Annotated in this window: 89 protein-coding genes, 3 tRNA genes and 1 pseudogene (1 of these 93 running past the window's edge); 36 read left to right on the top strand and 57 right to left on the bottom strand. The window is 58.7% G+C overall.

The features are described from left to right. The coding region (locus tag BN1139_RS21935; RefSeq protein WP_042054814.1) for a hypothetical protein at positions 1-221 on the top strand (221 nt) is incomplete at its 5' end. A gap of 15 nt (positions 222-236) precedes the next feature. On the opposite strand, the gene BN1139_RS03765 is transcribed toward BN1139_RS21935, so the two are convergent. Continuing rightward, positions 237-311, bottom strand: a tRNA-Gly gene (locus BN1139_RS03765). Positions 312-349: 38 nt separating this feature from the next. Beyond that, positions 350-434: transfer RNA gene (locus BN1139_RS03760), tRNA-Tyr, on the bottom strand. A 263-nt stretch (positions 435-697) separates the two neighbouring features. Here BN1139_RS03760 and coaA point away from each other — a divergent pair. Continuing rightward, positions 698-1,636, top strand: coding sequence for a type I pantothenate kinase (gene coaA / locus BN1139_RS03755; RefSeq protein WP_005356367.1), 939 nt, complete (start codon positions 698-700; stop codon positions 1,634-1,636). An 80-nt stretch (positions 1,637-1,716) separates the two neighbouring features. Here coaA and birA read toward each other — a convergent pair whose 3' ends face one another. Then, a complete protein-coding gene (birA, locus tag BN1139_RS03750; protein ID WP_005356365.1) occupies positions 1,717-2,682 on the bottom strand; it encodes a bifunctional biotin--[acetyl-CoA-carboxylase] ligase/biotin operon repressor BirA in 966 nt (321 codons plus the stop codon). After that, positions 2,679-3,716: a UDP-N-acetylmuramate dehydrogenase gene (gene murB / locus BN1139_RS03745; protein WP_005356364.1), complete on the bottom strand. Its 1,038-nt coding sequence runs from the start codon at positions 3,714-3,716 to the stop codon at positions 2,679-2,681. The genes birA and murB overlap by 4 nt, the downstream gene beginning before the upstream one ends. 127 nt (positions 3,717-3,843) lie before the next feature. Between murB and BN1139_RS03740 the strand changes: the two genes are divergently transcribed. Together BN1139_RS03740 and BN1139_RS03735 are read left to right on the top strand one after the other, a co-directional pair. After that, positions 3,844-4,497 (top strand): potassium channel family protein, encoded by a 654-nt coding sequence (locus BN1139_RS03740; protein ID WP_005339863.1) that lies wholly within the window; start codon positions 3,844-3,846, stop codon positions 4,495-4,497. Beyond that, positions 4,494-5,849: a TrkH family potassium uptake protein gene (locus BN1139_RS03735; protein WP_005356363.1), complete on the top strand. Its 1,356-nt coding sequence runs from the start codon at positions 4,494-4,496 to the stop codon at positions 5,847-5,849. Before BN1139_RS03740 ends, BN1139_RS03735 begins: the two co-directional genes overlap by 4 nt. A 40-nt stretch (positions 5,850-5,889) precedes the next feature. Here BN1139_RS03735 and BN1139_RS03730 read toward each other — a convergent pair whose 3' ends face one another. Next, positions 5,890-6,720 carry an AraC family transcriptional regulator gene (locus BN1139_RS03730; protein WP_005356362.1) on the bottom strand — a complete coding sequence of 277 codons (831 nt, stop codon included), beginning with the start codon at positions 6,718-6,720 and terminating at the stop codon, positions 5,890-5,892. 101 nt (positions 6,721-6,821) lie between these two features. Here BN1139_RS03730 and BN1139_RS03725 point away from each other — a divergent pair, with 101 nt between their 5' ends. Both BN1139_RS03725 and BN1139_RS03720 read left to right on the top strand, forming a co-directional pair. Further along, entirely contained in the window at positions 6,822-7,355 is a 534-nt protein-coding gene (locus BN1139_RS03725) for a carboxymuconolactone decarboxylase family protein (RefSeq protein WP_013724179.1), read from the top strand. Positions 7,356-7,369: 14 nt separating this feature from the next. Continuing rightward, the gene (locus tag BN1139_RS03720; protein WP_013724180.1) at positions 7,370-7,810 is read left to right on the top strand and encodes a DUF417 family protein; all 441 of its coding nucleotides are present in this window, start codon (positions 7,370-7,372) and stop codon (positions 7,808-7,810) included. A 40-nt stretch (positions 7,811-7,850) separates the two neighbouring features. On the opposite strand, the gene BN1139_RS03715 is transcribed toward BN1139_RS03720, so the two are convergent. From BN1139_RS03715 to BN1139_RS03705, 3 genes are all read right to left on the bottom strand, one after another. Beyond that, entirely contained in the window at positions 7,851-9,824 is a 1,974-nt protein-coding gene (locus BN1139_RS03715) for a DNA topoisomerase III (protein ID WP_013724181.1), read from the bottom strand. Positions 9,825-9,891: 67 nt separating this feature from the next. Then, on the bottom strand, positions 9,892-10,389 hold the full coding sequence (locus BN1139_RS03710) for a response regulator (protein ID WP_013724182.1): 498 nt from the start codon (positions 10,387-10,389) through the stop codon (positions 9,892-9,894). A gap of 55 nt (positions 10,390-10,444) precedes the next feature. Further along, positions 10,445-12,412, bottom strand: coding sequence for an ATP-binding protein (locus BN1139_RS03705; protein ID WP_013724183.1), 1,968 nt, complete (start codon positions 12,410-12,412; stop codon positions 10,445-10,447). Positions 12,413-12,688: 276 nt separating this feature from the next. Here BN1139_RS03705 and BN1139_RS03700 point away from each other — a divergent pair, with 276 nt between their 5' ends. Together BN1139_RS03700 and torA are read left to right on the top strand one after the other, a co-directional pair. Next, entirely contained in the window at positions 12,689-13,819 is a 1,131-nt protein-coding gene (locus BN1139_RS03700; RefSeq protein ID WP_005339847.1) for a NapC/NirT family cytochrome c, read from the top strand. 23 nt (positions 13,820-13,842) lie between these two features. Further along, positions 13,843-16,323: a trimethylamine-N-oxide reductase TorA gene (gene torA, locus BN1139_RS03695; protein WP_005356355.1), complete on the top strand. Its 2,481-nt coding sequence runs from the start codon at positions 13,843-13,845 to the stop codon at positions 16,321-16,323. 85 nt (positions 16,324-16,408) lie between these two features. On the opposite strand, the gene BN1139_RS03690 is transcribed toward torA, so the two are convergent. Genes BN1139_RS03690 through BN1139_RS03675 form a run of 4 tightly spaced genes read right to left on the bottom strand, consistent with a single transcriptional unit; the run spans position 16,409 to position 19,274 of the window. After that, positions 16,409-16,870, bottom strand: a complete 462-nt coding sequence (locus tag BN1139_RS03690; RefSeq protein WP_005356353.1) for a hypothetical protein — start codon at positions 16,868-16,870, stop codon at positions 16,409-16,411. Between the two features lie 41 nt (positions 16,871-16,911). After that, the gene (locus BN1139_RS03685; protein ID WP_005339828.1) at positions 16,912-18,261 is read right to left on the bottom strand and encodes a sensor histidine kinase; all 1,350 of its coding nucleotides are present in this window, start codon (positions 18,259-18,261) and stop codon (positions 16,912-16,914) included. Beyond that, positions 18,258-18,914 (bottom strand): AHA_4052 family stress response regulator transcription factor, encoded by a 657-nt coding sequence (locus BN1139_RS03680; protein ID WP_005339826.1) that lies wholly within the window; start codon positions 18,912-18,914, stop codon positions 18,258-18,260. Before BN1139_RS03680 ends, BN1139_RS03685 begins: the two co-directional genes overlap by 4 nt. A gap of 21 nt (positions 18,915-18,935) precedes the next feature. Further along, positions 18,936-19,274 (bottom strand): PepSY domain-containing protein, encoded by a 339-nt coding sequence (locus BN1139_RS03675; protein WP_005356351.1) that lies wholly within the window; start codon positions 19,272-19,274, stop codon positions 18,936-18,938. A 63-nt stretch (positions 19,275-19,337) separates the two neighbouring features. Here BN1139_RS03675 and BN1139_RS03670 point away from each other — a divergent pair, with 63 nt between their 5' ends. After that, positions 19,338-19,586 (top strand): PepSY domain-containing protein, encoded by a 249-nt coding sequence (locus BN1139_RS03670; RefSeq protein ID WP_013724184.1) that lies wholly within the window; start codon positions 19,338-19,340, stop codon positions 19,584-19,586. Here BN1139_RS03670 and msrQ read toward each other — a convergent pair. Both msrQ and msrP read right to left on the bottom strand, forming a co-directional pair. Further along, positions 19,583-20,209 carry a protein-methionine-sulfoxide reductase heme-binding subunit MsrQ gene (gene msrQ, locus BN1139_RS03665; protein WP_005356349.1) on the bottom strand — a complete coding sequence of 209 codons (627 nt, stop codon included), beginning with the start codon at positions 20,207-20,209 and terminating at the stop codon, positions 19,583-19,585. The two genes, BN1139_RS03670 and msrQ, sit on opposite strands and share 4 nt — an antisense overlap. Next, a complete protein-coding gene (msrP, locus tag BN1139_RS03660; protein WP_005356348.1) occupies positions 20,200-21,201 on the bottom strand; it encodes a protein-methionine-sulfoxide reductase catalytic subunit MsrP in 1,002 nt (333 codons plus the stop codon). Before msrP ends, msrQ begins: the two co-directional genes overlap by 10 nt. 368 nt (positions 21,202-21,569) lie before the next feature. On the opposite strand from msrP, the gene BN1139_RS03655 reads away from it, so the two are divergent. Further along, complete coding sequence (locus BN1139_RS03655; RefSeq protein WP_005339809.1) at positions 21,570-22,052, top strand: DUF1097 domain-containing protein; 483 nt, start codon at positions 21,570-21,572, stop codon at positions 22,050-22,052. A gap of 1 nt (position 22,053) precedes the next feature. Here the strand turns inward: BN1139_RS03655 and BN1139_RS03650 are convergent, their stop codons facing one another. From BN1139_RS03650 to cydH, 4 genes are all read right to left on the bottom strand, one after another. Further along, on the bottom strand, positions 22,054-23,334 hold the full coding sequence (locus BN1139_RS03650) for a sigma 54-interacting transcriptional regulator (protein ID WP_005339807.1): 1,281 nt from the start codon (positions 23,332-23,334) through the stop codon (positions 22,054-22,056). Continuing rightward, positions 23,331-23,858 carry a hypothetical protein gene (locus BN1139_RS03645; RefSeq protein WP_005356347.1) on the bottom strand — a complete coding sequence of 176 codons (528 nt, stop codon included), beginning with the start codon at positions 23,856-23,858 and terminating at the stop codon, positions 23,331-23,333. The genes BN1139_RS03650 and BN1139_RS03645 overlap by 4 nt, the downstream gene beginning before the upstream one ends. Next, entirely contained in the window at positions 23,855-25,255 is a 1,401-nt protein-coding gene (locus tag BN1139_RS03640) for a sensor histidine kinase (RefSeq protein ID WP_005339801.1), read from the bottom strand. The genes BN1139_RS03645 and BN1139_RS03640 overlap by 4 nt, the downstream gene beginning before the upstream one ends. A 103-nt stretch (positions 25,256-25,358) precedes the next feature. Continuing rightward, complete coding sequence (cydH, locus tag BN1139_RS21320; RefSeq protein WP_005339800.1) at positions 25,359-25,451, bottom strand: cytochrome bd-I oxidase subunit CydH; 93 nt, start codon at positions 25,449-25,451, stop codon at positions 25,359-25,361. A 124-nt stretch (positions 25,452-25,575) separates the two neighbouring features. Between cydH and BN1139_RS03635 the strand changes: the two genes are divergently transcribed. Then, on the top strand, positions 25,576-26,151 hold the full coding sequence (locus tag BN1139_RS03635) for a 2-amino-4-hydroxy-6-hydroxymethyldihydropteridine diphosphokinase (RefSeq protein ID WP_005356346.1): 576 nt from the start codon (positions 25,576-25,578) through the stop codon (positions 26,149-26,151). On the opposite strand, the gene BN1139_RS03630 is transcribed toward BN1139_RS03635, so the two are convergent. Beyond that, complete coding sequence (locus BN1139_RS03630) at positions 26,077-26,781, bottom strand: SDR family oxidoreductase (RefSeq protein ID WP_005356344.1); 705 nt, start codon at positions 26,779-26,781, stop codon at positions 26,077-26,079. The genes BN1139_RS03635 and BN1139_RS03630 overlap by 75 nt on opposite strands. Before the next feature lie 162 nt (positions 26,782-26,943). Between BN1139_RS03630 and BN1139_RS03625 the strand changes: the two genes are divergently transcribed. Next, positions 26,944-27,348 (top strand): CBS domain-containing protein, encoded by a 405-nt coding sequence (locus BN1139_RS03625; RefSeq protein ID WP_005356342.1) that lies wholly within the window; start codon positions 26,944-26,946, stop codon positions 27,346-27,348. On the opposite strand, the gene BN1139_RS03620 is transcribed toward BN1139_RS03625, so the two are convergent. After that, entirely contained in the window at positions 27,345-27,881 is a 537-nt protein-coding gene (locus tag BN1139_RS03620) for a DUF2301 domain-containing membrane protein (protein ID WP_005356340.1), read from the bottom strand. The two genes, BN1139_RS03625 and BN1139_RS03620, sit on opposite strands and share 4 nt — an antisense overlap. A gap of 87 nt (positions 27,882-27,968) precedes the next feature. Here BN1139_RS03620 and BN1139_RS03615 point away from each other — a divergent pair, with 87 nt between their 5' ends. Beyond that, a complete protein-coding gene (locus BN1139_RS03615; protein ID WP_005356339.1) occupies positions 27,969-28,733 on the top strand; it encodes a substrate-binding periplasmic protein in 765 nt (254 codons plus the stop codon). 8 nt (positions 28,734-28,741) lie between these two features. Here BN1139_RS03615 and asnC read toward each other — a convergent pair whose 3' ends face one another. Then, complete coding sequence (asnC, locus tag BN1139_RS03610) at positions 28,742-29,203, bottom strand: transcriptional regulator AsnC (RefSeq protein WP_005339783.1); 462 nt, start codon at positions 29,201-29,203, stop codon at positions 28,742-28,744. Between the two features lie 154 nt (positions 29,204-29,357). Between asnC and asnA the strand changes: the two genes are divergently transcribed. Beyond that, a complete protein-coding gene (asnA, locus tag BN1139_RS03605; protein ID WP_005356337.1) occupies positions 29,358-30,350 on the top strand; it encodes an aspartate--ammonia ligase in 993 nt (330 codons plus the stop codon). A gap of 288 nt (positions 30,351-30,638) precedes the next feature. On the opposite strand, the gene clpB is transcribed toward asnA, so the two are convergent. From clpB to rluD, 3 genes are all read right to left on the bottom strand, one after another. Continuing rightward, entirely contained in the window at positions 30,639-33,212 is a 2,574-nt protein-coding gene (gene clpB, locus BN1139_RS03600) for an ATP-dependent chaperone ClpB (protein WP_005356335.1), read from the bottom strand. A gap of 174 nt (positions 33,213-33,386) precedes the next feature. Next, entirely contained in the window at positions 33,387-34,124 is a 738-nt protein-coding gene (gene pgeF, locus BN1139_RS03595) for a peptidoglycan editing factor PgeF (RefSeq protein WP_005356333.1), read from the bottom strand. A 112-nt stretch (positions 34,125-34,236) separates the two neighbouring features. Continuing rightward, positions 34,237-35,217 (bottom strand): 23S rRNA pseudouridine(1911/1915/1917) synthase RluD, encoded by a 981-nt coding sequence (gene rluD, locus BN1139_RS03590; RefSeq protein WP_005339771.1) that lies wholly within the window; start codon positions 35,215-35,217, stop codon positions 34,237-34,239. Positions 35,218-35,334: 117 nt separating this feature from the next. Between rluD and BN1139_RS03585 the strand changes: the two genes are divergently transcribed. Continuing rightward, a complete protein-coding gene (locus BN1139_RS03585) occupies positions 35,335-36,090 on the top strand; it encodes an outer membrane protein assembly factor BamD (RefSeq protein WP_005356331.1) in 756 nt (251 codons plus the stop codon). Between the two features lie 150 nt (positions 36,091-36,240). On the opposite strand, the gene BN1139_RS03580 is transcribed toward BN1139_RS03585, so the two are convergent. From BN1139_RS03580 to yqhD, 8 genes are all read right to left on the bottom strand, one after another. After that, complete coding sequence (locus BN1139_RS03580) at positions 36,241-37,569, bottom strand: CoA-disulfide reductase (RefSeq protein ID WP_005356330.1); 1,329 nt, start codon at positions 37,567-37,569, stop codon at positions 36,241-36,243. 98 nt (positions 37,570-37,667) lie between these two features. Continuing rightward, on the bottom strand, positions 37,668-39,068 hold the full coding sequence (locus BN1139_RS03575; RefSeq protein ID WP_005356325.1) for an L-cystine transporter: 1,401 nt from the start codon (positions 39,066-39,068) through the stop codon (positions 37,668-37,670). Between the two features lie 133 nt (positions 39,069-39,201). Then, a complete protein-coding gene (locus tag BN1139_RS03570) occupies positions 39,202-40,503 on the bottom strand; it encodes an L-cysteine desulfidase family protein (protein ID WP_041202835.1) in 1,302 nt (433 codons plus the stop codon). Between the two features lie 21 nt (positions 40,504-40,524). Then, a complete protein-coding gene (locus BN1139_RS03565) occupies positions 40,525-41,193 on the bottom strand; it encodes a helix-turn-helix transcriptional regulator (protein WP_005356316.1) in 669 nt (222 codons plus the stop codon). Positions 41,194-41,340: 147 nt separating this feature from the next. Further along, on the bottom strand, positions 41,341-42,120 hold the full coding sequence (locus BN1139_RS03560; RefSeq protein ID WP_005356314.1) for a substrate-binding periplasmic protein: 780 nt from the start codon (positions 42,118-42,120) through the stop codon (positions 41,341-41,343). A gap of 98 nt (positions 42,121-42,218) precedes the next feature. After that, positions 42,219-43,703, bottom strand: coding sequence for a Re/Si-specific NAD(P)(+) transhydrogenase subunit beta (gene pntB, locus BN1139_RS03555; protein ID WP_005339759.1), 1,485 nt, complete (start codon positions 43,701-43,703; stop codon positions 42,219-42,221). 11 nt (positions 43,704-43,714) lie between these two features. Next, entirely contained in the window at positions 43,715-45,241 is a 1,527-nt protein-coding gene (gene pntA / locus BN1139_RS03550; protein WP_005356304.1) for a Re/Si-specific NAD(P)(+) transhydrogenase subunit alpha, read from the bottom strand. A gap of 507 nt (positions 45,242-45,748) precedes the next feature. Further along, positions 45,749-46,912 (bottom strand): alcohol dehydrogenase, encoded by a 1,164-nt coding sequence (yqhD, locus tag BN1139_RS03545; protein WP_005356302.1) that lies wholly within the window; start codon positions 46,910-46,912, stop codon positions 45,749-45,751. A gap of 157 nt (positions 46,913-47,069) precedes the next feature. Here yqhD and BN1139_RS03540 point away from each other — a divergent pair, with 157 nt between their 5' ends. Both BN1139_RS03540 and BN1139_RS03535 read left to right on the top strand, forming a co-directional pair. Beyond that, a complete protein-coding gene (locus BN1139_RS03540; protein WP_005339751.1) occupies positions 47,070-47,972 on the top strand; it encodes an AraC family transcriptional regulator in 903 nt (300 codons plus the stop codon). 17 nt (positions 47,973-47,989) lie between these two features. Beyond that, positions 47,990-48,502 carry a lipocalin family protein gene (locus BN1139_RS03535; protein ID WP_005356301.1) on the top strand — a complete coding sequence of 171 codons (513 nt, stop codon included), beginning with the start codon at positions 47,990-47,992 and terminating at the stop codon, positions 48,500-48,502. A gap of 65 nt (positions 48,503-48,567) precedes the next feature. Here the strand turns inward: BN1139_RS03535 and BN1139_RS03530 are convergent, their stop codons facing one another. Together BN1139_RS03530 and BN1139_RS03525 are read right to left on the bottom strand one after the other, a co-directional pair. Beyond that, the gene (locus BN1139_RS03530; protein ID WP_005356299.1) at positions 48,568-50,460 is read right to left on the bottom strand and encodes a methyl-accepting chemotaxis protein; all 1,893 of its coding nucleotides are present in this window, start codon (positions 50,458-50,460) and stop codon (positions 48,568-48,570) included. 207 nt (positions 50,461-50,667) lie between these two features. Beyond that, the gene (locus tag BN1139_RS03525; RefSeq protein ID WP_005356296.1) at positions 50,668-51,165 is read right to left on the bottom strand and encodes a lactoylglutathione lyase family protein; all 498 of its coding nucleotides are present in this window, start codon (positions 51,163-51,165) and stop codon (positions 50,668-50,670) included. 100 nt (positions 51,166-51,265) lie between these two features. Between BN1139_RS03525 and BN1139_RS03520 the strand changes: the two genes are divergently transcribed. Beyond that, positions 51,266-52,138 carry a LysR family transcriptional regulator gene (locus tag BN1139_RS03520; protein WP_005356294.1) on the top strand — a complete coding sequence of 291 codons (873 nt, stop codon included), beginning with the start codon at positions 51,266-51,268 and terminating at the stop codon, positions 52,136-52,138. 144 nt (positions 52,139-52,282) lie between these two features. Here BN1139_RS03520 and BN1139_RS03515 read toward each other — a convergent pair. Then, positions 52,283-52,359 (bottom strand) — tRNA-Trp (locus BN1139_RS03515). Positions 52,360-52,560: 201 nt separating this feature from the next. Between BN1139_RS03515 and BN1139_RS03510 the strand changes: the two genes are divergently transcribed. The 4 genes from BN1139_RS03510 to pyrI all read left to right on the top strand — a co-directional run bounded on the left by BN1139_RS03510 (position 52,561) and on the right by pyrI (position 54,778). Next, positions 52,561-53,103, top strand: coding sequence for a hypothetical protein (locus BN1139_RS03510; RefSeq protein WP_005356285.1), 543 nt, complete (start codon positions 52,561-52,563; stop codon positions 53,101-53,103). A gap of 99 nt (positions 53,104-53,202) precedes the next feature. Next, positions 53,203-53,397 (top strand): hypothetical protein, encoded by a 195-nt coding sequence (locus tag BN1139_RS21530; protein WP_013724188.1) that lies wholly within the window; start codon positions 53,203-53,205, stop codon positions 53,395-53,397. Next, positions 53,378-54,298 (top strand): aspartate carbamoyltransferase, encoded by a 921-nt coding sequence (gene pyrB, locus BN1139_RS03505; RefSeq protein ID WP_005339735.1) that lies wholly within the window; start codon positions 53,378-53,380, stop codon positions 54,296-54,298. Before BN1139_RS21530 ends, pyrB begins: the two co-directional genes overlap by 20 nt. 15 nt (positions 54,299-54,313) lie before the next feature. Beyond that, the gene (gene pyrI / locus BN1139_RS03500; RefSeq protein WP_005339730.1) at positions 54,314-54,778 is read left to right on the top strand and encodes an aspartate carbamoyltransferase regulatory subunit; all 465 of its coding nucleotides are present in this window, start codon (positions 54,314-54,316) and stop codon (positions 54,776-54,778) included. Positions 54,779-54,832: 54 nt separating this feature from the next. On the opposite strand, the gene potE is transcribed toward pyrI, so the two are convergent. From potE to arcA, 6 genes and pseudogenes are all read right to left on the bottom strand, one after another. Then, entirely contained in the window at positions 54,833-56,167 is a 1,335-nt protein-coding gene (gene potE / locus BN1139_RS03495) for a putrescine-ornithine antiporter (protein WP_005356281.1), read from the bottom strand. 58 nt (positions 56,168-56,225) lie between these two features. Further along, positions 56,226-58,463 (bottom strand): ornithine decarboxylase SpeF, encoded by a 2,238-nt coding sequence (speF, locus tag BN1139_RS03490; protein ID WP_013724189.1) that lies wholly within the window; start codon positions 58,461-58,463, stop codon positions 56,226-56,228. A gap of 267 nt (positions 58,464-58,730) precedes the next feature. Next, complete coding sequence (gene speFL / locus BN1139_RS21930) at positions 58,731-58,814, bottom strand: leader peptide SpeFL (RefSeq protein ID WP_139405678.1); 84 nt, start codon at positions 58,812-58,814, stop codon at positions 58,731-58,733. A gap of 520 nt (positions 58,815-59,334) precedes the next feature. Then, positions 59,335-60,351: an ornithine carbamoyltransferase gene (gene argF / locus BN1139_RS03485; RefSeq protein ID WP_005356278.1), complete on the bottom strand. Its 1,017-nt coding sequence runs from the start codon at positions 60,349-60,351 to the stop codon at positions 59,335-59,337. A gap of 101 nt (positions 60,352-60,452) precedes the next feature. Continuing rightward, complete coding sequence (arcC, locus tag BN1139_RS03480) at positions 60,453-61,379, bottom strand: carbamate kinase (RefSeq protein WP_005356275.1); 927 nt, start codon at positions 61,377-61,379, stop codon at positions 60,453-60,455. 62 nt (positions 61,380-61,441) lie between these two features. Continuing rightward, positions 61,442-62,651: pseudogene (gene arcA / locus BN1139_RS03475) on the bottom strand (arginine deiminase). 747 nt (positions 62,652-63,398) lie between these two features. Here arcA and BN1139_RS21625 point away from each other — a divergent pair. The 3 genes from BN1139_RS21625 (at position 63,399) to BN1139_RS03465 (ending at position 64,690) form a co-directional block, all read left to right on the top strand. Beyond that, a complete protein-coding gene (locus BN1139_RS21625; RefSeq protein WP_005339717.1) occupies positions 63,399-63,575 on the top strand; it encodes a hypothetical protein in 177 nt (58 codons plus the stop codon). A 97-nt stretch (positions 63,576-63,672) separates the two neighbouring features. Continuing rightward, positions 63,673-64,320, top strand: coding sequence for an AAA family ATPase (locus BN1139_RS03470; protein ID WP_005339716.1), 648 nt, complete (start codon positions 63,673-63,675; stop codon positions 64,318-64,320). Between the two features lies 1 nt (position 64,321). Then, on the top strand, positions 64,322-64,690 hold the full coding sequence (locus tag BN1139_RS03465) for a hypothetical protein (protein ID WP_005339715.1): 369 nt from the start codon (positions 64,322-64,324) through the stop codon (positions 64,688-64,690). Between the two features lie 738 nt (positions 64,691-65,428). On the opposite strand, the gene hemN is transcribed toward BN1139_RS03465, so the two are convergent. The 4 genes from hemN to BN1139_RS03440 form a co-directional block, all read right to left on the bottom strand. Continuing rightward, the gene (gene hemN, locus BN1139_RS03460; protein ID WP_005356267.1) at positions 65,429-66,802 is read right to left on the bottom strand and encodes an oxygen-independent coproporphyrinogen III oxidase; all 1,374 of its coding nucleotides are present in this window, start codon (positions 66,800-66,802) and stop codon (positions 65,429-65,431) included. Positions 66,803-66,833: 31 nt separating this feature from the next. Beyond that, positions 66,834-67,274: a DUF2489 domain-containing protein gene (locus tag BN1139_RS03455; protein WP_005339712.1), complete on the bottom strand. Its 441-nt coding sequence runs from the start codon at positions 67,272-67,274 to the stop codon at positions 66,834-66,836. An 11-nt stretch (positions 67,275-67,285) separates the two neighbouring features. Then, positions 67,286-67,864 (bottom strand): Der GTPase-activating protein YihI, encoded by a 579-nt coding sequence (gene yihI / locus BN1139_RS03450; RefSeq protein ID WP_005356264.1) that lies wholly within the window; start codon positions 67,862-67,864, stop codon positions 67,286-67,288. A gap of 838 nt (positions 67,865-68,702) precedes the next feature. After that, entirely contained in the window at positions 68,703-69,320 is a 618-nt protein-coding gene (locus BN1139_RS03440) for a c-type cytochrome (protein ID WP_005339710.1), read from the bottom strand. Between the two features lie 142 nt (positions 69,321-69,462). Between BN1139_RS03440 and yihA the strand changes: the two genes are divergently transcribed. Next, entirely contained in the window at positions 69,463-70,119 is a 657-nt protein-coding gene (yihA, locus tag BN1139_RS03435) for a ribosome biogenesis GTP-binding protein YihA/YsxC (protein WP_005356260.1), read from the top strand. A 485-nt stretch (positions 70,120-70,604) separates the two neighbouring features. On the opposite strand, the gene spfP is transcribed toward yihA, so the two are convergent. From spfP to BN1139_RS03390, 10 genes are all read right to left on the bottom strand, one after another. After that, a complete protein-coding gene (spfP, locus tag BN1139_RS21945; RefSeq protein WP_462101308.1) occupies positions 70,605-70,652 on the bottom strand; it encodes a small protein SpfP in 48 nt (15 codons plus the stop codon). A 243-nt stretch (positions 70,653-70,895) separates the two neighbouring features. Beyond that, entirely contained in the window at positions 70,896-71,156 is a 261-nt protein-coding gene (locus tag BN1139_RS03430) for a DUF1488 family protein (protein WP_005339708.1), read from the bottom strand. Further along, positions 71,153-71,974, bottom strand: coding sequence for a shikimate dehydrogenase (aroE, locus tag BN1139_RS03425; RefSeq protein ID WP_005356257.1), 822 nt, complete (start codon positions 71,972-71,974; stop codon positions 71,153-71,155). The genes BN1139_RS03430 and aroE overlap by 4 nt, the downstream gene beginning before the upstream one ends. Before the next feature lie 103 nt (positions 71,975-72,077). Beyond that, positions 72,078-72,986 carry an oxygen-dependent coproporphyrinogen oxidase gene (gene hemF, locus BN1139_RS03420; RefSeq protein ID WP_005356247.1) on the bottom strand — a complete coding sequence of 303 codons (909 nt, stop codon included), beginning with the start codon at positions 72,984-72,986 and terminating at the stop codon, positions 72,078-72,080. Positions 72,987-73,098: 112 nt separating this feature from the next. Beyond that, positions 73,099-73,659 carry an L-threonylcarbamoyladenylate synthase type 1 TsaC gene (gene tsaC / locus BN1139_RS03415; protein ID WP_005356244.1) on the bottom strand — a complete coding sequence of 187 codons (561 nt, stop codon included), beginning with the start codon at positions 73,657-73,659 and terminating at the stop codon, positions 73,099-73,101. A 134-nt stretch (positions 73,660-73,793) separates the two neighbouring features. Then, complete coding sequence (purE, locus tag BN1139_RS03410) at positions 73,794-74,297, bottom strand: 5-(carboxyamino)imidazole ribonucleotide mutase (protein WP_005339704.1); 504 nt, start codon at positions 74,295-74,297, stop codon at positions 73,794-73,796. 74 nt (positions 74,298-74,371) lie between these two features. Then, positions 74,372-74,929, bottom strand: coding sequence for a DNA topoisomerase family protein (locus BN1139_RS03405; protein WP_005339702.1), 558 nt, complete (start codon positions 74,927-74,929; stop codon positions 74,372-74,374). A gap of 55 nt (positions 74,930-74,984) precedes the next feature. Further along, entirely contained in the window at positions 74,985-75,458 is a 474-nt protein-coding gene (locus BN1139_RS03400; RefSeq protein WP_005339699.1) for a DUF494 family protein, read from the bottom strand. After that, positions 75,451-76,566: a DNA-processing protein DprA gene (gene dprA / locus BN1139_RS03395; protein ID WP_005356233.1), complete on the bottom strand. Its 1,116-nt coding sequence runs from the start codon at positions 76,564-76,566 to the stop codon at positions 75,451-75,453. Before dprA ends, BN1139_RS03400 begins: the two co-directional genes overlap by 8 nt. A gap of 1 nt (position 76,567) precedes the next feature. Then, positions 76,568-77,659, bottom strand: a complete 1,092-nt coding sequence (locus BN1139_RS03390) for a LysM peptidoglycan-binding domain-containing protein (protein ID WP_005339696.1) — start codon at positions 77,657-77,659, stop codon at positions 76,568-76,570. A 108-nt stretch (positions 77,660-77,767) separates the two neighbouring features. On the opposite strand from BN1139_RS03390, the gene def reads away from it, so the two are divergent. From def to BN1139_RS03365, 5 genes are all read left to right on the top strand, one after another. Continuing rightward, a complete protein-coding gene (def, locus tag BN1139_RS03385; protein WP_005356231.1) occupies positions 77,768-78,280 on the top strand; it encodes a peptide deformylase in 513 nt (170 codons plus the stop codon). A 12-nt stretch (positions 78,281-78,292) separates the two neighbouring features. Continuing rightward, entirely contained in the window at positions 78,293-79,237 is a 945-nt protein-coding gene (fmt, locus tag BN1139_RS03380; RefSeq protein ID WP_005356229.1) for a methionyl-tRNA formyltransferase, read from the top strand. 60 nt (positions 79,238-79,297) lie between these two features. Beyond that, entirely contained in the window at positions 79,298-80,590 is a 1,293-nt protein-coding gene (gene rsmB / locus BN1139_RS03375) for a 16S rRNA (cytosine(967)-C(5))-methyltransferase RsmB (protein ID WP_005356215.1), read from the top strand. Between the two features lie 87 nt (positions 80,591-80,677). Next, complete coding sequence (gene trkA / locus BN1139_RS03370) at positions 80,678-82,054, top strand: Trk system potassium transporter TrkA (protein ID WP_005339689.1); 1,377 nt, start codon at positions 80,678-80,680, stop codon at positions 82,052-82,054. Between the two features lie 96 nt (positions 82,055-82,150). Continuing rightward, a complete protein-coding gene (locus tag BN1139_RS03365; protein ID WP_005356208.1) occupies positions 82,151-83,593 on the top strand; it encodes a TrkH family potassium uptake protein in 1,443 nt (480 codons plus the stop codon). Between the two features lie 241 nt (positions 83,594-83,834). Here the strand turns inward: BN1139_RS03365 and typA are convergent, their stop codons facing one another. Then, a complete protein-coding gene (typA, locus tag BN1139_RS03360; RefSeq protein WP_005339679.1) occupies positions 83,835-85,646 on the bottom strand; it encodes a translational GTPase TypA in 1,812 nt (603 codons plus the stop codon). Between the two features lie 351 nt (positions 85,647-85,997). Between typA and glnA the strand changes: the two genes are divergently transcribed. From glnA to add, 5 genes are all read left to right on the top strand, one after another. Next, on the top strand, positions 85,998-87,407 hold the full coding sequence (gene glnA / locus BN1139_RS03355; RefSeq protein WP_005339672.1) for a glutamate--ammonia ligase: 1,410 nt from the start codon (positions 85,998-86,000) through the stop codon (positions 87,405-87,407). Positions 87,408-87,522: 115 nt separating this feature from the next. Continuing rightward, positions 87,523-88,101: a DUF4124 domain-containing protein gene (locus BN1139_RS03350; protein ID WP_005356205.1), complete on the top strand. Its 579-nt coding sequence runs from the start codon at positions 87,523-87,525 to the stop codon at positions 88,099-88,101. 86 nt (positions 88,102-88,187) lie between these two features. Further along, positions 88,188-89,243: a nitrogen regulation protein NR(II) gene (gene glnL / locus BN1139_RS03345; RefSeq protein WP_005356202.1), complete on the top strand. Its 1,056-nt coding sequence runs from the start codon at positions 88,188-88,190 to the stop codon at positions 89,241-89,243. A 9-nt stretch (positions 89,244-89,252) separates the two neighbouring features. Continuing rightward, positions 89,253-90,671: a nitrogen regulation protein NR(I) gene (gene glnG / locus BN1139_RS03340; protein WP_005356200.1), complete on the top strand. Its 1,419-nt coding sequence runs from the start codon at positions 89,253-89,255 to the stop codon at positions 90,669-90,671. Between the two features lie 141 nt (positions 90,672-90,812). Next, positions 90,813-91,814, top strand: a complete 1,002-nt coding sequence (gene add, locus BN1139_RS03335) for an adenosine deaminase (RefSeq protein WP_005356198.1) — start codon at positions 90,813-90,815, stop codon at positions 91,812-91,814. A gap of 151 nt (positions 91,815-91,965) precedes the next feature. On the opposite strand, the gene rmuC is transcribed toward add, so the two are convergent. Next, positions 91,966-92,038 carry the 3' portion of a DNA recombination protein RmuC gene (gene rmuC / locus BN1139_RS03330; RefSeq protein WP_005356196.1) on the bottom strand. Its footprint extends 1,268 nt past the window's final position, so the window shows 73 of its 1,341 coding nt (coding positions 1,269-1,341); the start codon falls outside the window, past its right edge — the gene reads right to left on this strand; it ends in the stop codon at positions 91,966-91,968.

The raw sequence follows: 92,038 nt of genomic DNA, 5'->3' as shown, positions 1-92,038 counted from the left end.
TGGTCAACGTGGCCGATGGTACCCACGTTAACGTGCGGTTTATTACGCTCAAATTTTTCTTTAGACATGATCGTCCCTCTAAACTAACGCTGAGTACGCGGTGGCAAGCTAACCACAGAACAGTTTATATGATGGATTTGAATCTGGTGGGAAAGAGAGAGGTACTGATGGCTGGTTCGCTTGCCGAACTCACCCTAGGGTGCGGCTCTGCTAACGCCTGAGCCATATCAGCATCTTGGAGCGGGCAGCGGGAATCGAACCCGCATCATCAGCTTGGAAGGCTGAGGTAATAGCCATTATACGATGCCCGCATTTCTCTAACCCAAAGAACTCAAACCGCAGAGAAATATGGTGGAGGGAGAAGGATTCGAACCTTCGAAGGCAGAGCCGTCAGATTTACAGTCTGATCCCTTTGGCCGCTCGGGAACCCCTCCAGACGCCAGATTGTCACAACGGTAATTCTGCTTGCACCCGTTGTGTTTATCGCTTTTGCACGGCAAATAGACGACAGACAGTCAAGCGTCGCGCATTTTATTGTAAGGTTTTGGGGGATGCAACCATTGAACCCGGCAAAATATGCTTTATTGCTGGGAAGTTTGCAAAAAAGCGGGGGCAAACAAGCCAATCCTGCTGCGTCCCTTGTCGCTCCCCCACCCTTGGTGTATGGTCGCCGTGCCCAAGAAACAGTGATGACACCATGACGACAGAGCATAACCCCTATCTGCAATTCACCCGCGAACAATGGGCGTTATTGCGCGATTCGGTCCCCCTGACCCTGACCGAACACGACCTGCAGACCCTGCGCGGGATCAACGAGAAGGTGTCATTGCGAGAAGTGGAAGAGATCTATCTGCCTCTCTCCCGCCTGCTCAATCTCTATGTCAAAGCCAAACAGCGTCGCAGCCGAGTGCTGGAGCAGTTCCTCGGCCAGTCTCGCGGCAAGGGCACCTACATCATCAGTATTGCCGGCAGCGTGGCGGGGGGCAAAAGTACCACGGCCCGTATTCTGCAGGCCCTGCTGGAGCGCTGGCCGGAACACCCGCGGGTGGAACTGGTCACCACCGACGGCTTCCTCTATCCCAACAAGGTACTGGAAGAGCGCGGCCTGATGCGCCGCAAGGGGTTCCCGGAATCCTACGACATCCGCCATCTGGTGGAGTTTGTCGCCAACATCCGCGCCGGTCACGAGAAGGTCGAAGCGCCGGTTTACTCCCACCTTATCTACGACATCATTCCCGATGAGAAGAAGGTGGTGGAGCAGCCGGACATTCTGATCCTGGAAGGGCTCAATGTGCTGCAAAGCGGCATGGACTACCCTCAGGAGCCCCATCGGGTCTTCGTGTCGGACTTCGTCGACTTCTCCATCTATGTGGATGCCGATGCCGAACTGCTGCGTACCTGGTATATCGAACGCTTCCTGAAATTCCGCAGCGGCGCCTTCTCGGATCCCGACTCCTATTTCCATAACTACGCCAAGCTGACGGAGAGTGAGGCAACCCAGATCGCCAGCAACATCTGGCAAGATATCAACTATCTGAATTTGCAAGAGAATATCCTGCCAACTCGTGAGCGAGCCAACCTGATCATGACCAAGGGCCATGAGCACGCTATAGAGCAGATCAAGCTGCGTAAATGATGACAGCGGTTGCCGGATAACGAAGAGGGGGCCCGCGGGCCCCCTCTTCTGTTTGGCATCATGAGCGGCCTTGCTGACCCTCAATCCCCCCGGCGCAGGGAGAGTTCGCCACCCAGATAGAACTTGGTGCCCTCCTCCGTCTCCAGCCGCAGGGCGCCGCGATCGTCGATGCCACGGGCGATGCCGCGGATCTCCTGATCCCCCATCAACAAGCGCACCGGGCGACCGGCAAAGTGATCGAGCCGGTTCCAGTCATCGACAAAGCTTGCCAGCCCCTGCTGCTCAAAGGTGTGCAGCGCCCGCTGCAGATGGACGATCATCCGGGCCGCCAACTGATTGCGATCGACCAGCTCGGGATTGATGTGGCGCAGCTCGGCCCAGGCCTGATCGATCTTCTCACCTTCGCGGGCAGGCATCGCCAGATTGAGACCGATGCCGATCACCAGATGACAGCTGGCCCCGGCGCTACCGCTCATCTCTACCAGAATGCCCGCCAGCTTGCGGCCCTGATAGTAGAGGTCATTCGGCCACTTGAGCTCGACCCCCTGATAACCAAGGGACTCCAGCGCTTCAACCACTGCCACGCCGACCGCCAGACTCAGCCCCATGGCCGCAGCCATGCCTTGTTCGAGTCGCCAGTACATGCTGAGGATCAGCTGGCAACCGAACGGCGAAATCCAGGGTTTGCCACGACGACCGCGCCCGGCTGTCTGACACTCGGCCAGACAGCTCTCGCCGGAGCGCAGCTCATTGACCCGATCCAGCAGGTGTTGATTGGTCGAGCCAATGACCGGAAAACAGTGCACCGGTGCCATCGGGGCCAGTGCCTGCAAGGTAGCCTGATCATAGAGCGCCATCGGCACCGCCAGCCGGTAGCCCTTGCCGGTCAGGCTAAAGAGATCCAGCCCCAGCTCCTTGAGCGCCGCCATGTGTTTGCTCACCGCCGCCCGGCTGATGCCGAGCTGCTCACCCAGCTGTTCGCCGGAGTGAAACTGACCGTCGCTAAGCAGAGTGATCAGGGTCTGTCTGATGGGAGTAAGGGTCATGAGAGCACCTCGTCGAGCCAGGTTTCACCATGCGTACCCATAAAACGCACCTCGTGCTCCAGCACCACGCCAAACGTCTGCTCCACGCTGTCACGGACATGAGCCGCCAGCGCGATCAGCTCCATGGCACTGGCGCCCCCCAGATTGACCAACACCAGCGCCTGCTCCTGATGAACGGCGGCACGGCCAATGGCGAAACCTTTCAGACCGCACTGATCGATGAGCCAGCCCGCCGCCAGCTTGGCCTGCCCTTCTCCGGCCGGATAGCAGGGCATCTGCGGGTAGCGCGACTTGAGCGACTCCGCCAGCGCGGCAGGCACCACCGGATTCTTGAAGAAGCTGCCCGCATTGCCGAGCACCGCAGGATCCGGCAGCTTGGCCATGCGGGTGGCACAGACGGTATCGAAGATGGCCTGCGCCGGAGGCTCATCACCGAGCGCCGCCAGCGGGCCATAGCCGAGCACCGGCCGCCACGCCTTGGGCAGTTTGAGCCCGACGGCGGTGATCAGGTGAGAATCCTGATACTCGTGTTTGAAAATGCTGTCGCGATAACCGAAGCGGCACTCTGCCGCCGCGATCCGTTCAATCTCGCCACTCTGCCAGTTGAACGCCTCGACATAGGCGCAGAAGTCGGCCAGCTCAACGCCATACGCACCGATGTTCTGCACCGGCGCTGCACCGACCGTACCGGGAATGAGCGCCAGATTCTCCAGCCCGAACCAGCCCTGTTGCAAGGTATGGCGCACCAGCTGATGCCAATCTTCACCGGCCGCCACATGGAGCAACCAGTGATCGCCACCATCTTCAGCGGTAATCCCCTTGAGCCGGTTGAGCACCACCAGACCGAGAAAATCGGTGGTGAAGAGCATGTTGCTGCCGCCGCCCAGATTGAGGCGCGGCAGCTGGTTGAGCTGTGGATCAGCACGCAGGGTCGCCAGATCGGCAACCTGCTCCACCTCGGCCAGCCAGAGGCAGTACGCATCGAGGGCAAGGGTGTTGAGCTTCAACAAGGAGGCGTTGGCATTCAGTTTCATCGGTCTATCCCGGCTTGGTGCAAGGGCGCAGTCTACCTCAAGTTGCCCCATGACGAAAAACCCGAGCCCTTTTCGGGGGAATAGCAGTGGTTTAGAGTAGGCGACTTCAACTGCTGAGGAATAACTCATGAACAACCAGTTTGCCGTCATCGGCCTGGGCCTGTTTGGCAGCGCGCTGTGCGAAGAGCTGCAACGGCAAGATGCCGAAGTACTGGCCATCGATATCGACGAGAGCAAGACCCGGCAAATCGCCGCCCTCTGCAATCACGTTATCGTGGCCGACGCCACCGACGAGGCCACCGTGGCCGAGCTGGGACTGGCCAATTTCGATATCGTCTTCGTTGCCATCGGTGACAACCTGGAGACCAGCATCCTCACCACCCTCGTCTTGAAAGAGGCAGGCGTGAAGAAGGTGTGGGTCAAGGCGCGCGACAAGTTCCACGCCAAGATCCTGCAGAAAGTGGGCGCCGACAAGGTGATCAACCCGGAGTGGGACATGGGCCGCCGGGTCGCCCAGAGCATGCTGGACAACCGGCTGTTCGACTATCTGGAGCTGGGCCACGACATGGTGCTGACCGAGTTCGTGATCGGCCTGCAACAGAACGGCCGGGAACTGGGCGACTTCCATCTGCTGCAACAGAGCGATTTCCAGCTGCTCGCCATCAAGCGTGGTGACGTGCTGCACAACGTACTGACCGGCAAGATGGAGCTGCAACTGGGCGACATCCTGATCCTGGCGGGCAACAAGCACGCCATCGACCACTGGCTCGAAACCCTATGATCAACTGGCGCAGCAGCTACGCCTTCGCCCTCCATCGGGAGCAGGACTCTCGCTGGAGCGAAGCCCGGCTGATCCTCGGCAGCTTTCTGATCATTCTGCTGATTGGCACCATCTTTCTGGTGCAACCCTCCAGCCACAATGGCGAGGTCACCTTCGTCAACGCCCTGTTTACCGCCACCTCGGCCATCAGCGTGACAGGTCTTGGCGTGGTGGATACCGGCACCGCCTTCACCCTGCAGGGGCAGATTTTCCTGCTGATGCTGATGGAGATCGGCGGTCTGGGCCAGATGACCATGACCCTGCTGCTGATAGCCATCTTCAGCAAGCGGGTCGGTCTGCGCCAACAGGTACTGGCCAAGGAGGCGCTGGGACAGGAGGGCTCGGTCAACATCATTCAGCTGGTCAAACGGATCGTGTTGTTCGCCTTTATCGCCCAGCTGATTGGTACCGGCATCATGGCGATCCGCTGGGTGCCCGAGATGGGGTGGGTGCACGGCCTCTATGTCAGCTTCTTCCACGCGGTCTCGGCCTTCAACAACGCCGGTTTTTCGCTGTTTGCCAACAACCTCATGGACTATAGGGACGACCCCATCATCAGCCTGACCATCGCCGGCCTGCTGATCCTGGGGGGGATCGGCTTTACCGTCATCGTCGATCTGGTGCGCAACCGCCGCTGGCGCAAGCTGAAGCTGCACAGCAAGCTGATGCTGCTGATGACCCCGGCGCTGCTGCTGGCCGGTACCCTGATGTTCTGGCTGCTGGAACACAACAACCCGGGCACCCTCGGCAAGGCAGGTATCGGTGGCCAGCTGCTGGCTGCCTTCTTCCAGTCTGCCAGTGCCCGTACCGCCGGTTTCAATACCATAGATATCGGGCTGATGACCCCGGCGGCGCTGCTGTTCCTGATGATGCTGATGTTTATCGGTGCCGGTGCCACCTCGACCGGTGGCGGTATCAAAGTCACCACCTTCGCCGTAGTGCTGCTGGCAACCAAGGCGTTTCTGACCAAACGACCCCATGTCACCGCTTTTGGCCGCACCCTGTCGCCCCAGATCGTGACCCGCTCGCTGGCCATCATTATCGTCAGCACCATGGTGCTGATGCTGGCGATGTTCCTGCTGATGGTGACCGAGGATCTGCCGTTCGACAAAATCATGTTCGAGACCATCTCGGCATTTGCCACCGTCGGCCTCTCCACCGGCATCACCGCCTCCCTGAGCGAGCCGGGCAAGCTGATCCTGGTACTGGTGATGATCTGCGGACGTCTCGGCCCCCTCACCCTGGCCTTTATGCTGGCCCGCCCGGTCGAGACCCGCATCCGTTATCCGGAAGAGAACGTCTATACCGGCTGACCGGTTATGAACACGGGGCAGCCACTGGCTGCCCCATTTTTTATTCGGCTTGTTGTTGCGCCTTGAGCCAGCGCCCCGGGCTCACCCCCAGCTCCCGCTCGAATGCCCGACCAAAGGCAACACTGCTGCTATACCCCGCCCCCAGCGCCACCTGCACCATGGGCTCCCCCGCCAGTAGTTGCTGGCAGGCTCGCGCCATGCGCCAGTGGGTCAGATAACCAAGCGGCGCTTGACCGACCCGCTCCTGAAACCTCGCGGCAAAGCGGGCCCGCGACATGCCGGCCTCCCGCGCCAGCGTGGCCACCGTCCAGGGTTCATCCCCACGCTGATGCATCACCGAGATCGCCTTGGCCAACTGGGGATCGGAAATACCTGCCAGCATCCCCTGCTGACACACCCCTTGCTCGACCAGATGACGCAGCAGCAGGATCAACAGTACCTCCAGCAAGCGGGAGATCAGCGGATCCTGCCCGTAGCGGGGGTGAAACGCCTCGTCAAACAACTGGTTCAGCACCGGCGTCAGGGCAGGCAACTCCCTTAGCGGCAGCACCAGCGAGCCCGGTAATGCCAGTTGCAACGGCGATGATCCCCCCTTGCCGAATGCGACATTGGCGCACACCAAATCACAACCCCCCAGCGTTCTGGGTTCAAGCTTGTGAGGACGTCCCCGAGGGAACAGGATCAGGGTCGGCTCCTCGAGCAGCAAGCTGGCTCCCCCCTCTTCACGCAGCATGACGGAACCGCTGCGCAGCAGATGAAGATGTCCGCCACTAGGATAATCATCACTGGAGGAGTTCTGGCACAGGTTGCCGGCGAAGAAGATCTTGGCTTCGGGGGAGGCATGAACCAACAGGGCAGAGAGCGGATCCATATTTGAGACGAATAGTATTTATTTGCAGACGATGAGAGATAAACCGTATCACGAATGACGGCACACTGTCTCCCGTACCTTCACTACCACAGGAGAGGATCATGAGCCGTATCCAACCCGTATCCCAACCGCAACCCGCAGCCGCCCAGACCCTGACCACCCTGCACCGCAATCTGGGCATGGTGCCCAACCTCTACGCTACCCTGGCCCACTCGCCAGCCCTGCTCAATGGCTTCCTGGGCTTTGCCGAGGCGCTTGGCAAGGGGCGCCTCACTGCCCCACAACGGGAGTTGCTGGCACTGGCCATAGGTCAAGCCAACGCCTGCCAATACTGTTTGTCTGCCCACACACTACTGGCGGGCAAGGCCAGATTCTCGGCCCAGGAGATCCGGGCTGCCCGACTCGGCCAAGCCTCGGCTCCCCTTGATCACGCCCTGCTGCAACTGGCAACCGCGCTGGTCAGTCAGCGCGGGGTGATAAGTGACGAGCAGCTTGCTAGCGCCCGTGCCGCAGGCGTAGATGACGAGCTGCTGCTGGAGGTGCTAGGCCAGGTGGTCGTCAATACCCTGACCAACTATGGCAACCACCTGGCGGCGACCGAGATCGACTTCCCGCCCGTCACTCTGACCCCTTAAACAAGGAGCCCCCCATGCAGCAACATGACAAAGGCTTTCTGGTCGCCCTGTCGGGCGTGGTATTGACCCTGCTCTGGATCGGCGTCTTCAAGTTTACCCCGACAGAGGCAGCCGCCATCAAACCACTGGTAGCCAGCCACCCCTTGATGAGCTGGCTCTATGGCCCCCTGTCGGAACAGAGCGTATCGAACCTGATCGGGATGGTCGAGATAGTGATCGCCATCGGACTGGTCGTGGGTCTGTGGCAACCTCGCATCGGTTACTGGTGCAGCATGGGGGCTATCGTCACCTTCCTGGCGACGCTGAGCTTCCTGCTGACTCTGACAGGTGTCTGGAAAGTGGTTGATGGCGTACCAGTCACCGAGTTCTTCCTGTTCAAGGATCTGGTGTTTCTCGGTGTGGTGCTGCACTACCAGCACAGGATCCGTGCCAGCTTGTCCACTCAGGCAGCCTGACAACAATGCCTTTGGCGCCCGGGATGGGCGCCTTTTTTCGTTATGCCGCCCTGGTCTGGCGCTTGCTGGCCGTCTTGCGCGGTCGGGGCCCGCCAGTCGTGCTGGCCGCCGGACTCTTGCGTTTGGTAAAACGCCGCTTACCGGCACCCGGCGCCTCCTTGGGCAGGGCGCTGAAGCTGGCGCCGGAGTCCTGCCGCGCCCCCTCGATCAGGCCGTTGAGCTGCTCGGTGAGCGGCCCCATAAACTGCTGGTAGCTACCGTGACGCTCGGCGATCTGGCCGAGGCTCTGCTCCCACAGCGCCGTCATATCCGGCGTGGTAGCTGTCGCGGGCAACGCCTGAACCAGCGCCCGTCCGGTCGGGGTCGCCTTGATGCTCTTGCCCTGACGCACCAGAAAGCGGCGCTTGAACAGCAGGTCGATAATGCCTGCTCGGGTCGCTTCGGTGCCGAGGCCATCGGTGTCGCGCAGGGTCTTGCGGATCTCGGGATCCTGCACATAGCGGGCGATGCCGGTCATGGCCGCCAGCAGGGTGGCATCGGTGAACGACTTGGGCGGCTGGGTCATTTTCTCCTGCAGTTCGCCCCGCTCGCACAGCAGTTGCTCTCCCTCTTTCAGGGCAGGCAGCGTGCCCGCTTTCTCTTCGTCGTCATCCTCTTCTACCCCGAGCAGTGCCTTCCAGCCCGCTTTGAGAATGCGCCGCGCCTTGGCCTGAAACAGACCACCGGCGATGCGCAGCAGCACCTTGCTGTCGTTGTATTCGAACGGGGGATAGAACTGCAGCAGATACTGGCGGGCAATCAGGCCATAGAGCTTCGCCTCGTCGGCCCCCAGCGTGGCGGGGTTGCCCTGCTTCTCGGTGGGGATGATGGCGTGGTGGGCATCCACCTTGCTGTCGTTCCACGCCTTGCTGCGGATCTTGCCGTCTGCCTCGCTCACCGCCTTGGCCAGCGCAGGCGCTGTGGCGGCGATGGCACCGCGCACCTGCTCGGCCCGCTTGAAATGGTCGGTCGGCAGATAGCGGCTGTCGGAGCGCGGATAGGTGATGAGCTTGTGACGCTCGTAGAGGCTTTGGCAGATGTCGAGCACCCGCTTGGCATCCATGCCGAACCGCTTGGCGGCATCGATCTGCAGGCTGGAGAGGTTGTAAGGCAGCGGCGCCGCCTGCTTGCGGGCCTGCTCCTCCACCGATTCGACTTGCGCAGGCTGGCCGTTGATCCGGCTCACCACCTTGTCGGCCAGCGCCCGGTTGAGCACCCGCCCCTCCTCATCTTGCCACGGTAGACAGGCTTCGGACGGCAGCCACTTGGCGGTGAAGCGCTCGTTGCCCTCGGTCAGCAGATGGGCCAGCACCTCGTAGAAGGGTTTGGGCACGAAGGCCTCGATCTCGAGATCCCGCCGCACCACCAGCCCGAGCAGCGGGGTCTGCACCCGACCAACCGAGAGCAGCTCGCTGCAACCGGCCTTGCGCCCGAGCAGGGTGTAGGCGCGGGTCATGTTGATGCCGTAGAGCCAGTCGGCCCGACTGCGGGCCAGCGCCGAGACCGCCAGCGGCACGAACTCCTTGTTATCCCTCAGTTTGTCGAGGGCGCGGCGCACCGCGGGTGGGTTGAGATCGCTGATGAGGCAGCGCTGCACCGGCTTGGTTTTCGGGTAGCCGAGAAAGTCGATCACCTCGTCCACCAGCAGTTGCCCTTCCCTATCCGGGTCACCGGCGTTGACCACGCAGTCCGCCTGTTTGATCAGCCGCTTGATGACGGTGAGCTGGGTTTTGGTCTTGGGCTTGGCCACCAGCTGCCACTGGGCGGGGATGATGGGGAGATGCTCCATCCGCCACTGCTTGAAGGCGGCGTCATAGGCATCGGGCTCGGCCTGCTCCAGCAGATGGCCGATGCACCAGGTGACCACATCCCCCTGGGCTGTTTCGATAAAACCGTCGCCCTTCTTGTGGGGCTTGGGCAGGGCATCGGCAATGGCGCGGCCCAGCGTGGGCTTCTCGGCGATAAAGAGTCGCATCGGTGGCTACCAGTAATACTGTATATGCAGACAGTATACAACTGCCACCGCGAAAGCCCAACTGCCCCTACTCGTCGAACGGGTGATCGTGGATGGCGGCAAACAGCCGCGCCTGATTGAGCAGCGGCGCATAGTGGAAGGCATTTTCGCCATCTTCCGCCAGCAGGTAGTCGGTCAGCTGTTCGCGCACCGCCTCTTGCAGGGTCTCCAGCTTCCACGGCTTGGCGAGGTAGTAGTGCAACCCGCCACGATTGACCGCTTCGACGGTGGCCTCCAGCCCCGCTTGTCCGGTCAGCAGCAATTTGCGGCTGGCGCGGGTGGTGGCTCGCCGGTTCAGCTCCACCAGAAAATCGACCCCCAGGGTTCCCGGCATGATGTGGTCACAGAGGATCAGCGCCAGCTTGTTGCCGTCGCTCTCCCACTCCTCCACCACCGCTCGCGCCTCATCGACGCTCTCGGCAGCCTCCAGCTCGAAGTGGGAACGGAACGGGGCGAGATCGTGGATCACCGCATCCAGCACCTCCCGCTCATCGTCCACACACAGGATCAGATAGTGTTTGTTCATTGCTCCTCCTTGGCGACATGGTTTGGCACGCCGCGCGATTGATGCTGGCGACGGCTCAGGCCGCATGCTCCTTGTTGTGATGAGGTTCGCCCCCGTAACCGGCCTGCCCCATGCCATCCAGCGGCAGACAGACCCGCATCCGGGTGTAACGGCCCGGCTCGGAGGCCACCTCGATCCGGCCGTGGTGCTGCTGAACTATCTGCAGTGAGACGCTCAGACCAATCCCGAGGCCGAAATGTCCCTCCCGCTTGGTGGTGAAGTTGAGATCGAAGATCCGCTGCCACAGCTCGGGCTCGATGCCGCAACCGCTATCCTCGATCTCTACCATGACCCACTCGGGATCCAGCAATCCGGTGCGAATGGTGAGCCGCCCCGGGCCGCTCATGGCATCCAGACTGTTGGCGATCAGGTTGGTCCACACCTGTTGCAGGGCGATGGGGTGACAGCGCACCAGCGGCAACGGCTGGTACTCCTTGCAGAGCTCATGATGCTTGAGGCGGTTTTCGAAAATCATCAGGGTATCTTCCAACCCCTCGTGCAGGTCCACCAGCGAGGGCTCGTCCCTGTCCTGCCGGGCATACTGCTTGAGGCTCTTGACCAGATCGCCGATGCGGCGGGCACACACCTCGATATTGCGCAGGAAGCTGCCGGTCTGCTGGAACAGCTCCAGCCGGGAGAGCAGCGCCTCCCGCTCGGCAGTGGTGCGACCGGCAAACCAGCGCTGCCAGTTCAGCTCGTCATCCAGATTCATCTGCACCGCCAGCCGCGCCTGCTGGCGATCGCCAAAGCGCCCCTCCGCCTGCCGGGTCTTGTCACGGATCTCGCTGGTTGAGACCGGCTGGGCGGTCAGCGCCTGACAGAGGGTCTGATTACCCAGCCCCTTGATGGCGGGTGGCAGCTCGAGATTGACCAGATCGGGGATGGCAGCGCGCAGGGTCTCGCTGCCACGGATAATGGCTGCCACCGGATTGTTGAGCTCGTGGGCGACACCGGCCACCAGCTGACCCAGCATCGCCATCTTCTCGCTCTCCACCAGTTGGGCATGGGCAGCATCGAGGGAGTTGAGGGTCTGCTGCAACCGCATCTCGGTGCGAATGCTGTTTTGCAGGCGGCGGTTGAAGTGGCGCAGCAGCAGGTTGGTAAAGGAGGGGAGCAGCTCGCTACGCGCCTCCATGACCCGGGAGAACTGCTGCTTGTCGAGCTTGATCACCTCGGCGCCGGTCAGGGTCACCCCGGTGGTAAAGGCGGGCTCGCCGGTCACGAAGGACATGCCCCCCACCAGCGCACCGGTGCGATAGTGCACCACCTCCTGATCGATCCCCTGCTCGTCCCGCTTGCGCAGCACCACCTCCCCCTTGGCGATAAACCAGAGGAAGCTGTTGGGCTCCCCCTCGCGGGTCAGCACATGGCCCGGGCTGTAGTGGCGGCAGACCCGCTCCTCGTCATTGCCCTCGAAAAACTGGTAGAGGCCGTCGATCACCACCCGCGACAGCTCTTCATCGCTGCAGTGGGTGTAATCCATAAAGCCCTGCCGATAGGCTGCCAACTGGCGATCGACGTGGGCTCGCAGCAGCTTCTGGTTGTCGAGCACGGCGGCATAGCTCAGCAGATCCGCCTCGGGACGCTGCAATACAAAGTGGCTCGCCTGCTCGATCACCGCCCGGCGCAGGCTACCATCGCGCCAGGGGCGTTGCAGGTAGTAGTCGAGGCGACCGAGATTGACCGCCTCGATGATCGATTTCATCTCCGGCTGGCTGCCCAGCAGGATCTTGCGGCACGCCTCGTGACGGCTGCCGAGGCGGATCAGAAAATCGGCCCCTCGCCCATCCCCCAGCTCGCTGTCACACACCACCACGGCGGGTGACTGCCCCTTGCGATCCAGCTCGTCCAAGGCCAGCTCCGCCGACCCCTGACCGACCACCACCACCAGCGTGAAATGGCCGAGCAGCGGCGCCAGCTCCTGTTCGAATTCGGCCAGCAGTTGCACGTTGGCGGCGACACACAGCAGTGAGAAAGGGCTCATCAGCGACACTCCGTTGAGGCTCACTGCTCACTATATCAGCGAATCTTGTGGGGTTTTGCGAGGGGGCTAACAGCTGTCGCGGAAAGTGCACAAATAGATAAAACAGAAAACAACTGAATTTAATTCGACAATTAAATCAATAACAAAACAAAAGACAAAATGTGACAACAATCAAAAATATAAACCATGATGGAGGTCAACGCCTTATCCCTATCATTACTACTACTATTGGACTAGTACTATGTAGGTAATTATTGACCGTAGGAAAACGCCGCCATGATTGGAAAACTGATAAGAAAAACCTGGTTCTGGCTCCTGCTGCTCGGGGCCCTGCTGGGTGTCGCGGCACTGGGTGTCACCGTGACCGTGCTGCACAAGACCAGCTCCACCGAATTCTGCGTCTCCTGCCACTCCATGCAGACTCCGCTCGCCGAGTATCAGGGCAGTGTCCACTTCCAGAACACCAAGGGGATCCGCGCCGAGTGCGCCGACTGCCACATCCCGGGCGACCCCACCTCCTACCTGTGGACCAAGATCCGCGCCGTGAAGGATATCTATCACGAGGCGATCGGCACGCTCGATACCCCGGAAAAGTATGAAGCCCACAAGCTGCGGATGGCCCAGTCCGTCTGGGACGAGCTGAAAGCCAACGACTCCGCCACCTGCCGCAGCTGCCACAGCTACGAGGCGATGGACATTCTGGCACAGCGCCCCAATGCCCGTGCCGAGCACCCGGTCGCCATCAAGGAAGGCCAGACCTGTATCGACTGCCACCGCGGTGTCGCCCACATCATGCCTGACATGAGCGGCCTGGCAGCCGCCGGTGCCAGCGAGCTGGCGCAGGCTGCGGCCCAGACCCCGGCCAATGTCACCACCCGTTACGCCATCGCCACCACCCCGCTGTTCCTCGATGCTGCCGCCAAGACTGACGAAGGTACCCTGATGCCTTCGACCAAGGTGGAAGTGCTGGCCAACGAAAACGGCCGCGCCAAGGTGCAGATCGAAGGCTGGCAACAGGATGGTGTGAGCGAAGTATTCTACGCCGCACCGGGCAAACGGATCCTCAGCGTACTGGTCGGCGATGCCGCCAAGAAAGCGCTGGTCACCGGCCAGAGCGAAACCGACAGCGCCACCAACCTCACCTGGCATCAGGTCAAGCTGACCGCCTGGGTCGACCAGAGCCAGCTCATCGGCGATCAGGGCAAGCTGTGGCAATACGCCTCCACCCTGATGTCCAACAACTGTACCGGCTGCCACGGCCTCACCGCACTGGATCACTTCAATGCCAACCAGTGGATCGGCGTCATCAAGGGGATGGAATCTCGTACCTCCCTGACCCCGGAACAGGCTCGCATGTTGACCCAGTATGTCCAGAAACACGCCAGTGACATGAGCGCGGCCCACTAAGGCTGGCACAGAGGATAACCGTTATGACTTTTTTCAATGACAAGAAGACCAATCTGTCCCGCCGCAACCTGCTCAAGGGGCTCGGCGCCTGCGCAGCCCTGCCCCTGCTCGGCGGCATTTTTCCCAAGAGTGCGCTGGCACAAGCCATCAGCACCGCATTGAGTCAGTTCCCGACCCTGGTGCCCGCCCAGAAGGGCATTCTGACCGGCGCCCACTGGGGTGCTTTCGAGGCGATCGTCGAAGATGGCCGCATGGTGCGCGTCCAGCCGGTGGCCGATGATCCGGCGCCAAACGATCTCATCGATATGGCGCCGTTCCAGGTGCATGCCAAGAACCGCATCAAGTACCCCATGGTGCGCAAGAGCTGGCTGGAGCACGGCCCGGGCGCCAAGCCTGAGCTGCGCGGTGCCGACGAGTGGGTACGAGTGAGCTGGGACAAGGCGATCGAACTGGTGGCCGGTGAAATCCAGCGAGTGCAGAGTGACTTTGGCCCGCAGGCGATCCACGCCGGCTCCTACGGCTGGAAAAGCGTTGGCATGTTCCACAACAGCCGCACCCTGCTGCACCGCCTGATGAACCTCTCCGGCGGCTTCACCGGTTATGCCGGTGACTACTCCACCGGTGCGGCTCAGGTGATCATGTCCCATGTGATGGGCTCCATCGAGGTGTACGAGCAGCAGACCGCCTGGCCCAACGTGGTGGAGAACGCCGAACTGGTGGTGCTGTGGGGGGTCAACGCCCAGGTCACCCTGAAGAACAGCTGGAACATACCGGACCACGAAGGTCAGGCCGGTTTCATGGCGCTGAAAGAGAAGGGCACCAGCGTCATCAGCATCGACCCCATCTACAACGAGACCGCCAAGCTGGTCGGCGCCGAGTGGATTGCCCCGAACGCCTACACCGATGTGGCCATGATGCTGGGTGTGGCTCACACCCTCTACAGCGAGAAGAAGCACGATCAGGCCTTCCTCGATCGCTACACCGTCGGCTTCGACAAGTTCCTGAACTACCTGCTCGGCAAGGATGACGGCCAACCGAAGAGCGCCGAATGGGCGAGCACCGTCTGCGGCGTCGATGCCAAGGTGATCCGCCAGCTGGCTCTCGACATGGCCGCCAAGCGCACCATGATCATGGCCGGTTGGGGCATGCAGCGTCAGCAGCACGGCGAACAGCCGAACTGGATGCTGGTCACTCTGGCCTCCATGCTGGGCCAGATCGGCCTGCCGGGCGGCGGCTACGGCTTCAGCTACCACTACTCCTCCGGTGGCAGCCCCACCGCCAAGGGTGGCATTCTGGCTGGTATCTCCGCCGGCAACGCACCGAAGAACAGCCCGGCTCCGATCCCGGTGGCCCGCATCGCCGACTGCCTCGCCAACCCGGGCAAGACAATCGACTTCAACGGCCGCAAGGTGACCTATCCGGACATCAAGCTGGTCTACGTGGCGGGTGGCAACCCCTTCCACCACCATCAGGACACCAACAACCTGCTGCAGGCGTGGCGCAAGCCGCAGACCGTGATCGTGCACGAGCCCTACTGGACGGCGACTGCCAAGCACGCCGATATCGTGCTGCCGGTCACCACCAGCTACGAGCGCAACGATCTGGAGATGGGTGGCGACTACTCCCAGCGCTATGTGTTCCCGATGCACCAGTGCGTGCCGCCCCAGCACGAGTCCCGCAACGACTTCGATATCTTCAGCGCCATCGCCGCCAAGCTGGGCGTGCAGGAGCAGTACACCGAAGGGAAGGACGAGATGCGGTGGCTCAAGCAGATGTACGACGGCATGGCGGCGCAGGCCCGTGGTGCCCGCGTGGCGCTGCCGCCGTTCAACATGTTCTGGGAGTCCAACAACTACATCCGCTTCCCGATCCCCGAGGCCAACCGCCAGTGGATCCGTCACGCCGATTTTCGCGAGAACCCGCTGCTCAACCCGCTCGGTACCCCGTCCGGCAAGATCGAGATCTTCTCCAACACGGTGGCGGGGATGGGTTACGCCGACTGCGCCGGCCATCCCAAGTGGTATGAGCCCAAGGAGTGGGTGAAGAGCGAGGTGGCGGCGCGCTATCCGCTGTCGCTCAACACCTCCCACCCGACCCAGCGGCTGCACTCCCAGCTCGACAACACCCCGCTACGGGACAAGTTCGCCATCGCCGACCGCGAGGCGATCATGATCCATCCGCTGGATGCCAAGGCTCGTGGCATCGCCCAGGGGGATCTGGTGCGCGCCTTCAACGAGCGCGGCCAGATCCTGGTGGGCGCCCTGCTCTCCGAGGATGTGCGTCAGGGGGTGGTACGGATCTGCGAAGGGGCCTGGTACGACCCGGCCAAGCCGGGCGAAGTGGGTAGCATCTGCAAGAACGGCAACGTCAACTGCCTCACCTTCGACGAAGGCTCGTCCAGTCTGGCACAGGGCAACTGCGGCCACATGGCCCAGCTGCAGATCGAAAAGTACACAGGCTCGGTGCTGGCCAACACCGCCCACGCGGTACCGGCCAACGGCTAAGGCTATTGCCACCCAATAAAAACGGCGCCATCAAGGCGCCGTTTCTTTATCTGCCTGCCAAAGCTCAGGCATGGTCGGGACGGGTTTAGAACTCCCCTTCCTCCATATACTCCTGCGCGCACTCAACCAGCTGCGGCCACAGCTCTTCCGGCACCCATGCGTCCGGGTCATCTTCGTCCCCGTCGTACTGGCTCCAGAAATAGCGGCGCAGGCCGGAGGCAAACTCGTCGCTGATCTCGGCCAGCTCCGAGAGCGGCCCCAACCAGGCGATGCGACGCAGGCCGGAGGCGAGATCGTTGATGGAATCCATCAGGGTGCGATCGTCGAAGCTCTGCTCCACCAGCAGGGTGAAGCGCTCGCGCGCCTGCTCGGTCTGCTCCTCGTCCAGCTCGCCCACATCGGCCAGCAGGTCGACAAAATCTTCCAGAAGGAACGCGATCAGGCCATCCCTGTCTTCAAACCACTGGATCTGGGCGCCCTTGACCCCCAGCACAGAGGCATCAAACGAATCGTCAAGGTGACACAGTGCCCACGGATCGTCGGTCATGCTTCTCTTCCTCAGGCTAAAACAAATGCCATATGTTATGCCTAGCTCTCGACTCTTGCCACCTTGGGCAACGAGAGGGAGGCGGCCAGACCGCCCAGTTCGGCGCGGCCCATGATGAAACTGCCCCGATAGGCTTCCGCCAGATCGGAGACGATGTTGAGACCCAGGCCCGAGCCCGGCACCTTCTCGTCGAGCCGCACCCCGCGCAGCACCGCCTTGGCGATCTGATCTTCGCTCATGCCGGGGCCGTCATCCTCGATACGCAAGGTGATCCAGCCACCCAGCTCGGCGCTGGAGATGCGCAGCTCGCTGGCTGACCACTTGAAGGCGTTCTCCAGCAAATTGCCCACCATCTCGTCGAAATCCTGCTCCTCCACCCCGACCGCCAGATTGGCGGGCACTTGCAGATCCACCGTCTTGCCCGGATAGAGGCGGGAGAAGGCGCGGCAGATATACTCCACCCGCGCCCGCACCGGAGTCGAGACCCCGAGGATCTTGGCTGCGCCGGTCACCCGCGCCTTGCCGAGGTGGTAATCGATATGGCGCTGGATCTGGTCGAGCTGCTCGCCGATGGCGGCCTGATCCTCCGGCGGCAATTGAGCCACCTGATTGCGCATGATGCTGAGCGGCGTCTTGAGGGCGTGGGCCAGATTGCCGGTGTGGGATCGCGCACGCTGCAGCAGCTCGCCGTAGTGGTGCAGCAGCCGGTTGATATCCTCCACCAGCGGCTGGATCTCCAGCGGATAGCGCAGCCGGAATCCCTCCTGATGACCCTCGTGAACCCGCCCCAATTCGCGGCGCAGCAGGTGCAGCGGCCGCAAGCCGTAGACGATCTGGAACATGAAGCCGAGCACCAGACCGGCGGCGGCAAAGCCGAGGCCGAGGAACAGGCTGATCCGGGTCTTGTTGAGGGTCTGGGTCAGGGCGCTGCTGTCCTTGGCCATCACCAGAGTGAAGACCCTATCAGAACCTGGCAGCAGTACGGTGCGGGTCATGATCAGCAGCGGCTCCTTGTTGGGCCCCTTGCCGACGAAGAGGTCAGGATCGCCAAACGCCGACTTGAGGCCGTCGCTCTTCAGATTGGTATCCCACAGGGAACGGGAGCGCCCCACCACATCGCGGCCCAACTCCAGCTGCCAGTAGTAGCCGGAGTAGGGTTGATTGAAACGAGGATCGGAGAGGGAGCCGGTGACCACCGGCAGGCCGGTTTTGGCCACTTCCAGCCGAGAGAGCAGATCATAGAGCTGCAGGCGCAAACCGTCGGCCTCCGCCTCCTGCCAGTAGTTGCGCATCATGGTCTGCAGACTGAAACCGGTGGCGAACAGAAACAGCCCGCACCAGACCAGCGCGATGGCGACCAGTCGCCCCCGCAGGGTTCTGACCAGCCTCATTCGTTGATCCGGTACCCGAGGCCGCGCACTGTCTCAATCAGATCGGGGTTGGTTTTCTTGCGGATCCGGCCGATGAACACCTCCACGGTGTTGGAGTCACGGTCAAAATCCTGAGCATAGATGTGGTCGATCAGCTCGCTGCGCGACACCACCTTGCCCCGATGCTGCATCAGGTAACCCAGCACCCGGAACTCGTGGGCGGTCAGCTTGATGGGGGTTCCTTCGTACCACACCTGCGATGCCGCCATGTCGAGGCGCACCCCGCCGATCTCCAGAATGGAGCTGGCATTGCCTGCCGCCCGGCGCACCAGCGCATGGACCCGCGCCACCAGCTCGGCCACCTGGAACGGCTTGGTGAGGTAGTCATCGGCACCGGCGTTGAGCCCTTCGATCTTCTCGTGCAGCTGACCACGGGCGGTCAGCACCAGCACAGGGGTATCGATCCCCTTGCTGCGCCACTCCTTCAGCACGCTCAGGCCATCGCGCCCCGGCAGGCCGAGGTCGAGAATGATGGCGTCATAGGGTTCAGTCTCACCGAGGAAACCGGCCTCGTTGCCATCGTGGCAGAGGTCGGTGACAAAGCCGGAGAGGCGCAGCTGTTCGGCCAGCTGGCCAGCCAGAATTTTTTCGTCTTCAACAATCAGAATTCGCATGAACAGGCTTCCACACAGGGGTTATTCCTCATCTTCGACCGGAGGCTTTGGCGGTTCGAACAGCCGCTCCAGATGGTGGCCCTTGGCCCACACCAGCTCAAGGTTGTCGGCCCGATAGGCTACCTTGATCACGCTGTTTTCCCGATCGATGACTCGCAGTTCATAGAGCCAGATACCATCCTCTTCCCCCAGATCCACCCGCAACACCCGCACCGGCAATCTGGCCGCCACCTCCATCATTTCATGGAAGGGCCGAACCCGTCCCTCATGGACAGCTTGCTGCAGCATGGCTTCATCAGGCGTGACCGCCTGTGCCAGCAACGGCAGCAATAACCCAAGCAGAGGGAGCGCTCTATTCATGGATGATTCATCTCCAAATACCTAACATAATGGCGTTTATAGTCTGCCAGCCATGAATCCGGAATGAATATGATCCCGCGCAGTTTCCTGCTGATCCTTTGCCTGTTGAGTGCCACAAGCTGGGCGGCCCAGAGCCGTCTCGACATGGCCGGGCTGGTCAAACTCCTGCTGGCGCAAGGGTATCACGACATTCGGGAAGTGGAGCTGGAAGGGGACAAATTCGAGGTCAAAACCCTCAATCGCCAGGATCAGAAGGTGCATCTCATCGTCGATGCCTACACTGGCGAGATCAAACAACAAGAGGCCGATTAGGCCTCTTTTGCATTCCAGCGTCCCCGCCAGGGGCGCAGCAGCTTATCTTTCCTCGGCCAGAGCAGGGCGCAGGCCAGCAGCAGGTAGATGAGGGGCTCCCCCCAACCGCTCTTGAGCGACCACCAGTAGTGCACCGGCACCAGCAGGGCGATGGCATAGACCCAGTTGTGCAGCTTCTGCCATGCTGCGCCCATTCTGCGCTGCAATGCGGGCAACGAGGTGATGCTGAGGGCGCCCAGCAGCAGCAGTGCCACCATCCCCACCACTATGTAGCTGCGCTTGACCAATTCGCCGCCAATCAGCCCCCAGTCAAACTGCAGATCCAGCCCCAGCCACGCCATAAAGTGGAGCAGCGCCCAGGCAAAACACCAGAGCCCGAGGGGGCGGCGCAGCTTGATGAGCTGCCCCTGCCGCCAGCGCTTGGCCAGCGGCGACACCAGCAGGGTGAGCAGCAGCAGGTTGAGCGCCCCCTTGCCGAGGTAGTGGATAAGCTCGGGCACCGGATCGCCCCCCAGCAGACCTGCCGGAATGGCAAAAACCAGCCAGAGCAGGAAACCCAAGGAGCCCAGATGCACCAGCGCCCGCAAGCCGCTGATATGGGCCGGTTTCAATCTCAGTACCATTGGCGCAGATCCATCCCCTGATAGAGCGAGGCGACTTCGTCACCATAGCCGTTGAACATCAGGGTCGGCTGACGCTTGGCGCCAAACACTCCGCCCTCGCCGATGAAACGCTCGCTGGCCTGACTCCAGCGCGGGTGATCCACCTGCGGGTTGACGTTGGCGTAGAAGCCATATTCGTTGGGTGCCAGCAGGTTCCAGGTGGTCGGCGGCATCTCCTCTACCAGCCGGATCGAGACGATGCTCTTGATGCTCTTGAAGCCGTACTTCCACGGCACTACCAAGCGGATCGGCGCGCCATTCTGGGCGGGCAGGGTCTTGCCATAGAGCCCCATCGCAAGGAAAGAGAGAGGGTGCATCGCCTCGTCGATACGCAACCCCTCCACATAGGGATACTCGATGCCGCCCCCCAGACTGGAGGCCTGACCCGGCAGCTGTTTCGGATCAAACAAGGTTTCGAAGGCGACAAACTTGGCACGACTGGTGGGCTCGGCACGGCGGATGATCTCCGCCAGCGAGATGCCATTCCAGGGCAGCACCATGGACCAGGCTTCGACGCAGCGCAGCCGGTAGATCCGCTCCTCCAGCTCGCTCTTGTTGATGAGATCCCACACATCGAGTGTAAAAGGCTTGGCCACCTCCCCCTCCACCTTGAGGGTCCAGGGTTCGGGCTTGAGGTAATGGCCGTTGCGAGCCGGGTCGGACTTGTCGGTACCGAGCTCATAGAAGTTGTTGTAACTGGTGGCCTTCTCTTCCGGTGTCAGCACCAGATTGGCCGGGCGCTCAGCAGGCTTGCTGTTGAGCGGTTTGGTGGCTAATTGGGGAGCATCCTCTTTACCGCGCAGCAGATCGAGTACACCGGCCTGAGTGGGAAACGCCAGGGTGGCTGCGCCCAGACCCAGCCCTTTGAGAATAAGGCGGCGGTCCTGATAAACGGCTTCCGGGGTGACATCCTGTTCGGTGAGGGGGTGGGCGGTACGACGCTTGATCAACATGAAAAACTCCCGGGGCTGAGTGAGGCAGTATGGATAAGACCCGCCCCGGCAGATTTTTATTTCACACAAATTTACATCATGTGGTGCAGGGGCAGTGCCTTGGCCATGGTGCCGACCAGAAACAGGACTACGAACACCAGCAGGGGAACGATCACATTTGGCGCCATCAGACTCACTCCATGAGCAGGACAGGGCCTCTAACTATGGCCGACTGTCAGGCCGGTCACCAATGAATTTTTTTCGCGAGCGCAAGCGTATTCCTGAGTTGAAAAGGGTGATGAAGATCACACACAATTCGGCCCCCGCTTGCCGCCCCGATTGCCGGGGGTAGGCTGCCCACTTTGCGAAGCCAACTGAAGAGTCGCCCCATGAGCCCACTGATCGCCATCGCCATCACCACTGGAATTCTCTCCGCCGTCTGGGGCTGGATTGCCGTCGCGTTCGGCCTTATCTCCTGGGTCGGCTTTCTCGGCTGCACCAGCTATTTCGCGTCAAGCGGCGGCTACAAGGCACTGCTGCAGACCATCTTCTGCAACACCAGCGGCATGCTGTGGGCACTGCTGCTGATCCATGGCGACAGCCTGTGGGGGGCGGGCGTGGCGGGTTATGTGATGACGGGGGTAGTCGCCACCCTGATGTGCGTACAGGCCAAGCAGCAGTGGCTCGGCTACATTCCCGGCACCTTTGCCGGTTGCTGTGCCACCTTCGGGGCGGCTGGCGAGTGGCGGTTGATCCTGCCCTCCCTCATCATTGGCGCCTTGTTCGGTTACCTGATGAAGGCGAGCGGCCTCTGGCTCTCCCATAAAACTCAAAAAGCCGATGCCGCTCCGGCGGTGGTTGATCCCGCCTGATTTATCCCTTCGATTTGAAGTTTGCAGCTTCGATACCGTGCCGATTCAATAACTTGTAAAAATCGGTACGGTTTCTGCCCGCCATGTTGGCCGCCAGGGTCACGTTGCCCTCGGTGGTGCGCAGCAAACGGATCAGATACTCCTTCTCGAATTCGGCCCGCGCCTCGTTGAACGAGGGGATGCCACCGCCACCGCCGCTCAGGGCGGACTCCACCATGGAGACCCCGATCACCGGGCTGCAACAGAGGCTGGCGAGCTGCTCCACCACGTTGCAGAGCTGGCGCACGTTGCCGGGCCAGGCAGCAGCCGCCAGCATCGCCAGCGACTCGGGCGAAAAACCCATGGCGGCGCAGTCGCTGTGGCGGCTACGGTAATCGTCGAGCGCCTGTCGGGCCAGCAGGGGGATATCCTCGCTGCGGGCACTGAGAGACGGCAAGGTGATATTGGCGACGTTGAGACGGTAGAAGAGATCTTCCCGAAAGCGCCCCTCCTCCATCGCCTTGACCAGATCCTGATGGCTGGAGCTGAGCACCCGCACCTCCGGCGTGCCCTGACCATACTCCTCCATCACCTGCAGCAGCTTGGCCTGCAGGGATTCGGAGAGGCTACCAATCTCGTCGAGAAACAGGGTCGCCCCCTTGGCCTGCTCGAACAGCCCGGACTGGCCATCTTCACCAAACAGCTGCAAGTCGAGTGACGCCCACGGAATGGCGGCACAGTTGATGGTATGGAGCGGCTTGTCGCGCCGCTGGCTAGCCTGGTGCAGCGCCTGCGCCATCGCCCCCTTGCCGGAGCCTGACGGCCCCATGATCAGCACCGGCACCTCCATGGTCGCAATGCTGTGCGCCTGGATCAGCAGCTGCTCCAGCTGGGGATTACGGGTCAGGATCAGCGACTGCCACTCCTGCTGCTGTTTCGGCCGCGTCAGACTCAGCGCATGTTCGATGGTGGCGAACAGCTCATCCTTGTTGATGGGTTTGGTCAGGAAGCTGAAGACGCCGGAGCGGGTCGCCTGAATGGCGTCCGGGATGGTGCCGTGGGCGGTCATGATGATCACCGGCAAACCCAGCCACTGAGCCTGGATCCGCTCGAACAGCGCCAGACCGTCCATACCGGCCATTCGCAGATCGCTCAGCACCAGATCGGCCCGTTGCTGACGCAACCGGTCGAGGGCTCCTTCCGCGCTGTCGGCGGTATCCACTTCATAACCCTGACTGCGCAGCCGCATGCTCATCAGTTTGAGCAGGCTGACGTCGTCATCCACCAACAGGATCCGGCTCATGGTATTACCTCACGATTCTCGTTCAGCTTGCGCTGGTTGAGCTGGTCGTCGATGGCGGTCAGCTGCTCGATCTGGCGGCGCAGCCGCTGGATCTCCTGACTCTGGTCATCGCGACGGCTGTCGCGAGCCAGCAGCTGCTCGCCGAGGGCGATCCAGCTGCGCAAAAAGGCCTGCGCATCGAGACCCAGCTCGGGCAACATCTGCTTCAGGCGCGCCAGACCGGCGGTGCGATTGGCCACCGATTCGGCGGGGTGGGAGTCCACCATCGCCAGACTGACCCGACTCTCCAGATCGTCGGCCCCTTTCAGACGCTGACGCTCCTGCACCCGTTGCTGGGGGTGACTGGCCAGCAGCCAGTCGGAGTATTGCAGACGCACCTGCATCTCCTTGTTGGCAAACTCCATCCGCTTGGCAAAAGCGATATCGGAGGACTCCCGCTCTGCCTGTTGCGGCAGCAAGGAGCAACCCGCGAGCAGCCCTGCCATCAGAGCTGGAAATACGCGTTGTATCTTCATAGTCCTCATTTCAACGTCAACCTGAAACAGACATCAGCCTGTTCATCCTCTACCAGAACCAGTTCCCCCCCCAGGCTGTTGGCAGACTCGCGGGCGATGGAGAGGCCCATGCCCGAGCCTTTCAAGAGACCTTGCCGCACTGTGCTGCCCTGCTCGAAGGGTTCAAAAATGCGTTGCTGATCGGCCACGGGGATCTTGGGTCCCTCGTTGGCCACTTCCAGCCAGCTTATCTGTTCATCCTGCCCTGCCCTGATCCAGATATTGCCCCCGCTGGCGCCGTAACTGACGGCGTTGGAGAAGAGGTTATCGAGGATCAGTCGTAGCCGGTAGGGCTCCGCCCACAGGGTAACCGGCACGGTCGGCAAGTGTACACGGATCTGCTTGGACTCCAATGCCAGCCGGTACTCGGCAGAAAGTTCCGACAACATCGGCAGCAGGGGGACGGGCTCCAGTTCGAAGGCCTCCTGCTGACTGAGCCGGTTGAAGTCGAGCAGCCGCTCGATCAGGGTCTGCAAACGCCGACTGTTCTCGTCGAGCATCTGACAGATCTCCAGCTGATCCGGCGTCAAAGGCCCGACCAGCTGCTCGCAGAGCAGATCCGTCCCTTCCCGCAGCACCGCCAGCGGGGTCTTGAGCTCGTGGGAAACATGACGCAGGAACTGGTATTTCTGCAGCTCCAGCTCCTTGAGTTTGTCGTGCAGCCAGACGATCCGCTCCCCCAGCAATACCAGCTCGGCAGGGCCGTCAACCGGCTTGGGATCGGGTTCGACCCCGGCACCCAGGCTCAAGATGCGCGACTCAATCTGTCGTACCGGGTGGATGATGAGGTAGGTGAAGATAAAGACCATCAGCAGGCTGAGCGCCGCCACCGCTCCACTCACCCACCAGAGCTCGCTGGTCAGTCCGGCGATGGTGAGCTGCACCCGATCCATGTGTTCGTCAACCCGGCTGCGGGTGACTATTTCGAGCTGCTTGTTGGCATCGTTGAATTGCTCAAGCTTGTCCCCCGCTGCCGCCGCCCGGGCCAGCGCAGCATCCTGCAGGCTGTCGAGCCAGGCCAGCCCCTGATCGAGCCCGCTATAGAGCTGGCCATCGGTGATGGAGTTGCGGTGTTCCGCCAACAACACCCGATAACCATCGAGTTGCTGCTGGTAGCTGGTGAGACTGCGGCGATCCCCCAGCACCGCGAAGCGACGCAAGGTGCGTTCGATATCGATGGCTTGCGCCGTCAGCAGGGTAGCGCGGCGGGTATCCTTGACCGCCCGCTCCATCTCGTCGCTGGTGAGCTGACTGAGGTGGGCAAGGGAGGTACTGTTGTGCCAGATCATGCCGCCCAGCGGCATCAATACCAGCACAAATCCCATCAATACCACCTGCAGCAGGGAGCGTGGGCGAACCTTGGTCATCATCTCTTCTCTTGCATTCTCACCGGTGCGCCAGCATAGCCGCACCGCCCCAAAAAACAAAACCGGCCAACAGGCCGGTTTGTATTATCTGGATTGTGGTGATTCACGCCAACGCGACAGAGGCCAGACAGATAATCATGATCATCGCCAGCGCGCCCGAGGCGGTCAACAGCGCCCATTTCAGCTCCACACTCATGCAAACCTCCTTTCTGCCAATCAGTGCCGGATCACAATAGATAAGACAATGTTAAGCCATAGTTAATCCGATAACCGTGAGCTGCGTATACATTTCAGATGAGCCCAACCCCGGGAAGGTGAGCATGTTCTATCTGTGTAGCATTGGTTCCAATATTGACCCGCATATTCATGTCAGCCGCGCGCTGGCTGAGCTGTTTGCGAACGTCGGCCCCCTGCGGCTGAGTTCGGTGATCCGCACCAAGCCGGTGGGAATGCACTCCAGCCACGACTTTCTCAACTGCCTGCTGGTAGTGGAGAGCCCGCTCGATGCCGCCCGCCTCAAGCAGCACTTTGTCGCCCTCGAGGTAGCTCACGGCCGGGATCGCAGCGATCCGCTCTGCAAGGTGCACGATCGACCGCTCGACATCGATATTCTGGCCAGCGACAGGAGCGGTGACTTTGCCTCGGCAGAGGTCGATTCCTATCTGGCGGAGCTGCTGGCCGAGCTCTACGGCCATGGCGAGGTGCATGACCCCAAGGTGGCGCTGCAAGTGACGCTCCCCGCCCCGTCGGGCAAGCTCAAACCCGGCAAAGGCTTGCTGACCCGGCAGGTCGGGCTGGAGCCGCTGGTGCTTGGCAAATCTTCAGAGAGTGGCCAGCGCCCGCCCGCCATCTACCTTGATGCTGGCCCCCGTCATATAACTGTTCCCCATCAGTAACTGCACCGCCTGCCAGATGGGCTCAAGTCCCCCCTCCCGCGCCAGCGGTGTTTTCGCCAACACCTGCTGGCGCCATGCCTCGTCATGCTCGTCGAGAAACAGGATCGGCCCCGGCTCTATGGTGTTGACCCGAACCGCAGGCGCCAGCTCCCGGGCAAAGCTCATGGCTAGCGAATGGGCTCCCGCCTTGGTGGCCACATAGCTGGCAAAACGGGGGGCCGGGGCATGAATATAGATATCGGTGATGTGAATGATGCTGGCGTTGGGATTGCTGGCCAGCTGGGGGGCCAGCGCCCGGTTTAGCTGGAAGGGGGCCGCCATGTGCACCCGGTAGAACTGCTCGAACTGGGCCAGTTGCGCCGCCGGCTCAGTTGCCTGCGGCTCGAAGGCCGAGGCGTTGTGGATCACCAGCGTCAGATCCTGATGGGTCTCCAGCACATCGATCAGCTTGCCAACGTCCTCTTCCCGACCAAAATCCGCCAGCACCAGCTCGACCCCCAGTGCCGCCAGCGTGGCCAGCTCCGGCCGCTCGCTGCGATAACTGCCCGTCACCTGCCAACCCGCCGTCACCAGCTGTTCACAGAGATAAAATCCGAGTCGACGGCCGCAGCCTGTAACCAATGCACGCATACGATCTCCTTTCCCTTTCATGGTCTTGCATGAACGAAGCCCGCCTACCAGCGGATCACCGCCGATGGCTTGTGCCTATCAATCCCTGCGGCACAAGCCATTGGTCGCGGGCCACCCGCCCGCGTCATAGTGGCGGCATCCCCCTCTTGCGGAGTCACCACCATGCTGAAAGTACACCACCACATGGGTCGCCTGACCCACTCCCTCACTGCCGGACTCGGCCTGGCCGAGGCGCTGGATCGCCTGCATCAATCGGGTCTTGGCGGCCTGCCGGTGCTGGATGAGCAGAAACGGCTGATCGGCTTTCTCTCCGAACAAGATTGCATCCCCAGCCTGCTCACCGGCAGCTACCACTGCGATACCCGCACCCGGGTGGAGGATCTGATGAACCGTTCGCCCCTCTCGGTCGGGCCGGATGAGAGCATTCTGGATCTGGCTCGCCAGATGGCCGACGCCAAGCCCAAGATCTACCCGGTGCTGCAACAGGGCAAGGTGATCGGCATCATCAGCCGCCGTCAGGTGATGCAGGCCCTCAACCAGCAGATGAAGGTGTGCCAGCAGACCTAGATCTGGTAACGCCCCTTGTCACCGATATCGAAGTGCAGGGGCATCCGCCACTTGGCCAGCGCCAGCAAGGTCAACAGGGCGCCGCAGACCAGCGCCACCAGTGCGGCGGCCCACTCCACCCGCAACCACTCCAGCAGCCATAACGCCGGCAACAAAATGGGCACCAGCTTGATGCCGGGAATGGCGAAGCAAAACTGCTCCTTGAACGCCAGCCCGGAGAGGGTCGCCAACGCAGCTCCCAGCACCAGCGCATCCGGCGCCCCCACCGCTGCCATGGCCAACGCGCCCCACCCAAATCCCTGCAGAATCAGGCGAATCCGCTTGTCGTAGATATGCAGCGAGAAGCCGCAGATTGCGCTTGCCACTGCCAGCGACATCAACCATTGTGCCGACGGGAGCAGTGCCATCCCGCTCAGCAGCACCGCACCGCGGCAAAGCAGCAACAGGGCTGCCGCACTCAAGCCAAGGCGGTAGAGCGAGACGGTCAACTTGTCGATCCCGTCTAGCGGGCTCTCGATTTCAGGATTTGCCATAAACAGTCGCTTCTAACGGATCAGGTGCCATCCAATATACTGGAATCAGGTCTTGGAATATCTTCAAACGGGCTCAGGAGACGTAGTTTGCGTGTGATCCCCCTGTTTTGGTTGCTGTTTCCACTCGGATTGCCCGCCAAAGAGCTGGTAGTCTGCGGCACCATGGAACACCCACTCAAATTTCTCGATGCCAATCAGCAGCACCGTGGCCTTGATATCGACATAGTCACCGCCATCTTTGGCAAGCTGGGGATCCCTGTCCGAATCGAACTAATCGACTCCGGCGCCCGCCTCACCCGCAATGCCGAAACCGGCGCCTGCGATCTGGTGATGACCCACTCCTACAAGGCAGAGCGGGAGAGTTATCTCATCTATCCCCAACAGGCCCATCTTCGCCACAGCTGGCACTTCTTCGTGCGCAAGGCGGACCTGATGAAGATCCGTTACGAGACGCTGGCCGATCTCAAACCCTGGCGCATCGGCGTGACCAAGGATTTCTCCTACACCCCTGAACTGGCAGCGGCCATGACCGACCCGGCCTATCAGTTTCAGGAGATCACCATGAACCAGCTGCAACTGCGCAAACTGCTGGCCGGACGGATCGATACCGTGCCCATGCCGCTGGTCACCGCCTTCACCCAGATCAAGGAAGAGGGGCTGACGGGAAAGATCGATTACCTGCCCAAACCGCTCAAGAGCAGCCCCTACTTCAACACCTGGGCCCGCGCACGAGCGGATGCACAGACCCCCGCCCTGATGGCGGCCTACGATGCCGAACTGCTGCGCATGAAGCGCAACGGCAGCCTCAAGGCCCTCTACGACAAGTACGCCATCCCCTATATCGAACCCTGATCAAGGGGTCAGGGTTTCACATCCCGCAGGATAGGGTTTTGCAGTGAAATCAGGGTTTCAGTGGACTGGATCTCGTCGATGGTCTGGATCTTGTTGATCAGCACTATCTGCAGCTCGTCGATGGAGCGGGTCATCACCTTCATGAAGATGCTGTAGTGGCCCGTGGTGTAGTAGGCTTCCACCACTTCGTCCAGCGCCTGCAGCTTGGCCAGCGCAGAGGGGTAATCCTTGGCACTCTTCAGATTGATCCCGATAAAGCAGCAGACGTCGTAACCCAGCTTCTTGGGGTTAACCTGCACCCGTGTCCCCTCGATGATCCCCGCCTGTTTCATCTTCTCCACCCGCACATGGATGGTGCCCGGGCTGACCGCCAGTTGTTTCGCAAGTTCGGCGTAAGGGATCCGCGCATTCTCCATCAGAGCGGTGAGGATGGCCTGATCGAGATTATCGATTCGGTAATTTTCCGGCATTTTTTTGCACTCCCGTTGACGATACCTCATTAAATGACGGCTTATTTTGAGGAAAAAAACACACAAAGCCTATTTCTATTATCGAATATTGAATTTAGTTGGCATTCCGTTGAAGAATCACCACATCCAACGGGGTTTGAAACAGGAATTCAGCATGAAACAGCACTACATTCGCAGCCAACAGCAGATCAGCTTCGTCAAAGAGATGTTCTCCCGCCAACTCGCCCAGCAACTGGGTCTGATGGAGGTGCAAGCCCCCATTCTGAGCCGGGTCGGTGATGGTACTCAGGACAACCTCTCTGGCCACGAGAATGCAGTGCAGGTCAAAGTGAAGACCCTGCCGGAGCACAGCTACGAAGTGGTCCATTCATTGGCCAAATGGAAGCGCCAGACCCTGGGTCGCTTCGGCTTCGGCCCGGGCGAAGGGATCTACACCCACATGAAGGCGCTGCGTCCGGATGAAGACAAGCTCACCCCCATCCACTCCGTCTACGTGGATCAGTGGGACTGGGAGAAGGTGATGCCGAGCGAGCGCCGCGATCTGGCCTATCTGCAAGAAACCGTGCGCGGCATCTGGGCCGCCATCAAGGCCACCGAGCGCGCGGTCTGTGCCGAGCATGAGTTGACCCCCTTCCTGCCGGCCGAGATCCAGTTCCTGCACAGCGAAGAGTTGCTGGCCCGTTACCCGGACCTCGATGCCAAGGGGCGCGAGCGTGCCATCGCCAAAGAGCTGGGGGCAGTGTTCCTGATCGGCATCGGCGGTGCCCTCTCCCACGGCGAGCGCCACGATGTGCGCGCCCCGGACTACGACGACTGGAGCAGCCACAGCGAGCTGGGTCTGGCGGGCCTGAACGGTGACATTCTGGTGTGGAACCCGGTACTGAAGGACAGCTTCGAGATCTCCTCCATGGGGATCCGGGTCGACGCCGAGGCGCTGCGCCGCCAGCTGGCTATCACAGGCGACGAGGATCGCCTGCAGTACGACTGGCATCAGGATCTGCTGGCCGCACGGATGCCGCAGACCATCGGCGGCGGCATCGGCCAATCCCGTCTGGCCATGTTGCTGCTGCAAAAAGAGCATATCGGGCAGGTACAGGTCGGCGTCTGGCCAGCCGAGATGAAAGCTGCCGTGCAAGGCATGCTGTAACGAATGAAGGCCATGCCGGCGCCATCGCAGCCGGCATGGCAACAGGCAGGTGGCCGTCGGGGTTGAGCGAGCGCATCCCCGGCAGGCTGTAAGAAGCGAGGCCAGCAGTGGCCGCGCTTCGCAATCGGGGGCTTGCCCCTGCGGCCCGCTCAACCCACGTCAGGTCGCGTCACTACATTCCTCCCGGCAATCTTCGGATTGCCGTTTTTTTTTGCGCCCGAATCCCCGCCACCAGATATGACAACGCCAGCCCTCGGGCTGGCGTTGCAAACATCGACACGAGATCGGTTACTGGGTCATGGTCAGGCCGTTGCTGTCGGCCCCCAGCACCAGTTTTTTGCCCGGCACGATGCGACCGGAGAGCAGGGCCTGCGCCAGCGGGTTCTCCACCTTCTGCTGGATCGCCCGTTTGAGAGGCCGCGCCCCGTAGACGGGGTCGAACCCGGCATGCACCAGCTTCTCGAGCAGCGCTTCGCTCACCTCCACCTCGTAGCCCTGAGCCTCGAGACGGCCCATCAGGCTCTTGAGCTGGATGCGGGCGATGGACTTGATGTGTTCCTCGCCAAGCGGATGGAACACCACCGTCTCGTCGATCCGGTTGATAAACTCCGGCCGGAAACTGCGGGTCAGCACATCCATCAGCATGGCCTTCATCTCGTCGTAATCCTTCTCGGAGTGGTGCTCCTGAATCAGATCCGACCCGAGGTTGGAGGTCATGATCACCACCGAGTTGCGGAAATCGACGGTCCGACCCTGACCATCGGTCAGGCGGCCATCATCAAGCACCTGCAACAGGATGTTGAACACATCGGGATGCGCCTTCTCCACCTCGTCCAGCAGGATCACCGAGTAGGGACGACGGCGCACCGCCTCGGTCAGATAACCCCCCTCTTCATAACCCACGTATCCGGGAGGCGCCCCCACCAGACGGGCCACGCTGTGTTTCTCCATGAACTCGGACATATCGATCCGCACCATGGCATCCTGGGTATCGAACAGGAACTCGGCCAGCGCCTTGCACAGCTCGGTCTTACCCACCCCGGTGGGCCCCAGGAACAGGAAGGAGCCGATGGGGCGATTCGGATCGGAGAGACCGGCACGGGAGCGACGAATGGCGTTGGAAACCGCATCGACCGCCTCCTCCTGACCAATCACCCGGCTGTGCAGCTGATCTTCCATCCGCAGCAGCTTGTCGCGCTCCCCTTCCAGCATGCGGGCGACCGGAATACCTGTCCAGCGGGCCAGCACGTCTGCAATCTCCACATCGGTGACGCGGTTGCGCAGCAGGCTGGTCTCCTGCATCTCCGCCTGGGTGGCGAGATCCAGCTGTTTCTCCAGCTCTGGAATGCGGCCATATTGCAGCTCGGACATCCGACCCAGGTCGCCTGCGCGGCGCGCCACATCAAGATCCTGACGGGCCTGCTCCAGCGCAGCCTTGATATGCTGGGTGCCGGCAAGGGCGGCCTTCTCGGCCTTCCATACCTCGTCCAGCTCGTTGTATTCCCGATCCTTCTCGCCAATCTCCTGATTGATCAGCTCCAGCCGTTTGCGGCTGGCGTCATCGTCCTCCTTCATCAGCGCCTGCTGCTCCAGCTTGAGCTGGATGATGCGCCGCTCGAGGCGATCGAGCGCCTCGGGCTTGGAGTCGATCTGCAGCCGGATGCTGGCCGCCGCCTCGTCGATAAGGTCGATGGCCTTGTCCGGCAACTGGCGATCCGCGATATAGCGGTGGGACAGCTGGGCCGCCGCCACGATGGCGGGGTCGGTGATCTGCACATGGTGGTGCAGCTCGTAACGCTCTTTCAGGCCGCGCAGGATGGCGATGGTGTCCTCCACGCTCGGCTCTTCCACCAGCACCTTCTGGAAGCGACGCTCCAGCGCGGCATCCTTCTCGATGTACTGACGGTACTCATCCAGGGTGGTGGCGCCGACGCAGTGCAGGTCGCCACGGGCCAGCGCAGGTTTCAGCATGTTGCCCGCATCCATGGCCCCCTCGCCCTTGCCGGCGCCGACCATGGTGTGCAGCTCATCGATAAAGAGGATGACGTTGCCCTCCTCCTTGGCGAGATCGGTCAGTACAGCCTTGAGCCGCTCTTCAAACTCGCCGCGATACTTGGCACCGGCCACCAGCGCCCCCATGTCCAGCGACAGCACCCGCTTGTTCTTGAGCCCTTCCGGCACTTCGCCGTTGATGATGCGCTGGGCCAGCCCCTCGACGATGGCGGTTTTACCGACACCGGGAGCACCGATCAGCACAGGGTTGTTCTTGGTACGGCGTTGCAGCACCTGAATGGTACGGCGGATCTCGTCATCGCGGCCGATCACCGGGTCGAGCTTGCCGATTTCGGCCCGCTCGGTCAGATCGATGGTGTACTTCTCCAGCGCCTGACGGTTCTCCTCGGCGTTGGCATCCTCCACCTTCTTGCCGCCACGCACCTTGTCGATGGCCGCTTCGAGTTTTTCCTTGGTCAGCCCCTGAGCGCGCAACAGCTCGCCCAGCGTACCTTTGTCGTCGAGGGCAGCCAGCACGAACAGCTCGGAGGAGATGAACTGATCCTTGCGCTGCTGGGCCAGTTTGTCGCAGACGTTGAGCAGGCGGCCGAGGCCGTTGGAGAGCTGCACGTCCCCTTCCACACCGCTGACGCGCGGCAGGCGATCCAGCTCCTCACCGAGACGGGAGCGCAGGGCATTGATATCCATCCCGGTCAGGGTGAGCAACGGACGGATGGAGCCGCCATCCTGATTGACCAGCGCGGTCATCAGGTGAACGGGTTCGATGAATTGGTGGTCACGACCCAGCGCAAGAGACTGGGCATCGGAAATAGCAATCTGGAATTTGCTGGTAAGGCGATCGAGGCGCATTGCACTCCCCCTTCAAACAGGCAGACGCCGCTTGCGCGGCAAACAACATAACTTTCTGAGATGAAAGATGAGGCCCGTACGGGCTATTTCAAGGGGCGATGCTGGTTATTTTTTCTGCAAGACGGGGCGAGAGCAGGATCCCCGCCCTTGCCAGATGCAGGGCGGGGAGCTTCATCAGGACGCCAGCCAGATGAGGGAGGCCATCCGGCCAGTCTGGCCGTCGCGACGATAGGAGTAAAACTGCTCGCTATCGCTGAAGGTGCAGTATTCGCCGCCATAGACGGCGGTAACGCCGGCACGGGCGAGGCGCAACCGCGCCAGCTGGTAGATATCCGCCAACCATTTGCCGTCGTTGGACGAAGGCACGAACGCCGCTTCTGCTTCAGCCTGCTCAGCCATAAAGGCCTCGCGCACCTCGCCACCCACTTCAAATGCTGTAGGGCCGATGGCCGGGCCCATCCAGGCCAGGACCTCGCCCGGCTCGCAGCCCATGGCGGCGATGCTCGCCTCCAGCACACCCTCTTTCAGTCCACGCCAACCTGCGTGGGCCGCTGCGACCACGGTACCCGCCCGATCGCAAAACAACACCGGCAGACAGTCAGCAGTCATCACGATGCAGGCCTGATCCGCCTCATGGGCGCAGGCGGCATCAGCATCCGGTGCCTGCTGATAATGGCTGTTGACCTGATGAACCACGGTGCCGTGCACCTGATTGAGCCAGTTAAGGGGCCCCGGGATGGCGGCCGCCTGCTGCAGCCGCGCCCGATTGGCCTCGACTCGCGCCGGTTCGTCACCCACGTGGGCGCCCAGATTGAGACCGGCAAAGACCCCTTCACTGACGCCGCCATCCCGGGTGGTCGACAACGCCCTGACACACGCCGGGGCTGGCCAGTCGGGTTCGATCCATTTCATCTGTGACTCCTTCAATTCACCGATATAAAAACGGGGCTCCTGTAAGGGAACCCCGATTGGCATCTATTCGGGCCGGATGACGCCAGAAACCGACGCAGCAGGCCCTATCACATCAGTTCCAGACCAGATCGTCCGGATTGGCGAGGGTATCCGCGCGCAGCACTTCCATCAGCTCCACCATGTCTTGCGGTGTAGCTGAGTGCCACTGCATCACTTCCCCCGTGATGGGGTGAGCCAGTTGCAGCATGGTGGCATGCAGCGCCTGACGGTTGAAGTTACGCAGTGCCTGGGTCAGCTCGGGGGTCGCGTTGCGCAGCGGGCGCAGACGGCCACCGTAAGCGGGATCACCCACCAGCGGGTGCTTGATGTGGGCCATGTGGACACGGATCTGGTGGGTACGGCCGGTCTCCAGACGCAGACGCAGACGGGTGTGGCCACGGAACTTCTCGTGAACCCGGTAGTGGGTCACGGAAGGACGACCATTGGGCACCACGGCCATATGGGTACGCTGGGTCGGGTGACGGCCGATGGGCGCATCGACGGTGCCACCTGCGGTCATGTGACCGATGGCGATTGCTTCGTACTCACGGGTGATCTGGCGCGCCTGCAACGCTTCCACCAGATGGGTCTGGGCGGGTACGGTTTTGGCAACCACCATCAAACCTGTGGTGTCTTTATCCAGACGGTGCACGATACCGGCACGGGGTACCTCGGCAATGCCGGGGTAGCGGTGCAGCAGGGCGTTGAGGATGGTGCCATCCGGCGTACCTGCGCCCGGGTGAACCACCAGTCCGGCCGGTTTGTCGATCACCAGAATGTGTTCATCTTCATAAACGATGTTGAGCTCGATATCCTGGGCATCCCAGCGAGTATCATCTTCCAGCTCGACATTCACATGCACCTGTTGCCCGGCCAGAATCTTCTCGCGCGGGGTGTTGGCAACCTGACCGTCCAGGGTCACTCTGTCCTGTAAAATCCACTCCTTGATGCGGGTGCGGGAGTAGTCTGGAAACAATTCGGCCAGGGCCTGGTCGAGTCGCTGCCCGAATTGGTGATCCTGGAATTCGCCTGTCAGTTCAATATGCTGGCTCATGTATGGTCTCTTGAGCGGGGGGTATCAATTCGAAATAATCCGGGTATTCTAGCTTTTCTTTTAGCCAAGCATAACGGATACTTTGCCAATTTCGTGGAAATGGACCGGATGTTGTTGATGGGAAAGAAGTCTCACCTGCTGATGTCGCTCGCCTTGGTCGCTACCTTGATCACAGGCTGTTCCAGCACCAAACCCAAGGTACCCGACGAACCGCCGGAGACCCTGTACCAGAAAGCACGCCTCAAACTGGACGTTGGCAATTACGTGCAAGCCACTGAATTGCTTGAGGCTTTGGACTCTCGCTACCCGTTCGGCGCCTACTCCAACCAGGTGCAGCTTGACCTCATCTATGCCTACTACAAGCAGGATGATACCGCTCAGGCGATCGCCAATATCGACCGTTTTATCCGCCTCAATCCGGCGCATAAAAATATCGATTACGTCTTCTATATGCGCGGCCTGACCAACATGGCGGCGGATTACAATTTCTTCCAGAGCCTGTTCGGTATCGATCGGGACGACAAAGACCCTGCTTATGCCCGTCAGGCATTCCAGGACTTCAAGACCCTGTTGCAGAACTACCCCAACAGCGTCTATGCCGCCGATGCCCGCGCTCGCATGATTGGCCTAAAGAATCGTCTGGCCCGATATGACCTGAGCGTGGCCGAGTATTACGTGAAGCGTGATGCACTGGTCGCGGCCGCCAACCGGGCCAAGCTGATTGTCGAAACCTACCCCGACACAGCCGAAACCGAGAAGGCATTGGAGATCATGGTCGAGTCTTACGACTCTCTGAAGATGCCGCAGCTGGCCAAGCATGCCCGCGAAGTGCTGGCCAAGAACTACCCGGAAAACCGCCTCGCCCGCAGCTGAGAGCGAATAAACCGGTAATAGTAAAAAACCGATGCCTTGGCATCGGTTTTTTTATCGCTGCAATTTACCCTCAGCTGTTACCCGCAGATTGCTCTGCAGAGCTGGGGCAACGTAACGGCGCCTTCCCAGCGCCGTCCGTCATCACAACTCTTACTTCGCGACATTACCCGCCACGTTCAGGGCATCCCAGGTGCGGGAGAAGGGCGGCGCATAGGCAAAGTCCAGCATGCCGAGCTGCTCGGTGGTCACTCCCATGGTGATGGCCACCGCCAGCGCGTCGATGCGGTGTACCGCCCCCTTGCGACCGAGGATCTGGCCGCCCAGCAGCCGCTTGCTGCCCGCCTCATAGACCAGCTTGACGTGAATGTCGGACTGACCCGGGCAGTAGTTGGTGTGGCACTTGTCCTTGATCACCACGGTGCGATAGTCGATGCCCATCGCCTTGGCTTCCTGCTCGGAGAGGCCGGTACGGCCCGCCTCCAGCCCCAGCACCTTGAGCGCGGCGGAACCCAGAGTGCCCGGGAACGTCTGCTCGGCCCCCGCCAGGTTCTCACCCACCATGCGCCCCAGCTTGTTGGCGATGGTGGCGAGCGGTACATAGACCTGCTGCTGCTTCACGCTGTGCCAGACGCTGGCACAGTCACCGGCCGACCAGACGTTGGCCAGCGAGCTGCGTCCCTGACGATCCACCTTGATGGCGCCGTTGCCGAGCCGCTCGATGCCGGTATCGGCCAGAAACTCGGTGTTGGGCTTGACCCCGGTGCAGACCACCACGATATCGGCCTCGTACTCGCCCTGGCTGGTGCGCACGCCGGTCACCCGGCCATCCCCCAGCAGCGCTTCAACTCGCTCACCCAGATGGAGAGAGACCCCCTGCTCGCGCAGTTCGGTTTCGATGTGCTGGGTGATCTCGCCATCAAACGCATCGGGGATGACTCGATCCGCCAGCTCGATAAGACGCACCTCCTTGCCCTGATGGACCAGCGCCTCGACCACTTCCAGCCCGATAAAGCCGGAACCGATCACCACGGCGCGGCGATTATTCTTGTCTTGCACCGCAGCTTTGAGCGCCAGCCCGTCGGCCATCCGGCGCAGACCGAATACCCCTTGCTGCTGCAAACCGGGGATGGGGGGCATCACTTCGCGGGCGCCGGTGGCGATCATCAGCCGATCGTAGCTGTCGGTGAAGGTGTCGCCGTTGTGCTCCACCTGCAGGGTCTGGGCAGTTGCGTCAACGCTCAATACCCGATGGCCAATCTTGACCTCGATCCCCTTGGCGGCGAACTGCTCCGGGGTGAACTCGGCCATGTAGCCGGGATCCTGAAACTCGTCGCCGACGAAATAAGGCAGGCCGCAAGCACCGAAAGAGATCACTTCGGAGGCCTCATACACCACGATGTCGGCATCTTTGGCCAGACGGCGTGCCTTGGCCGCCGCACTCATACCGGCGGCTTCGCCACCGATGATCAGAATTCTCATAGTTTTTCCTCTCAATGGCGCAGGGAGGGCATGCCCTCCCTGCGGTCTATGACGGGAAAGGGTCGCCCCTTTCCACGGGCAGATCAACCGACAGCAAATCAGACGGTGGACTCTTCGCCGTCCAGACTCACTTCGTGATCGCTGTTGAACACATGCATGTCGGTCTCACCCATCAGGCGGCTGGTGACCGTCCCTGCGGTGATGGAGCCGGAGACGTTAAGCGCGGTACGGCCCATGTCGATCAGCGGCTCGATGGAGATGAGCAGACCGGCCAGCGCCACCGGGAAGTCCAGTGCGGAGAGCACGATCAGCGCGGCAAAGGTGGCGCCACCGCCAATACCGGCCACCCCGAAGGAGCTGACGGTGATGATGGCGATCAGGGTCATGATAAAGCCGGGATCCATCGGGTTGACCCCGACGGTCGGGGCAATCATCACGGCCAGCATGGCCGGATAGATACCGGCACAGCCGTTCTGGCCGATGGTGGAACCAAAGGAGGCGGCGAAGTTGGCGATCCCCTCAGGAATACCCAGCGACTTGGTCTGGGTCTGCACGTTCATCGGGATGGAGCCCGCACTGGTGCGCGAGGTGAAGGCAAACGCCAGCACCGGCGTGATCTTCTTGAGGAAGCGCAGCGGGTTGATGCCGACCATGCTCACCAGCAGCAGGTGCACGACAAACATGATGGCGATGGCGCCGTAAGAGGCCATCACAAAGCTGAGCAGGTTGAGAATATCTGCATAGTTGGAGCCGGAGACCACCTTGGCCATCAGCGCCAGTACGCCAAACGGGGTCAGGCGCAGCACCAGAGTCACCATTCGCATTACGATGGCATGAGCCACGGCCACGAAGTGGCTGAAGCTGGCGAAGATCTCCGGCTTCTTGCGGGCGATGCCGGTGGCAGAGAGGCCGATGAAGATGGAGAAGATCACCACGGCGATGGTGGAGGTCTTGCGCGCCCCGGTCATGTCGAGGAAGGGGTTGGCGGGAATGAACTCCAGCATCATCTTGGCGAACGACATGCTCTCGACGCTGCCGAGGGTGGTCTGCAGCGCGGCGCCACGAGCGCTCTCGGCGGCACCGGAGGTGAGCCCTTCAGCAGTCAGGCCAAACAGGTTGGACATCAGGATGCCCGCCCCGGCGGCGATGGCGGTGGTGAAGATCAGCACGCCTATGGTCATGGCGCTGATCTTGCCCAGCGCAGTGCCGCCATTGAGCTTCAAGATAGCGCTGATGATGGAGACCATGATCAGCGGGATGATGATCATCTGCAGCAGCTTCACATAGCCGCTACCCACGATATCCAGATAGTCGATGGTCTGAACAATGACGGGCGAACCTGCACCGTAAAGCAGTTGCAACGCGGCGCCGAACAGAATACCGAGCCCCAGACCGGCAAATACCCGGCGGGTGAAGCTCACATGTTTTTCCTGTAACCGGTAGAGAAAGAACAGCAAGATGGCGGCGATGGCCAGATTGCCGATAACGCTAAATGTCATGGTATGACTCCCCAAAAAGCGGGCTTGGGCCCGAGAAACAAGAGCAAGCGCCATGCTTGCCCTGGCAACCGTGTCAGACGGTCTGCGCCGTCGTGACAAGAACAAGGGGGTCTATCGCCCCCTTGTCACAGATTCACTGCTTCTGCTGTTTCGCTCGCATGATATTGATGATTTCGATGTCGGTATCCAGCATCCCCTCTTTGGAGAGGCGGCCCAGATTGGCGATAGTCTGGTCCACATCGTCGGAGACGATCCCCTCGCTCTGGGGGACATGCAGGTTGTTGATAGCCATCAGCGAAGACTTAACCGCCGCCGAGGTGGAGGTGGAGACCTTCATGGAGCAGGCGCTGCCCGCGCCGTCGCAGATGATGCCGGAGACATCGCCAATCATGTTGTTGATGCAGTGGCTGATCTGCTGATACTGGCCGCCCAGCAGCCAGGTGATGGCGGCACCAGATCCCATCGCGGCGGTACTGGCGGCACAGAGGGCCGACAGCTTGTTCTGATAGGTCTTGATGTAGATGGCCACAAGATGGCTCATCACCAGTGCCCGGGTCAGCTGCTCGTCGCTCGCCTTGAGGAAGCGGGCGGCCGCGACCACCGGCATGGTGGCGGCAATGCCCTGATTACCCGAGCCCGAGTTGGACATGGCGGGCAGCATGGCGCCATCCATTCGCGCATCGGAGGCGGCGGAGGAGAGGCGCATCGCCAGAGTCATCAGGTCATCGGAGAGCAGCTTGCGCTCCACCTGTTCGGTGAGGATCTTGCCGATCTTCAGGCCGTAACCCTGTAATCCTTCATCTGCCAGCGCCTGATTCATGGTGGCGGCCTCGCGGATAAAGTCGATCTCCGCCAGCGGCACTTCCAATGCAAAATCGATGATCTCCCGCAGGGTCATGGCCGGTTTGGCGGATTTGGCTGGCTGGATCTGCACGCCGGGGGCGCTGTTCTGCTCCATCAGCACCTCGCCATCCTTCTCCATCAGGATGATGCGGGTGTGGTCGGTACAGATCACCACCCGGGCACTATGGCCCTCCACTTCGGCCAGCACCTCGGCGTAGAGCACGTCCGGCACATCCTTCACATCCACCTTGATCACCGGCAGCAGCGCCTTGGCGGCTTCCACCTGTTCTGGTGTAAGGGTTTTGAGCACCTCCAGCCCGGCATCGGGGTTGCCCCCTGTGATGCCGACCGCAGCGGCCACCGGCAGACCGATCATGCCGGTGCCCGGCACCCCGACCCCCATGCCGTTCTTGAACAGATTGCCACTGACCCAGACGCTGATGCGGGTCGGGGTCTCCCCCAGCAGCTTGCGGCAGTTGGCCGCTGCCAGCGCTACCGACATCGGCTCGGTACAGCCCAGGGCCGGCACCACTTCACGCTTGAGCAGGGTAATAAAGTCGGACCATTGTGCTTTCATCGCAGTGTTTCTCATGTTCAGGGTGCCCGCAGGCAGTTATTGCTTGTTCAGATCCGCCTTGTGATTACGGATATGCAGATAAACAGTATGACGGGAGATGCCAAGCATCCGGGCAACCAGCTGGGCCGCCTCCTTGATCTCGAAGATCCCCATGTCGAAGAGCCGGGTCACTATCTCCTTGTTGCGCACCGTGCAGGAGAGCGAATCGTCCCGATCCACCTTCTCAATCACCTGGGTCACCAGATCGTCCACCGAGCTGGCAAAGGTCTCGTTGTTGAGCGGCGCCGGTGCCGCTGGCAGCGCAAAAGTATCGAGCAGGCAGCCAAGGGAGGTATCCAGACTGAAGTTCACGCAGAGCATGCCGATGGGCTTGCCCTGCCGGTTGCTGATAGTGATGGAGGAGGACTTCATCAGCGTCCCGTCGCGGGTACGGCTGAAGTAGCTGCTCCACTGGCTGCCCGCCTCCCCCTGCAAGCGGTTGAGGGCAAAGTCGGTGACCGGCGCCCCCTCCCGACGACCGGTGACATGGCCGTTGGCAATCTTGATAACCGATGCATCCAGCGTATCGAACGCATGCAACACCACCTCGCACCCTGCGCCAAACAGCGCGGCCAGCGCCTCGACCGCGGGCTCGAAACTGGCGATCAGATGACGTTCTTCATCCGTTAACGAATTGATCTGGTCAGTGATGGCTGCTGTGGACATATATGAGTAACTTTGAGTAAACCGCAGTTGATTCTACTATCAACAAGATCAACTAATGTTGAGCGGCATCCCCTTTTTGTTCGCCATTATGCCCACCTTTTAACAAAGTGCGACAAATTGTGAAGCGGCGCACAGCAGGGCGGCAACTCAGAGGTGATAGCGGGCCAGCAGCTGCTTGTAGGCGGGAGTCTGTTTGAACGCCTTGAGGGCAGAGGAGAAACGGATAGCCAGCTGGTCGTGGCCGGGCTTGTGGGTAAACGCGAGGAAGTTGCGGTTGTCGTCGGTCAGCAGGCGCGAGCCGTGGTTCACCTGATCCTGCAACCCCTGAGTGTGCAGCAAGTAGCGACCGACCCGCTCGTTGAGCACCACCCCATCCAGCCGACCAGCCATCATCAGATGCAGCTGTTTGATGGCATTCCCCTCCCCCGTCATCGGCATCCGGATCACCCCGGGATCGGTCAGAAAATCGGGGCTGTAGGCATAATCTTCCTGAATACCTATCCGCAGACCCTTGAGGTCGGAGAGCTGTTTGAAATCCACCGGACGGGCCGATGGATAGAAGAGCACTTCTCCGCTGTAAGAGAGCGGCTCTTCGGGGTAGTGGAGCCAATGCTGGCGGGAAGGTTCAAAGAAGACATCGAGCACCGCATCCCCCTGCTTGAGACGGGCTTGCTGCAGAACCCGCTTCCAGGGCAGCACCCTGATTTCGGTGCGATAACCCATCTGGCGCAACACGGTACAGGCCAGATCGAGATCGGCGCCGGCCAGCTCGCCATTGTCACCACGCATCACATAAGGGGGCCACAGCTCGGTCAGCAGCGTCAGAGTCGGCGGCTCGTCCGCTGCTACGGCCGAACCAGCACCAAACAGGAAGGCCAGCAGCCAGCCGTACAACCCGATCCTTCGCCAACCCTGACACCACATCATGGAGATCCCTCATGGTCCGTATGGATTGAGGATATACAAGGGATGAGCAATAAAAAAGGAGGCCGAAGCCTCCTTGATATTCACTCTCTGAGCGGCACTTACAGTGCTTTCAGGATTGCCTCGACGCTGGCCTTGGCATCGCCAAACAGCATCTGGGTATTTTCCTTGAAGAACAGCGGGTTCTGGACACCGGCGTAGCCAGTGTTCATGGAGCGCTTGAAGCCGATGACGTTCTGCGCCTTCCACACTTCCAGTACCGGCATACCGGCGATCGGGCTGCCCGGATCTTCCATCGCAGCCGGGTTGACGGTGTCGTTGGCACCGATCACCAGCACGGTATCGGTATCGGCGAAGTCGTCGTTGATCTCGTCCATTTCCAGCACGATGTCATACGGGACTTTCGCCTCCGCCAGCAGCACGTTCATGTGGCCAGGCAGACGACCGGCAACCGGGTGGATACCGAAGCGCACCTTGACGCCGCGATCACGCAGCTTCTGGGTGATTTCAGCCACCGGATACTGGGCCTGCGCCACCGCCATACCGTAGCCCGGGGTGATGATGACGGAGCTGGAGTTCTTCAGCAGGTCAGCCACTTCCTCGGCGCTGGTTTCGCGGTATTCGCCCATCTCCTGATCAGCCGTGGAGGCCACGCCATCGGAGCCGAAGCCACCGGCGATCACGGAGATGAAGGAGCGGTTCATCGCCTTGCACATGATGTAGGAGAGGATCGCACCGGAGGAACCTACCAGAGCGCCGGTGACGATCAGCAGGTCGTTGGAGAGCATGAAGCCCGCCGCCGCCGCCGCCCAACCGGAGTAGGAGTTCAGCATGGAGACCACCACCGGCATGTCTGCGCCACCGATGGAGGCAACCAGATGCCAACCGAAGGCGAAGGCGATCAAGGTCATCACCAGCAGGGCGAAGGTAGAGCCGCCCGCGTTGACGAAGTAGACCATCAGCGCCAGAGAAGCGACCACGGCCAGCAGGTTCAGCTTGTGGCGGTGCGGCAGCATCAGTGGCTTGGAGGAGATGAGACCACGCAGTTTGCCGAAGGCAACCACGGAACCGGTAAAGGTTACGGCACCGATGAAGACGCCCAGGAAGATCTCGACCAGATGGATGTTCAGCATGGCGCCGGTCAGGTGCTCGACCTGGGCGACGCTGTTGGCCTGCTCGAACGCCGCACGGGCGGCTGCCAGAGTGGCATCCAGGTTGGAACCGACGGAGACGACTACCTCAGCAGGGGCAGAGGGGTGCAGATCGATGAAGCTGTTGAAGCCCACCAGTACTGCCGCCATACCCACGAAGCTGTGCAGCACGGCCACCAGCTCGGGCATCTCGGTCATTTCGACTTTGAGTGCCAGACGCACGCCGATGGCACCGCCGATCACCATGGCCAGGATAATCCAGTGAACGCCACTGGTCTCCGGGTTGAATACGGTGGCGAGCAGGGCGATAGCCATACCCGCGATACCGAACAGGTTGCCATGCTTGGCCGTTTCTTGCTTCGACAGTCCCGCGAGACTGAGGATGAAGAGCACGGCGGCAACGATATAGGATGCTGTTACCAGTCCTTGAGACACGTTAAACCCCCTTAATCCTTACGGAACATCTTCAGCATGCGCTGAGTGACGGTGAAGCCGCCGAAGATGTTGATACTGGCAATCAGCACGGCGATGAAGGCCAATGCGGTAACCAGAGTCGACCCTTGCCCGATCTGCAGCAGGGCACCGACCACGATAATACCGGAGATGGCATTGGTGACCGACATCAGCGGCGTATGCAGGGCGTGAGAGACGTTCCACACCACGTAGTAACCGACCACACAGGCCAGGATGAATACGGTGAAGTGGGAGAGGAAGGCTGCCGGGGCAACAGACGCAATCCAGCCGAAGGCGGCGATACCGAGGGCACCGAACACGAACTTCTTGTTGGAAGGCTTGGCCTCTTCTTTCTTGGCGGCCGGTTTGGCGGCAGCAGGTTTCTGCGGGGCAGCAGAGACGGAGATGGCGGGCGGCGGGAAGGTCACTTCACCGGCCTGGATCACCGTCATGTTGCGCTGAACCACGTCTTCGAAGTCGATGGCAACGTTGCCGTCCTTCTCCTTGCACATCAGCTTCATCAGGTTGACCAGGTTGGTACCGTAGAGCTGGGAGGATTGAGCAGGCAGACGGCCCGGCAGATCGGTGTAACCGATCACCTTGACGCCGTTGTCGGTGATATGCAGTTCACCCGGCACTGTGTATTCGCAGTTACCGCCAGCCTGAGCGGCCATGTCCACGATGACGGAGCCCGGCTTCATGCTGTCGACCATCTCTTTGGTGATCAGCTTGGGAGCCGGCTTGCCCGGGATCAGGGCGGTGGTGATGATGATGTCCACCTCTTTGGCCTGCTGGGCGAACAGCTCCATCTCGGCCTTGATGAACTCATCGGACATGACTTTGGCGTAACCATCGCTGGATGCACCGTCTTCACCACCGAAGTCCAGCTTGAGGAATTCCCCACCCATGGATTCGATCTGCTCGGCCACTTCCAGACGGGTATCGAACGCACGCACGATGGCACCGAGGGAACCGGCAGTACCGATGGCAGCCAGACCGGCCACACCGGCACCGATCACCAGTACCTTGGCAGGCGGCACTTTACCGGCTGCGGTGATTTGACCGGTGAAGAAGCGACCGAACTGGTGCGCAGCTTCAACCACGGCGCGATAGCCACCGATGTTGGCCATGGAGGAGAGGGCATCGAGGGACTGGGCACGGGAGATCCGCGGCACCATATCCATCGCCATCACATTGATGTTGCGCTCGGACAGCTTCTTGACCAGCTCAGGGTTCTGGGCAGGCCAGATGAAGCTCACCAGAGTGGCGCCATCTTTAATTTGTGCGATCTCGGCATCGGTCGGCGCATTGACCTTGAAGATAAGGTCGGCTTGCCAGACATTCGGCACCACGCTGGCACCGGCAGCCTCGAAGGCGGCATCATCGAAGCTGGCCGACAGGCCTGCGCCGGTCTCGATGGCGACCTCGAAGCCGAGCTTTTTCAGCTGCTCGACGGTAGCCGGGGTCGCTGCGACCCGGGTCTCACCGGCGAGACTCTCTCTCGGTATTCCAATCTGCATGACTATTCCCTGATGGTTAATAAACAATCGCTGCCCAGTGTCTCACTTCTGACGAAACAAGACATGACCAAAGTGCAGGTCCAGGGCTCTTTGTTATGAAAATCAGTAGGCTTTACCTCAACCTCCTGTCATGGTCAGGCCCCCGCTTTTCAGGCGCGAAGGTGATTAGTATCAAATTTTGGAGTTTTATTACAACCGCAGTCCCGACGGCACTCGTACAGAATTCAGCCCATCCCTGGCTACGATTAAAAAAAACAAACCAAATTAGAGGCTTATACCAGTAAAAACGGCTGAAAAAAGTGATCCAACCAGTCAAAAAAAATGTTTTACCGGCCCTCTATCTTAGCGTTTTTTGTTCTTACGAAATCCGCTTTCGTCGCACTTCTCGCAGCGAAACGCCGAAAAGTAACATTTTCCCAACAAAAGCGGGGCCGCTCAGCCGCCAGATAGCGGGAGAGGGCCCCGGCAATTCAATCGTTTCGCCCGTTTGGCACCGATTGGCGGCCCTTACCAGGCCGCTTCATAAATATGCTGGCTCTGCACCAGATCGATATCGCTGTGCTCGCCCAGACGGGTCATACCGTGCTCACCCAGCTTGCCGATCAGGGTGTCGATACCCAGATCTTTGAGACCGTAGTCACGCAGACGGGTCTTGACCCCCATCCGCTCGAAGAAGTCGCGGGTCGCGGCGATGGCATCGTCGATGCGCTCCGCTTCGCTGCCGCTGTTCAGACCCCACACCCGCTCGGCGTATTGCAGCAGCTTGGCATGTTTCTGTTTGCGCTTGGCCTGCAGCAGGGCAGGCAGCACCACCGCCAGAGTCTGGGCGTGGTCGAGGCCATGCAGGGCGGTCAGTTCGTGACCCAACATGTGAGTGGCCCAGTCCTGCGGCACACCGGCACCGATCAGGCCGTTCAACGCCATGGTGGCGCTCCACATGATGTTGGCGCGTACCTCGTAGTTGTGCGGCTCGGCCAGCGCCTTGGGGCCCTCTTCGATCAGGGTCAGCAGCAAGCCTTCAGCGAAGCGATCCTGCACCTTGGCATTAACCGGATAGGTGAGGTACTGCTCCACGATGTGGACGAAAGCATCAACTACCCCGTTCGCCACCTGACGCTCGGGCAGGGTGTAGGTGAGCACCGGATCCAGCACGGCGAAGCGCGGCATCACGAACGGCGAGAAGAAGTGCACCTTGTCGCCACTGCTGCGACGGGTGATGACGGCGCCCATGTTCATTTCGGAACCGGTCGCCGGCAGGGTCAGCACTGAACCAAGCGGGATGGCAGAACGCACTTCGCTGCCGACGGTTTCGAGAATGTGCCAGGGATCCTTGGCCAGATCGTAGTGCGCAGCAGCGGCGATAAACTTGGTACCATCGAGCACGGAGCCACCGCCAACGGCGAGCAGGAAGTCGACACGCTCGGCACGGGCCAGCTCCACGGCGCCCATCAGGGTCTCGTAGGCCGGGTTCGGCTCGATGCCGCCAAATTCAAACAGGGTCATGCCAGCCAGCTCGTTGCGGATCTGCTCCAGCAAGCCGCTGCGTACCACGCTGCCACCGCCGTAGGTGATCATGACGCGGGCGTCGCTCGGAAGCTGCTCGCGCAGCTGGGCGATCTGCCCTTGGCCGAACAGGATTTTGGTCGGGGTATGGAGAGTAAAGTTGTTCATCGACATTGCCTTCTTCTGATAGTCAGGGCGGCCTGGCCGCGAAATCGTGATTGCATTTTTCTCCAGAAACACCCTACCATCAAGACAACATCCTGCTTGATTCTTGCCTATTTCTACAAAGCAGCGAAAACCGGAACTGTCGAATCAAAGAGCGCCCATGCAAAACCGTTACAGCGACCTCGCAACCAGATTGACCCGCCACGTCACCGCCCCCGGCATCACCCCATCACCGGTGAAACAGGTCAACCTCATCTATACCACCGAGCACCATGGCCGCACCCCGGTGCTCTACCAACCGCGGATGATCGTTATCCTGCAGGGACACAAGGTGGGTTATCTGGCGGATCAAGTGTTTCGCTACGACCCCAACCACTATCTGCTGATGACCCTGCCGCTCCCCTGCGAGTGCGAGTGCTTCGCCTCCCCCGAGCAGCCGCTTATCGGTTTTACCATCGAGATCGATCTGGTCACCCTGCAAGAGCTGCTGCTGGAGCTGGGCGATGCCCTGCCCGCCCCCGCGCCGCAAAAGAGCGGCGTCCACTCGGTCCCCCTGTCCGAAACCATGTTTTGCGCTGCCGAGCGACTGATCGAGCTGATGGACAACCCGCTGCACGCCAGGGTGCTGGGGCCGCAGACGGTGCGCGAGATGCTGTTCCACGCCCTCACCGAGGGGGGCGGCCCGGCGCTGCAAGCGCTCGCCAATCGCCACAACCATGTGGGCCAGATCGCCCGGGTGCTGCGTATGATAGAGTCCCGTTATGCCGACAACCTCACCATGGAGGAGCTGGCGCGGGAGGTGAACATGAGCGTCTCCGCCTTTCACCACCACTTCAAGGCGGTCACTGCCACTTCGCCGCTGCAGTACATCAAGTCGTTTCGCCTCCACAAGGCGCGGATGATGATGCTGCACGACGGCATCAAGGCGGGCACCGCGGCGGCCAGAGTCGGTTACGAGAGCAACTCCCAGTTCAGCCGGGAGTACAAGCGCTTCTTCGGCAGCACGCCGACAGATCAGGCCTCCCGCTTCCGGGATGGCCAGCTGCGCATCATTGAGGGATAACAAGAGAGGGATTACTTATGCGTTCACTGCTTTGCCTGTTCACCGCTTTGCTGCTGACGGCCTGTACCGGGATTGCCGATGGCATTCGCCCCGTTACCGGCTTCCAGCTCGATCGTTATCTTGGCACCTGGTACGAAATCGCCCGCCTCGACCACAGCTTCGAGCGGGGGCTGGAGCAGGTGAGCGCCACCTACAGCCTGCGGGACGATGGCGGCGTCAAGGTGCTCAACCGCGGCAAGCAGAGCGATGGCAGCTGGCGCGAAGCCGAGGGCAAGGCCTACTTCGTCGGCAACCCGGACGAGGCGCGGCTCAAGGTGAGTTTCTTCGGCCCCTTCTACGGCGGCTACAACGTCATCGACCTCGACCCCGATTACCAGCTCTCGCTGGTGACCAGCTACAACCACGACTACCTCTGGATCCTCTCCCGCTCACCCAACCCGCCCAAGGCGAAGGTGGATGCGCTGGTCGCCAAGGCGAAGTCGCTGGGCTTTGCCACCGACCAGCTTATCTGGGTCAAACAGACCCCTTAAGCCAGTCGTGAAATAACAAAGGGCAGCCCGCGGGCTGCCCTTTCTGTTGCTGGAGTGGCGGGATGTCAGAGCCGGAAGCGGCCGATCTCCTGCTCCAGCCGCTCGGTCAACGACTTGAGTTCCGCCGCCTGCGCCGCCTCGTTGCCCGCCTGCTCGGCCAGCTCTTGCGAGACGTGGCGGATATTCTCGGTATTGCGGCTGATCTCGCCGGTCACCGAAGTCTGCTCCTCGGCCGCTGCGGCGATCTGGGTCGCCATGTCGCTGATGGAGCCGATCGCCTCGTTGATCCGGGCAAGGCTCTGGTTGGCCGCTTCCGCATCCTCGACGCTGGTACCCGCCAGCTGACGGCTGGTCTCCATGCCGCCCACGGCGCGACGGGTGGTCTGTTGCAGGGTTTCGATCATCTGCTGGATCTCGTCGGTGGAGTCGTGGGTACGGCGTGACAGCACCCGCACCTCGTCCGCGACTACCGCAAAACCGCGCCCCTGCTCACCGGCCCGCGCCGCCTCGATGGCGGCGTTGAGTGCCAGCAGGTTGGTCTGCTCGGCGATGCCGCTGATGGTCGCCAGAATGCCGCTGATCTTCTGGGCATGGCTGTCGAGCTCATTGATGATCTGGCTGGCATCGGCCACTTCGTCCGCCAGACCGGTAATGCTGCGCTGACTCTGGCCAACCTGGGATTGGCCGGCGACCGCCAGTGCGACCGCATCGGTGGCGGTGGTGGCGGCAAACTCGGCGTTACCGGCGATCTCCTGGGTCGCGGAGGCCATCTCGGTCACCGCGGTCGCCACCATCACGATCTCGTCCTGCTGCTGGCGCACCCGCTGACTGCGAGCCTGCGCCCCGGCCGCCTGGGCACGGGACTGGGCCGCCAGCTCGACGGTCACATCCCGCAACCGGCTGACGATACCGTGCAGCCGCGCCACGAACTGGTTGAAGTTCTGGGCCAGCTGACCCACCTCATCCTTGCTGTGGGTGTTGATGTGAACGGTGAGATCCCCCTCGCCGTGGGCGATGTCGTGCAGAGCGTGCGCGACCCGACCGAGATCGGCGAACAGGTATTTGAAGGTGGCGGTGAGCAGGGCACTGAACACCAGCATCAGCACCAGGGTCAGCCCCACCAGCTCCCACAGCAGACTGCTGAGCGGCGCCTCCAGCACATCGCGATACATCACCATGGCCAGCAGCCAGTCGGTGCCCGGTACCGGTTGTACCGCCAGCAGCACATCCCGCCCGTCGAGGGTGGCGGCGTGCAGCTCGCTGTTTTCACGGCCCCACTGCTGGAAGGTGGAGGCAGAGAGTCCCGGCGCCAGCTCGGCGATGGGCTTGAGCGCCAAATCCTTCTGCGGATGGCCGACGATGAGGCCGCTGCTGTCCAGCAGCATGGCATAGCCCTCACCCTGCACCTTCATCGCCAGCACTTCGTCGATCAGCTTGTCGAGCGCCAGGTTGGCCCCCACAGCACCGACCAGCTCGCCCTGATGGCGCACCGGCTCGGAAAGAGTGACCACCAGCTTCTGCATGGTGACGCTGACATAGGGGGCGGTGACGATCAGCTGCCCCGCTTTCACCGCATCCTGATACCAGGGGCGCTCGCGCGGGTCATAGTTGCCGGTGTTGAGGGAGGGATCCTGCCGGGTCATCACCCCCTGCGCGGAGCCAAAATAGGTGAGCCCGAACCCACCGGAGGTATAGGCCTGCTTCAGGTGGGGCACCAGCTCGGCTTGGGGGTTATCGCTGATCAGGTTGACCAGCGCATGGACGGTGTTCTTGCGATCCGTCATCCATTCGCCGATGGCGACCGAGTAGGCGTGTCCATAGTTGACCGCCTCGCTCTGGATGGCGCTCATGGTGCGGGATTTTAGGGTGTGAAAGGCAACGATGCCGAGCAGTGATGCCATCAGCAGCACTACGCCAAGACTGGTGGCCAGCAGCTTGCCGCGCAGAGAGAGGGTCATGACGACGAATCCTTGTTGTTGTGTCAGGCAGGGAAAACCCTGATGTATCAAAGGCTATCGGCCGCAATATGAACAGACTTTAGTGAATCTGTATATTTTCCCATCTATCAACAACAGAACGCGCTATTCGTGTGAACCAGATCGCTATTCCATGCTACTGACTCTTGTAACAACAAAGCAGCAGGCCGCCCGAAGGCGGCCTGTCACTTACCCCTGATATGCACCGGCGGAGTAGGTCAGCTCATAGCTGTGGCTGTAGATCTCGACGATATTGCCGAAGGGATCTTCCATGTAGACCATGCGGTAGGGTTTCTCGCCCGGGTAGTACTCGCGTACCGGCATCCGCTGCTTGCCGCCCGCCGCGACGATGCGCGCCGCCAGCCCCTCGACATCCGGATCCTGCACGCTGAAGTGGAACACCCCGCTCTTCCAGAATTCGAAGTTGTTCTCACGGCGCTCGCTGTTGGGGAACTCGAACAGTTCGATGCCGATCTTGTCGCCGGTAGAGAGGTGGGCGATGCGAAAACAACCCCAGCCCGGGCCGAACACGTCGTTGCACATCACGCCGATGGCAGAGTCATCCTCGCTGATGGTGGTGGCCGGCATGATGAGATACCAGCCCATCACCTTGGTATAGAACTCGACCGCTTTGTCGAGGTCAGTCACCGTGATGCCGATGTGGGAGAAGTTGCGCGGGTAAGTCATACGTCACCTTGAAATTGTGTGTGGGAAACAGGTGACATGATAGGAAGGGGCGACATAATGAAAAATAAGGTCAAACTAATGGAAGGCATAAATTAAATTTATGGTTAATCCACTCTGGCTCCATACCCTGGTGGTGGTGCATGAAACCGGCAGTTTTACCCGTGCCGCCGAGCGGCTGGATCTCACCCAGGCCGCCGTCAGTCAGCATATCTCGCGTCTCGAGGCCGAATTCGGCCCCCTGCTGCTGCGCAAGCCCCGTCAGCTGGAGCTCACTCCGCGCGGGCTGGTGCTGCTCGACTTCGCCCGCCAGCAGGCACAGGCCGCCGAACAGCTGCGAGCGCGCCTCTCTGACGATGACCCTCACCGCGGCGCCATCACCCTCACCACCCCCGGCAGCATCGGCCTGCTGCTCTATCCCCTGCTGCTCGACCAGCAACAGGAGCACACCGGACTCACCATCCAGCACCGTTTCGCCCCCACCCCCGACATAGTGCAGGCGGTACTGGCAGGGCGTAGCGATCTGGGACTGGTGGATCAACCGCCGGAGCACCCCAGCATCGCCGCCGAGCCCTTCGCCCGCGAACCCCTCTGTCTGGTGGTGCCCAACGACGGCGAGGAGCAGAGCTGGCAGCACCTCTGTCAGCTCGGCTTTATCGACCATCCGGATGGCCGCAGCATGGCACAACGCCTGTTGGGACGACGCTACCCCGGCCAGCGCGTTGACGAGATCCCGCAGCGCGGCTTTACCAACCAGATCGGCCTGATCCTGGAGCCGGTCGCCCGCGGCCTCGGCTTTACCGTGCTGCCCCGCTTCGCCGTCACCGCCTTTGCCCACCAGGAGAAGATCCGGGTGATCCAGAGCAGCATTGAAGTGATCGACACCCTCTGGCTGATCTACCGCGCCGAGTGGCCGCTCCCCGCCCGCCACCAGCGGCTGGTCACCGTCCTGAAACAGCGGGTTGCTGCACATTGAACGCTCTTGCGGCAGACATAGAGATCAATGTGGCCACAGTCACCGAGGGCTAGCGGCAAGAAGGAGAAGAGAAAGGAGAGGTGGATAAATGGGCGAACGCCGGAAATGCGAAAGGCCAGCTCAATGAGCTGGCCTCTCTGAAAATGGCAGGGGCGGCAGGACTCGAACCCGCAACCATCGGTTTTGGAGACCGCTGTTCTACCAATTGGAACTACGCCCCTGCAACAAACGAGGCGTAGTATACAAAGTGGAGATCAAAGGTAAAGGCTTTTTTTACGCTTTCGATGTGATTGCACAAATCCCGAACAAGTCGCGGTTGTTTGTGCAGCAAAGCGGGATAACTTGCTGTATTTGCAGCCCTGCCGGGGTAGGAATGGGACACAAATGGGGGTAGGGTGAAATCAGGTACCGGGAGGCCACTTATGCTCAATTACCGACTGCTCCAACAACTGGCGCCCCTCAACTTCAGGGATGAACGCAAGACAGAGGCCCTGCCCGCCTATCTTGAACGGGTCGCGCCGCTGGTGCCCTTTATTCCTGAAAATGTGCTCTCCCAGTGGATTTACCGTCATTGGCGCGGTTTTGAGTCCAACTGGAGCTTTATCGATCTCGCCAGCCATCAGTTCACCTGTGAAAGCTGGCCCACCGCGCAACTGGTGGATCAGGTGGACTCCCGCCATATGGAGGTGATCGAGCGCTGGGGCGAGATGCTGCGCAGCAACCGGTATGTCCGCCGCTCCTGGCTCGGCGAGAAGATGCTGAACGACGGCACCTGGCCCGAACCTGTCATCGTGCTGGTGCCGGAAGAGGGTTCCAGCTACCCGAACGGTCATCCCCTGCCCCGCCCCTACTGCCTGCTGGAAGGACACCACAGACTCGGTTATTTGCGCGCCATGGTCCGCGATGGGGAATCGCTGCAAGAGACGCACAAGGTGTGGATTTGTCGTCATGTTTCCGCCACTTAAACGTTTTTCATGCTGAAATTGGCATCGGAAATAAAATTTTGACAATTAAAAAAGCGGCCCTATAATCTGTCCGGTTTTGAAAAAGGTCGGGACGAAACGATGCAGTTTTTGATTCAGAAAACAGCCTTGCAGACGGGTGGTGCGCACCAGAGCGGCCCCGTTGTTTCCGGTTCCCACCCCAACGATCCCCAGTTATTTTTAAAAAAAGCCCCTGTTTCAGGGGCTTTTTTTTGTGCCCGAAAAACCTCCAATGATGTCAAAGGGAATGCAGACGATGACCAATCCACTCTATAAGAAACATGTCATCTCCATTTCGGACCTGACCCGGTCAGAAATGGAACTGGTAGTCTCAACCGCACAACGGTTGAAGGCTGAACCTGACACCAGCCTGTTGAAAGACAAGCTGGTTGCCAGCTGCTTCTTTGAAGCCTCCACCCGCACCCGCCTCTCGTTCGAGACCGCGGTACAGCGCCTTGGCGGCAACATCATCGGCTTCGCCGACGGTGGCAACACCAGCGCCAAGAAGGGCGAGACGCTGGCTGACTCCATCAAGATCATCGGCTCCTACTCGGATGCGGTGGTGATGCGCCACCCGAAAGAGGGCGCGGCCCGTCTGGCCTCCGAGTTCTCCCGCGTGCCGGTCATCAACGGCGGCGACGGCTCCAACCAGCATCCGAGCCAGACCCTGCTCGACCTGTTCACCATCCATGAGACCCAGGGTCGTCTGGACAACCTCAACGTCGCCTTCGTCGGTGACCTGAAATATGGCCGCACCGTGCACTCGCTGGCCCAGGCCCTCAGCCTGTTCAACTGCCGCTTCTTCTTCATCTCCCCGGAAGCGCTGGCGATGCCGGACTACATCTGCGAAGAGCTGGAAGAGAAGGGTATCCAGTTCAGCGTCCACCAGACCATGGAAGAGGTGATGCCGGAGCTGGACATCCTCTACATGACCCGCGTCCAGAAAGAGCGCTTCGACGAGACCGAATACAAGCACATGGCCGCCAAGTTCATTCTGGAGCTGGCGACTCTGGAAGGGGCCAAGCCCACCATGAAGATCCTGCATCCCCTGCCCCGCGTCGACGAGATCGATGTAGCGGTCGACAAGACTCCCCACGCTTGCTACTTCCAGCAGGCGGAGAACGGGGTCTATGCACGCCAGGCGCTGCTGGCACTAGTACTGAACGAAACTGTCTGAGCTTAGGGGAATATCATGTCTGACAAGAACCAACTGCAAGTCGAAGCCATCCGTCACGGCTCCGTCATCGATCACATCCCCGCTGGCCAGGGCATCAAGATCCTCAAGCTGTTCCAGCTGGTCGAAACCCAGGAGCGGATCACCGTCGGCTTCAACCTGAAATCCGGCGCGCTGGGCAAGAAGGATCTCATCAAGATCGAGAACACCCGCCTGACCGAACAGCAAGCCAACCAGCTGGCGCTGTTCGCCCCGAAAGCGACCGTCAACATCATCGAAGACTTCAATGTGGTGAAGAAGCACCAGCTGGAGCTGCCGGAGTTCATCGCCGGGGTGTTCCACTGTCCCAACTCCAACTGCATCTCCCATAACGAGCCGGTTGACAGCTACTTCCGGGTGCGCGAAGTGAAAGGCGTGGTGCGGATGAAGTGCAAATATTGCGAGAAGTCCTTCACTCAGGACATCGTCAGCGAGCGTTACTGATAGATTTATGGGCCCTACAGGGCCCATAAATTTACACGACAGACTTATAAAAACTTATGCAACCTTTTTAAGATCACCCTCTTGCTCATTAACAGCAAATCTTGAAGCAATCATGCCATAAAGTGTCCAGCCAAAGAATGTTGCCAAGGACCCCCACATCATAGCTTCATAGCCTGATGAGAATAGCGCATAAAAACTGTATGCCATACCGATAGCAGCAATAATATTGCTAGTTTTAGCCTGCCCGACAGGTACTTTTGCAACCCTCTGCATCATCGCCAATGCAGCCATAGACAAAATATATGGGATGACATTTGTTACAACCGCTAGGTTAACCAAAACCTCAAACTGTTTATTTAGACTTGGACTAATCGTCAACAGGGAAAGACCAGTTTGAATAACAACAATAACCAACATCCCTTTCACTGGTGCATCAGCTTTGGTTACTGCAGAGAATATTTTTGGGAAATAACCTGTATCTGCAGATGACTTGAAAACTTGAGCGATAGTAAACTGCCAGCTCAGCAAAGAGCCAACGCACGAACAGATCGCCAGCGCCATAACAATCTTACCCACAACTGGGTTAAACATATGGCTAAACGCTAAACCAAATGGTGCTGTAGATGCTGCAAGCTCCGCATTTGGAACAATACCAGCAATAACGTTTGTAGAAACAATATACAACACCGCAGCCCCTATTGTCCCCCCCATAACAGCAATTGGTACATTACGTTCAGGATTATCAACAGCTTCAGAATTCGCACAAGCAGACTCAAGACCAAGGAATGCCCACAGAGTCATTGCAATGGAAGCCCCTACAGCATCAAAAAACTCAATTCCGTGTGGATTCCAAGCTTCAATATACGCGGTACTATCAAACCAAAACCAGCCAATAATTGAAACACCCAAAACTGGGATAATAATACCCCAAATAGTCACACTACTAATTTGACCAGTAATTCTGGCTCCACCAAAGTTAGCAGAGGTCGCGAACCACAGCACAACGATGGTCGCCAAACAAATCCCAACCGGGGATAGACTCACACCAAATAGTTCAGTACCGTACCCAACAGCAGAGATAGCAATAGCTACGTTAGCAATCAGTAATGACACTGCATATGTATAGTTCGCCATGAAATTACCTGGCTTACCAAATGCGTATTCTGCATAACCGCCCATGCCACCAGATTTACGACTGAAACGACCACATTTAGCAAATGCATATGCCAATGCAGTAGAACCAAGCACTGTAATAACCCAGGACAAAATAGATATAGACCCAACTTCAGCCAACTTTGTTGGTAACATGATGATGCCAGAGCCCATCATATTTATCGTAGTCATAATTGTTAGCTGTAATACACTAACCTTATTAGATTTTGTACTCATATAAATACCCTTGCCAGCTATTGTTAGGTGGGCGATAAATCACCCACCATGAACTGATTTATTTCTTGATTACGTAACCGTATGCTTGTTTACGACCATCCGACTCCTCTATGTAAACACCCTGTAATTCAGGGGAGAAGCCCGGTAACAAATTGATCCCTTCCTCAAGCGCCAAGAAATAACGCTGAACCGCCCCGCCCCATACTTCGCCAGGAACAACACAGAGCACTCCTGGTGGGTATGGCAGTGCGCCCTCAGCAGCAATTCTTCCTTCGATTTTCGATAAGGCCACCAATTCAGCCTGACCTCTGACAAAAGCAGTATTTGCATCTTGTGGGTTCATGACAGCTCGCGGAAAATAACTGCGACGGAACATCTCTCGCTGCAACTCTTTCACGTTGTAACTAACGTAAAGATCATGCATTTCTTGACACAATTGACGAATAGTATAGCCGCTATATCTTTCTTTATTATTTTGATACACATTTGGCAAAACTTCTTGCAATGGTGCATCTTCAGCAATATAACGTTCAAATCTTGCAATCTGTGCAACAAGGTGCTGCATTTTTGCCATATCCTCGCCAGGAGTAAGCAAAAACAAAATTGAGTTCAAATCACATTTTTCTGGAATGATATTATTTTCCCGTAGGAAGTTAGCCAGAATAGTTGCCGGTATACCAAATGCAGTATATTCACCAGTGACAGCATCAATCCCAGGTGTCGTCAGTAACAGCTTGCAAGGGTCGACAAAATATTGACCATTCTCATAACCATCAAACGCATGCCAACGCTCTCCTGGTTTAAACTCAAAGAACCTTAAATCATTTGCCATTGCATCAGTAGTATGATCTTGCCAAGGATTACCATCCACTACCGGTGGAACAAAGGGTTTAATCATCTCGCAGTTATTCAGTAACAGCTTGCGAGCCTCAATCCCTGTCTTGACACAATCCATCCATAAATGACGACCACTCTCGCCATCATGCATCTTGGCATTCACATCCAATGCAGCAAAGAGGGGATAAAACGGACTGGTGGATGCATGCATCATAAACGCATTGTTAAAACGTTTATGGTTGCAATATCTTTCCTGCCCTTTAATATGGCTATCTTTTTTATGAATTTGAGAAGTTTGTGAAAAACCGGCCTGCTGCTTATGAACAGACTGAGTGACAATAATGCCTGGGTCATTTTCATTAAGTTCAAGCAACAAAGGAGAGCAATTCTTCATCATGGGAATAAATTGCTCATAACCTACCCATGCAGAATCAAACAAAATATAATCACAAAGATGGCCTATTTTATCAACCACTTGGCGTGCATTATAGATAGTACCATCATAGGTACCCAGCTGGATAATTGCCAATCGGAATGGTCGTTTATCATTCTGACGTCCTTCCGCCACCTCTGATACCAACTTACGAAGGTATTTCTCCTCGAAGCAGTGTGAATCGATACCACCGATAAACCCAAACGGATTGCGAGCTGTTTCAAGGTAAACTGGTGTAGCACCAGCTTGAATAAGTGCACCATGGTGGTTGGATTTATGATTGTTTCTGTCAAACAATACTAAATCACCTTTTGCCAATAGCGCATTAGTGACAACTTTATTTGACGATGATGTACCATTTAAAACAAAATATGTCTTGTCAGCATTAAATACTTTTGCAGCATATTTTTGTGCATCACATGGAGCGCCTTCATGAATCAGTAGGTCACCCAATTTGACATCTGCATTGCACATATCAGCACGAAACACGGTTTCACCGAAAAAGTCATAAAATTGCCGCCCTACGGGATGCTTACGGAAAAACTGCCCCCCCTGATGCCCAGGGCAGGCAAAGGTTGAGTTGCCCATTTCTACATATTTTTTCAATGTTGAGAAAAACGGTGGAAGCAGTTGCGCCTCATATTTTTCAATGGCAGTTTCAAGTTGCTTACCATAGAAGTCTGTATGGTCACCACATAATTCAAATACACTATTAATATCAGCAGTATATGCATCAGGAAATTTTTCTTCACAACAAATAGCGACAATCACCGGTATGTTTAGTCCTCTAGATTTAATCTTATCAATGACACCATCATGGACATCATTTACGGACAGTACAGCAGCGCCGATATCACAAAAGTCGGTCGCATGTACATCGACAACTTCTCTTTTTGTATCAAAACAGGTAGTAACAGATGAACTAGCTGCAACTTTTAAATGTGACATAATAAATACACCTATAGTTATAAAAGTAGCGCGATCCCTGCAAAAAATTCCATTCGCATAAAAATATATTTCCAGCATAGAAATCGATGAAACACACTATTACTGAAGACAATCCAGCATGAGTTCATAAAATTTCTATTAGGTAATCGGCACCGCTCAGAAACAACACACAATAATAGTCGCGCGTAAAGTACACGGACAAGATGTTATGCTATGACAAAGCCTATTCAATAATAAACAGACAGCGCCACTTGGCATGAGCGGATATCAATGTTTGCTAGAAAAGCAGACGTGGAGACAGGCACCATTGCTCAATAGCAAGGGCGCATGGCCACTAAAGAGGAGTCATAGATGGAAATAGAAAGAGAAAACAAAATAATCGCGTTGGGAAGGCATCATTAGATGTCTTATACGTCGGATATGTGCCATGAATGGCACGCTAATATAACAATCTATATGCTTAATATAATTCATCATTACCAACCTCATCCTAAAAAGAGGCTCATATATGTGTCTAACGGCTACATATTCATATAGCGCCTTTACGGGGTGAGATGTTATAGCTTGGAGATAATAATAACGGGACGAACATCACAATTTTAAAGTTTAAAGCTCTATTTATATGCTCCAATCAACTTTTTCTACATCCAAGCACAAATGGTAAATGAAATGTAGCGCACGATGTGTAATTGTAAGTAATAGAAAGACCATGTGTAATGGTATCGTGCCCCCTGAATGGCCATGACACACCGCTACCCCAAGCTGTATTAATCTTATGCACAACGCTGGAGGAGCAAGGTCATGGCCAAAAGCAAAGTCAAATTCCAGAAAAGGTACAGCCTGTTTGAGTTTCACAGGGAGCATGGCACTGAAGCTCAATACGAAAAGACTCTGTTTTGCCAGCGGTTCACAATGCCACTACACCTCCATGGCCAACTTGACCTGACCACTAAAACTCCATCTTTTCACTCAGCGTAGCAACCATCACTGCCTTGATGGTGTGCATCCGGTTTTCGGCCTCGTCGAACACGATGCTGTGCTCGGATTCGAACACGTCCTCGGTCACTTCCAGACCTTTCATGCCATATTTGTCAGCCACTTCCTTGCCCATGGTGGTCTCATCGTTGTGGAACGCCGGCAGGCAGTGCATGAACTTCACATCCGGGTTCTTGGTGGCGTTGATGACATCCATGTTGACCTGATACGGGGTCATCAGTTTGACGCGCTGATCCCAGGCTTCTTTCGCTTCACCCATGGATACCCAGACGTCGGTGTAGAGGAAGTCAGTGCCCAGCACACCCTCTTTCACATCTTCGGTCAGGGTGATGCGTGCGCCGGTCTCTTCGGCGATCAGGCGGCACTTGGCAACCAGCTCCTCTTCCGGCCAGAAGGCTTTCGGCGCAACCAAGCGGATATCCATGCCCATTTTGGCAGCGCCGACCATCAGGGAGTTACCCATGTTGTTGCGGGCATCACCCAGGTAGGCGAACTTGATTTGATCCAGACGCTTGCCCTTGCCGTGCTCCAGCATGGTCATGAAGTCGGCCAGGATCTGGGTCGGGTGGAATTCGTTGGTCAGGCCGTTCCAGACCGGGACACCGGCGTAGGCACCCAGCTCTTCCACGATCTCCTGACCGTAGCCGCGGTATTCGATACCGTCATACATGCGGCCCAGTACACGAGCGGTGTCCTTCATGGACTCCTTGTGACCGATTTGGGAACCGCTTGGGCCAAGGTAGGAGACTTGCGCGCCCTGGTCGAAGGCTGCCACTTCAAATGCACAACGGGTACGGGTGGAGGTCTTCTCGAAAATCAGGGCGATGTTTTTACCGACCAGATGCTTGCGCTCGTAGCCACCGTATTTGGCTTTTTTCAGGTCGATGGCCAGATCGATCATGTATTGGATTTCGCGCGGGGTGAAGTCCAGCAGTTTCAGGAAGTTACGGTTACGCAGATTAAAAGCCATGATGAGTTCTCTCTATATTTGTTCAGACCAATTTAGGCAGTAGTGTTGACTACGCATTCTTCAGTACAGATTTGTGCAGACCCCGGAGGGCCGAATTTCAATTACGCATTCACGGTACGGGTGGCGACGATATTGGTACCGGCTTCACCCTTGAGGATGGCGAGGCCATCTTCCAGCGAGCCGATGCCGACCATGCCGCCGGTCGCTTTGACAAATTCACAAGAGGCTTCGACTTTCGGCCCCATGGAACCTGCGTCGAACTTGACCCCGGCCAGCTCGTCCGGGCTGGTGACTCGCAGCGGACGCTGGGTCGGTTTGCCCCAATCCAGATAGACGGCATCGGCATCGGTCAGGATCAGCAGGGCGTCGGCCTTGATCTGCTTGGCCAGGTAGGCGGCAGACATGTCCTTGTCGATGACGGCTTCGATACCGGTCAGGCTCTGGCCATCCCAGGTCACCGGGATACCGCCACCACCGGTACAGATGATGAGGTGGCCCTGGGCAATCAGAGTTTCGATGGCGTCGCCTTCAACGATGCGCTGGGGCAGCGGGGACGGCACTACGCGGCGGAAGAACTTGCCGTCAGCCTTGACCACCCAGTGCTTCTCTTCTGCCAGGGTGCGGGCTTCAGCCTCTTCGTAGACGGGGCCGATAAATTTGGTCGGATTGGCAAACGCCGGATCCTTGGGATCGACCTGCACCTGAGTCAGCAGCGCGGTGACGTTGCGGCTCGGCATCAGGTTTTTCAGCTCCTGGATCAGCATGTAGCCGATCATGCCCTGGGACTCGGCACCCAGCACATCCAGCGGATAGGGGGATACCTTGGTGTAGGCGCTGTTTTGCAGGGCCAGCAGGCCGACTTGCGGGCCGTTGCCATGCACCAGCACCACGTTGTACTCCTGAGCGATCAGGGCGATGGTCTTGGCGGCAGTTGCGATATTCTTGCGCTGGATATCCGCTTCCAGTGGCTCACCACGACGGAGCAGTGCATTGCCACCCAGAGCGACGACGACAGTTGGTTTTTTCATAGTGGTTAATCTCGAGTTTGGTTCTGTGTGGCGCCAGCTTCTGCCGGCGCCACGCCGTCTCATCAGATGCTGTCGCGTTCCATCGGGCAGCTCATGCAGCGGGCTCCGCCGCGGCCGCGGCCCAGTTCATCACCCGGGATGGAGAGAACTGTGATACCGGCTTTGTCATATTTCTCATTGGTGTAGGTATTGCGCTCGTAACCCACCACCACGCCGGGACGTACGGTCAGCACGTTGTTGGCGTCGTTCCACTGCTCGCGTTCGGCTTCGAAGCTGTCACCGCCAGTGGTGATGATCTTCAGCTGATCCACGCCCAGTGCTTTCTCGATAGCGGTGACGAAGTAACCCTCTTCCTTGATGTTCATGCCGGTGGCGCCGCCCGGAGTCAGGCTCCAGCACTGCACATCCTTGCGGATCACTTCCGGATAGACGGAGAAGGTGTCGATGTCCATGTGAGTCATGACGGTATCCAGGTGCATGCAACTGCGGTGTTTCGGCAGCTCCATGGCGATGACCTGCTTGGCCTGACCATGTTTGAACAGGCTGCGAGCCAGGTGCTCGACACCTTGCGGGGTGGTGCGCTCGGACATACCGATCAGCACGGCGCCACGGCCGATCACCAGTACGTCGCCACCCTCGATGGTGGAGTTGTCGTAGTCACGCACCTCGTCACCGAAGTACTTGATGAAGTCCTGACCGGCAAACATCGGGTGCCAGCGGTAGATAGCCTTCACATGGTTGGTCTCGCGGCGACGGGCCGGCTTGGCCATCGGGTTGATGGAAACGCCACCGTAAACCCAGCAGGAGGTGTCACGGGTAAAGAGGTGGTTGGGCAGCGGCTCGATGATGAAATCGGTCGGAGCGTGCATTCCCACTACCATGTTGACGCCGCTGTAGGGCATCTCGGAGTAGGTCAGGCCGCCGGGCCAGTTCACGGTGCGGCATGTCAGCCAGGAAGCAGCGCACGTCGTTGGCAAAAGAAGAGCCGAGGCGGTAGTCGGAGACCTGGTGTTGCAGCAGCCAGGTTTTGGCTTCCGGCACATCAAGTGTTTCCGCCAGCAGATTGGTCAGCAGGAAAACTTCGACATTCTGATCGCGCAGTACCTGAGCGAATTTGTCGTGCTCCTGACCGGCACGTTCAACAGACAGGACGTCATCGAACAGCAGATCCTGGCAGTTGGAAGGAGTCAGACGCTTCAGACTGAGGTTGGGGCGGTGCAACATGACACGGCGCAATTGGCCAACTTCAGAACCTACATAAAATTTGCTCATGATTATATTCCGTCTAGCAGTGGTCCCTGCGAGTGATTGAATAGATTCCTTCTATTCATGCTCGTGGCTAAGGCGGGATATTCTTTATGTAGGGTAATCGGCTTATGTTCTATCCTGCCCTTGCCTTTCGAGACCGAGGTTAGCCCTGCGAATCACGACAAACTTAGACATTGATCACATTCACTCAGAACTGAATATATTCACCATCCAATCTATGACCCCGGTAGCAAATTGCGCATTTTCCACACAAGGCAAACCGAATAACCATGCAAAACCACCCTGCTATATTTCAGATTGATTCATTTTTTATTCATGCCAGCTCACTGGAGTGATTAAATGAAAATAACAAAAACTGTTAAAAATCATTAATATAAATAACTTTACAAATAAAATTTGAATATTACTCCCTAGGTATTGAATACATCGCCGTGACGGGAGGAACGCGGGAGAAATAAATACTCACATCTACCACATTCACTGCATAAATCTTTTCTTGTTCCAGATCATGGCATTGATGCCAACCCCATCAGGCTCGGCCTCATAAGTCATCACCTCTTTGTGCAGTTCAACTTAATATGCACAAAGTCCGCATCAAGGTGGGCAGCCATCCTCGTCGGTCACCACAACGCCTTTTGATACTTTTTTCATTAATTGAATTTATTCGTCTCACCTTGCGCTGGCGCCAACCTCGACTTAACTCAGAAAGTGATCCAGATCACACAGGAATGGCACTACCAAGGAGTTGTTATGAAAATGAAACCCATGCTGTTGCTCGCGACTTTGCTGCTCTCTGCGCTCCCCACCCTCAGTCAGGCTGAAGGAGCCCCTGCCATGCCCATGGTGGTATGCCATGTCGACAAGGCCCCCCAGATGCTGGTGCCTGACTATGTCTGCCGCTGGCAGGGAGGCAGCGTTCATTACTAGTCGAAACAACGAGAGGAGCATCACTCCTCTCGCCTTGTGATGAGACAGGCCCCTCCTATACTGAAATCAGCGGTTTTCTCATGGATAGGGGAACGTCATGATCTTGTTGGTCGGTGGAGAGAAGGGGGGGAGTGGCAAGAGCTGCCTGGCACAAAATCTGGCGGTCTACCTCAGATCCCAATTTCAGGGGGAGGTGTTACTAGTCGACTGCGACCCGCAGCGCACCACCTCTGACTGGATTCAGGAGCGCAATGACAACCCGGAGCTGCCACAAATCAACTGCGTGCAGCTCTATGGCAATATTCGCAACGACCTGCTCAGCCTGAAAAACCGCTACGACTACGTCATCGTCGATTGCGGCGGGCAAGACAACCGGGCACTGCGCTCCACCATGGCTGTCGCCACCCACGCCCTGATCCCCTTGCGCCCGAAACGCCGCGACCTCAAGACCCTACCCCACATGGAAGATCTCATCACTACCTGCAAGATGGTCAATCCGACCCTCAATGCAGCCGTAGTGCTGACCCAGTGCCCCGCTCTGCCCAATCAGGTAAAACGCATTCTGGAAGCGAAAGAGGTTTGCTCCTCGTTCGGTGTCGACGTCCTGAACGCCATCACCTATGGTCGCAACGTCTATGACGACAGCGAAGAGAAGGGACTGTCGGTGATGGAGATCGAGCCGGATGGCAAATCCGCCGAAGAGATCCGGGCCATCGCCAAAGAGTTCCTGCAAGTGGGGGTGTGAGATGGGTCTGGCCGATCTGAAGAAAAAGCACCAGCTGCATCACCAGAAGAAGTTCACCGTCGACGAATTTATCGAAGATGCGGAGTTCTACGCCAAGGGCAAACCCAAGGTGGTCAGCCTTGAACTGGGCCTGCATCGTGATGAAGCCTTGTCGGCGCTGGCCTTTATCGAGAGTGGTGAGCACCTGAAGCCCAGCTACAAAAAAGCCACCTTCTCCATGAGCACGGTGGCCATCGACGAGCTGGGTAACCTGACCCAGCAAGACGGCATGAACAAGTCCCTGTTGCTGCGCCTCTTTACCCACTACTTCTCTTCGCTCACCCCGGAAGAGCGCCAGACCATCTATGAGCGACTCAACCAGCGCTCATAATTTCTCCATTCAACCGCTCTTTGTGTGCCTCGCCAACTCACCCCGAATGACCATCATCAGACTGCAAAATCTGTTTCTGAAGCAACCAAAACATCGCGTAAGAGATCTGCCATTCCATATGTAAGCCAACAGCCGAAAAGATCCCCGAGATAATCGGAAGATAAGATCTTAAAACATGAAGACGACATACTTAACTAGCTGTTTATAAATGAATAAATCGAAACTCGTCACTTTCGAAACAGCTAATGACAAAAACGTTTTCCAATCTGGCGTTGTAGCCGGTTAGAAAATCCTTATAGTTACTCATGCACGGACGCAATGAAGTCGGTCAGGAAGACTGGCTGCCAGGGTTGGGCAAATGGACTCACCACAGGATGTGGTAAAGGACACCTCCCAGGACGGAGAAAGTGCGACGGGACAGGATGACTCGTCAGGCCAAGATGGCTAAAGGACACCCCAAAGGATTGGGAAGGGGAAACCTAAAGGAAGAGGTAAACAGTCAGGGATTGCAGGGAGCAACTTCGTTCAAGGATCTGAGCGATACGACTACCGGGGGCGACGCAAGTCGCCCCCATCTTTTTATCTGCGTTTCACCGCGACCATTGCTTGATTCCCAATTGCTTGCCTCAGCGCAGAGACATCTTACCAGAACCTTCCCGACCCGCTGCTTAAGCAAAAATACAGATGAGAAGGGCGCCACGATGGCGCCCTTCTCTGTTTTCTAATCGGCAAACAAGCTTATATCACGCGAGAGAACTGCTGCTGGCGCGCCTTGTTGCGCAGATAGACATCGAAGCACATGCAGATATTGCGGATCAGCAGCTGCCCCGTGGAGGAGACCTCCAGACCATCCTCCGTCATACGCACCAATCCATCGTTGATGAAGGTCTGCAGCAGCTTGAGATCGTCGGCAAAATACTCTCTGAAATTGAGCCCGTGCGCCTGTTCGACAGCGGCAAAGTTCAGACGGAAATCACAGATGAGCCGCTTGATCACCTCACGGCGGATCAGGTCATCCTGATTGAGCGAGCAGCCTTTCCACTGGGCATGACCCAGCTCTGCAACCTGTGCGTAATAGGTCTTGAGCTCTTTCTGGTTCTGGGAGTAGGCATCACCGATCATGCTGATGGAGGAGACCCCCAGCCCCAGCAGATCGCAATCACCTTGAGTGGTATAGCCCTGGAAGTTGCGGTGCAGCTTGCCCTCGCGCTGCGCCACTGCCAGTTCGTCATCTGGTTTGGCAAAATGGTCCATGCCGATGAACTGGTAACCCTGACCGGTGAGGAAGGCTATGGTGTCCTGCAGCATGGCCAGTTTCTCCTGCGGCGCAGGCATATCCACCTCTTTCAACTTGCGCTGGGCGGCAAAGCGACTCGGCAGATGGGCATAGTTGAAGATGGAAAGGCGCGCTGGATCCGTCTTGAGCACCTCTTCCAGCGTATGGTGGAAACTGGCACGATCCTGATGCGGCAGGCCATAGATAAGGTCGAGGTTGGTCGAGCGGAAGCCTAGTTCACGGGCCCGTTCCAACATGGCTTTAATAAAGTCGTTGTCCTGCTCGCGGTTGACCGCAACCTGCACATCCTTGTTGAAGTCCTGCACCCCAAGGCTGATGCGGTTGAAGCCGACGTCTCGCAGCACATCCAGCATGGTAATGGCAATCTCGCGCGGATCGACCTCGATGCTGAACTCCCCCTCTTCGGCGAAATGGAAGTGCTCACGCAGCATGGCCATCAGACGGCGCGTTTGTGCTTCATCCAGATAGGTGGGTGTACCGCCACCCCAGTGCAACTGGGTGACCATACGGTGCTTGAAGAGCGGGGCTTGCGCCTTGATCTCCTGCTCCAGGTAGTCGAGATACTCGTCAGCCTTGTGCTGATGGCGGGTAATGACCTTGTTGCAGCCGCAGTAGTAGCAGAGCTTGTGACAGAAAGGGATATGCACGTAGAGCGACAGATTGCGCTCGGGATACTGGCCGGCAGCGCGGACAAAATCCGGATAGCCGAAGCTCTCGTTGAACTCCAGCGCAGTGGGATAAGAGGTGTATCGCGGGCCACTGTAGTTATATTTTTCGATCAGGGCCTGATCCCACACAATCTGTTCTGCTTGCACGCTCGCTTCCTCTCTTGTTGTTATTGTTGGCTCACCGACCTAACTGAAAATCCTTCAGCTGGGCCACATCCTTGAGGATCTGAGCCTCCAGCTCGGCCTCGTAGCCGCTGCGTTCGAGATCCATCTTCATCACTTCATTGCGCTTGAGGGCGCGTCTGGCCTCATGAGTCGGCATATCTTTCACCTTCTCATACAGCCCGTACAGACCCGGGAACTCGGCAACGAACGCTCGCCCCCCCTTGATCTGCAACGCATCCAGCAGATTGGTCAGCCGAATGGCGCCTTCGGAGTAATCGCACTGCCCCTCCTGCACCGCATGGGCAATGACCCGTACGCTCTCCAGAATTCGCTCATTGCGAGCGGTAATCGCCTGCCACTGCATCGCTTGCTGTCGTCTCAGCCTGGCCAGCAGCATGCCTGCATAGATGGCCAATCCTGACAAAATCAGGCCGCCCAACAGGGCGGCCAGCATCCATCCACTCATCACTTTTTCTTCGGCTCAGGCTTGGGTTCCGGCTTGAAATCGACCTGGTTGAAACGGTCCCACAACTCCTCTTCGGAGGCCGGTTTCTGCTCGTCGAACTCGGCGTCATCGCCATCATCAAACGGCAGCTCATCATCGTCGTTGTCGATGATGCCCAGCTCATCCATCAGCTCCTGATAACGGTCGACACGCTGATCAACCCAGGCCTGCTCGGCCGCTTCCAGGGTTTCGCCGGCATCAAGACGATCCAGCAGATCATTCAAGCGGTCATCGTTTTCGATGGAAGCCAGCTCCTGCTCGGGCGTCATCACCAGCTTCTTCTCTTTCACCGCCTTGGGTGCTGCCGGCTTCTTCTGTTTGTCATCCACCACCAGAACTACCGGCTTGCGGGAACCGATACGCGGATCTTTGGACTGGCTGTTGCCAGACTTGTTCTTCGGCTGTTCAACTTGCTGACGAGAACCAGCCTTCAGGCCCTTGCGCTTGGCAGCCCGTTTACGCTCACGGCCTTCCTGAGCACTGACATCAGATTCTTTGCGCTTGCCAGTAGGCTTGCGAGTGGGTTGTTTGGCAGACATGAATGGCTAACTCCGAAAAAAAAACTGGTTTGACCCGTACCCGGGATGATCTCACCCGGTGGGATACGATGCGAGGAACAGTAAGGCTGGAACAAGAGCAGGATCCCGCACCAATCAGGCCCAATCAGGCCACTGAACACCGCAGGATCGGTATCCTCTGGGCATGTTGCTGGTATTTTGACACAGAATGGCTAATCGGGTTAATGACCCAAAAGAAAAAAGGCAGCCGAAGCTGCCTTGATATGTTCATGCGTGCGCCATCCTGAATGGCAAAACAATCTGTTTCGTCCTCTCCGTGACAACTTGTCGCCGCATCATATCGTTGTGTGGTCATCCTGACCTTATATTGGTCGTTCCTGAATGTGCGTGTGCCTGTTTGACCCGTCTCGACCGCATCCTGCCATCGTGCCGGGGAGTCTGCATCCCGCAACCCCATCCCGCTCCGGAGATGGTCACCATCCTGATCCTTCAATCCTTTGCCAGCTCATCCGAGCCCATGGCATCCCGCCACGCCAGCCATCCTCTGCTCACAACACCCTGTCGTGAAACTGCCACCCAATCCGTGGGTGAATCCATTAAGCCTACTGTACCAACTCTATAAAGCGGCTCAATCCACTCAAAACATTCTCAACATGTCGAAAAATATCAACACTCATATAATTCATTGATAAATAATGATTATTTAATATTTTATGCAATTTTATGAGCCTTGACCTGCCTTGAGAATGGGAGATCTCTTACAGAACGGGGGGATTAAACCGAGAATTATCTGAAAGCCATAAAAACAACGGGGAGCCCAAGCTCCCCGTTTCAACTCAAATCGACCGTATCGACTATATCAGTGCAGACCCGCCACATATTTGGAGAGGGCTTCGATATCCTGATCAGTCAGTTTCTTGGCAACGTCCCGCATCATTCCATTCGGATCGTTGTCACGCGTGCCAGCACGGAATGCGGTGAGCTGAGCCTTGATATAGGCAGGATGCTGGCCGGACAGGTTGGGATACTTCGCCTGTTCGACACCCGAGCCACGGGGACCATGGCAAGCCGTACAAGCTGCCAGACCGCGACTCATGTCACCACCCATATAGAGCGCCTTGCCCGCTTCGACCACGTCGTCAGGGACAGCGATAGGGGTAACCTTCAGGCTGGAGAAATAAGCCGCCAGGTCATCCATGTCCTGTTCCGACAAAGGTAACGCCATCGGCCCCATCACTGGCGCAACCCGGCCAATTTGACCAGAAGCGGCAGCCTTCAGTTCAACTAACTGCTTTTTGATATATGATGCGTGCTGACCAGCAATTTTGGGGTACATATCAACCAGGCTGTTTCCGTCCGGTCCATGACAAGCCGCACAAACGGCAGCCTTGGTCTGTCCCGCAGCGGCATCGCCCTTGGCTTGTGCCATCCCCGTTACGCCAACCATCAGAGCAAGAGTAATGACTAGGTTCTTCATGGCGTTCCAACTTTTCGTTATTAGGCTTCCAGATCCCATGCCGCTGAAGGCATGTTAAAATAAACGCGTTTAAGCGACGCTATTTTACACCATTTTACAAAAAAGTAACTCTATAACCCTCTATCTCCATGGGGAATTTACGTTGGATACACAAACTCTGAATTTCAATAAGGTGCATTTTGTGACCAGCGCACCCGACATCCGTCACCTGCCAAATGATGGGGGTGTCGAGATCGCGTTTGCCGGCCGTTCCAACGCCGGTAAGTCATCTGCATTGAACACCTTAACCAAACACAAGAACCTGGCGCGCACCAGTAAGACACCTGGTCGTACCCAGCTGATCAACCTGTTTGAGCTGGAACCGGGCAAGCGTCTGGTCGACTTGCCGGGTTATGGTTATGCGCAAGTTCCGCTGGAAATGAAGCTCAAGTGGCAAAAGTCACTGGCAGAGTATCTGCAGCGCCGTGAGTCATTGAAAGGTCTGGTGATCCTGATGGACATCCGCCACCCGCTCAAAGATACCGACATGAACATGCTGGAGTGGAGCTCGCATCGTCAGTTGCCCGTCATGCTGCTGCTGACCAAGGCTGACAAACTGAGCCCCGGCCCGCGCAACAACCAGGTGATCAAGGTGCGCCAGGCCGTTGCCAACCTCGGTTCCCAGATCCAGGTCGAAGCGTTCTCCTCCCTCACCAATATCGGTGTGGAGAAGCTGGCGCAAACCCTGACCGAATGGTACGTCAGTGGTGACGATACCGACCTGCTGAACGCTTACGAACAGCAACCTGCCGAGGAGTAATCTACTCCTCGCTCTCCTTGCAATTGGCGGAGCACTCCTCCGCTGATTGAAAGGGTTTCAGATTGCCGCTTTCACCTGCCTCACGACAAACACCCCGCATTCGCCTCCCCGGCTATATCCATTACCGCTTACAGTTCATATAGATAGGCAGTTGATTCACGCAAGGAATTAACATCTAAAGACGTTGAGAGCGTTTTCAAATTCGTTCTTTCAAAACGAACAATAATTACAAAATGAGACAAAAATGAAATTTAATTACAAGATCTAACCGGAAGGGATAAAAATGAGGCCGGACGACAGTGATGCCATCCAGCCTGAAATAATAAGTTCAAAAAATTGGGAAGAAGCTGAATCTTGAGTACCAGACGACAGGTATTCCTCAAGAAGCAGCCTCATTCTATCAAATGCATCGCCAATTTAAAGCATTTACTCTAAATGGCGCGCATAAAAAAACACCCCGACGAGAACCTCATCGGGGCAGCTATTCAGCCACATTCAATTACGTGAAATAAAAGGTCTGAAAGATAGAACATCTTACCTCTGTACCCTACGCAGACAACTGTACAGCAAAGCAGCAGAAAGTGAAAGTAATTTATGTAATTTAGTTTCACAACTTACAGATTAAGAAAAAATCTTTTATTTTCATACAGATAAAAAAATCCCCAGTACGAATACCGGGGAGTTATAAAGGTGACTAGCTAGCACTTCCTCAACTATCTAGTTAGTCAGCGCCATTTCAAAGTAGTTCCGCTACAAAACAAAAAAACTTTGAAAAATCAGAGATAGATAGCACCATCTTCAGCAAACTCTTGTTCTTCAATGAGTTTTTCAGCCAGATCTTCAATGTCAAAACGCACACTTTCAAAGGCTCTGACGATATCATCCTCCCTCGTCAGCGCCAGACCGGTCATTCTCTCCAGTCGCCGCTGGCTTATGTAACAATCTATCAGCGCCCCCATCTGCTGGGCAGGAAAACGCACCCGCTGTTCGTCAGCCTGCCACTCCATCAGATCGGGAAACAGAATACCCTGGTTCATATCACCCCCAAGTTACGCTTCAACTCTCTCAATACCTGTTTAGTCCCGGGACGAATTCCGCGCCACACGGTAAACGCTTCGGCGGCCTGCTCCACCAGCATGCCGAGTCCATCCATGGTTTGACGGGCCCCATGCTGTTTGGCCCAACTGATAAACGCCGTATCCGAGGCGCCATACATCATGTCGTAGATGGCAATATCAGTGTGGATCAGGGCAGGGGCCAACGGCGGTAGCTCTCCTTGCAGGCTGGCAGAAGTCGAATTGATGACGAGATCGAACGGCCCTGCCAGCTGCTCATAGGTCTGGGCGGTCACGGGCCCCAGATCGTGGAATTCGGCAGCCAGCTGCTGCGCTTTTGTGTGGGTGCGGTTGGCGATCACCAGCTCGCTCGGCAACTCAGCCAGCAGCGGCGCCAATGCACCACGAGCCGCGCCACCGGCACCCAGCAGCAGGATCCGGCTATCCGCCAGCGTCACACCATGGGACTTGAGATCGGCGACCAATCCGGCGCCATCGGTATTATCCCCCAGCAACACGCCATCATCGGTCAGCTTGATGGTATTGACCGCGCCCGCCCGCTTGGCCCTCGGGCTCAAGCGATCGACCAGAGTGAATGCCTGCTCCTTAAAGGGAACGGTGACATTGCATCCCTTGCCCCCTTGGTCAAAGAAGATGCGCAGGGCTTGGGCAAACTCGTCGACGGCGGGTTCAGCCAGCCCATACTCCAGCTCTTGCTGGGTTTGTCTGGCAAACAGGGTGTGAATGAAGGGGGACTTGCTGTGGCGCACCGGGTGGCCAAAAACCAGATAACGATCCATCAAAGAGTTCCATCAGAGGGCAATATTCCGATTTAACGGGTTTTCGCACTCGGGAACAAGCCGAATAACGGCCAGTAAAAAGGGGCCATCATGGCCCCTCGGGTCACAGCCACTCTCGCGGCGTGAGGTAATCGGTGTAGAGCAAGGCTTCAGGAGTGCCCGCCTTCGGCTGCCAGTCATACTCCCAACGTGCCAACGGTGGCATCGACATCAGGATTGACTCGGTACGTCCGCCAGTCTGCAACCCGAACAGGGTGCCACGGTCATACACCAGATTGAACTCCACATAACGACCGCGACGATAGAGCTGGAACTCCCGCTCCCGCTCGCCATAGGGCAGTGCCTTGCGTCGTTCAATGATCGGCAGGTAGGCATCGAGATAACCTCGACCTACCGCCTGCATAAAGGCAAAGCAGTCGGCAAAAGGCCAGCGATTCAGATCGTCGAAGAAGAGGCCGCCCACCCCTCGCGTCTCATTGCGGTGCTTGAGGAAGAAGTAGCGATCGCACCAGGATTTGAACTCGGGGTAGATCTCATCACCAAAGGGCTGGCAGAGATCACGGGAGACCTGATGCCAATGCTGGACATCCTCGGCAAACGGGTAGAAGGGCGTCAAATCGAAGCCACCGCCAAACCACCAAATGGGATCTTCGCCTTCCTTCTCGGCAATGAAGAAACGGACATTGGCGTGGCTGGTCGGCACATAGGGGTTGTGCGGATGGATCACCAGCGACACGCCCATCGCCTCGAACTTGCGACCGGCCAACTCGGGCCGATGGGCTGTAGCAGAGGCAGGCATGGCATCGCCATAGACATGGGAGAAGTTGACGCCCCCCTGCTCGATCACCGCGCCGTGGCGCAGCACACGGGTGCGACCACCGCCACCGCCTTCACGGCTCCAGGCATCTTCCACAAAGTGTCCACTGCCATCGGCCTGCTCCAGACCCCGGCAGATCTCGTCCTGCAACTGCAACAGGAAGGCCTTGACCTGGGCCACATCCGGTTTGCTCATCTTGTCTCCAGTCAGGCAGGATCGTGAACGCCCTGTCCATTTTTATAGTTAAATCAATCCGATGAGCTCACCGCTCAGCGGATTGATGGCAAATCATGACGTATCCGCCTGCTCAGGAGGGGCGAATAATGGCGCCGGTTCGGGCGTCCTTGATCTCTGATGGGTTGGCTTGACCACCCACTTCACCGGGCAGGATGTAAGCTAACTTGCTTGCCAGCCGCTCACCAATATCGGCCACCCGACGGGCAGGCTCCTCACCGGTCAGGTTGGCGCTGGTAGAGACCAGCGGCTTGCCAAAGGCGCGACACAACGCCTGCACCTGAGGATGAGCCGTCACGCGTACCGCGAGGGTCTCGAACTGCCCGGTCAGCCAGGCCGGCGTCGTTGCACGGGCAGGCATGATCCAGGTAAAGGGGCCGGGCCAGCTGGCTTCAACCCGAGCCAGTTGTTCACCACTAAGTTGGCTCAGATCGATGTAATCCTGCAATTGCTCTACGTCGGCAGCAATCAGGATCAACCCCTTCTCAACCGGACGCTGCTTGATGGCCAGCAGTCGCTGAACCGCCACTTCGGAGTCGGGATCACACCCCAGACCAAACACGGCCTCGGTCGCATAAGCGATCACCCCTTCCTGCTGGAGGGCAGCAACCGCCTGTTCAAATTCATTTGGCATAGGAAAAATGCGGCAGCCTGGCTGCCGCCTCGTCACTTAGTAGCAAGTTGAATCCGTATGGCGGCGACCATGGTAAAGTGACGTTTTACCGTTGCACAAGAAAATACGACACATCCGGATCGCCACCCGTTCACTTACTTGAGTTGAGCCTGCAGGGCGGCATCCTTGGCCATCACCTCTTCGGCATTCTTCTGGCGTTCGGCCCGAACCTTGGCCGCCAGTTCATCATCGGCTACTGCCAGCATCTGGGCTGCCAGATAACCTGCGTTCTTGGCACCGGCTTTGCCGATCGCCACGGTCGCCACCGGTACACCACCCGGCATCTGCACGGTGGAGAGTAGCGCATCCAGCCCTTTGAGCGGGCCACCATCGATGGGCACCCCGATCACAGGACGAGTCGTGATGCCGGCTACGGCACCCGCCAAATGCGCCGCCAGACCGGCAGCACAGATAAAGACCTTGCAGCCACGGGCCTCGGCATCGGTCACATACTGATGGGTCGCAGCCGGTGTGCGGTGTGCGGAGGTGACTTTGACTTCCACTGCGATATCAAATGACTTGAGCACCTCGAGGGTGGTTTGCATCACAGGGAAATCAGAATCAGAGCCCATCAATACGGCAACAAAGGGTTTATTCATGGTGGGAATTTCCTTACTCCAAGTGGGGGGTTGAAGTTCACCGAAAACGTTTCAATCCGGTTGCGGCGGCGGGATTATACCTGCTCACTTTGGTGGCCGCATTTCTTTTGCGGACAGACCCAACGCAGAGTTCCCCTCACTTTTTTCTCTACCATGATGCCCCAACCACACGCGGGACAAGGCATGGGGATCGGCTTGTCGTTCACCACATATTTGCAGTGTGGATAGCCATCACAGGAGTAAAACTGCTTGCCGTAGCGGGAGGTGCGGCTCACCAGATGACCCTTGCCGCACTCGGGGCAGAGGATCTGGGTATCATCGCTCTCCTGCAGGGATTCGATGTGCTGACAGGCCGGATACTGGGTACAACCGACAAACAGACCATAACGCCCCTTCTTGATCGCCAGCGGCTCTCCGCAATCGGGACAGGCAGAGCCTTCGAGCACCTTTTCGATGTCGCGGCCGGATGGCGTCAGGGAGCGTATGTAATCACAGGCAGGATAGGCAGAACAGCCGAGAAAGGGGCCATGTTTGCCCTGGCGGATCACCAGCTCGGCCCCGCACTGCGGGCACGGCTCGCGCTCGAAGGCATGTTCGTGGGCTGAAAAGAGGTGATGATCGATTTTTGACATGGGCCGCGCCTTGAAATCCAGATGGCCTGAATTCTACCAGCGCGGCACCGGACTGTCAGTGAATGACGCCGTCTGACTCATCAAACACCAGCTCTTCCATCTGCTGGTAGGCATTTTCACTGCCCGGTACGTTGAACAGCACCATCATGACGACCCACTTCAGGTCATCCAGCTCGATATCCGGCTTGTCCAGCTCGAGCAGGCGCTCGATACAGATCTCGCGGGTTTCGGCATTCAGCACCTGGGCCTGTTCCAGAAAGAGCAGGAAGCCGCGGCACTCGGTGCTGAGGCGTGCCAACTCTTGCGGAGCATAGATACGCATCGAGCCTTGCGCGCTGGCGGTGACATAGACCTCCCGCTCGCTATCGTGCAGATTGGCCAGCCGCTCCAGCCAATCGAGCGCCTTGTCGATCTCTTCTTTATCGAAACCGGCCCGGCTCAACTCGTCGGTGAGCTCATCCTGCTCGACCATCACATCTGCATCGCTGTGGATGTAGGTCTCGAAAAGGTACATCAATACATCAAACATGATTCGCCCTCCTCGCTCTGACGTATCCACCGGCTACCGCCATCACTGCACCGGCCAGCTCCAGCTCTACCAACCTGCCCAATACCACTTCGACAGGAAGCTGGGCCCGCTCGGCAACGGTATCCACGCTCGTGGTCTCATAATCTACGTTATCCAACAAATCGGCATAAGGCAATTCGCTATTATGCGGTTGCTCAGATGGTATGACCGACGAATGTGGCCGTGCGACCCACTCTGGCAGCTCTTCCACTATATCGGCCGCACTCAGCACAAGTTTGGCCCCCTGCTGAATTAATCTGTTGCACCCTATCGCCTGGGCGTTTTGCGGAGCGCCGGGCACTGCAAACACTTCGCGCCCCTGTTCAAGCGCATAGCGAGCGGTGATCAGCGAACCGCTCTGCTCGGTCGCCTCCACCACCAGAGTTCCCAGCGACAGACCACTGATAATACGGTTGCGACGAGGAAAATGTTCAGCCAGCGGTCCTTTATCCGGCGCCAGCTCGGAGATAAGCAAGCCACCTTTCTCCAGAATCTGGCCTGCCAGCCCCTGATGGCGTTTGGGGTAGAGGCAATCCAACCCAGAACCCAACACGGCAAGGGTGATACCGTCACAAGCCAGCGCCTGCTGATGGCAGACACCATCGATACCGAGCGCAAGGCCCGAGGTGATGGCTAACCCGCATCCAACCAGCTCGCTACAGAGGCGGGACGCATTATCTTTGCCTGCATAGGTAGGATGGCGTGTCCCCACCATTGCCAGCTGGGGTAGCGACAGCGCAGCAAGATCGCCACGACAGTAGAGCAACAGGGGTGCCGCGGGAATTTCCCGCAACAAGGGTGGATAAATCGGGTGATCTTGCGGAATAAGGAGATTGTCAGGCAAAGCGGCCCAAGCCAGGCTCTGCTCAACCACCGGCGAGGGCCAGCGCAGTTGTTTGATCTGTTCTGACGACAACCCCATACCATGCAGTTGCGCTTCATCGCTCTGAAACAGGGCCTCAATACTTCCCCCAGCCCGTTCCAACAGACGTGCAGCGGTCACCGGACCGATACCGGTGACCGCATCAAGAGTTAGCCAGAGCGCCAGACGCGCGTCGGGGTAGTTCACGTCAGAAGTGAGTGACCTGATAGCCCGCACTCACCATGTCGTTACTCTGCATGATGAGACCGTAACTCAGCTTGTCATACACCTTGAACAACATGACACGGGCAATCGCTTCGGAGGGCAGTGGTGCCTTCTTGTTGCTGCTGTAAAACACCCGGTTAAAAACCGACGAGAGCTCCTTGTACTGCACATCGCCATTCTTGGTGACCAAGGCAGCACCGGGCCGTCTGACATCCAGTACATCCCCGGCGACCAGTTGATCGCGGCCACCCCGGTTGATCAGCACCACATCAAACTTGCCACCACCCCGGGTCTTGTTCGGCAAATCGATGATATAGCCCGGCGTGATGGCAGGTGCCGCTTTCGGTGTGAAGACGGCGGGCATGTTTTCCTGAGCCGGCAGCGGCATCACCTTGTCGCCCTGCAGCACTTCGCGCTGGTTATGAGTCAGAGTCACCTCAGTCCGATCGCCATCAAGACGCGCCACGGCCCGCACCACACCGGCAAAGATCGCCTCCTGGCCCAGCAGTTCACCGGTTTCGCGATCCTTGTAGACCACTCCGGGGTGATAAATGCCATAAACCTGCCCCGGCGTCAGGGAGCCCTGCACATAGAGGGTGTCCCCCTCCAGCATGCCGATATGCTTCTGATCCGACCCCAGCAGATAGGGCAAGGTTTTCTGCTGCTGGCTGTCAGCCAGAATATGGTCAGTTTGCAGGAAGGGGCCTATCTCGCTGATAGGCAGGGTCGGAATGGGGTTGGCTTTGTTCTCGTAACGGGTTTTCGGGCCGAGACGGATAACTTGCTTGCCCCCCTGCATCGCCTTGCCGAGCCGGGGTTCACCATTGACCCAGCTCAGATGCAGTACATCACCGGGGTAGATCCAGTGAGGATTGGCAATCTGAGGATTGATGTTCCAAAGGCGGGGCCAGAGCCAGGGTTCGGAAAGATACTTGCCGGAGATATCCCACAGGGTGTCGCCTTTTTGCACTACATAACTTTCGGGGTAACCCGCTTTCAGCCTGAGCTGATCGGCCAATGCTGCCTGACTCACGGTCACCAGCAGGCAGGCGAGGATGGTTTGCTTCAGATACATAACACTCCCTGTTACTTCTGTACGCAAAGTGTTGCTGTTTTTTGTCGGCGTAAATGACTAGAATTACGCCAATATTGACTGCATTTATACGAAACTAAAGAAAAAACTATGGCCATTCTAGATGTATTGCGTTTTCCCGATGAGCGCCTGCGCACCGTTGCAGCCCCTGTCGAGACCTTTACACCCGAGTTACAACAGATTGTAGATGATATGTTCGAAACCATGTACGCGGAGGAAGGCATTGGCCTGGCCGCGACTCAGGTCGACATTCACCAGCGCATCATAGTGATCGATGTCTCTGAAAACCGTGAAGATCCTCTGGTATTGATCAATCCGGAGGTCATCGAGCAGTGCGGCAGCACCGGCATTGAAGAGGGTTGCCTCTCCGTGCCCGGCAGCCGTGCTCTGGTGCCTCGCGCTGAACAGATCAAAATCCGCGCCCTGGATCGCAACGGCAAGCCATTCGAACTGGAAGCCGACGATCTGCTCGCCATCTGCATCCAGCATGAGATGGATCATCTGGTCGGCAAACTGTTTGTGGATTACTTGTCCCCGCTCAAGCGCCAGCGCATTCGCCAGAAGCTGGAAAAGATGGCCCGTGAAGATCGCAAAGCCCTCTGAGGATCTGCCCCATTGAATAAGCTGAAACTGATTTTTGCCGGTACTCCCGACTTCGCCGCCCGTCACCTGGCGGCGTTGTTGTCTTCCGACCACGAGGTCGTTGCCGTTTATACCCAGCCTGACAAGCCTGCTGGCCGTGGTCAGAAGCTCACCGCCAGCCCGGTCAAAGAGCTGGCACTGGCCCACAACCTGCCGGTTTACCAACCTGCCTCTCTGCGCAAGGAAGAGGCGCAAGCCGAGCTGGCAGCCCTTGGCGCCGACCTGATGGTGGTGGTGGCCTATGGCCTGATCCTGCCCAAAGCGGTGCTCGATACCCCGCACCTGGGCTGCATCAACGTCCATGGCTCTCTGCTGCCGCGCTGGCGCGGTGCCGCACCGATCCAGCGCTCTATCTGGGCGGGCGATGCCGAAACCGGCGTCACCATCATGCAGATGGATGTGGGACTGGATACCGGCGCCATGATCCGCAAAGTGACCTGCCCCATCGCCGCCGACGAGACCTCCGCCAGCCTCTATGACAAGCTGGCCGAGCTGGGCCCGCAAGCACTGGTCGACACCATCAATGCCATGGCCGCCGGTGAAACCGCTGCCGAGGCGCAAGATGATACGCTGGCCAACTACGCCGAAAAGCTCTCCAAGGAAGAGGCCCGCATCGACTGGTCGATGGACGCTGTTGCCATCGAACGCTGCATCCGCTCGTTCAACCCCTGGCCCATCAGCTGGTTTGAAGTGGCTGACCAGACCGTCAAGGTATGGCAAGCCGCCGTCATTGACAGCGACCACGGCCAACCCGCCGGCACCCTGCTCAAGGCCGACAAGCAGGGAATCGATATCGCTACCGGCAAAGGGGTACTGCGCCTGCTGACCCTGCAACCGCCCGGCAAGAAGGCGATGTCCGTTTCGGATCTGCTCAACTCTCGCCGCGACTGGTTTGAACCCGGCACGCAATTGAATTGAACTGGATTGAATTGACACAAGCGGGGCCCAGGCCCCGACTTGCGCATCTAAGGTAACTCTATGAAAACACGTGCACAGGCCGCTCTCGTTATTCAACAGGTGCTGGATCAGGGTCAATCCCTCTCCGCTGTTCTGCCTGCTGCCCAGGAGAAGGTTGCACCTCGCGATCGCGCTCTCCTGCAAGAACTCTGCTATGGCACCCTGCGCTGGCTACCCCGCCTCGATGCGGCAGTCAACGAGATGATGGACAAGCCGCTCAAAAACAAGAGCCGCATTTTCCACTACCTCATCCTGGTCGGTCTCTATCAGCTCATCTACACCCGCATTCCGGCTCACGCCGCGGTGGCCGAGACCGTCAACGCCGTCAAACTGCTCAAGGGCACCTCCCTGCGTGGCCTCATCAACGGCGTGCTGCGCAACTTCCAGCGTAGCGCCGAAGTCATTCTGCTGCGTATCGACCGCGTTCCCAGCATTCGCCTCGGTCATCCGGAGTGGCTCACCAAGCGCCTGCGTCAGGCCTATCACGATGAGTGGGAATTCATCATGGAGGCGAACAACCAGCGCCCTCCCATGTGGATCCGCAACAACAGCCAGCGCCAGAGCCGCGATGCAATGCTGGCTCGCATGGCCGAAGCCGGCATCAATGCCGTGGCCGGTGAAGAGGGCGAGGATTGCATCCTGCTGGAGCGTCCTTGCGATGTGACCAAGCTGCCCGGCTTTGAAGTGGGTGACTGCTCGGTACAGGATGGAGCAGCACAACAGGCCGCGGCACTGCTCGACCCGCAACCGGGTGAGTGGGTACTGGATGCCTGCGCGGCACCTGGTGGCAAGACTGCCCACCTGCTGGAGCGTCAGCCCAAGCTGGCTGGCGTGGTTGCCGTCGATGCCGACGAAAACCGCCTCAAGCGGGTGCAGGAGAACCTGGATCGCATCGGCCTGACCGCCAAGGTGATCCATGGCGATGCCGCGGCGCCGGAACAGTGGTGGCCGGAGGGCCAGTTCGACCGCATCCTGCTGGATGCCCCCTGCTCCGCCACCGGCGTCATCCGCCGCCACCCAGACATCAAGTGGCTGCGCCGTGATCAGGACATTCGCGAGCTGGCCGAGCTGCAGCGCCGCATTCTCAATGCCCTCTGGGGCAAGCTGAAAAGCGGCGGCACCCTGCTCTACGCTACCTGCTCCGTCCTGCCGGAAGAGAACCGCGAACAGATCCGCGCCTTCCTTGCCGCGACCAAAGATGCCAAATTGGTACCGTTGCACGAACAGGACACCCCGGACTGCCCGGGTCGCCAGTTCCTGCCGGGTGAAGCCGAGATGGATGGCTTCTACTACGCCAAACTGGTCAAGCTCTGAGCCGGGCATGACAAACCTCATTCGGGAGAGCTGCCAGATCCATTCTGGCGCCCCCCTTTACAGCATCAACGTGAGTAGACGTTCCCTATGAAGATCATCATTTTGGGAGCCGGCCAGGTCGGCGGCACCCTGGCCGAGAACCTGGCCGGGGAGAACAACGACATCACCATCGTCGACACCGACAGCGAACGCCTGCGCGAACTGCAGGACAAGTTTGACCTGCGGGTGGTCAACGGTCACGGCGCCCACCCCAAGGTGCTGCGCGAAGCGGGCGCCCAGGATGCCGACATGCTGGTCGCCGTCACCAACAGTGACGAGACCAACATGATCGCCTGTCAGGTGGCCTACTCCCTGTTCAACACCCCGAACAAGGTGGCACGGATCCGCTCACCGGCCTATCTGACCGAGCGGGATCGCCTGTTCCTGCCGGAATCGGTGCCGGTGGATCACCTGATCGCGCCGGAACAGTTGGTGACCGACTATGTACGTCGCCTGATCGAATACCCGGGCGCCCTGCAAGTGGTTGATTTTGCAGGTGGCCGCGTCGGTCTGGTAGCGGTCAAGGCCTACTACGGTGGCCCGCTGGTGGGCAACGCCCTCTCGACCCTGCGCGAGCACATGCCCAACATCGAAACTCGGGTAGCGGCCATCTTCCGTCAGGGCCGCCCGATCCGTCCGCAAGGTACCACCATCATCGAAGCGGATGACGAGGTCTTCTTCGTTGCCGCCGCGGGCCATATCCGTGCCGTGATGTCGGAGCTGCAGCGCCTCGAGAGCCCCTACCGCCGCATCATGATCGTCGGTGGTGGCAACATCGGCGCGGGTCTCGCCCGCCAGCTGGAGAAGCGCTACAGCGTCAAGCTCATCGAGCGCAACCAGAAGCGGGCGGAGCAGCTCTCCGAACTGCTGGAGAACACCATCGTCTTCTGTGGCGATGCGGCAGATCAGGAGCTGCTGGCCGAGGAGCACATCGACCAGATCGACGTCTTCATCGCCGTGACCAACGAGGATGAGGCCAACATCATGTCGGCGCTGCTCGCCAAGAAGATGGGCGCCAAGAAGACCATGGTGCTGATCCAGCGCGGCGCCTACGTCGATCTGGTGCAGGGTGGCTCTATCGATATCGCCATCTCGCCCCAGCAAGCCACCATCTCGGCGCTGTTGACCCATGTGCGCCGAGCCGATATCGCCAACGTCTACAGTCTGCGCCGCGGCGCTGCCGAGGCGATCGAGGCGATTGCCCACGGTGACGAGAACACCTCCAAGGTGGTCGGCAAGACGGTGGGCGAGCTCAAGCTGCCGCCGGGCACCACCATCGGTGCCGTGGTGCGCGGGGATGAGGTACTGATCGCCCACGATCGCACCAAGATCCAGCAGGATGACCACGTGGTCATGTTCCTGGTGGACAAGAAGTACATCCCGGAAGTGGAGCGGCTGTTCCAGCCAAGCCCCTTCTTCCTGTAACCTCTTCATGCACACAGGCTGTCAAACCAGACCCGGCTCAGCTCCCCCAAGGGGATGGTCCGGGTCTTTTGTTAATCAACGACCAGGTTATCGAACATGATCAAGCTGCGTCCCATTATCTTCACCCTCGGGCTGGTGCTCTCCAAGCTGGCGCTCTTCATGTGGCTGCCCACCTTGCTGGCACTGCTCACCGGGTCAGAGGGATTTGTCGAGTTTCTCAAGTCCGTGCTGATCACCCACGGCGCCGCCCTGCTCTGCCTCCACTACGGCCGCAAGGCGGAGTTTCATCTGGGGGTGCGGGAGATGTTCCTGCTCACCACCTCGGTCTGGGTGGTGGCCTGCGCCTTCGGCGCCCTGCCATTTGTCTTCATCACCCACATCAACTTTACCGACGCCTACTTCGAGACCATGTCGGGGGTGACCACCACGGGCTCTACCGTGCTCTCCGGCCTCGACAACATGGCTCACAGCATCCTGTTGTGGCGCTCTATCCTGCAGTGGCTGGGGGGGGTCGGCTTTATCGTGATGGCGGTTGCCGTACTGCCCTACCTCAACGTCGGCGGTATGAAGCTGTTCCAGACCGAGAGCTCGGACTGGTCGGACAAAAGCGCCCCGCGTGCCAAGACGGTAGCCAACAACATCGTCGTGGTCTATCTGGTGCTCTCCATGCTCTGCTTCATGGCCTACTGGGCCAGCGGCATGAACATGTTCGAGGCGATCAACCACGCCATGACCACTCTCAGTACCGGCGGCTACTCCACCTCCGATCAATCCATGTCCCACTTCTCCAACTCGGCACACTGGATTGGCACCCTGTTCATGTTCCTCGGTGGCCTGCCCTTCCTGCTCTATGTGCAGAGCCTCAACCACAGGGACAACAGCCTGTTCAAGGATGCCCAGGTGCGAGGTTTCTTCTGGCTGGTGGTGTGGGTCACCGCCATCATGACCCTCTATCTGTGGCAGCGGGATCTGTTCAGCTTTATGGATGCCCTGCGCATCAGCTGCTTCAACATCGTCTCGGTACTCACCACCACCGGCTACGGCCTTGGTGACTTTGGCACCTGGGGGCCGCTCGCCAGCATCGTCTTCATCGTGCTGCTGGCGCTGGGGGCCTGCTCAGGCTCCACTGCGGGCGGCCTCAAGATCTTCCGGGTACAGGTGGCGTTTGCCCTGTTCAGAAAGCAGATGCGCCAGCTGATGCACCCCTCTGCCGTATTCCCCCAGAAGTACAACGGCCGGACGGTCAATGACGCCATCATCCGCTCGATGATCTCCTTCGTACTGGCCTACTTCGCCATCATTCTGGTGATAGCCTCACTGCTGGGCGCCATCGGGCTTGACCCTCTGACGGCCATATCCAGCTCCATCACCGCCGTTGCCAACGTCGGCCCGGGCATGGGCCCTGTGGTCGGCCCCAGCACCAACTTTGCCAGCCTTCCGGAATCGGCCAAATGGCTGCTGTCATTCGGCATGCTGCTGGGACGACTGGAGATCCTGACGGTCGCCGTGCTCTTCTTCCCCTCCTTCTGGCGCCAGTAATCCCTCACTGCAAGCCAGCAAAAAGCCGCAGCGTTCATCCGCTGCGGCTTTTTTATCTCACCCATCCCCGCGACCTTCGCTCAACGCTCATCAGCCCCATTACCGGATAGCCTGAACGAGCTCATTAGGATGGCCAGAGCGGATCACAAGCATAAAAAAACGGACCCAAACCAGAGGTTTGGGTCCGTTTATCAGTGAACCGTCAGCGGCCGCAAGGGCTGCCGAGACTCAGCACATAGCATTAACCACGGCCAGAGCGCTTGCGATCCAGCTCGGTCAGCAATTTCTTGCGGATACGGATGTTCTTTGGAGTCACTTCTACCAGTTCGTCGTTATCGATGAACTCGAGAGCCTGTTCCAGAGTCATGCGGATCGGCGGAGTCAGCACTTGAGCTTCGTCGGTACCGGAGGCACGCATGTTGGTCAGCTGTTTGCCTTTCAGGCAGTTAACAGTCAGGTCGTTGGAACGGGAGTGGATACCGATCACCTGGCCTTCGTACACTTCGGTCGCGTGACCGATGAACAGACGACCACGGTCTTGCAGACCGAACAGGGCGTAAGTCAGTGCTTTACCGGTAGCGTTAGAGATCAGCACGCCATTCTGACGCTCGCCGATGCTGCCACCCTTGTGCGGACCGTAGTGGTCGAAGGTGTGGTACAGCAGACCGGTACCTGAGGTCATGGTCATGAACTCGGTCTGGAAGCCGATCAGGCCACGGCTCGGGATCATGAAGTCCAAGCGGACACGACCCTTGCCATCCGGCGTCATGTTGGTCATTTCGCCCTTACGCAGACCCAGTTGCTCCATCACGGAACCCTGGTGCGCTTCTTCAACGTCCACAGTTACGGTTTCGAACGGTTCTTGCAGAACACCATCAACGGTACGCAGGATTACTTCCGGGCGGGACACAGCCAGTTCGTAACCTTCGCGACGCATGTTTTCGATCAGGATGGAGAGGTGCAGTTCACCACGACCGGATACACGGAACTTGTCCGGATCATCAGTCTCTTCCACGCGCAGGGCCACGTTGTGGACCAGCTCCTGGTTCAGACGCTCCAGAATGTTACGGGAGGTCACGAACTTGCCCTCTTTACCGGCGAACGGTGAGGTGTTGACCTGGAAGGTCATGTTCACGGTCGGCTCGTCAACGGAGAGCGGCGGCAGGGCTTCAACGGCACCGTTGTCACAGATGGTGTCGGAGATTTTCAGCTCGCCCAGACCGGTGATAGCGATGATGTCACCCGCTTGCGCGTCGGTAACTTCAGTACGGGACAGACCCAGATAACCCAGCACCTGACCGACTTTACCGTTACGGGTCTTGCCGTCAGCACCAACGATGGTGACTTGCTGGTTGGTCTTGACGCGACCACGGGTGATACGGCCGATACCGATAACGCCCACGTAGGAGTTGTAGTCCAGCTGGGAGATCTGCATCTGGAAACCACCTTCGGCATCAGCCTTCGGCGCTTCAACGTTGTCAACGATAGCCTGGAACAGCGGCTCCATGTTCTCGGACTCGACGTCCTGATCCATGGTGGCCCAACCGTTCAGTGCAGAGGCGTAAACAACTTTGAAATCCAGCTGTTCATCAGTCGCGCCCAGGTTGTCGAACAGGTCGAATACCTGATCCATTACCCAGTCAGGACGAGCACCCGGACGGTCAACCTTGTTGATGACCACGATCGGCTTCAGACCCTGAGCGAACGCTTTCTGGGTCACGAAACGGGTTTGCGGCATCGGGCCGTCAACGGCGTCAACCAGCAGCAGCACGGAGTCAACCATGGACAGTACGCGCTCTACTTCACCACCGAAGTCGGCGTGACCCGGGGTATCAACGATGTTGATGCGGTAGTCATTCCAGCGGATCGCAGTGTTCTTGGCGAGAATGGTGATGCCACGTTCCCGTTCCAGATCATTGGAGTCCATGATCCGTTCCTGGCCTTCCGTGGAGCGGTCCAGGGTGCCGGACTGCTGCAGCAGCTTATCAACCAGAGTCGTTTTGCCGTGGTCAACGTGCGCAATAATCGCAATATTGCGTAAATTCTCTAACATTCTCGCCTCAATCACCGGGTAAAATTGGGCGCTAATTGTACTCTTGCCTTTGTGATCTGCCTAGCAGAATTGCAGTACATTCGCGCATAACAACAGATCTGGATCATAGACCTCTCTGACAAACCCTGCTTAGATGGGCAGTGACCGTATTTCACGCACCATTACAGTGCACCAAAACGATCCACCATCGCACTAAATTGATGCAACGCGAGTCGAGATCGCCTGATTTTGGGGAGCCTCTTCAGCGAGATTGCCCTGAAATCAAGCTGTCACAAACTTGGCACGATACTGGCTTATGTGAATACGACGACGCATTCACCCAGAGAGTTTTAACACCGGAGGTTACTTAGCATGTCAGCCCAGAACGTTTTGGCCCTGATCCAGGAACACGAAGTCAAGTTTGTTGATCTGCGCTTTACCGACACCAAGGGTAAAGAGCAGCATGTATCCATCCCTGCTCACCAGGTTGATGAAGATTTCTTCGAAGACGGCAAGATGTTCGATGGTTCCTCCATCGGCGGCTGGAAGGGCATCAACGAATCCGACATGGTACTGATGCCGGACGCAGCCTCCGCCAAGCTGGACCCGTTCACCGAAGAGACCACCCTGAACATCGTTTGTGACGTGCTGGAGCCTGCCACCATGCAGGGCTATGACCGCGATCCGCGCTCCATCGCCAAACGTGCAGAAGATTTCCTGAAGTCCAGCGGCATTGCTGATACCGTGCTGTTCGGGCCGGAGCCGGAATTCTTCATGTTCGACAACATTACTTTCTCCAACACCATGGGCCACAGCTTCGTGAAAATCGAATCTGAAGAAGCCGCATGGAACTCCGGCACTGCCTATGAGCATGGCAACAAGGGTCACCGTCCGTTCGTGAAAGGCGGTTACTTCCCGGTTGCACCGGTCGACTCCTCCCAGGATATCCGCGCCGCCATGTGTCTGGTGCTGGAAGAGATGGGCCAGGTCGTTGAAGCTCACCACCACGAAGTGGCTACTGCCGGTCAGAACGAAATCGCTACCCGCTTCAACACTCTTACGCTGAAAGCTGATGAAGTACAGGTACTGAAGTACGTGATCCACAACGTGGCCCACGCCTACAACAAGACCGTTACCTTCATGCCGAAACCCATGTTCGGTGACAACGGCTCCGGCATGCACTGCCACCAGTCTCTGGCCAAGAACGGCGTCAACCTGTTCGCTGGCGACCTGTATGGCGGTCTGTCCGAGATGGCTCTGCACTACATCGGCGGTATCATCAAGCACGCCAAGGCCATCAACGCCTTCGCCAACCCGACCACCAACTCCTACAAGCGTCTGGTTCCGGGTTATGAAGCACCGGTCATGCTGGCCTACTCTGCCCGCAACCGCTCTGCCTCCATCCGTATCCCGGTGGTACCGAGCCCGAAAGCCCGTCGTATCGAAGTGCGCTTCCCGGATCCGGCTGCCAACCCGTACCTGGCCTTCGCAGCCCAGCTGATGGCCGGTCTGGACGGTATCATCAACAAGATCCATCCGGGCGATGCCATGGACAAGAACTTGTACGACCTGCCGCCGGAAGAAGCCGCAGAAGTACCGACTGTTGCCGGTTCTCTGGACGAAGCCCTGGCCGCTCTGGATGCTGACCGCGAGTTCCTGACCCGTGGCGGCGTGTTCAGCGATGACTTCATCAACTCCTATCTGGAACTGAAACAGCAGGATGTTGACCGTGTACGCATGACCCCGCACCCGCTGGAGTTCGAACTGTACTACTCCGTCTAAGTCTCAGCAGACTGGCCGTTTAAATCTGGTCAGCTTGCTTAATCGTGACAAAACCCGCCATCTGGCGGGTTTTTTCTCTGATAGGATTAAGCAAAATACCGTCAAGGAGAGATGGATGAACAACAAGCATGGCATAGGGGTACTCAGCCTCCTGTTGCTGACCTCGTTCGGTGCGGACGCAGCCAAGGTCTACTCCTGGGTCGATGGCAATGGCATCACCCACTACTCGGATGCGCCACCACCCGGCAAAAACGCCAAAGAGGTCGATCTGCGGGTCGCCCCGCTGCTGGGCAGCAGCGCGCCCAGATCGGTGCAGGTGGATAACTTCAACAGCTTGACCGGCGCCGATGCCAAGAAAGAGAAAGAGGCGGCCAAGCTGACCATCGAACTGCTCTCCCCGGAACAGGGCAGCACCCTGCGCGACAACACCGGCAACATCGTCTTTCAGGGCACCATCAGCCCCAAACCTCCGACCCAGTATGATGTGCGCCTGACCCTGGATGGCAAAGCCGCCCCCATCGTCAGCAACAGCCTCTCTGTCCGCGTCGAAAACGTCGATCGCGGCGCCCACGAGGCTCAGCTCGAGCTGCTCGCCAAAGACGGTACGATCCTTGCTAAATCCAGTGCAGTCACCTTTTACCTGCATAGAGCGAGCGTGACGCCGGCTCCCAAACCCACCCCCAAAGCCGACTAAGGGTGATATAGCGCACCGATGCGGGTAAACTCTATGCACCATATCGGTGCATAACAGGTGTGTAGCACCGTTTTAGGGAGAAACCTGTGCCAACCCGCTCGGACAACGCCAAAACACTCTTGGATAATTTGCTGACCGCCGTGATCCTGATGGATGAGCGGCTCTGCATCCAGTTCGTCAACCCGGCGGCTGAACAGCTGCTCTCCCTCAGTGAACGCAGGCTGATCGGCATCGAACTGCCCCATCTGCTGGAACATATCTCCCTCGATTTGCAGCGGCTCAAGCAGTGCCTCGTGTCAGGGCAAGGCTTTACCGATAGCGAAGTGACTCTGGTGGTAGAGGGAGAACCGCGACTGGTAGAGTTGAGCGCAACCCCGATGGCCGACCACGAACAGCGTCTGCTGGTGGTGGAGCTGCGCAAGATCGACCAGCAGAAGAAGATCAGTCAGGAGCAGCAGCAGCATGCCCAACAGCTGGCGGCCAAGGAGCTGGTGCGCGGGCTGGCCCACGAAATCAAGAATCCCCTCGGCGGCCTGCGCGGCGCGGCCCAGCTGCTGCAAAAAGAGCTGCCGGATCCGGCGCTGCGCGAATATACCGGCATCATCATCGAACAGGCTGACAGGCTGCGGGTACTGGTCGATCGGCTGCTCGGCCCCCAGCGCCCCGGCCGTCACCAGATGCACAATGTCCATTCGGTGCTGGAGCAGGTACGCCGACTGGTGGAGCTCGAACTCCCTCCCTCTGTTCGCATCGAGCGGGATTACGACCCCAGCATTCCCGAATTCGAGATGGAGCCGGATCAGCTGCAGCAGGCGTTTCTCAACATAGTGCGCAACGCCGCCGAAGCGCTGGGGGATCAGACCGGGCTTATCCGTATCAAGACCCGCACCGCGTTCCAGATCACCATCCACGGCCAGCGTTACCGGCTGGCAGCGGAGATCAAGATCATCGACAACGGCCCCGGTATTCCGGACGCCATTCGCGACACCCTGTTCTATCCCATGATCACCGGCAAGGAGGGGGGAACCGGGCTCGGCCTCTCCATCGCCCAGAACCTGATCGACCAGCACAAGGGGCGGATTGACTGCATCAGCTGGCCGGGTCACACCGAATTCACCATTTTTCTACCGCTTCGCAAGTAAGGGAACCCCATGACCGCCAAAGTGTGGATCGTCGATGACGACAGTTCTATCCGCTGGGTGCTGGAGCGCACTCTCGGCAGCGAAGGCTTCAACTGCGAGAGCTTTGCCGATGGCGAGGCCCTGCTGCACGCCCTTGAGCTGCGCTCGCCCGATGTGATCCTCTCCGATATCCGGATGCCCGGCATCGATGGTTTGAGCCTGCTGGAGCAGATCCACCGCCGTCAGGCCGATCTGCCCATCATCATCATGACCGCCCACTCGGATCTCGACAGCGCGGTCAACGCCTACCAGCGCGGCGCCTTCGAGTACCTGCCCAAACCGTTCGACATCGACGAAGCCGTGACCCTGGTGCGCCGCGCCGAGAATCATCTCAAGGAGCAGCGCACCAAGCGCAAGTCTCGCCAGCAAGAAGCCACCGCCACTCCCGAGATCATCGGTGAGGCACCGGCGATGCAGGAGGTGTTCCGCGCCATCGGTCGCCTGTCACGCTCCAGCATCTCGGTGCTGATCAACGGTCAGAGCGGTACCGGCAAGGAGCTGGTCGCCCACGCCCTGCACAAGCACAGCCCGCGCGCCCACAAGAACTTTATCGCCCTCAACATGGCGGCTATCCCCAAAGATCTCATCGAATCCGAGCTGTTCGGTCACGAGAAGGGGGCTTTCACCGGCGCCAACAACATCCGCCACGGCCGCTTCGAGCAGGCCGACGGCGGCACCCTGTTTCTCGACGAGATCGGTGACATGCCGCTGGATGTGCAGACCCGGCTGCTGCGGGTCTTGGCCGACGGCCAGTTCTACCGGGTCGGTGGCCATCAGCCGGTGCAGGTGGATGTGCGGATCATCGCCGCCACCCACCAGAATCTGGAGAAGCGGGTCGCCGATGGCGAGTTTCGCGAGGATCTGTTCCACCGCCTCAACGTCATCCGCATCCACATCCCCGCCCTCAAGGAGCGCCGTGAGGATATCCCCCAGCTGGCCCGTCACTTCCTGCTGCGCGCCGCCAAAGAGCTGAACGTCGAGGCCAAGAGCCTGCACCCCGATACCCAGGCCTATATCAGCCGCCTGCCATGGCCGGGCAACGTGCGCCAGCTGGAGAACGTCTGCCGCTGGCTTACCGTGATGGCCTCGGGGCAAGAAGTGCTGGTCGGCGACCTGCCTGCCGAGCTGCTCACCCCCATCACCCACAACGCCGAACCCGGCCAACCGGCGATGCCAGGTTGCTGGCAGCAGCAGTTGCAGGAGTGGGTGGCCAGCAAGTTGGCGCTGGGAGAAACCGACATCCTGGCAGATGCCATGCCCCAGTTCGAACGGATCATGCTGGAGACGGCGCTGGAACACACCCACGGCCACAAGCAGGAGGCGGCACGCCTGCTCGGTTGGGGCCGCAACACCCTGACCCGCAAGCTGAAGGAACTCGATCTCTCCTGAGTCCCCGGGAAAAACGATTCCCATCACGCCCTGACAAATCACCACCCGCCAGAACCCCGTTTAACCGTAAACGGGGTATCTTTTTTGAAAGCCCCGCCTAGAATGGCAGGCTTTCAAACCTGACTCGACGAGGGCGCCCCCATGATTGACAGATCTCTCCCCCTGACCGACCTGCACCGCCATCTGGACGGCAACATCCGCCCGCAAACCATCCTCGAGCTGGGTCGCCAACACAATATCCCGCTGCCCGCCTTCGAGCTGGAAGCACTGCGCCCCCACGTACAGATCGTCGAAAACGAGCCGAGTCTGGTCGCCTTCCTGAAGAAACTGGACTGGGGTGTGGCCGTGCTGGCCGACTATGACGCCTGCCGCCGGGTCGCCTACGAGAACGTGGAAGATCTGCTGCGCGCAGGTATCGACTATGCCGAACTGCGCTTCAGCCCGGCCTATATGGCGATGGCCCACAAGCTGCACCCGCAGGGCGTGGTGGAAGCCATCATCGACGGCGTGGCCGCGGGCAGCCGTGACTTCGGCATCAAGACCAACCTGATCGGCATCATGAGCCGCACCTTCGGCACCGAGCAGTGCAATCAGGAGCTGGCCGCCTGTCTGGCCCACCGCGACAAGCTGGGCGCCATCGATCTGGCCGGTGACGAGCTGGGCTTCCCGGGGGAACTCTTTGTCGACCACTTCCGCAAGGTGCGCGATGCAGGCATGCGCGTCACCGTACACGCCGGTGAAGCCGCTGGCCCCGAGAGCATGTGGCAGGCCATTCGCGAGCTGGGCGCCGAGCGTATCGGCCACGGCGTCAAAGCGATTCAGGATCCGGCCCTGATGGCCTATCTGGCCGAGCACCGCATCGGCATCGAATCCTGCCTCACCTCCAACATCCAGACCACTACGGTAGCGAGCCTGACCGAGCACCCGATCCGCCAGTTCCTGGCCGCCGGCGTGCTGGCCTGCCTCAACACCGATGACCCGGCGGTGGAAGGGATCGACCTGCCGCACGAATATGAGGTGGCAGCTCCGGCCGCCGGCATGACGGCAAGCGAAATCCGCACTGCCCAGCAGAACGGGCTGACCCTGGCCTTCCTGAGCGATAGCGAGAAGGCCGAACTGAGCGCCCGCGCCGCCAGCCGCTGATCCACGCCGGCAGTACAAATAAAAACGGCCCACTTCGGTGGGCCGTTTGCTTTGCGGATTTCTGATGATGGGTAAGCATTCGGCCAGCTGGCAGATAGCAAAAGGCCCAAACCGGGTTTGGGCCTTTTGCTGATGTCGGTGCAGGGGAAAACTACTCCTGCTCCTTGTCGCGTTCCAGCGCGCGCTCAACTAGCGGCTCGGGTAGGCTCTTTGTTACCTCCACC

It is taken from the genome of Aeromonas veronii bv. veronii (assembly GCF_000820225.1).
In the GTDB taxonomy this organism is placed as follows: Bacteria; Pseudomonadota; Gammaproteobacteria; order Enterobacterales; family Aeromonadaceae; genus Aeromonas; species Aeromonas veronii.
The sequence above is the reverse complement of the archived record's forward strand: the minus strand, read 5'-3'. Positions and strand labels throughout refer to the sequence as shown.

What these genes read in the sequence shown, in the direction of transcription:
- glnG (WP_005356200.1), top strand. Translation starts at nt 89,253, where the DNA reads ATGACCGCCAAAGTGTGGATCGTCGATGACGACAGTTCTATCCGCTGG.
- BN1139_RS03655 (WP_005339809.1), top strand. Translation starts at nt 21,570, where the DNA reads ATGAGCCCACTGATCGCCATCGCCATCACCACTGGAATTCTCTCCGCC.
- BN1139_RS03640 (WP_005339801.1), bottom strand. Translation starts at nt 25,255, where the DNA reads ATGACCAAGGTTCGCCCACGCTCCCTGCTGCAGGTGGTATTGATGGGA.
- cydH (WP_005339800.1), bottom strand. Translation starts at nt 25,451, where the DNA reads ATGAGTGTGGAGCTGAAATGGGCGCTGTTGACCGCCTCGGGCGCGCTG.
- BN1139_RS03400 (WP_005339699.1), bottom strand. Translation starts at nt 75,458, where the DNA reads ATGTTTGATGTATTGATGTACCTTTTCGAGACCTACATCCACAGCGAT.
- BN1139_RS03530 (WP_005356299.1), bottom strand. Translation starts at nt 50,460, where the DNA reads ATGACCCTCTCTCTGCGCGGCAAGCTGCTGGCCACCAGTCTTGGCGTA.
- BN1139_RS21530 (WP_013724188.1), top strand. Translation starts at nt 53,203, where the DNA reads ATGCAGTTTTTGATTCAGAAAACAGCCTTGCAGACGGGTGGTGCGCAC.
- BN1139_RS03525 (WP_005356296.1), bottom strand. Translation starts at nt 51,165, where the DNA reads ATGACTTACCCGCGCAACTTCTCCCACATCGGCATCACGGTGACTGAC.
- BN1139_RS03620 (WP_005356340.1), bottom strand. Translation starts at nt 27,881, where the DNA reads ATGGCAAATCCTGAAATCGAGAGCCCGCTAGACGGGATCGACAAGTTG.
- add (WP_005356198.1), top strand. Translation starts at nt 90,813, where the DNA reads ATGATTGACAGATCTCTCCCCCTGACCGACCTGCACCGCCATCTGGAC.
- BN1139_RS21625 (WP_005339717.1), top strand. Translation starts at nt 63,399, where the DNA reads ATGAAAATGAAACCCATGCTGTTGCTCGCGACTTTGCTGCTCTCTGCG.
- BN1139_RS03690 (WP_005356353.1), bottom strand. Translation starts at nt 16,870, where the DNA reads ATGACCGACGATCCGTGGGCACTGTGTCACCTTGACGATTCGTTTGAT.
- speFL (WP_139405678.1), bottom strand. Translation starts at nt 58,814, where the DNA reads ATGGCACATATCCGACGTATAAGACATCTAATGATGCCTTCCCAACGC.
- BN1139_RS03365 (WP_005356208.1), top strand. Translation starts at nt 82,151, where the DNA reads ATGATCAAGCTGCGTCCCATTATCTTCACCCTCGGGCTGGTGCTCTCC.
- BN1139_RS03465 (WP_005339715.1), top strand. Translation starts at nt 64,322, where the DNA reads ATGGGTCTGGCCGATCTGAAGAAAAAGCACCAGCTGCATCACCAGAAG.
- asnA (WP_005356337.1), top strand. Translation starts at nt 29,358, where the DNA reads ATGAAACAGCACTACATTCGCAGCCAACAGCAGATCAGCTTCGTCAAA.
- BN1139_RS03710 (WP_013724182.1), bottom strand. Translation starts at nt 10,389, where the DNA reads ATGAACAAACACTATCTGATCCTGTGTGTGGACGATGAGCGGGAGGTG.
- BN1139_RS03560 (WP_005356314.1), bottom strand. Translation starts at nt 42,120, where the DNA reads ATGATGTGGTGTCAGGGTTGGCGAAGGATCGGGTTGTACGGCTGGCTG.
- BN1139_RS03725 (WP_013724179.1), top strand. Translation starts at nt 6,822, where the DNA reads ATGAGCCGTATCCAACCCGTATCCCAACCGCAACCCGCAGCCGCCCAG.
- BN1139_RS03625 (WP_005356342.1), top strand. Translation starts at nt 26,944, where the DNA reads ATGCTGAAAGTACACCACCACATGGGTCGCCTGACCCACTCCCTCACT.
- BN1139_RS03455 (WP_005339712.1), bottom strand. Translation starts at nt 67,274, where the DNA reads ATGCTGGCCGCCCTGTTGGGCGGCCTGATTTTGTCAGGATTGGCCATC.
- BN1139_RS03540 (WP_005339751.1), top strand. Translation starts at nt 47,070, where the DNA reads ATGCAAAACCGTTACAGCGACCTCGCAACCAGATTGACCCGCCACGTC.
- BN1139_RS03390 (WP_005339696.1), bottom strand. Translation starts at nt 77,659, where the DNA reads ATGTATCTGAAGCAAACCATCCTCGCCTGCCTGCTGGTGACCGTGAGT.
- BN1139_RS03510 (WP_005356285.1), top strand. Translation starts at nt 52,561, where the DNA reads ATGCTCAATTACCGACTGCTCCAACAACTGGCGCCCCTCAACTTCAGG.
- speF (WP_013724189.1), bottom strand. Translation starts at nt 58,463, where the DNA reads ATGCTGGAAATATATTTTTATGCGAATGGAATTTTTTGCAGGGATCGC.
- BN1139_RS03575 (WP_005356325.1), bottom strand. Translation starts at nt 39,068, where the DNA reads ATGACATTTAGCGTTATCGGCAATCTGGCCATCGCCGCCATCTTGCTG.
- yihI (WP_005356264.1), bottom strand. Translation starts at nt 67,864, where the DNA reads ATGTCTGCCAAACAACCCACTCGCAAGCCTACTGGCAAGCGCAAAGAA.
- murB (WP_005356364.1), bottom strand. Translation starts at nt 3,716, where the DNA reads ATGAAACTGAATGCCAACGCCTCCTTGTTGAAGCTCAACACCCTTGCC.
- pyrB (WP_005339735.1), top strand. Translation starts at nt 53,378, where the DNA reads ATGACCAATCCACTCTATAAGAAACATGTCATCTCCATTTCGGACCTG.
- def (WP_005356231.1), top strand. Translation starts at nt 77,768, where the DNA reads ATGGCCATTCTAGATGTATTGCGTTTTCCCGATGAGCGCCTGCGCACC.
- coaA (WP_005356367.1), top strand. Translation starts at nt 698, where the DNA reads ATGACGACAGAGCATAACCCCTATCTGCAATTCACCCGCGAACAATGG.
- BN1139_RS03650 (WP_005339807.1), bottom strand. Translation starts at nt 23,334, where the DNA reads ATGAGCCGGATCCTGTTGGTGGATGACGACGTCAGCCTGCTCAAACTG.
- BN1139_RS03705 (WP_013724183.1), bottom strand. Translation starts at nt 12,412, where the DNA reads ATGAGCCCTTTCTCACTGCTGTGTGTCGCCGCCAACGTGCAACTGCTG.
- pyrI (WP_005339730.1), top strand. Translation starts at nt 54,314, where the DNA reads ATGTCTGACAAGAACCAACTGCAAGTCGAAGCCATCCGTCACGGCTCC.
- arcC (WP_005356275.1), bottom strand. Translation starts at nt 61,379, where the DNA reads ATGAAAAAACCAACTGTCGTCGTCGCTCTGGGTGGCAATGCACTGCTC.
- BN1139_RS03730 (WP_005356362.1), bottom strand. Translation starts at nt 6,720, where the DNA reads ATGGATCCGCTCTCTGCCCTGTTGGTTCATGCCTCCCCCGAAGCCAAG.
- aroE (WP_005356257.1), bottom strand. Translation starts at nt 71,974, where the DNA reads ATGGATCGTTATCTGGTTTTTGGCCACCCGGTGCGCCACAGCAAGTCC.
- purE (WP_005339704.1), bottom strand. Translation starts at nt 74,297, where the DNA reads ATGAATAAACCCTTTGTTGCCGTATTGATGGGCTCTGATTCTGATTTC.
- BN1139_RS03535 (WP_005356301.1), top strand. Translation starts at nt 47,990, where the DNA reads ATGCGTTCACTGCTTTGCCTGTTCACCGCTTTGCTGCTGACGGCCTGT.
- birA (WP_005356365.1), bottom strand. Translation starts at nt 2,682, where the DNA reads ATGACCCTTACTCCCATCAGACAGACCCTGATCACTCTGCTTAGCGAC.
- BN1139_RS03735 (WP_005356363.1), top strand. Translation starts at nt 4,494, where the DNA reads ATGATCAACTGGCGCAGCAGCTACGCCTTCGCCCTCCATCGGGAGCAG.
- pntA (WP_005356304.1), bottom strand. Translation starts at nt 45,241, where the DNA reads ATGCAGATTGGAATACCGAGAGAGAGTCTCGCCGGTGAGACCCGGGTC.
- msrQ (WP_005356349.1), bottom strand. Translation starts at nt 20,209, where the DNA reads ATGGTACTGAGATTGAAACCGGCCCATATCAGCGGCTTGCGGGCGCTG.
- BN1139_RS03685 (WP_005339828.1), bottom strand. Translation starts at nt 18,261, where the DNA reads ATGAGGCTGGTCAGAACCCTGCGGGGGCGACTGGTCGCCATCGCGCTG.
- BN1139_RS03470 (WP_005339716.1), top strand. Translation starts at nt 63,673, where the DNA reads ATGATCTTGTTGGTCGGTGGAGAGAAGGGGGGGAGTGGCAAGAGCTGC.
- hemF (WP_005356247.1), bottom strand. Translation starts at nt 72,986, where the DNA reads ATGAGCAAACCGGATGTGGCCCAGGTCAAGGCCTTCCTGTTGCAGTTG.
- typA (WP_005339679.1), bottom strand. Translation starts at nt 85,646, where the DNA reads ATGTTAGAGAATTTACGCAATATTGCGATTATTGCGCACGTTGACCAC.
- BN1139_RS03580 (WP_005356330.1), bottom strand. Translation starts at nt 37,569, where the DNA reads ATGAGAATTCTGATCATCGGTGGCGAAGCCGCCGGTATGAGTGCGGCG.
- BN1139_RS03635 (WP_005356346.1), top strand. Translation starts at nt 25,576, where the DNA reads ATGTTCTATCTGTGTAGCATTGGTTCCAATATTGACCCGCATATTCAT.
- BN1139_RS03570 (WP_041202835.1), bottom strand. Translation starts at nt 40,503, where the DNA reads ATGAGAAACACTGCGATGAAAGCACAATGGTCCGACTTTATTACCCTG.
- BN1139_RS03585 (WP_005356331.1), top strand. Translation starts at nt 35,335, where the DNA reads ATGGGAAAGAAGTCTCACCTGCTGATGTCGCTCGCCTTGGTCGCTACC.
- tsaC (WP_005356244.1), bottom strand. Translation starts at nt 73,659, where the DNA reads ATGCCAAATGAATTTGAACAGGCGGTTGCTGCCCTCCAGCAGGAAGGG.
- rsmB (WP_005356215.1), top strand. Translation starts at nt 79,298, where the DNA reads ATGAAAACACGTGCACAGGCCGCTCTCGTTATTCAACAGGTGCTGGAT.
- rluD (WP_005339771.1), bottom strand. Translation starts at nt 35,217, where the DNA reads ATGAGCCAGCATATTGAACTGACAGGCGAATTCCAGGATCACCAATTC.
- argF (WP_005356278.1), bottom strand. Translation starts at nt 60,351, where the DNA reads ATGGCTTTTAATCTGCGTAACCGTAACTTCCTGAAACTGCTGGACTTC.
- BN1139_RS03565 (WP_005356316.1), bottom strand. Translation starts at nt 41,193, where the DNA reads ATGTCCACAGCAGCCATCACTGACCAGATCAATTCGTTAACGGATGAA.
- yqhD (WP_005356302.1), bottom strand. Translation starts at nt 46,912, where the DNA reads ATGAACAACTTTACTCTCCATACCCCGACCAAAATCCTGTTCGGCCAA.
- BN1139_RS03670 (WP_013724184.1), top strand. Translation starts at nt 19,338, where the DNA reads ATGAATATGATCCCGCGCAGTTTCCTGCTGATCCTTTGCCTGTTGAGT.
- BN1139_RS03630 (WP_005356344.1), bottom strand. Translation starts at nt 26,781, where the DNA reads ATGCGTGCATTGGTTACAGGCTGCGGCCGTCGACTCGGATTTTATCTC.
- pgeF (WP_005356333.1), bottom strand. Translation starts at nt 34,124, where the DNA reads ATGAAATGGATCGAACCCGACTGGCCAGCCCCGGCGTGTGTCAGGGCG.
- BN1139_RS03405 (WP_005339702.1), bottom strand. Translation starts at nt 74,929, where the DNA reads ATGTCAAAAATCGATCATCACCTCTTTTCAGCCCACGAACATGCCTTC.
- BN1139_RS03680 (WP_005339826.1), bottom strand. Translation starts at nt 18,914, where the DNA reads ATGCGAATTCTGATTGTTGAAGACGAAAAAATTCTGGCTGGCCAGCTG.
- BN1139_RS03520 (WP_005356294.1), top strand. Translation starts at nt 51,266, where the DNA reads ATGGTTAATCCACTCTGGCTCCATACCCTGGTGGTGGTGCATGAAACC.
- trkA (WP_005339689.1), top strand. Translation starts at nt 80,678, where the DNA reads ATGAAGATCATCATTTTGGGAGCCGGCCAGGTCGGCGGCACCCTGGCC.
- BN1139_RS03675 (WP_005356351.1), bottom strand. Translation starts at nt 19,274, where the DNA reads ATGAATAGAGCGCTCCCTCTGCTTGGGTTATTGCTGCCGTTGCTGGCA.
- BN1139_RS03350 (WP_005356205.1), top strand. Translation starts at nt 87,523, where the DNA reads ATGAACAACAAGCATGGCATAGGGGTACTCAGCCTCCTGTTGCTGACC.
- BN1139_RS03440 (WP_005339710.1), bottom strand. Translation starts at nt 69,320, where the DNA reads ATGAAGAACCTAGTCATTACTCTTGCTCTGATGGTTGGCGTAACGGGG.
- BN1139_RS03700 (WP_005339847.1), top strand. Translation starts at nt 12,689, where the DNA reads ATGATTGGAAAACTGATAAGAAAAACCTGGTTCTGGCTCCTGCTGCTC.
- msrP (WP_005356348.1), bottom strand. Translation starts at nt 21,201, where the DNA reads ATGTTGATCAAGCGTCGTACCGCCCACCCCCTCACCGAACAGGATGTC.
- BN1139_RS03430 (WP_005339708.1), bottom strand. Translation starts at nt 71,156, where the DNA reads ATGAACCAGGGTATTCTGTTTCCCGATCTGATGGAGTGGCAGGCTGAC.
- BN1139_RS03720 (WP_013724180.1), top strand. Translation starts at nt 7,370, where the DNA reads ATGCAGCAACATGACAAAGGCTTTCTGGTCGCCCTGTCGGGCGTGGTA.
- BN1139_RS03740 (WP_005339863.1), top strand. Translation starts at nt 3,844, where the DNA reads ATGAACAACCAGTTTGCCGTCATCGGCCTGGGCCTGTTTGGCAGCGCG.
- BN1139_RS03645 (WP_005356347.1), bottom strand. Translation starts at nt 23,858, where the DNA reads ATGAGGACTATGAAGATACAACGCGTATTTCCAGCTCTGATGGCAGGG.
- glnA (WP_005339672.1), top strand. Translation starts at nt 85,998, where the DNA reads ATGTCAGCCCAGAACGTTTTGGCCCTGATCCAGGAACACGAAGTCAAG.
- clpB (WP_005356335.1), bottom strand. Translation starts at nt 33,212, where the DNA reads ATGCGCCTCGATCGCCTTACCAGCAAATTCCAGATTGCTATTTCCGAT.
- asnC (WP_005339783.1), bottom strand. Translation starts at nt 29,203, where the DNA reads ATGCCGGAAAATTACCGAATCGATAATCTCGATCAGGCCATCCTCACC.
- BN1139_RS03715 (WP_013724181.1), bottom strand. Translation starts at nt 9,824, where the DNA reads ATGCGACTCTTTATCGCCGAGAAGCCCACGCTGGGCCGCGCCATTGCC.
- torA (WP_005356355.1), top strand. Translation starts at nt 13,843, where the DNA reads ATGACTTTTTTCAATGACAAGAAGACCAATCTGTCCCGCCGCAACCTG.
- potE (WP_005356281.1), bottom strand. Translation starts at nt 56,167, where the DNA reads ATGAGTACAAAATCTAATAAGGTTAGTGTATTACAGCTAACAATTATG.